Source organism: Streptomyces sp. NPDC096013 (assembly GCF_044763565.1).
Classification (GTDB): Bacteria; Actinomycetota; Actinomycetes; order Streptomycetales; family Streptomycetaceae; genus Streptomyces.
The window spans coordinates 55,443-169,978 of the sequence record NZ_JBIWGK010000012.1; the positions used below are offsets into that span (position 1 = coordinate 55,443).

Consider the following 114,536-nt stretch of genomic DNA (forward strand, 5'->3'; position numbering starts at 1 on the left):
TGGATGGCGCTCATGAAGAGCCCCTTTCGGCTGGAGTGTCAGACACAACCCTAAGTTACAGTCAATGTAAATATACAGTAGTAGAAAAAACATTATGGCTGGACTATGCTGCGACGATGACCATGCGCACCGTGGATTGGACGCCCCTGCGTCCGCGCGACGAGGAACCCGTCGCCGAGGGGCTACGGGAGCGCAAGAAGCGGATCCTGCGACGCCAACTGTCCGACACGGCCACCGAGATGTTCATGGAACGGGGCTTCGACGCCGTACGGGTCGCCGAGGTCGCAGAAGCGTGCGGGGTTTCCGAGAAGACGGTGTTCAACTATTTCCCGACCAAGGAGGCCCTTGTCCTCGATCTGGGCGAGGCCACATTGGTCTCCCTGCGAACCGCTCTGGCCGATCCGAACCTGCACCCGGTCGACGCGGCGTTGACGATCCTCTCCGAAGAGCTGGCCAACATCACGTCATGGCTGAGCGCGCAGAACGACCCGGCCGAGGCCAGGGCCATGTTCTTGCGCTTCGGCATGCTGATCAGATCCACGCCGTCCCTGCGGGCCTACCAGCGCGACACGGCCGACCGCCAAGTTGCCGTCGCCGCCGAGGTATTGGCTCAACGCACCGGGATGAGCCCGGACGACCCCGAACCGCAGATCGCCGCGACCGCCTTGCTCGCACTGTGGCCCGTCCAGTTCCGGGCGCTGCGCAGGCATCTGAGCCTCACTCAAACCCCCGCGGAACTGCATGACGCGGTCAACGCCGACGTCCGACGCGCTGCCCACCTCATCGACACCGGACTTAATTCACTTACTCCCGGTCGGCGTGGCTAGTGCTGTGACCACATAGGTCCGGCGGGCTGGCGCTTCCGGCGGTTGGATGTGCGGTGACGTCCGCCCGTCTGATCGTTGGGGGTGTGGTGGCTGAGCCTGTCCGTGTGCGCAGGTTGACCGACCAGGAGGGGCAGAGGCTGCGGCAGATCGTGCGCCGGGGCAGCACCGGCTCGGTGCGTTATCGGCGCGCGATGATGCTGCTGGCCTCGGCCGACGGGAGCCGAGTGCCAGTGATCGCCCAACTGGTGCAGTCCGACGAGGACACCGTCCGGGACGTGATCCACCGGTTCAACGAGATCGGCCTGGCCTGCTTGGACCCTCGGTGGGCGGGAGGCCGTCCCCGCCTGCTCTGCCCTGACGACGAGGACTTCGCCATCCAGACGGCCACCACCCGCCCGACCAAGCTAGGCCAGCCCTTCACTCGCTGGTCCATCCGCAAACTCGCCGCCTACCTCCGGAAAGTGCATGACCGCGTCATCCTCATCGGCCGTGAAGCGTTACGGTGCCTGCTCGCCGGCCGCGGCATAACCTTCCAGCGGACCAAGACCTGGAAGGAGTCACCGGACCCCGACCACGACGACAAACTCGAACGCATCGAACACGTCCTTGACCCCTTCCCGGACCGGGCGTTCGCGTTCGACGAGTTCGGCCCGCTCGGCATCCGCCCCACCACCGGCTCGTCCTGGGCCAGGGCAAGTCACCCCGAACGGCATCCTGCCACCTACACCGCATCCACGGGGTGCGCTATTTCCACGGCTGCTACTCCGTCGGCGACGACACCCCGTGGGGCGTCAACCGCCGCGCAAAGGGAACCGATAACACGCAGGCCGCACTCAGATCGATCCGCGCGGCCCGCCCGGACGGTGCCCCGATCTACGTCATCCTGGACAACCTGTCCGCCCACAAGGGCGACAGGATTCGGCGCTGGGCGAAGAAAAGCCGGGTCGAGCTGTGCTTCACCCCGACCTGCGCGTCCTGGGCCAAGCCGATCGAGGCCCATTTCGGGCCGCTCCGGCAGTTCACCGTCGCGAATTCGAACCACCGCAACCACACCGTCGAGACCCGAGCTCTGCACGCTTACCTGCGCTGGCGCAACAGGAACGCCCGCCACCCCGACGTGCTCGCGGCCCAGCGGAAGGAGCGTGCTCGCATCCGCAGCGAGAAGGGCATCCGCTGGGGCGGCAGGCCTGCGCTCGCGGCGTGAGTTGCTCCGATCAAAACTCTTCCGCGACGTCGTCGGACGATCAGGTCCGGAACAGCAAGAGTGCCTCGGTGCGTGCACGCCAGTGGGCGTGCCCCCCGTCGTAGCCGGTCGATCGAATCTGAGGCGTTCGGGACGTCTCAACCTTGTTTCAACAGATACGCGCAGACGGCAGGGGTCCGTCGACGGCGGCACCAGTGCCCGCGCATCGGCAGGCTTGCATTGACGTAACAGAAATAGTTACAGTGACTCCATGGGTGCGAACAGCAGACTGACCATCGCGACGCACGCGCTGGCGTGGATGGCGTTCAACGAGCGCGGCGGCGCGGAGCTGACCACCTCGGAACAGATCGCAGGCAGCGTCAAGACGAATCCGGTCGTCATACGCCGGCTCATGTCCGAGATGGGAAAGGCCGGGTTGATTAGCTCCCGGCGCGGCGCGAACGCCGGATGGCGGCTGGCAAAGGCACCGGAGGCAATCAGCCTCCGTGACATCGACGACGCGCTTGGAGCGGAGGCAGCGTTCGCGATGCACCGCAACGAGCCGAGCGCCATCTGCCCGGTCGCCCGCGGCATCCGCCCCGCGCTGGCGCCCGTATACGCCCGGGTCGGTGACGCTGTAAGGCGCGAGCTCGCGGCCACCAGCCTCGCGGACGTCCTGCGAGACACCCTCGGCGTCGACGGCGCCTGAACGTGCCGTGCGTTGAGGAACAGCACGAGAGGGAACATCAATGTCCGATAGCAAACTCGCGTACGCCGTGCATACGGCGACCAGGCAGGGAGTCACCCGTGACCTGCCACACGGTCCCGAGGACCTGCAGTGGGTCTCGAACAGCGCCACCTTGATCTACGGCGACCAGGACGCGGTACTGGTCGACACCTACACCTCGATCGAGCAGAACGCCGAGCTGGTCCAGTGGGTGAGGTCCTTCGGCAAGCGCCTGACCTACGTCTACATCACCCACGGCCACGGCGATCACTTCTTCGGCATCGGTCAGCTCCAGGAGGCGTTTCCGGAAGCCAAGGCCGTCACCTCCCATGGCAGCGTCGCCGTTGCGCACTTCCAGGGCGGGCCGCGGTACCGTGCGGAGTTCTGGGAGAAACTGTTCCCGGGACAGATCCCTGAAGTCTCATACCCCGAGCCTCTCGGCGCCGAGTTCTTCGAGCTGGAGGGTCACCGGCTGGAGGTCATCGAGGCTGGCTTCACCGACACCTCCGACAGCACCAGCCTGTGGGTGCCCGACCTCCGCCTGATCGTCGCCGGCGACGTGGCCTACAACGACACCCACCAGTACACCGCAGAGACAACCACCGAGACCCGGGAGCACTGGGCGCAGGCCGCCGAGCAGCTTGCCGCGCTCCGCCCGGCAGCAGTGATCGCCGGACACAAGAAGCCGGAAGCCGTCGACGACCCGGCAATCCTCGAGCAGACGGCGAAATACCTGCGCGACTTCAACAAGGCCGTCGCCGAGACCGCCACGGCCGAGGAACTCTACGACCGGATGCTCGCGCTCTACCCACATCGGGCCAACCCCGGCGCGCTATGGGGCGGGTCGAAGACCGCAAAGCCCGCGCACAGCTGAGCAACACCCGGCGAACCTACGTGCTAGACGCCGTCCGCTTCAAGCAGCCCGACGTCGATGGAGAGGACCGTTGGCGGAGCAGCTGTTGGCCACGTGTGCGTCGGCGGTCGGGAAGCGGACGGTTCCGGCCGGGGCCGCCGCTTTGCTCCGCTGCGGCGGCCCGGTTGGTCACCTCACGTCAACGAAGTCGCCCGCGGCCGTGGCCGGGGCGGTGGTGGCGGTGCCGGTGAACACGAAGCGGAAGTAGCCGTCGGTCGTCGCCTTGGTGGTGGTCTTCAGCGAGCCGCCGGATCCGCTGGTGACGGTCTTCAGCGCGGTGTAGACGGAGCTGCCCTTCTTGCGGAACTGGAGCTGGACGGGCCGGTTCTGGTAGCCGGTGTGGCTGCCGTTCTCCCAGCTGGCGCGGGTCAGCTTCCCGGTCACCGTGATCGTCCTGCCCTTCTTCACCGGCTCGGGCGAGGCGTTGACGGTCACCGTGGCCGACCGCTTGATGTCGGCCATGCCGGCGACGTCGGTCTCCGTCCAGTCGTCGCTGGTGTCCTGTGCCCCGGCGAGCACCTTCCAGGCGCCGGCGAGGGCGTTGTGGCCGACGTCCCGTGCGGCGTCCACGGTGAAACTCACCTTGCAGGTGGAGGTGGTCGGGTCGGCCGCCGAGACCACGCAGGTGCCCGTCGGCGGATACTGCGGCAGGATGCCGTCGGCGTCGTCGGTATTGGGGCCGTGCCACAGGTAGGCCCAGGACGCGGTGATGCCCTCCGGGTCCTGGGCCGTCCACGTGATCGTGACGGTCTTTCTGGTGGTCGGGCCGAGCACGATGTCCTTGCCGCCGTTGACCACGACATGCGAGAACGTGGTGCTGTCGGCGGCGGGGTCCGCCGCGTGTGCGGTGGCCGGAAGCACCGACGCGGAAAGGGTGGCCGTCAGGAAAGTGACGGCGACGGTCGGGCGCATGCGCATGAAGTCCCCCCTCGGGACGCCGGGTTCGCCGTTTCCCCGTGTACGGCGAAACCTGATGGTGTGTCATCGGTGGCTAGACCCGCGAAGGGCGCTCCCGGTTGCCCTTCCGGCGGCACGCATCTCGCGTTGTAGGTTCCCGGGCCCCCTCGTAGAGTCACCAGCCATGTTTCTACGTCTTCGCATGCGCCGAGCGCTGCCGGCAGCAATGCTCGTGACAACGCGGCGGTCAGCGCTCCTCGTACCACCCTTGCCGCACTCGACAACGACGAGGCGGCGCCCGTGGAGGAGACCTCGCCGCACGGCCTGGCCCTTGAGCAGTCGCCAGCCGGTGCCGGCGCCACCCAAGCGGCCCGGCGTGAACTGAGCGAGGACGACGTGGTCGAAGTCGTAAAAAGCGGAAGCGGCCGAACGACTGGATCCTGCAGCGCAGTTGACCGCTCCCGCGCACGTTTTAAGAGAGCGTTTGATCTAGGTGGATTGCCCGTTATCTTCTAGGAAGTTCCTCGCCAGGTAGGGGTGGTCTGGTCTGCTATGCGCCGGACGAGGTTGCCGACCGAGGCGATGTGAATCATGGCTTGCGAGCTGGCTGGCGCGACGAAGGAATCTTCGCCCAGTTCAATTACGACCTCACCGCCATGGCCCGTGTGAAGGAGGGGCGCAAGCCCGAGCCGACTGGCTCCGTCATCGCCGTCCAGAGTGTCAAGACCTCCACCAACGTGTTCCCTGGCCAGCCAGGGAACCGATGCCGCGAAGAAGATCGTCGGCCGGAAACGGGGCATCCTCACCGACACGATCGGTCTCATCCTCGCCGTGACCGTCGCCGGCGCCAGCCTCTTCGAGAACTTCATGGAGATACGCCTCCTCGACCAAGCGAAAGAAACCTGGCGGCGTAGTAGAAGTAGACGGTGCCGTGGCCGGGGAACGCGTGTGGGAGGTATTTCCAGGGGATTCCGGTGCGGTTGAGATAGAGAACTGCGTTGAACACGTCACGTAAGTCGACTTGGGCCGGCTTTCCGGTGGGTCGGCGTTCGAGCCGGGCGTTCCGCTAGGCCGTCAACGTCGGCTCGATCAGGGCCCATCGGGCGTCGGACAGGTCGCTGGGGTACGGTTTGCGCTCGCTCACGGCACAGCGTGATCACGACCAAGGCGGAAATCTCTGCTCCGCAGAGGAATGGGAGATTCTGCCGCGCCTTCACGTCAGACCGCGTTTGAGATCTGCCGTGGAGCCGTAGGACCCAGCTCAGGTCGAAGGACCGGAGGGGCGGTCCCGCTTTGGTGATCGGTAGGGTCGGCAGGCTGGAGGGCATGTGATGTTGCAGGTTCTGTACAGCGGGGCAACCAAAGAGCTCGAGCTCTCTGGGACGCGTCAAGGGCTCTTGGCGCTCGGGCAGTTGCTGCGGGGGAAGGCCGGAAGCTGTGATCTCTCGGAGAGACCGCACCCCTTCCCCTACGAGAGGTCGCTGTCCAAGATCGTGTTCCGGGAGGATCCGGAGCGCGACACCGCTTCGATCATCACGGAGGACCAGGTCCTGCGGATCCAAGGAGGGCGGAAAGCTCTCGACCTCCTCGCCGACAACATCGAAGACTTCGCCTGCGAAGCAGATGCAAGCGATCATTGCCACGTCGACTCCCCGGCATGCGACTACATCGCGCCGGAATCGGACCCACTGGTGATCGCGTTCATGACGTGAGCGGAGGGCCTTCGGCCACACGGCGGTTGAGTCCGCAGACCTCAGCGCGAGAGAGCGCCCCTGGGCCTGGTCGGGTTGCCGGTCGGCCTCGGGTGAGGCGACGGACCATGACGCCGATCATCGCCCAGCGGATCATCGTCTCCGAATGGGTGGGGTTGGTCCCGTAGTCCCTGGCCAGACGCCGGTGAGCCTTGAGCCACGAAAAGGTACGCTCCACCGCCCACCGCTTGGGCTGGACCTGGAAACCGCGCTGGTCAGTGGCTTTTCGGACGATCTCCAGATCACGGTCTCGGATCTGGGCGGTCCACTCGCCCAGGCGGCCGGCGAAGCCCTGGTCGGCCCAGACCTTCCGGACCCCGGGGTGATCGAGCCTGGTCCACAACAGCGGCCGCTTCGCGCCGTCGCGGTCCTGGATGCTCGCCGCGACGACGTGGACGGACAGGAGAAGGCCGAGGGTGTCGGTGACGATGAACCTCTTGCGGCCTTTCACCTTCTTACCCGCGTCGAAGCCCCTGGTGGCAACAGGGACGGTATCGGCGGTGCGGACGGACTGCGAGTCGATCAGCCCGGCGCTCGGCTCCGCGTCACGGCCGTCGGCTTCACGGACCTTGCCACGCAGGGCGTCATGGATGCGCTCAAGGGTGGGTGGCCGGCGGGAGAAGCATCCGCGGCGGCGGATCGTGGATGCGATCTCCTGCGTGGTCCGGAGAGGGTGTTCCTGGCGGCAACTGCCGAAGGACTTCGCTCCGTGGCCGACGGCGTACTGGTACTTCACCCGGTGGCACGACGACGGTTCGGCCCCACCCGCCGACGGCAACAACGGCTCCACCAGCGCCCACTGCTCATCCGTCAGGTCTGACGGATACCCACCCCCAGGACTACTCACTGTGAGCTCGACGAGCGCCTCAGCAACGGGATACGGCAGATCTCAAACGCGCTCTCAGCTTGTTCTTTATGGTTTGAGCCGCCTGACAGCGTGCGACAAGGCCAATCCAGTCCCTGAGTAGGGTTGTGGCCATGGCCAAGGGAATGGGGCGACAGCCCAAGGTGGATCTGGACAGTGGCGTCGAGGACGCGGCGATGCTCATCCTGGAGTGGCTCGGCGAGCAGGGTGTAGGTGCCATGATCCGGGTCGACGCGGAGCGGATGCGGGACGGTCAGCCAGCGTGGACATTCGCAGCCTCTGGTGGGCCCTTGGACGGTGGGATGAGGGCCGATGGGGCCTCGGCCGCCGAGTGCATGGGCAGGGCATTGCTTGGGTTGCGAGAAGCCGGCCTGGTCGTTCCTTTCTGAAGCCGTGTTCAGGGTCTGAGCTGGTCACGTTCGGTGATGCTTTCGGGGCGTCTGGCGGTCTTGCCGACGTCATGGCGGGTGGCGGGGTGACGGTTCTTCGAGCCGGGCGGCCTGCCGGGACCGGGCCGGTTGGGTTTCGGTGCCCGAGCCGGACAGGGCAAGTTCGGGCGGAGGTTCCTGAACCCCCGGCGGACCCGGGCCGGGGTGAGCCGACCGGGCTCGGCCGCCTTCTCCCATGGACGACGGAGGTCAGCGACCAGGGGCCGGACGAGGCGGAGTTGGGTGTGGGCGGCGATGATCAGCCAGGTCCACCGGTCCGCCGCCGTGGGCGTGCGGAGCTTCGGACGGGTCCAGCCCAGCGTCTGCTTGATCATCCGGAAGGTGTGCTCCAGATCGAACCTGCGCAAGAACGCCTGCCAGCGCAGATCGACGTCCTCACCTGACAGGCCGGCCGCCGACGACCACAGCCAGACCGGCAGTGGATTATGACCGCCGGGCAGACGGTCGACCTCCAGACGGATCAACGTACCCTCGATGAGCGGGAGTTCGCCGATGTGGTCGATCCATGCCGAGCGCGTAGTCAGCCTCGGGTGAATGCGGTCCCAGGCCATCACGCGAGCGGTGCCGTAGCGGTCAGTGACCTGCACGGTTTCCGCGTCCGGATCGCCCCAAGAATCCGGCTTGGCGAAGCGGAGCTCCTTGCCGTGCTTCGGCGGGCGTCCTCCCTGTGGCGGAGAGATCCAGGGGACCGGGACGGGCTTGCGCATCACACGGTCCGTGCGCATCCGCCCCAGGACCTCCACCGGTAGCTCGGCCAGGAGATGGGCCATGCGCGGAGCGTCGTATCCGGCATCGAAGACAACCAGGATGTCGCGGTCACCCAGCTTCCAGCGGCCCATCTCGATGAGGTCGGTTACCACCCGGCGGACCTGGGCAACGGTGACATCGTCGGCCGGCCCCAGCCGCAGCGCATCCAGGATCTGACACCACGAGGTCCGACCCGACTCCAGCGCGGCGACGAACGAGTAGGGCCAGCCGGGCACGAACTGGTCCGAGGAGCGTCCGCTCCGGCCGTAGACGTGACAGAACAAGCGGTCCGCACTCGTCGGCGCGTCCGGCCGCAGCCAGTGGGTGACATCCACTGCCAAGACCAGGCGCCCGTCGGCGGCCTGCGGCTGCGGCAGCCCAGCCAGCACCTGCCGCAGCCGCGACACATCGACGTTCCCGCCGTTCAAGGCTTCGTACATCGCGCCGTGCCCGCGCCGGTGCTCAGCGGTCAGCGTGAGGTCGACCGGTGTCTTTACCGACCCGTCCGCACACAACAGGGCGTCGGTCAGCTCGAACAGCGTGTCCCCGCGCGCAGTCAGGCAGTCGAAGAAGGCCTCCAGGAAGTGTGACGCCACCGCGAACGCTTCCCGCCGGACATCGTGATGCAGCAGACTCATTCCCCTACGGCCTTCGTACTGGTCAAGTGCCTCTTTGGTCGGAGCACATGATCAGACGGAGGCCGTGTTCACGTCCCCAGAATCCTCGTACGAGCGATCACGTTCGGGACATCGTTCGAGGTCAGACCATAAAGAACAAGCTCAGAAGGGTTTCCGGGCGCAGAAGCGGATGAGACGGGCAGTCGGGCTCGCGTCCGCTTCTGGGATGTCCGACATCTACAAGGTGAACTGCGTCGAAGTGGGGCACTCAAGTAGGCCGCACAACGGCCTTGACCCGCATAAACGCCCTCTCGGCGGGCCTTAAGTCCGTTTCTGGTAGCGGCCTCGTCCGGGTTGCGTGAGGAAGCCTTGGCGGGTGAGGCGTCCGAGACGGCTGCGAGTGATGTTGACGGATGCCTCGTCGGTGGGCATGGCGAGGAGTTCGTGCAGTTCCCGGGCTCGGAACTCTTGGTCGGGGTGCTGGTTGAAGGCGTTCACGACGACCTACCGCCCGGGTGCGATGGTTCCAGGGTAGGGCGGACTGTAGATGGGTGACGCCGCGCAGAGCCTCAGCCGCAAACAGGACCCGCTCAGGCCGCAGGTGTCTCGGGACCCCCACCTCTGGCGGCTGCGTGCGTGCCGGCGAGCGGATCTGATCGTCAGTCGGTCCGCGACACGGCCTCGACCACACTGATCTGATGGATCTTGCGCCGACGCGGGCTGCAGTGGACATCGACGACGTCCCCTACCCGGAACCTGTCCTTGAGCTCAGGGTTCGCTGCGCGTGAGAACATCGGCCGGCTCCACTGGTCGACCTCGAAGGACCAGGCTTTCCGCGTCGCCGGGTCCTCGATGGAGCAGCAGTAGTGCGTGACATCCGTGTACGGGTCGTCGTAGTGGGTGTCGTAGTCCCAGCGTGAGATGACGGCACCGCGAAAGCTCGCCTCGTCGGGAACCGCCAGGACCCGGCGGCGGGCCGGCAGCCACAAACCCCACAGCAGTACGCCGGCGAGCAACGGAGCGGTGTCCCATTCCCAGGCCAACGCCGGGTGGTGCGCGGTCAGGGTCACCGCGACCAGAGCGCCAAAGGCGGCACACACGCCCACGGCCAGCAGCACGAGCTGCCACAGGTGTCCCCAGCGCGGGGTGTCCAGCGGCCCGGCGTCCACGACGTGCCACGATCTGCCGTACGAGGACCAGATCCGCTGCGGCTCGCGTACGGGAAGCGCCGATTCGGGACCAGCCGCTCCCACCTCGCGTTTGGGCAGCCGATGCTCTCCAGCGCGGTCGTGGACCCGCCATTTGCGCGCGGCCTGCCGTCCGGCTGCCGTCAATCTGGGCCCGGATTCGAGCGGGACGTCTGACAGCGGCACCAGCCCCAACAGGCTGAGCAATAGGACCGATTTGAGAATGCCCCGCACCGACTCGGGACTGAACGAAACGCCGGCCCACAGGGCGCCGAAGCAGGCCGCGAGGGCCGCGCCCCGATACAGCAGCGTCAGGTACTTGTTCCGAGCCGGCCGTATGAGGCCAAGAGCGGTCGCCTCGTTGCGGACACTGTTCTGAAAGCCGCGCCACCATACCCAGAACTCGTCGCCGTCGCCCGGCCCGAGGGCGCCGATCGGCACGCGGTCGACACCGTTTCGGCAGCGCCGGCGGATCCGTTCGACCACCAGTTCCTCGACGGGCCGCAGCGGCGCCGAGTCGGCGGTCTGCGGGACGATCCGTACGGTCACCGTGCCGTCGGCTTTCTCTTCACCCTGCAGTCGGCCCGTGCGGACCATTTCGAGGGCGGTGGTCTCGATGCCCTTCGGAGTTGCCTCCCCGTCTCCCATAAGCAGGTTCACCACACCCGCGGTCAGCATTCGATATTTCATACACCCCCCAGAAATGTGACCGAGACGACTGTAGATGCTCTTGGGGATCACCGCATCGGGGAAATCATGCAGCCGAGGCATCGTCGAAGCTGATGTCCGAGCTGAGAGCCACGAGATGTTCACCGCTGCCCCGTTGAAATAACGGGCTCAGCGCGTGCGTGGATCTCTGCAGCGATTCAGCTGCGCGGGCGCCCTGTCGCCTTCCTGCGCACCAACGGGACCAGCGTCTCGGCCGGGCCACTGGTGAGACTCCGTCAGTTCGGGGCCCCGTTACTGTGGGGCCGCCTGCGCAGGCGCGCAGTTGAGGGGCTTCGCCGAGGGGGGTACCAGGCATGTCAGAGGGGTTGGCCCAGTGGGGACCAGAGCTTTTCATGACGCGGGAACGGGAGCTACGCCGCGGTCTGGCACCCGAGAACGACGTGGGAAGGGACATCGCGCAAGGGGGGTTCGAGCCCTGCCTGCTGACCCTTCTGCGCCTGTCGGTGGGCAGGCACTCGAACACCGATCTCACCCGTGGGTGGTTCCCAAGGGCGCTTGCCCGCACCGGCCACCTCGTCCGTGCGGCTGAGCTGGCGTACACGATCAGTGACGAGCTCAAGCAGGGTACGGAACTACTGGCGCTGGTGCAGGCCGCGGCGGGCGCGGGAGACCTGGGCGGCGCTCAGGCGCTGGCCGAGTCGATTCCTCTACGGCAGGTGCGGGACCAGGCACTGGTCGCCCTCGTGCCGGCGTGGGCCCGTGCCGGTGAGCGTGACCGGGCCGTCGCTCTGGCGGAGAGGATCCGCTACCCGCACAACTGGGGGTGGGCCTGGGCCCTGTTGGCGAAGGCGGTGGCGGACAGCGGCGACATCGATGAGGCGCTCAGGTTTGCCGCTCGCGCCGACGACGTGGTGAGTTCTTACGCCGCCGACGGGACGGAACAGGTGCTCGCGCTCCTCGTGGAGGTGGCCGTCGCCGGCGGCGACCATGACCGGGCCGCTGCACTTGCCGACCGCGTGGAGGACATCACCCGCTCCCGCGACTCGACAAGGTGGTCCGAACCACGGCCCCTGGCGGTGGTGTTGGCCCGTGAGGCGCTGGCGGGAGACCTTGACCGGCTCGATGCTCTCCTGCGCACCCCGCCCGGACCAGGCGTCGGCGCCGGGGGCACGGTATGCGGGTGGGCGCTCGGCGAAGCCGCCGAACAAGACATGGTGGTCCCGGAAGGAGACGTGGACGTGGTGGTCCCGGAAAGGGACTTGGACCAGGCTGCCGTTCGCCCGTTCCCCTCCGGCTCCCCGCTCGACGCCTGGGACATGGCCTGTGTGCTGGACGCGGTCGTTCACAGCGCCGACCAGGACGTGGTCCTGGCCCTTGCCGACCGGGCCGAGACAGTGCTCGAGACCGGCGACGGCCGTGATCACGACATTCTGCTGAGGTCCTTGACGCTCCTGCTGGCCAGGCATGGGCAGGTCGAGCGGGCCATGGCCCTCGCCGGCCGTCTTGACGCCGATCTGTCCGTGGCGCGGCAGGCCGACATCGTCGGAGAACTGGCCCGGTCCGGTGACACGGGCGGTGCCGAGGCTCTCGCCCACACGATCAACGACCGCAAGGCACAGGACAGGGCGCTGGTCGAAGTGGTCCGGGAGCTGGCCCGGGGTGGCGATCCAGGCCGGGCCGAGGCTCTCGTCCACTCGATCGGCGACCGCTGGGCGCAGGGCGAGGCACTGGTCGCGGTCGTCCGGGAGACGGCCCGGCACGGCGATCACGCGCGGGCCGAGGCTCTCACCCGCTCGATCGCTCACCGCGCGACACGAGCCCGCGCCCTGGCCGCACTCGGGGAGTTGTCCGAGCCGTCCCACGCCCGCAGGCTCGCCGCGCAGGCCGTGAGGGTTGCGGGCGACTGGGATCCTGTTCTGCCGGTCCTGGAGCGGATCGTGCCCCGTTCCTTGGCAGTCGTCGCCGATCGGACGATGAGCTGATCCGGGGCAGCCTCCTGATTGTCAGTGCTGCCTGCGAGACTCGTTCCATGATTCCGAAGCTGCCCTTGCACAGCCCTCGTTGGCTCGACCTCGACGGTGTGAAGGTCGAAGAGGTGAAAGCATTCCTGGAGCAGTTGTCGTCCGCGGCTGTCGCCGGGAGCGGCGATGGCTGGAGGCAGACCTGGACGTACCTGGCCGGCGGTCTGATGGACGACGGGACCGTCTTCGACGGGGCCTATGCCGCTCTGCCGCATCTCGTCGAGGCGGCAGCGGCCCTGCCTCCGGGACAGACCGCCGACTTCTGGGTGGACTTGGGATGCATCGTGACCGCGGAGGACAGGCCCCCCGTTCCGGCCGATCTCGAGACGGGGTTCGGCGCCGCACTGCGTCTGGCCGAGCGGGCGGCCACCCGAAGCCTCCTTGCCGCCGATACTGCTCCGCTGGTCTATGCCCACCTCGTGCTCGCCTGCGTGGCATTCGCCGGCCACCATATGGGCGAAGCGCTGTGGCGGTTCCCCGATCCCCGGGAAGCTGACCTCCTGCTGATATGTCCCGAGTGCGAGAGTGATACCGAGATCCCCGACTTCTTCGTCGACCCGGCACGTCCGCCCGCCGAGGCTCCGGGGCTCCCTGATCCCGCCCATGTCAGGCAGGGAGAACATACCTGGGGCGAGGTCGCTGCAGCATTGCGCGAGGAAGCGGTGGGCGAGGAGTGGGAGCCCTTCCTGCGGGTGGCACGCGAGGTCGCGATGGCCGGCGTGCCCCCCGAAACTCCGGGGCAAGCCGTCCTGTGTCTGCTCGTCGGCATGGTGGCGGTCGTGGGCACCCCGCAACAGGACGCAAGGGAGTTGGCCCGCCAACTGATGGCGCTCACAGGAGACTTCCGCTGCTGGGACTGCGAGCGGACGTGGACCATCGCCGACGGCCTGGCGGAGAACCCGGCCGGTGCAAGCCCCCGGCACCGGCCGACAGAGGCGCGGGCGGACGCCGACGAACCGGCCGACACGGTGGAGTCGGCGGCGCCCGGACGAACAGGTGAAGCGGCGACTCGGTTCCGGCAGAACGGGAACGCGGTGCTCGCGGCCGACGGCACCCCCTGGGGCCGTATGTCGGTGTTCTCCGATGCTGCGCCGGGTTCATCCGGGGGTGTCGACGCGCTGGCGGTGGTGTCCTGCCCGGGTCGGCCGACGCTCGTGGCCGGCGCCGGAGACAGGGGCGTGGTGTGCCTGTGGGACGTGGCCGACGCCCGGCTCGTCCATGCCCCGCTGCCAGGACATCGTGACCGTATCCGCTCGATGACGGCCCTGCCCCTGCCCGACGGCCGCGTCCTTCTGGCGAGCGGAGGCGACACCGGGACGATCGCCCTGTGGAACCCCGTCACCGGGCAGCCGATCCGCGAACCGGCCGGGGACTGGCCTGGCGGGGTGACCGGAATGTGTGTCGCCATCGTCCCCGACGGCCGCACCCTGCTCGTCACCGCCACCCCCCGAGGCGCGGTCCGGCTGTGGGATCCGGAAACCGGTGAGTGCGTCGGGCGCCTCAACCCCTATGGCAGTCCGATCCAGTCGATCGCCGCCGTCCCGATCTCCGCCGGCCACACACTGATCGCGGCCGCGGACACCGCGGGCCGCCTTCATGTGTGGGACCCGGCAGTCGAGGACCCCTGGGAAAAGGGCGCGGCCGTGCAGTTGAGCGCCAGTGCCCTCGCCGATGCCGACCACCGGGTGGTAACCGTGGCGGCTGTGCCCACACCCGACCGAACCATGTTGGCCACCGGAGACAACCAGGGCGTGGTCATGCTGTGGGACCTTGCCACCGGTGCCCCGATCGGCGACGGTCTGCCCGCCTCGACAGGCACCGGGGGCCTGCCGGTCATCACCGCCTCCACCCTGCACGACGGCCGCACGGTCCTGGTCACCGGCACCCGTCACGGCCACCGGCTGCGGGTATGGGAACCGGAGACCGGCGCGGTGGGGTACATCGCCCTGGATGTGGTGCTCACCTGTCTGGCCACCGCGGGTCCGGACCTGATCGTCGGGCACGACCGCGGGGTCCTCAGCCTCCCGCTCACCAGACGGTGAACGCGTTCAGCCGAGACCCGTCCCACCCTGTCGCGCGGAACCTCGGGACGGATGCCGAGAACCCGCGCGACAGGCCGGTGCCTGTGGCCCGAACCTCGCGGATACCGCCGCCCCACCGGGCACATCCCCCTTCACCGCGCACGCCAAGGAGAGCCTGTCCAACACCGTCCACGAGGCACAGGCCCGGCACGAGACCGACGTAGGCCCCGAGCACCTCGCACTCGGCCTCATCGCCATGAAAAGCGGGCGGGTGCCCTCCGTACTGTCAGCACTCGGTGCGTCAGCCCCGGCGCTGCGAACCGCGATCATCGACCGCTACCGCCAGGCGAGCTGATCCCGTTCCCCATCCATCGCCGACTTCCGCATCCAGCATCACCTTGCGCGGGACCGGATCACCGAGATTTTCAGCAACCGCACGTCTCAACCCATCCGGTCGCCACGTCACAGACCTCCCTGGCTGCACGCTCCGCATTGCGGGGGCGGGAACGGTTTCCGCGCGACCGTAGTCGACGAGTCCCCGCACGAGCCTCTCCGGCCCCGCCCACAGACATCGCACGTACATCCGCCAGCTGAAAACGCTCTCGTACACACCGTTGCCTCGGTCTGCGTCCCTCAGCGCTTGGTCGTGCAGGTCGGGTCCGGCAACCGGGATGAAGTAGGCGCCACGGGTGGTCAGTACGTTCTTCAGTGTGCCGAGCAAGTTCTCAAGGTGACCGAGCGCTTCGTCGGAGTTGTCGGTCAGTTTGTCGACCTCATCGAGCACGATCACCGGGTGCACCAACAGCCGACGCCGCTCTCGGCGAAAGCGGCGTCGCCGCCTTGCGGCAGGTCCCTGAATGCCACCGAGAAGCTGAATGATCCGAATGAGGTCCTGTTCGACATCCATCTCGGAGTAGTCCAGGAACGTGGCCTCCGTCGAGCGCGCGCTCGTCCGGCCGCCCGTCAGGCTCAGCGCGGGTGACACGGCGGCAAGAGGCCCTCTCTGCATGCCGAATCCCATGGTTCCGCCCTGCTCGTTGCCCTCCGAATGAATCTGCTTGAAGGACGGCGACGTGCGGTGTATGCGAGTAGCAAGGCTTCCTGGACATCGTCCGGCAGTTGCCTGAGCAAGCCTTGTCGTCGAGCGTCTCGAAGATGCGCCGGACGACAGCGAAGAGCAGTTGGCCGCCTTCCATCTTCCGTGCGATGTTCAAGTGCACCGTCAACAACCTCTGCATGCTGGTCTGTTGGTAGTGAGACGCAACGGCTGAGAGCGCCTGAAGTACGAGCGTCGATTTGCCAACGCCCCGGAAACCGCTGACCAAGAAGGTGCCACCGTGTGAGTAGACCAGCCGCTTCCGCAGTGTTGCGACGAGGTCTTCGCGGCCGAGTACGGGTATCGCCTCGTCATCGACGGGCAAGGGCTCGTGGATCTGGCCGGCGGAGTAGCGGTCAGGTCACGGCTCCCCGGCAGGGGACTGCGTCATGCCGACTTGAAAGCCCTGAGTGCCGCCTGGAGCACCTCAGGAACGGCCTCGGGCGGGATGGCACGCATGGCTACGTAGGTGGGAACGAGGGTCACAATCGCCGCGAGAGCACACCTGATGATGCCGATGACATCGGCTTCTGCGGCCTTGTCCATGGCTCGCCAGGCGATAAGCGCAAGGACCAGCAGGGCCACAAGGAGGAGAGCGATCATGTTGAGTGGACTCCTTCGACACGAGGGGCTTCACCTCTCGGTCCCGGGCTCCAGCCGTACCGGCAAAGATTCTTGAGAAATACCCACCTGCTTTTGGGCTACCTGGCGGCCCTGCTCGGTAGCCAGGCGCTTGGCCTTGCGGCGGACGCCTTCACCGAAGGCTTCCGGGTCGGCGGTTCCGGTCACGGCGGCTGCCTTGGTCCAGGTCGTGCCGACGCAGGTCGTACAGCGACAGTCCGTCGCCCAGGCCGGCGTCCAGGGACAGTACGCGGCCGTGCCGGGTGCGCCGCTTCCACAGCGGCACCAACTGCCGACGCACGGTACGGTCCTCGGCTTTCAGCGCGCCGAGAGCGGTGTTCGGCAGATAGCCCGTGTGAAACAGCGGGGCCATCCAGTCTCCAAGCAGCGCCGTCGAGACAGCCTCACGACATCGCTGACCGGGTGGCAGTACCAGGACCTCACGTGGACGATTTGGCCCGACCTGCCAACCAGGCTTGGTCCGCTGAGCGGCACGACATGCGACAGCCCACCTGGTTGCACGGCACAGTCTTGGCCGGAGGTCTTTCCATGTGGTCAGACCTCCTACGACGAGCCGCGGGGCCCCATAGTTGACGGGCCCGGACAGAGGAGATTGCCATGAAGGGAAAACGACTCGGACGCACCGTCGCCGGGTGCACGGCAGCTACCAGCTTGCTGTTCGGCTATGCCGGCGTGGCCAGTGCCAGCACCGCCAGCCCGGCGGACACCGGTGCGACCATCGTCAACGGCACAGCCACGTTCGACACAACGGACGAGAACAAGGACCATGACACAACCCTGACCATCAAGGTGCTGACCGCCAGCGGCAGGACCGCCGCGACGGCCGTCGGCGACTTCGGTGAGTTCACCGACGGCTCCGAGCACCCTATACCGCTGCTCGTGCGGCCGACCGTCACCTGGGACCAGCTCCAGGGCGGCCGGCTGACGTTCCACGTCGACCCCGTCGGCGACGACACCTGGCGGTTCCGCTACAACGTCCTCCTCAACTTCAACGACGGGGACTTCTCGCTGACCCAGGATTCCAACGTCATCTCGCTGAGCGAGGATCACAAGGACTACTCGCACGCCCTCGAGTTCTGAGGCGTCCCAACCCGGGTGAGACCCCACCCCACTGCGCAATCGCAGCATCGCCAACGATGGCAAGCCGCACGACTGGTGGGTGGGCGGACTGCTGAGGCCCTGACGCTCGGGCCGATGCTTCGCCGGCTGCGTCTGCTCTTCTGCAGGGAAGTTCCCAGCTCGGACAGTTCCCGCAGAAAATCCACACCCATTGATCATCGGCGGGCAGCCGTGACGTGGCAGTGGCCGCACGGGTTCTTCGAGTGTGACCAAGAAGTGGGCCCGTGCGGCCTTGACCCATCCTGCCTTCTGCGGCGTCTCGCGTGCACGGCTCGGCGACTTGATCGAAGAGTCGGCCAATCTGTGGCTCGCCCGGCGCGAGTCGGAGCTTCGTGAGCGGCACGGTGCCGAGCGGCAAACGACAGCACGGCGAGCAGAATCACGATGTCTCGAACTCAGACAGTTCCAGGTATCACCAGCCCCGACTCGTACGCCACAATCACCAGTTGTGCCCTGTCCCGTGCCCCCAACTTGCCCATGATCCGGCTGACATGGGTCTTTACGGTGAGCGGGCTGAGTCCCAACGCGTCGGCGATCTCAGGGTTGTTGAGACCGCGTGCAACCAGCGCGAGCACCTGCCGTTCCCGTGCGGACAGCCCGCTCGGCCCGCCCACCGCGGATGTCGTCGTGGCGTTCGGCGCACGCAGGAAGCGGGCGATCAGCCGCGAGGTGGGACCGGGCGAGAGGAGGGACTCCCCCGCGGCCACCGTCCGGATGGCGTCGAGGAGTTCGGCCGGCCTGATGTCCTTCACGAGGAAGCCGGACGCCCCGGCCCGCAGTGCCTCGACGATGTGCTCATCGGTCTCGTACGTCGTCAGGACGAGCACCTTCACTCCCGCGAGATCCTCGTCGGCGGCGATGAGCCGGGTCGCCTCGATCCCGTCGAGGTCGGGCATGCGGATGTCCATCACGATGAGATCGGCCCGCGCCGACCGGGCCAGTGCCACGGCCTCCCGCCCGGTGCCCGCCTCGGCGACGACCTCCATGTCCCCGGCCGACGAGACGAGCATCGCGAAGGAGGCCCGTACGAGGTTCTGGTCGTCGGCCAGCAGTACGCGGATGGTCATCGGACCTCGTCCTCCCGGGACAGCGGCAGTGTGGCGGTCACCTCGAAGCCCTCGGTGGGCCTCGGACCGGCGTCCAGTGTGCCGCCCACGCTACGGGCCCTCTCCCGCATTCCGACGAGCCCGAACCCCGGCCTGCCGTCAGGCGGGCCCATCCCGCCGCCCGAGCCGGCGTCCCCGCCCCTCCCGTCGTCCCTGACACTCACCCGCAGTGCCCCGTCGGCGGTCCATAGACCCACCCGCACGGTGAGGTCCTCGCGGCCACCGTGTCGTACGGCGTTGGTGAGCGCCTCCTGCACGATCCGGTACGCGGCGGCGCCGACGGGCGGCGGGATGCCGTCCGCGCGGACGGACAGTTCGACCTTGGCACCGGCGACCCGGCCGGTCTCCGCGAGAGCGGCCAGTCCGTCGATCCCGGGCAGTGGCCCCCGCATGTCCTCGGTCCCGGAAACATAGCCGGACACGGCACCGGCCCCCACGGCCGTGTCATGCGCCCGCAGCACCTCCAGCGTCGTACGCAGTTCCCCCCTGGCGGTCCGGCAGGTCCCCGCGATGTCGTCCAGTGCCTGGGCGACGGCCCCGCGGTCGAGGCGATCGGGGTCGGCGGTGAGGATGTGGGCCGCCACGGACGTCTGCACGCCGATGAGGGTGATGCTGTGGGCGAGCAGGTCGTGCAGGTCACGGGCGATCCGCAGCCGTTCCTCGGCAACCCGATACCTGGCCTCCTCCTCCCGGGTGCGTTCCGCCCGGTCCGCCCGTTCGACGATGGAGGCCACGTACCAGCGGTAGTAGCGGACGTCGATACCGATGAACAGGACCGCGACGATCCAGCCGGAGATCTCCAGGGACTCCAGCGCCCCCATCGAGTTGGTGACGCCGTTGCCGATCGCTGTCGAGACGACGACGGCGACACCCGTGAGGAGCGTGCGGCGTACGGCGCCGGTCGCCGCGACGGTGTACAGCGCCAGGACGAGCGCGGGGGCGGGCAGGGCAGGGTTGTAGTCGAGGGAGTAGTACGGAGCAACGCAGGTCACCACCCCGAGGAGGGTCACCATCGGACGGTGGCGCCGCCATACGAGGGGCACGTGCCCGGCGAGCAGCAGCGTCCAGCCGAGACGGCCGGGCGGGATCCCTTCGCCGCCCATCAGGGCGATGGCCACGGCGAGGACGGCGACGCCCAGCGCGAGGATCGCGTCGTTGCGGGTGCGGTGCGGTGCGGTCAGCGGTTCGCGGTTGATGGCGGACATGATGCGCGCGACGTGACGGGACTGCCCGCCGCCGGCCGCTTTCTCTGCCGTCGGCCGCTCGCGTATCCCTGTGGTCGTTCCCCGTTCTTCCACGGCTCCATCTTCCGGTAGTCGTGCGGGAACCCGGGTGCGCCTCCGGTAGGAGGGGCACCCGGGCGGGCCCGCCGGATCAAGGTGCTCGATCGGCGTGATCAGGGTGCGCCGACGGTTTCCGTCTGCCGTGGCGGCTCGGTCGGTCCGGCCGGTCCGGTCCGTTCGGCCGGGTCGGGCTCCCGTGACAGCACGCCCGGCCACCACAGCTTCCGGCGCAGGGCGACGCTGGCGCTGGTCACCAGGTACGTCCGTACGAGGAAGGTGTCGAGCAGGACGCCGACGGCGATCACGAAGCCGAGCTGGACCAGTTGCACCAGGCCCATGTTCGTCAGCACGGCGAAGGTCGCGGCGAGGACCAGCCCGGCGGAGGCGATGACGCCGCCGGTGGTGCGCAGTGCGGTGAGAGCCGCCGTGGTGGGTTCCGCTCCTGCCAAGGACTCCTCCCTCATCCGGTGCATGAGGAAGATGCCGTAGTCGACACCGAGGGCGACGAGGAACACGAAGGACAGCAGTCCAAGACCCGGATCGGTGCCTTTGAGACCGAGGAGGGGCTCGAAGACCAGTCCGCCGATCCCAAGGGAGGCGCCCCACACCGCGACGACCGCGACCACCAAGAGCAGCGGTGCGACGAGGCTCCGCAGCAGCACGATCAGGATGAGCATCACGGAGACGAGGACGAGTGGTACGACGATCTTCGTGTCCCGGGCGTTGGTGTCCTCCAGGTCGATCTGCTGGGCGCTGTCCCCGCCGACGTAGGAGCCCTTCAGTTTGTCCCGCAGGGACTTGATGGTGGCGCTCTCCCCCGCGGACTGGGGTGCGCTCCTGGCGAAGACGGAGATTTCGGTCCAGCCGTCTCCCGTACGCCCCTTCTCCGCGCTGCCGACGCCCGGGGTGCCGCGGACGGTCGCGAGGGTCTCGTCGGCGCGGCCCTGCGGGGTGATCACGTCGATGGGCCGGCTGCCGCTGTCGGGATAGGCCTTGGCGAGGGTCTCCATCGCGACGACGGATTCCGGCTTCTTGACGAAGGAGTCCTCCTGCTTGAGCGGTCCCGGCAGGTTGAACGAACCGAGGGCGAGGGCACCGAGCAGTACGGCACCGCTCGCGAGTACGGTCAGCGGCCTGCGTTGGGCGGAGCTGCCCATCACCGAGAACAGGCTGCGTCGACCCTTGGGCGTGCTGCCGAAGGCGGGCACGAGCGGCCAGAACACGCGCCGTCCGAGCACGATGAGGATGGCGGGGAGCAGGGTCATCATCGCGATCAGTCCGCAGAGCACGCCGACGGCGCCGAGCGGGCCCATGCCCTTGCTGCTGTTGAGGTCGGCGGCGAGCAGGCACAGCAGTCCGACGGCGACGGTGCCGGAGGAGGCGAGCACGGCGGGCCCGCAGCCGCGCAGGGCGGCGACCATGGCGTCGTACGGTCGCTCGAAGCGTCGCAACTCCTCCCGGTAGCGCGAGACGAGCAGCAGCGCGTAGTCCGTGCCCGCCCCGAACACGAGGATCGTCATCACCCCCGAACTCTGCCCCGAGACGGTCGTGCCGAAGGCCTGGTTGAGGCCGTAGGCGACACCCATCGACATGAAGTCGGCGATCCCGGCGACGACAAGGGGCACGAGCCACAGCACGGGGCTGCGATAGATCAGGATCAGCAGTACGGCGACGACGGCGACGGTCGTGTAGAGCAGCGGTCCGCCGAGCGAGTCGTAGACCGCGCCGGAGTCGGTGCCCAGCGCGCCGGTGCCGCCTACATCGACGTTCAACCCGCCCTCGTCCTGGGCGACTTCGCGAACGTCGGTGACGAGCTTGTCCTGCTTCACCTCGTCCGCCCCGGGCTCGTTGCTGGCGACCGGGTACATCAGGGTCGTGCCGTCCTTGGACGGAATCCCCTTGGGGGTACCGCCGATCAGCTTGTGCTGCCGGCTGATCTCCGCGACCTGCCTGGCCGCGGTCTTCCGGTCGGCGAGGGTGAGCCCGCCCTCCCGGTGGTAGACGAGCACCATCTCGGTGGTCTCACCCCCGGGCAACCTGTCCTCGATCTTCGCCACCTGCGTCGAGTCGGCGCTCGCCGGCAGGTAGTCGGTGACCTTGTCGTGCTGCACGCTGCCGAGCTTCGCGGCGAACGGCCCGACGAGCGTGATCACGGCAATCCACAGCCCGAGCATCGCCCATGGAACGGCTCGCGCGCGCCCCGTCCTCGTCGTGGTTGTCTCTCCGGCCCTCATTGACCGATCTCCCTCCGGATGACTTCTGCTTCGGTCCCCAGACTTCCGGTGACAACCACGGCTTTCGTCGGGCGGGAGGGCGAGGTGACGCGTACTGCCGGGGGTGGCGGCGGGTGTGGATTACTCCCTGGGGAGTAATCCACGGACGACGCGCCGCCCCGGAAAAGGCGCGGGGAGCCGCGCGGCCGGCCGCCACCGGCCCGCGGCAGAAATCGATCCCCCGCCCCTGTCGAGGATGCCGGTTACCGGTGCATGGAAGCGCGGACCGGCGGACGGGTGGTGACACCACCACATCGCACGTTCAAGAAAGACGCTCCCGCCCGGTACGAGGAACGGCACAAACTCCACGCACGGCGCACTCCTCGCGCGGACCCGCGTTGAGCACTGCATCGCGCACCTCAAAAACTGGCGTGCTCTGACCCGACACGTTGACCGACGCGAGCACACGAGCGGCATCGTCTAAGCCGTCGCCGGACTGTTCTCACACCAGCAGGCCCCCACCCTCCATCAGTGCCTTCGAGCCTGAACACCAACAACGCCACGGCCAGAACAACCCCAAGTCGCCGACGGTGCTGAAGCCAGGCTACCCAGCGATCGGCAGCAGTGGCCCCGCCGGATCCCGTCCTCACTCGGCAGATCGGCCTTCACCCACCCGATCGGCGCCCCGTCGCCGCTGCGTATCGCCATGGCCCTGCCGAGTTGCCGCATCCGGCGGCAGGGGGAGCCGGCGGGCATTCCGTACTCGTTCCTGTCCATGCGAGCCAACGGGCCACAGGTGCGAGAGCTGACCAACCTCAACAAGCGGCCGGACGGCGAAGGCTTCAGTCGTGCTCCCGAAGCCCCGCGTCCGAGGATGTCCGCGGGACCATGTGCTGGGGTCCGATGACGGACAGGAGCTGGAGTTTTTCGTGGCTTTCGCTGCCGGGGACCGCGGTGTAGACGAGAAGGACGTGTGACTGCTCGGGATCGAGAAGCGTCTGGCAGTTCAGTTCCAAGACGCCGACCTCGGGGTGCACGTAACGTTTGGCGCCGTTGTAGTGGATGCCGATCTCGTGTTCTCCCCACACGGTGCGGAATTCTTCGCTGCGGGCGAGCAGCAGATCCATGAGCTGAGCGGCCCGTGAGCCGGGTCCGCGGCGTGTGACCATCTCGCGCAGTCCGGCGGCGAAGACGCGGGAGTGGTAAGCGTGGTCGTCGGGATGGTACAGAGCCCGGGTGGCCGGGTCGGTGAACCACCGGTAGCCGATACTCCGGGCCGGGCCGGTGTACCTGGTGGTGTCGCCGGTGAGTGCGACGCCGAGCGGGCTCTGCCGCAGTGTCTCGCCGAGTTCCGTGACGATCTCGGCGGGCGTGTCGGTGAGCCGGTCGAAGATGCGGAGCAGGCCGGGACTGATGTGTTCGCTGATCGGACCTCTGGCGGGTGGGTGGTGCCCAGCGAGGCGGAACAGATGGTCCCGTTCGTCGAGGGACAGCCGCAGTCCCTGCGCGATCGAGGCGATCATCTGCTCGGACGGATGCGGTCCGCGCTCCCGCTCAAGCCGGCTGTAGTAGTCGGCGGAGATGTGGCACAGCGCGGCAACCTCTTCACGCCGCAGACCCGCGGTTCTGCGCCGTTGCCCGCGCGGGAGACCGACGTCCTCAGGCTGGAGCGACCCTCGACGGTGGCGCAGGAACTCGGCGAGTCCGGTTCGATCGATCACTACGGCTTCCCCTCTGCTTCCGGTGCTGTTCCAGCCTGCCACCAACGCCGGACAGCAGCCTCGGCCTGTTGATCCCCCCTTCGGGCCGCACCCGGCCAGGCCCGTCTTCCTGGGATCGAGAGGCCGTGGATATCCCCACGGACCAGGAGCAACCTGAGATCAGATCCACTGATCCACGCAGACCAGGAGCAGTACATGGCACGCACACAGCCGGACATCACCGTTGCCGGTCTTTCCGGGAAACTCGCCGTCGTCACCGGCGCCAGTGACGGGGTCGGCCTCGGCCTGGCGGCCCGTCTCGCCGCCGCCGGCGCCGAGGTCGTCATGCCCGTCCGCAACCCCCGCAAGGGCACGGCGGCGATCGCGAAGATCAAGCAGCAGCACCCGGAAGCGGACCTGTCCCTGAGGGACCTCGATCTGTCGTCGCTGGACTCGGTCGCCGCGCTGGGCGCCATCCTGCGCGGTGAGAAGCGCCCGATTCACATTCTCATCAACAACGCCGGGGTGATGACTCCGCCGGAGCGGCAGACCACCGCCGACGGGTTCGAGCTGCAGTTCGGCAGCAACTACCTCGGTCACTTCGCTCTCGTAGCCCACCTGCTGCCCCTGCTCCGCGCCGGCCGCGCACGCGTGACCTCACAGCTCAGCATCAGCGCGAACGCGAACGCCATCAACTGGGACGACCTGAACTGGGAACGCTCCTACCACGGCAGCCGCGCGTACAGCCAGTCCAAGATCGCGCTTGGCCTGTTCGGACTGGAACTGGACCGGCGCAGCCGATCCGGAGGCTGGGGGATCACCAGTAACCTCGCCCATCCCGGCGTTGCCCCCACCAGTCTCCTGGCCGCACGCCCCGAGGTCGGCCGGGCACGAGACACCGCCGGCGTGCGCCTCATCCGGGCCCTGTCCCGCCGCGGCATCCTCACCGGAACCGTCGAGACCGCGCTGCTTCCCGCCCTGTTCGCAGCCACCTCGCCACACGCACACGGCGCACGCCTCTACGGCCCCAACGGGCTCGGACACCTGTCCGGCGCCCCGGCCGAACAACCCGTCTACTCCCGGCTCCGCAGCGAGAACGACGCCCAACGCATCTGGCAGATCTCCGAAAACCTCACCCACGCCTCCTTCCCGGCCGACCAGCACGCCCACCCCGGCCCGGGAACGACAAGGGTGTGGCATGCCGACGGGACCGCCGACTAGGGCCAACGAGTGAGAGGCGCACGACGAACGGTGTGCCGACGCGATGGCCAACAGCCTCGCCACAGGCTCTCATCACCCTCATCACGCTGACCGTGACCAAGGCCACGGCGGCTCGCACCGCCAGGAAGTCGGGCCGCTGAACTGGGATTCGCCCCGGTGGGCACAGGGTGAGCGAAGAATCCGCGCAAGAGCATCACACAGGGCTCACACAGTCTTTCGGGGACGCCGATACCGTTGCTGGCTGCTCGATCTTCCGTTCGAAGTCAGGAACACAGCTGATGGACTACTGCACCTCATGTCGCCGGCACCTCAACGGCGCCCTGGTGTGCCCCGGTTGTGGCGCCTACGCCCCCGACATCGAACCGGCGATCACACACGACCACGGCACACAGGCAACACGTACCTTGGCGGCGCCGTTCCGACCGGAACCGGACGCGTACGACTCGGTCACGAACGTCGAAAGCATTGAAGAGGCCGAGGACGTCACCGTCGACGAAGCCGCCATACCCCTGTCCGACGGGCGAGCCGCCCGGCGCCGGCAGCAGGCGCGCTGGAAGAAGACGCAGCGTCGGGCCCTGGTCGCGACCGCCGTCGCGCTCGTCGGCGGCGGGCTGACCGTCGCGGCGACGGGCCGTGGCTCCGGTCACGACACGAGCCGGACGACAGCGGCTACTGACCTGTCGAGTCTGGACGTCGGTCCGACGACGGACCAGCCCGACGGCATCACGTCGACCGGGCCGGGCACGGGCAAGCACCGGAAGTCCTCCGCCGATGACACCCGGTCCCCCGCGACGGACGGCGGGTACGGGCATGTTGCCGGCACCGCGCCCCGATCCGTTTCGGAGGCACACTCCACCGCGGCACGACACCCAACGCCGACACCGACCACGCGGACGTCGACGGCGAGCACGCTCTCCGCCGACTCCGCTACGTCGTCCACGGACCCGGCGACCGCGACAGCGACGCAGCCGTCCTCCTCCCCTGCCGTCGGCGACACGACGTCGGACTCCGCCGGATCGACGTCGTCCTCGGGTTCTTCTTCGAGTCAGTCCTCGGCCGACTCCTCGCAGTCGAGCTCCTCGCAGTCGAGCACGGGCTCGTCGGCGGGTTCTCCCTCGGAGATCTGCGTGCTCGGTCTACTCTGCGTCAGCTGATCCGGTGTCCGCGGCCGGTGTCCGCCGCGACCTCGCGCTCGCGCGAACGGCACCGGGTTCGCGCTGACATGAGGTTCTGGACACCGCCCGACTCGAAGGAACCCGCCGCCGTGGACTACCGACTCGAACTCGTTCCACTCCCGGTCACGGACGTCGACCGTGCCAAGGCGTTCTACGCCGATCGCCTCGGCTTCAAGGTCGACCTCGACTTCAGCCCGGACGATTCGTTCCGCGTCGTCCAACTGACGCCGCCGGGGTCGGCCTGCTCGATCGCCATCGGTGTCGGTGTGGTCGGCACTCCCCCAGGTTCGGTCAAGGGCCTGCACCTGGTGGTGGACGACATCCGCGCCGCCCGAGCCGAGTTGGCCGGGCGCGGGGTCGACGTCGATGAAGTGGTGGACATGACCGCGCCGGGAAAGCCGACCGTGTCCTACGCTGCCTTCACCGACCCGGACGGCAACGGCTGGACCTTGCAACAACTTCCCCGATGATCGCCGACCGGTGAACCTTCCTGTCCTGCTCCCGACGACGTGGTGCACCGGGAGAAGTGGCGTCTCGCGCTCAATCGGCCAGACACACTCGCCCAGTGGAAGCTGACCGCACCGGTCATCGTGGCCGGCGTCGGCTACGGCGTCAGCACGCCGTTCAGGCTCGGTCTCCAGGAACGAGGGCTGTCCTACGTCCATGCCCTGCAGGGTAAGGAAGTCGCTCGTCCGGAGAACGCCGAGCCCCACCAGCCCGCTTACGGCGGACTCGGACCACCTCCCCTTCCCCACTACCGCACCCCGCCACGAGCCGTCTCCACCCTCGCGGCGCGGGCGAGCGCGGAGCGATTCTCCGAGGTGACCTGGAGGCAGGGCAGCAAGGGCTCGATGACCTCACGGTCCACGGTGCTGGGGGTGCGGCCCGCGGGCAAACAGTCCCTGTCCCTCGAACCATGTCTCGGCGATCAGAGTGGTGGGCGCGGCATCGAGCAATTGCTTGCTCCGCCAGGCGCTCAGGCGAGTCACGGTCCGAACCGCCTGAACCAGATCGAGCCCGCGGTCCCCGCCCGCCGTCAACAACACGCCGAACGGCGGCTCCTCCATCGTTCCTCCAGGCAGGTATGTGGGGGGTGCCACCCGCAGGAGCGGCGGCGGCTGGGACGGCAGCTGGAGCATATGCACTCATGTCGAGCGTCGCTGTCAGGAAGGCGAATCCCAATGGAGATGACCTCCAAGCCGCCGGGACAGGCTCGGGGATGCGGCTCGGGTAACGGCAAGGTCTACAGACGCGGTGACGACCGCGAGTGGCGATCGAAGGGCGGATGTAGATCGACTACTGAGTTGGGCGAAGTCAGGGCACAGTGCAAGGTTTCTATGGCCTCCACGATCCGAGCGCAGGCGTCTGCGCCGTACACGGCCGTCCTGCGCAACTGCTCGAACGCCTTCACGTACAGAGCGATCTCAGATGGCTGGGTGACGTTCGCTTCGGCAGAGAGCAACCGCACGACGACACGAGCGTGTCGTCGTGTATGTCGAACGTCCCTTGCGGCCACAGGGCGCGCTCGCGCATAGACATCGGGATGACGCCGAACGACACGGCGGGAGCGCGCCGACCGTGAGTAGGTGGTCCATTTGGGCAGCCATCGCGTCCGCGTCACCGAGCGGGCAGTAGAGCACCGCTTACTCGATGACGAACACGAACCGGTGCCCCGGTTCGTGAATGATCTGAGGCTGGAGCACCGGTCCGAGGCGATGTGGTCACCCACATCACCAAGGACCGGGCCGCGAGATTCAGCAATGGTCGGTGTTCGTCCCGTACCAGCCGCCCCATGTGTTGGTCGCGTAGTCGTCGTAGTTGCAGTAGTAGTTTCCGGCCTCTGTTATGACCTTGACGGCTTTTCCGGCAGAGCTCTCGAAGTAGCCGACGAAGTGCGAGGCTCTGCCGTCACCCGGCATTTCCTTCCAGCCGCCAGCACCTGACCAGGTGTGCCAAATGGTTCCGGAGGGTGCGACGCCGAAGCACTCGGGGGGCCCATACTGCCAGGCGACGGCGTCAAACCCGTATCCGTTGACGTTTCCCGTGTAGCCGAAACAGGTGGCGGACGCGGCGGACGCGGGTGAGGACGACATCCCCACCACACCGAATGCCGCCAAGGACACTGCCGCGGCGGCGGCCGACAAGCGGAAACGAGACTTCACGAACTCTCCTTCGTTCCGGCTGGTGTCACTGGCTTCTTGCGGATCACAGGCTACGGAGAGCTGATCACGTCTTACAAGCACGGTTTTCCGCTGGCCCGGATAAACGGACCGCATACCTCCGTACAGCGGAAGGAAAGATGGAGTTCAGGGTCGCGACACATTCCCGGCCGGTGCGTGGTGTGCATTGCGGGCCAATCGCAAGGAACCCGTGCCTCCGCATCTCGATCGGAAATCCGGAGGACGTCTTTCCACCGCCCTGAAACCGCCCTAAGGGCTGTCCCGCAAGTGCTGTCGACGTGCTCCTCATCAGCAATCGGTATCGATCCGCTATCCGGTCAGGGCGAGGTTGTGGAGGGTGGGCGATGCCGAGCATGGCGTGGTGGACGCCGTCGCCTTTCAGGCGACAGTCGCGGAGGATTTTCCAGGTCTTCATGCGGGCGAAGGTGTGCTCGACTCGGGCGCGGACCTTGCGATGGGAGGTGTTGTGGGCCTCCTTCCAGGCCGGTAGCTCGGTCTGGTCGGGTTCTCGGCGGTGCGGGATGATCAGACCGGTGCTGCGGTAGCCGCCGTCGGCAATCACGGTGGTGTTACCGACCGATTTGTTGGCTCCGGACAGTTCCCAGGCCTTGCAGTCGTTGCGGTTGCCGGGCACGGGCTGGCCGACGGAAACGACAGGGCGTGAGTCGGTGTCGATGACGACCTGGTGGTTGGTCGAGTAGCGGTAGTTCTTGGACTGCTCCGCCACGCTGTGGTCCCGTGTCGGCACCAGGGTGCCGTCCACGATCAGCACCGTGTTTCTGCGGAAGCGGCTCCGTGGCCACAGCGCGAGCAAGGGCCCGAGCTGGCTCACGATCCGACCTGCGGCAGACTTCGAGATCCCGAACAGGGGAGCTAGCTGCCGCAAGGTCAGATTCGTCCGCCAGTACGCGGCAACCAGTAACACGCGGTCTTCCAGCGGCAGACTCCACGGACGGCCCCTGCAAGCAAGGGGCGGTTCTCCGCGCCGCAGCATGGTGATCAGCTTCCCGAACCGCTTCGGACTGAGCCCGGAGTACGGCGATATCCATGACGGCTCCGACGTCGTGATCACAGCCCCCACAAGAAGATCATCCCAGTCGTGGGCGTGCGATCTGTGCACGGTCCGGCCCTACGGGCTTTGGAGCTTCCGGCCGAGGTCAGTAGAGCCAGCGGTCCAGGAGCCCTGGCCAGAGAAACCCCTCGTAGCCGTTGAAGGCTGCCGGGTCGATCTCCTTCAGCTCCTCGGCCAGCCGGTTCAGCTCGGCGAAAGCCCGCTCTTCCTCCTCTTCGGAGAGGTACCCCGCGGAGCCGTCCGGTTCGCCGAGAGGCTCGGAGGCTTTGACGCGACTGCCGTAACGGTGAAGGACGTTGAGCCACACGCCGACACCCGAGTTGGCGAACCATGCCTCCCCGTCCGGCATGACGAAGTACACCGCCCCGGTCTCTGGCTCGGCGCCGAACCATGACCGCTCAGCTGGCGTATTGGGGTCGGTGTCCTCCGTGAGGCGGTAGAGGGGACCGCGGGACGTGGCCAGGACGGGATCGGCCTCGCTCTGCATCACGACTCGTTCGATAAGGCGCGGAGCTACCGGGATGCCCACCTCGACAAGCTGTGTCTTCATGAACTCCGGGATCCGCCAGCCAGCCACAACGTCCCGTCCGGCTCGTGTGACATGCCCCAAGCCGGCCCACTCGGTCAGCTGGTCATACGTCGCCATCGAACGATCCTCTTCCGTCGGCTGTGGTCCCGACCTGGCAATCAGGCCCACCTGAGCAACCCGGCCACCTCACGAGTTCACCCTCTGTAATGCAGAGCGGTCGCGAGTGCCTCGGCCAGGGTCACGGGCGGACGGCCGATCAGACGGCGCAAGTCGCCAGAGTCGGTGTACATCTCGCCGCGGTTCATACCGCGGTCAGCGTCAGCGAGGACCTCCGCCAGCTCGGCGGGTAGGCCCGCGGCGGCCAGTACCTGGGCGAAGTCGGCCACCGGGAGGTCAGCGTAGGCAACCTCCTTTCCGGCCGCAGCGGAGCTCGCCGCGGCGAGCTCGGTCAGGGTGAAGGATTCGTCGCCGCCGAGCTCGTACACGGCGCCGGTGTGGCCTTCAGCAGTGAGGACGACCGCTGCGGCCTCGGCGTAGTCGGCGCGGGACGCGGCGCTGATCCGCCCCTCGCCCGCCGCGCCGACGACCGCGCCGTTCTGCAGGATCTGCGGCAGTTGGCTGGTGTAGTTCTCCAGGTACCAGCTGTTGCGCAGCAGCACGCTGGGGATTCCGCGGTCTCGCAGATACGCCTCGGTCTCGCTGTGCGTGGCACCGATGACGGTGGTGGCCGTGTCCGCGTGCGTGGTGCTCGTGTACGCCACCAGCGACACGCCTGCGGATGCCGCGGCGTCGATCACGCGGCGGTGGTTGGCGACCCGCTCGCCCACGGGGACCGAGGCCGAGATCAGCAGCAGCCTGTCCGCCCCCGCGAAAGCCTCGGCCAGGCCGTCGGTGTCCGCGAAGTCGGCGCGGCGTACCGTGATGCCCCGGTCGGCCAAATCCTTGATCCCGGCGATGTCCCGGCCGGTCGCGATGATGTCCGCGGCCAGGATCCCGCGTCGCAGCAGTGCCTCGACGGTGAGCCTGCCCAGCTGGCCGGTGGCTCCGGTGACGACGATCGGCATGATGGTCATTCCTTCCTTCCGCGCGTGCCTCGCACGCCTGCCGCGGTCCGTCCGCCGCGGGATGGAACACAGAATGACCTGGACACTCTCTGTTGGGGAGTAGCCACTTCTCGGTAGGGTACTTACCGCAGCGAAAGCATGGAGGTGAGCCGTATGGCTGCTGTCGAGAATGTGACCGGGCCCATGCCGTCATTCGATCCGTACGAGCGCGGCTGCCCGTCGCGGGACCTGCTCGACCAGATCGGCAGCAAGTGGGCGGTCCTCGTGCTGGGCGAACTCGGCCGGAACGGGACCTCCCGGTTCGGTCATCTCCGGCAGGCGCTCGCGGGCGTGAGCGAGAAGATGCTCACCCAGACGCTGCGCACCCTCGAACGCGACGGGCTGGTCAGCCGGACCGTGTATCCAGAGGTGCCGCCCCACGTGGAGTACGAGCTGACCGCGCTCGGCCAGACGCTACGGGAACCGCTGAAGGCACTCACGGAGTGGTCCGTGCTGCACATCGAAGAAGTCATCACCGCCCGCGATGAGTACGACGACCGCACAGAGCGCACCGAGCGAACCGAGCGCACCAGGTAATCAGCGGCCGTCTGGACGACGAAGTCCTCGTCTTCAGGACTGAGCAGGCGGGGACGGCCTCCGGCCCACCGAGGGACCAAGCAAGCCGGACCGATCTCGTTGAACCGGTGAACCACGTCGCGGACCGTGTCCAGTCGGCCTGCACCAATTTCGCGAACACCGGCACCTGGTTCCCGCCGGCCGAGGCCGGCATCATCATCGCGCGCCGGTAACCCACCGAACTGGTGCCGCCCCGGCGCACGATCTGCTGTGGCTTCCGCCCCTCCTGGTAAGACGTCATCTCATTTGGTGAGTCTGCGGTAGCGGATCAGGGTGCAGGCGATGCTGGTGAAGGCGAGGAAGTGGTCGGCTTTGCGTTCGTAGCGGCGGTACAGGCGTCGGCATCCGGCGAGCCAGGCCATGGTGCGTTCGATCGTCCAGCGGTGGCGGCCAAGTCGTTGTGAGGTCTCGATGCCCCTGCGGGCGTGCGGTGGCGTATGCCTCGGCTGGGTAACCCTCGCCGCGGGTGGTTGTAGTCGTAGCCCTTGTCGGCGTGGAGTTTGTGGGGCCTGCGCCGCTGGGGTCCCCGGCGCGAGCGGATCGGCGGTATGCTTTTCGCGAGTGGGATCAATGCCTGGCTGTCATGCGTGTTGGCGCCCGAGATGCCGATGGACAGGGGCAGCCCGGTCCGCTCCGTGATCAAGTAGATCTTTGACCCGTACTTGCCCCGGTCTACAGGATTCGGGCCTGTCAGCTCCCCCTTTTCAGGGCGCGCATGTTGACCGAGTCGATCGCGCACCTGGACCAGTCCAGTTCGCCGCGGGAACCGAGTTCGTCGAGGACCAGGCGGTGGAGTTTGGCCCACACTCTGGCCTTGGTCCACTCGGTGAAGCGCCGGTGAGCCGTCGCGCCGGACGAGCCGAACGACGCGGTCGGCAACTGCTGCCACGTGCAGCCGGAGGTTGCCACGAAGACGATCGCGGCCAGCACTTCGCGGTCGCCGTGCCGGCGCCGACCACCGCCCTGGGGCCGCGACGGCGCTTCCGGCGACACCCGCTGGAACAACTCCCACAACTCATCAGGCACCAGCCGCTCAACGATCCTCGCCATGGTCGGCAGCTGACCTGGCCAAATGAGATGGCGTCCTAACGGCGGTTGGGAAGAACTCCTCCACCCGCCACCTTCATCCAGCCGCCCGCAGCAGCTCGGCCAGCGGCACCGGTGTAAGCGCATCAACGACATGAAGGTCAGCGGACTCCAGCGGGAGGCCGAACGCGCGTTTTCCTGCACGCCGGTCTATCTCGTTCCGCCCTCCCGCGAGTACCCAGACCAGGCCGCTGGCACATTCGGCCCTGTTGAGGTGCTGCCTTCCGTCGCGTGCATCGGTGTCTTCAACTCGACAGCGATCGCTCCTGAGCTCGACCCGGTGCTGCACCGCTCCGTTCTCGCCGTGGCCTGGTTCCAGCCCGTCCCGGGTGTGCCATCGGGCAAGGACGCTGATCATGCGCTTCGCAGCATTCACTGGGAGGAACTGGCCCAGGACTACGAGCTCTAGCGACGCGAGCTGATCACAGCCAATCGTTCGTGGCCGAAACGAGCACAGTTGGCAGACCACGGCCCCGAACCCCGTGCGAGTAGGGATTCGTTACCGCCACGATCGCCCTGTTTGACTTGGTGCAGGGAAGAAGCCGCCGTTTTCGTCGTACCGCAGCAACAGGACGCGATCGTCGGCGTCGACCACAATGGCGCGGGCCGAGTTACTCAGCGGCGGGGAGGTCGTCATGTCCTCCAGTGTGGGAGTCCCCGGCAGAGGGGCAGGACCGTTCGACGAGGTAGGAGCCGATACACGCCGCTTCCAGGTCGCAGTGCTCCGGGGCGGTCTATCGGGCTGGGCCGCGCGGTTCAGCGGCGTCTGGCTGCCGAACTGATCGAGGCCGTCCTTGACCCGCGTGGCTCGAAGGGGACCGCCACCGTTCAGCGTCGGTCCCGCGGCAACCGTGTTCGCATCAGGCCACCGTGCTGGCACGTGCGGAGCTACGGACTTGGACAAGCCGCACTGTCTGTGACCTCGAAGTCCCCAGCACGGCACGATCATCCACGGCATGGAGGCGCTCCTCGCGTTGCGGACGCCGTGCCTGCCCACACTGCCGACGCACCCACGCCAAGAGGCGCGACCACTCATGAAATCCGCGGCCCCTCCTGCTCGCCCACAAGGAGTCTCGCCAGCCAAAGAGTCGCGTTCAGTTCCCAAGGGAGCCCTAGCCGGCAGAACCGATGGGCACCGCCGCTTGGGCATGTGACCCCGGCACCTCGAGCAGCTTTCCGGCGAACACGAAAGTGCGGGAAACGCTGAACGTACGCCACCACTCGGCTAGCCTCGACATTCTTTGGAGCCGAACTGACGTACGGCGCACATCACTTCGGGGGTTCCGTGTCAGAACAGCGGCCGGTGCCAACGGGCTTGGCAATGAACGAGACCGCAGCGCTCCGCCGCACCGGTGCCTCGCCCCTACGCCTCGCCGACCCTGACCACATCGGCCCCTATGTGCCGCTCGCCCTGCTCGGCAGCGGCGGCATGGGACGGGTCTATCTCGCGTGCCCGGCGGACGGCAGCCCTGGTCTGGCCGCGGTGAAGGTGATCAGGCCGGAGTACGCGGACGACCCCGGTTTCCGGCGCCGGTTCGAGCGTGAAGCGTCGCTGCATGAACGGGTCAGCACGTCGCACACACCGCGACTGTGCGGCACGGGCTTCCAGGACGAGCTGCTGTGGATGGCCACCGAGTACCTGCCGGGGCTCGATCTGGCGTACGCCGTACGTGAGCTCGGCGCCCTGGACACGGCCGCCGTCTGGCGGCTGGTGGCGGAGCTGGGACAGGCGTTGGCCGATCTCGCCGCCGCGCGGATCGTGCACCGGGATCTGAAGCCGTCCAACGTGCTGATGTCCGTCGGAGGCGCGCACGTGATCGACTTCGGCATCTCGAAAGCCGTGGACGCCAGCAACATCACCGGCACGGGAATCCGGGTAGGAACTCCGGCCTACATGTCGCCGGAGCACTTGAGGACCGGAAGATCCGACACGGCCTCGGACGTGTTCTCGCTCGCCGGGACGCTCGTGTACGCGGCGGTGAGGCGTGCCCCGTTCGGCGACGGTACCGGAGTCGACGTCATGCATCGGGTGGCATTCGAGGAGCCGGACCCCGAGCTGATCGCCGAGATCTCGGCGGTGGACGCCGCGCTGGGCTCGCTGCTGACCTCCTGCCTGGCCAAGGAGCCCGAACGGCGGCCCACAGGGCAGGACTTGGTCGACACGGCCAAGGAACGCACCGCCACGACCGTGTGGCCCGAGCCGCTGGCAGGCCAACTGATGGCCCGGCAGCAGGCGTACGAGGTGTTGTACCGGCTCCCCGCCGCATCGCGGGCCCGCTTACGCTCCCGGGACGTCAGGCCGATGGCGATGCCGGCCCCTCCAGCTGGGCAAGCCGGCCAACCTGGTCCGGCCGTACTCGAACCCGCAGAAGTGGCGTCCGCCGACGCCTCCTCCGAAGCGCCACCGGCACGCCACCAGGAGGGCAATGGCCGTGCCCGTGCACGGGAGAGGCTGCACTGGGCCATCGCTGCGAGCATCGCCGTCTGCGCAGTGACCGCAGGAGTCTTCTGGTTCAGCCGTCACGATGCCCCGCCCGCCGCTTCCGCTCCCGGCTCCGGTACGGCGACCGGCCAGACGGTGCCCGGCGCCCCCGCCTTATCACCGAGGCCCGGCACATCGGACGCGAAAGCCGCCCCGGGCAAGAACGTGGACGGCGCCGCCGTGAACTCCAACGATGCCGGCACACCCACAGACGGCCCCAGGCCCGCCGCAACGGCGGCCCAAGGCACTCCATCCGCTACCGAGACCACCGCCTCGGCCGCCGCGACGCGCTCTTCAGCGCCGACCAACCCACCCTCCACCGAACCCGCGAGCCCGGCCTGGATCACGGACTGCACGTACTACCAGGGCAACGGACGCACACGCATGGGAGACAGCGGCAAACGTGTGCTCCAGGTGCAGTGCATGCTGGTAAAGCGCGGATACGACGTCGGAAGCACGGGCGTCGACGGCGACTTCGGTGCCGGCACCGAGTCCGCGGTGCAGAGTTTTCAGAGCGACAAGCTACTGACCGCCGACGGCATCGTGAACCGCGCGACTTGGCTCGCTCTGCGCAGCACCGAGTGAGGGCGCCCCTCACTCGCGACCGCCGAGGCGCACCACACGTCGCCCGAACGTGAGTCTTCCTCTTCCGACTGACCTCGGCCTGACAGCGCCGCCGCCGCTTTCCCCAGAGATAGACCGCTGCGGGCCCTCGACTTCCTCGTCACCGCGTACATCGAGGGGGATTCCTTGCGCAGCTGGCTGAGCCGTACGTCTCCGCTCATGCGGCACGGCCGTACGGCCGCCGGCTGCGCGGATTTCTTCACGGTCTGCCGCGGACTTCTGGGGGACGTGGACACGGCCCTTGACCAACTGCACGCCCTGGGCCTCCGGTTCGGGGACATCAGTCTCGGCAACGTCGTCGTCACGCCGTCGGGCAGGGCCAGGCTCTGCGACTTCGAGGCGGTCTCGGCGCTGGACGGGCCTCCGGCGCCCATGGGCACCAAGGGCTTCACGCCACCCGATGCACTGCGTGAAGCGAGTGACGATCCGCTGCTGAGCGACCGGTACGGCACGGCCGCTCTCGCCCTCGCGTTTCTCGCGCCCTTCCACGAGACGGCCGAAGTGGCGCCCGCCGGGCTCCCGTTGCTCCGGCACGATCTGGCGGAGGCCGCGCCCCCGGCCGACCTGTGGGCGCGGGCGATCTCCAACTACCCAACCGATAGCACGACTTGCCCGGCATCGTTCTCTCCGGCCGAGGTGGCGGCCGATCCGCAGGGCTGTCTCGCCCGGCTCGCCGACGCCGTGGTGGCGGGGCTGCTGGAGAGTGCCGACCCTGACCGACCGGACTGGGTCTTCCCGCCCTCGCCGCAGGCGTTCCGGGCCAACACCGTGTGCGTGGCGTACGGCACCGCGGGCGTGGCCCACGCCCTGCACCAGGCCGGAGTCCCCGTCCCGGAGGCGGTCGAGAAGCGGTTGCGTCACGACGCGCTGACCAGTCGTGACGAACTGCCCCCGGGACTGGACGCGGGCACCGCGGGGATCGCCCATGTCCTGGCCACGCTCGGCCGGTTGGACGAGGCGGTCGACCTCGCCCGGCACGCCGACGGCCACCCTCTCACCGCGTCTTGTGCCACCCTCGCGGGCGGCCGGGCCGGCGTCGGCCTGACCTGGCTCGCCCTGCACCGGCGGACCGCCGACGAGCGGCACCTGGAGCGGGCCGTGGCCGCCGGAGACGCCCTCCTCGCCACCGCGGACCTCGTGCCCGCGCTCGGCGTCGACGACGCGCGCGGACTGTTCCACGGCCGTTCCGGACTGGCCCTCTTCCCGCACCACTTGGCCGACGAGACCGGCGAGGACCGCTACCGCGCGGCGGGACTGCGGCTTCCTGCACGAGGAGTTGGACCGTGCGATGCCATCCGAAAGAGAAGTCATCTTCCGAGGAATGACCCGCGGACCATGGGCTGCCGTGGCCACACTCGATCCGACTCAGCAGGATCTGATTCACCTGATTTACATCGAGCAGATGTCGCCGAACCGCGCACGTCAGGCACTAGCTAGGGAGCATGGAGAGAAGCACCTCTTCGTGCGTGCCATTCGCTCACTTGCGGGGTCTGCTGCCAGGGGCTTGCCGGCCCGCAAAGGCGTACGGCGGTGGGCAGCGCCCAACAGCTCCACGACGGAGCAGCGGGCAGGGCGATCGCACCGGCGACCGCTCACTGACGGGCAGACAGACAGCTCTCAGCCTCGTGCCGCCTGGTCCTGCTCGGCGTGCGGCTCCTTGTAAGCGGGGTATCTCCGAAACGCTCGATTACTTGGCCGAGCGACTCACCTCGGTACGTCGGTCGTCAGGCGGTCCCGGTCGTGGAGCCCTTGCACCGAGGTCCGCAGGAGTTCGACGGCCGTCCGCGGCTCTCCGGCGGGACGGGTGAGGTGGCTGAAGATGCGGGTGAATCAGCGTCTGCGTACAGGAGGATCGTGGACGACGACTTGCGGGCGCGGATCGAACCACTGCTGCCGCCCTGGCTTGCGCGGTCGTCGGGGCCGAACCCGGTACCGGACCGGTCAGGGGCGCAGCAAGGTACCGGCGGCCTCCTCCAAGAGGGCTACGGCAAGGAGTTCGCCCTCCACAGGTCCGAAGCGCTCCAGGGCCAGCCGGTGGATGCGCAACACCGTATCGGCCATCTCGTGCGGGGTGCCGAGGTCTCGGGCCTCACCGGTGATGACCTTGAGCTGGTCATGAATGCGGTCGAGGCCGTAGGAGCGAAGGTAGTCCCCGGCGAACAGGGCCGACAGGTCCCGGCGGATGAAGTCGCTGCCCGCCGCGCTGTCGGCCAGCGTGTCGCGCAGGACAGCGAGGTCGATTCCCGCTCGGCGTCCGAGCAGCAGAGCCTCGGCGGTTGCCGTGGCCTGCCCGAACCAGAGGAGGTTGATGAGGAGTTTCGTCGTGTAGCCGGTTCCGGGGCCGCCCATGTGGTGGATCCGGTCCGGTGTGGCCACCGTCTCCAACAGCGGCCTGCACCGGTCGAGGACGTCAGCGGAACTGCCCACGAACAGCCGTAGGCGTCCGTGTTCGGCGTCGTCAGGAGTGCCGCCCATGGGCGCTTCGAGGACATCGACGCCGAGGGCCGCTGCTCGTTCCCGCAGCTTTCGCGCGGCTGCGGGGGCGTTGCTCGTCATGTCGATCCACACCGCCCCGGGGGCCAGGGCGGCGAACACGGCATCCGGAAGAGCTGCCGCAGCCTCATCGGGTCCAGGAACCACGGTGACCAGTACGTCCGCCTCGGCCGCGGCGGTCGTGACGGACGGCGCCCAGTTCGCGCCCAACGAGCGCACCGCCTCTTCGCGTTCGGGACGCAGATCGGAAACGGTCACCGTGTGGCCCGCCGAAACGAAGCGTCCACACAGAGGTGTCCCCATTCGGCCGGCACCGACGAGGGCTATGCGCGAGGGCAAAGAATCACCGCCATGGCAGTCGTTGCGTCTGTCGTTTCCCTCCGGCGCACCCGAACGACCGCCGCGGTCCGGTCGCTTGGAGACACTTTGGATCACTCGGGAACACTGCGGTCATCCTACGAGTTCGCCACGTGATCACGATCCGACCTGCTTGAGTCGTCGCCAGCAGATGAGACTGCAGCCGCCCCACCCATCCCTAGTTCCTGCCAGCGGTTCCCGAACCAACGACGTTCACTGCCCGCTCGAACCAGCGCAGGCCACCAGCTCAGAGCAGGCCAGGCCGCTGCCATTCGCTGCCGAGGACGTGGTGGTCGAGGAAGTTGAGGAACGTCTCGTACCACAGGCGTGTGTGGTTCGGCTTGAGGATCCAGTGGTTCTCCTCCGGGAAGTAGAGGTACTTCGCGGGGACTTGGTGCCGCTGCAGTTCCTGGAAGAGGGCGGCGCCCTGGCCGACGGGGACGCGATAGTCCTTCGCTCCGTGGATGACCAGCATCGGGGTGCGGATCTTGGCCACGTCCAGGTGCGGCGAGTCGGCTTCGTAGCGCTCGGGGCGGGTCAGCGGGTCGCCGAAGATCCGCTGGAAGTACCAGGGCACATCGGTGTCGCCCTGAAACATCCGCAGGTCCCACAGACCCGCGTGACTGATGATCGCCTTGAACCGGTCCGTGCTGGTGGCGACCCGATTGGCCATGTATCCGCCGTACGAGCCGCCGGCGAGCGCTGTGCGCGAGGCATCGATGTCGTCGCGGGCCTCGGCCGCGTCGGTCAGCGCGATCACATCCGTGTAGGGACGCCCGCCCCACTGTCCCCAACCGCGCCGGTGGTTGATCTGCCCATAGCCCGTGGACAGGGCCGGATCCGGCAGCAGCACCGCGTAGCCGCGCGCGGCGAACGGCCACGGGTTCCACCGCCAGGTCCAGCCGTTCCAGCTGGACTGCGGCCCGCCGTGGACGGCGACGAGCAGCGGAGCGGGCCGCTGGGCGGACGCGCCCTCGGGCAGCACGAGCCAGCCGCGCAGCACGAACCCGTCGTCCGCCTCGACGTGCACCTCGGTGAGTGTGCCGGGCAGCTCCCCGACGCCACCCGGGGCGGGCAGCTCGACAGGGATCTGATCGGCGACACCGGCGTCGATCCGGACGGGCGTCGGCGGCGCGTCAACGGCCTGACGCAGGGCGTAGAGCGTCCGCCCGTCGGGGGCCACGGTCAGCGAGCCGTACGCACCCGACGCGGTGAGCCGTGTGACACCACCGTCCGGGTCGCGCCTGTAGACGGGCGCGTGCCCCTGCTCGTCGGACGTGAGGAAGAGCGTGTCGTCCACCGGTGAACAGGCCACACTGGCAGGCCAGTTGTCGAAGTCTGGCAGCAGGTCCCGCACCGCACCGTCGGCGAGGTCGATTCGGACGAGAGTCACTTGCCCTGGGTCGTCGTACGTCGGATAGCGCATCCGGCTGCACACGAGCGCCGAGCCGTCATGGGTGAACCGCGGCTCCTCGTAGAGGTGCTCCAGATCACCGATGAGACGGACCTCCTCACCGCTCACCGCGTCGGCCACCACCACGGCGGTGCGATGCTCGTCCGGGACCCGCCCGGGCACGAACCGCCGGTACGCCACCCGTGTGCCGTCCGGCGACAACACCACGTCCCCTGGATCCTCCAGTCCGATCCCCTGCCCACCGGCAACGACCGGCTCCGCGTCGCGGCCGGCACGCACGAAGGTGTGCGGCTCCGCCGGGCCGAGGTCATGGTCCCAGGCGCGGGTCGGGCCGGCCTCGTACAAGATCGCGGTGACCTTCGCGTCCTTTCGCGCCGCACGCAGCCTGCCGTGCGCCTCGACGTCGGCGGCACCCGGCAGCAGCGCGGCGGTGTGGCACAGCGCGCCGGAGTCCCGAGCGACGGTGACCGCGGCGATCCCGCCCGGGTGACGGGCAACGACGACGGCCTCTCCACGCGGCGGCAGCGCCCACAGCGCGGCCCCTTCGTCCTCCTCGCCGTCCGCCGCGGCGCGCCCGGACAGGAAGTACAGCGTTCCGTCCGGACCGAACACCGGATCCGACTCACCCTTGTCGGACCGCGTCAGCCGCAGCGCGTCGCGCTCACCATTCGGATCGATCTCCCACAGCCCGGAGACGAAGCGCGTCCCGTCCCCGGACAGCGACTGCACAGCAGCGACGAGACGAGTGCCATCGACGGACAGAGCAAGGGAGTTGACGCGGGGGCAGGCGACGAAGGCGGACAGGTCACGGAAGGTGGAGGAGCCACCGGAGGACTCGATCATGCAGTCGATTGTCGCCCGCGCGCCATGCGGACGGCCAGGGGGCCTGACGTGGAGCACGGGGTGCCCAATGAGGTGGAGCGACGGCTGGGGGTGCCTGACGCGGTCGTGATCGGCCTGGGGTCGATGATCGGTGCCGAGATCTTCGCCGCGCTCGCGCCGGCCGCCCGGGCGGCCGGCTTGGGACTGCTACTGGGGCTGGCGGTGGCCGCGGTGGTGGCGTACTGCAACGCCACCTCATCGGCACGGCTGGCCGCCCGGCACCCTGCCTCCGGCGGCACCTACATCTACGGGCGTGAGCGGCTGGGGGCGTTCTGGGGGTATCTGGCCGGGTGGGCGTTCGTGGTGGGCAAGACCGCCTCGTGCGCGCGATGGCGCTGACCGTCGGCGCGTACGTGTGGCCCGGTCAGGCGCGCGCCGTGGGGGTGGCGGCGGTGGTGGCGCTCACAGCGGTGAACTATGCCGGGGTCCAGAAGTCGGCGTGGCTGACCCGAGTGGTCGTAGCGATCGTGCTGGCGGTGCTCGCGACGCACGAGTGTCTGTAGACGGGGGTGTGCGATGGAGGAGGGGGCGGTGCCTGCACATGGACCCAGCGCGTCGACTGGGGCCGGCGAGACCAATCATGGGGACGGCCCATCCGCGGTGGCGGTCCCGCTCGGGCACGGGATCGTCATGTTGTCGCGGGTCCACGGAAGCTATCGTGTGGCCGCGATCATCAAACGTCTGCGCGACGCGAACGGCACCCGCTCGTCGCGCGCTACGACTCCCACCAGCGCGTCACCGGCCCCCCTCCCGCGCTTGTTCCAGCGCCGACCCTACGGGCAGCCCGCAGGTCATGAGCCAGGCCGCCGTCAAGCGGCTCTTCGACGCACCGTGTGGCATGCACCGGCCTGGGGACCTGGCGGTCGAGCCACCGCGCTACGCACCCCACCACTTCCGAAGGATGTTCGCGACCGAAGCCGTCACCGATGGCCTCTTCGTCCACACCGCCGCACGCATCCTCGGACACAAAACGCTGACCACCACTCACGCGTATCTCGCGCTCGCCCAGGACGACTTGACCCAAACCTACCGCGGCTTTCTCGACTGTCGTCGCGCAGCGCGTTCCCAGGAGAAGTACCGAGGAGCGCACTGCGCAGGTCAGGGCCGGCCGTCCGCGAGAGCGATTGCGTGCGTCTCGGGAACTCCGAGCATCAGCAGGCTCGTGATCGTCGCCGCACGGGCACCGGGAGTTCCGTTCGCGAGGTCGCTGTCCGCGATGGCGAACACGACGCCGTAAGCGAGCTGACTCAGCAGGGCCGCCGACAGGTGACGGGCGAACAACTCGTCGTCCTGGCCCCGTTTCACGAGGTCGGCGAGGAGTTCGTCGACTGGCCCTAGCAGGCCGTGGATCGTCTCGCCGTACTCGCCGCGGCGCAGTGCCAACAGCACACGGTAGCGGTGCGCCACCGGCCAGAGGCGGGCGATGAACTCGACCCACGCCGCGTCCGCCTCCGCGTCGGAGGCGTTGACTTCGGTGAGCACGGCCGTCATCTCGGCCACAGCCCGTTCCGTGAGTGTCCGAACCAGGTCCAGGCGCGAGGGGAAATGGTCGTAGACCGTGCGACGGACGACGCCGGCGGTGGAGGCGATCTCGCCCATTCCGGCGTCGGGGTTGTCTCCGAGCAGATCGAGGGCTACGTCGAGGATGCGTTCGCGTGTCTCGATCATCGAGCGCGCACGGGAGGACTTGGCAACCACGACCGGATTATTGCACACCCGTGTACGGTGAAATTCACTGCACATGAGTGTACAGTCGACATCGCTGCACAGGTGTGTGCAGTGAAAGGCCGCACCGTGCCCCGAAGCCCGGGAGAGCAGGAGAAGGCAATGACCGCACCGACGCCGCACGCCTCGGCCCTCGTCCGCCCGTTCACCGTCTCGATCCCGCAATCGGAGATCGACGACCTGAAGCGGCGACTGGCCACAACCCGGTGGCCGGATCCGGAGACGGTGGACGACTGGTCTCAGGGAGTTCGCGTAGAGAACGCCAGGGCCCTGGTCGAGTACTGGGAGCGCGGCTACGACTGGCGGCGCCTGGAGTCCGAGCTCAACCGCTTCCCCCAATTCTTGACCGAGATCGACGGGCTGGACATCCACTTCATCCACGTCAGGTCCAAGAACCCGAACGCGATGCCGCTGATCCTCACGCACGGATGGCCGGGCTCGATCCTGGACTTCCTGAAGCTCATCGGCCCGCTGACCGATCCGGACTCGCACGGAGGAGACGCCGCCGACTCCTTCGACGTCGTCATCCCCTCGCTCCCCGGCTTCGGGTTCTCCCAGAAACCCGCCAAGACCGGGTGGACCGTCTCGCGCACCGCCAGCGCCTGGGCGGAGCTGATGAAACGCCTCGGCTACACGCGGTGGGCAGCACAGGGCGGTGACTGGGGCGGCGTCGTCACCACCGATCTCGGGGTCATGCGACCCGAGGGGCTCGTCGGTATTCATCTGAACACTCCGTACGCCTTTCCGGCGCAGATGCCCGACAACCTGTCGCCAGAGCAACGCGACGCCGTGGAAACCCTCGCCTTCTACACCGGCGATCTCGGTGGGTCGAACCACCTACAGGGCACCAAACCCGAGACAGTCGGATTCGCCCTCGCGGACTCCCCCGCCGGCCAGGCAGCCTGGATCTACGAGAAGTTCCAGTCCAAAACCGACAACCACGGCCTCGCCGAAGACGCCCTCAACCTCGACGACATCCTCGACACCATCTCCCTCTACTGGTTCACCAACAGCGCAGCCTCCTCCGCCCGCATCTACTGGGAGAACAAAACCCGCACCTTCGCCGGCCCAACGCTGACACTCCCCGTCGCGGTAACCGTCTTCCCCAAGGACATCCCACGCGTCCCACGCAGCTGGACCGAAGACACCTACACGAATCTCATCCACTACGGCGAAGCCGACAAAGGCGGGCACTTCGCAGCCCTGGAACAACCCGACACCCTCGTCAACGAAATCCGCACCGGCCTGCGCACCCTGCGCTCCTAGAGGTGGTCCCGTATGGGCTGTGAGTTATCGGGTGAGGGCCAGGTTGTGGAGCCGGGCGATGCCGAACATGGCCTGGCGAACGCCGTTTCCTTTCAGGCGGCAGTCCCGCAGGACCTTCCAGTTCTTCAGCCGGGACAGGGCGGGTTCGACCCGGGCTCGGGCCCGGCGGTGGACGGCGTTCTCTGCCTCCTGTTGCGGGCTGAGATGTGTCCGGCCGCGTCGTTTGCGGTGCGGGATGAGCAGGCCGGTGCCCTGGTAGCCGCCGTCGGCGATGGTCGGGGCTCCGCGACAGCCCGGTGATCCGGTACTCCGCCACGATCAACTCGCGCGTCCCAGCCCCCATCGTGCACAGATCGACGAGCCGTCCGCGCACGGGGCCACGGCCAACCGTGCACGAGGTCGCTGGCGATGCGCGAGCACCCGGCACCTGTGAATCTGCGCCCCCTCGACGCCGCGGCCGAGGTGTGCCCCATGTGCGATGCCGTCGCCGAGCACATACAGATCACCGTCGACCGCGACGACCCGCGACTTTCCGAGCCTGCCCTCCGTGCAGGCAACTGAGTGGAGGCACGATGCCGACCGGATCCGCTCCCGCTCGCACGGGCTGCACCAGGCGTGCGTCCACCCTGCCGGCCGCGCCCTGTCCGAGCCCGGCTTCGACCTGTTCCACATCACACCCGCCCCCCCTGCGCGGTCAGATAGCCACCATGGCCCTCCCCACCTTCCGCCGCGTCGAGGACTCACTCGGCCGCGAAGGCCGGACGCTCACGCTCGACGACCGATGCCCGTTCCGGTCGCGCCCTCTCGGCCGCGACCGGCAGGATCGTCAACTCAGCCGCACGGCACCTCGTACTTGGTCCACTTCCCGTGGACCTGTACTTCGATATAGCACTTCTTGGCTGCGTCGGTGGCCGCCGACGCCGTCACGCCGCCGCCTACGGTCATCCCGATCACCGCGATGAGTACGCCGATCGCGGAAGCCGTTCGCTGCTTGCGGGTCCGTGCACTGTGGGACATAGTGCTCGTCCTTTCGACGGGACGCCGCCGGGCCGGCCGGCGGCGCGATGTGTGCCCCGGTAACGGGGTGCGGTACGAGGATGCGATGACCGGGATGCCCGAGGGAGGTCACACCTTGCCCTGGCGGGATCATGCGGCGAGGCTCTCGCCTACTAGGCAGGCGCCGAGATCGGCGACAAAGATGCCTGGCATGGACACCTTCGACGCCCTCCGCGACTTCCTCATCTCCCGCCGGGCCCGACTACGCCCCCAGGACGTGGGGTTACCCGACCACGGAGTCAGACGGGTGAGGGGACTGCGCCGTGAGGAGGTCGCCACGCTCGCGGCCGTCAGCGTCGAACACTACATACGGCTCGAACGCGGACAAGCGTCCCGTGTGTCGGACGCCGTGCTGGACGCCGTGGCCGAGGCGCTCCGGCTGAGCCCGGGCGAGCGTCGCTACCTGCGCAGTCTGGCGAGACCGAGCGCGGGCTCAGCCCCCGAGGGGTACCGCAGCATACGGCCCAGTGTGCAGCACATCCTCGACTCGATGGCCGGCACTCCCGCCTATCTCGTGGGCCGGGGAGGCTCGATACTCGCGTGGAACCGTCTGGCGGCAGCCGTCTTCGCCGACTTCGGCAGCATTCCCGCTGCACAGCGCACCGTCGGACGGCTCGTCTTCACGGATCCGCGCGCCCGGTGGCTGTACGTCGACTGGGAGGCGAAGGCCCGCGAGGCAGTGTCGTACCTGCGGACCGAGACCGGCAAGAGGCCTCAGGACCCGGAGCTCACCCGGGAGATCGATGAACTCGCGCACCACAGCGAGGACTTCCGGCGGCTCTGGTCGGAACAGCACGTATTGGAGACCACGCACTCGACCGTCGTCCTGCGCTGTCACCCTCCCCACCAACGGCTGGAGTTTTCCTGGGAGGGACTCCAACTGACCAGCGACCCGGACGAGATAGTGCTCGTGTACACGACCGCCCCCGGGTCGCCATCCGCCGCAGCCCTGCTGGAGATTCTTCGCGCGAGCCGGGGCGGTGGGTGACCTTGTCGGCGGTGCCGGTCTGCTCCTGCGGCGCGCAGGAACCTCAGTTGAGGCGGCCGTCCTATACGGGGCTCCTTCGACGTGGCAGACCGCGCCGAAGCGTCAGGCGCGCGAAGGTGACTGTGTCGCAGCCGTACTGACGAACCCTCGCAGGATCTGCGACCGGGGGTAGTTCCCAGGGGCGCTGGGAACACAGGCGGGGCGAGTTTCCCGGCCGACAGACGCCTGACCCGCAGCGCGGAGCGCGGAGCGCGGAGCGGACAACGGGACCCGATCGTGCCATCGACCGCCCAGGGTCCCCCTGTTCGGGCAGGAGCGACGTTCCTCCGAGGCTGCGCCCCGACCTGCCGGCATCAGCGTCCCCTCCTTTCTCTGCCTCCTCCTCCGCGTCTTGACACACACGGAAGCGGAGGGCAGCCTTACTTGAGGAATTTCACTCCGCCGCCACACCTGGGCGGTATCCGAGGGTTTGGCGCATGAGCGGTTCGACGCTCAGAAGAGACCGTCCACTTCCTTCAAACAGCACGGTGCGCCTCCCAGGAGGCTGATCGCTCAAAGAGATTCTCCCGCAATGGGATAGTTTCTTCGCGAACCCTTCCACTCTCCACTCCCCCTCCTTCCCTTTTTTCTCTCATCGGAAGATCCACGCGCACTCCCGCGAAGTGGGAAAACGTTGTCACGATGGACGGGGACAGGCGACTCCGTCGCGTCTCCTAGCAATTCGTCACGATAAGCGCACGAGAGATTCCGAGGTTGTTCATGAAGGTTTCCGATGTGCTGATCAGCGGTCTGGGGTCCTGTCTTCCCGACCGGGTTCCCATCGGATGGGCGGTCGAGCGGGACCTGATCGACCGGACCGCGGCGGAGCAGTACGGCATCACCAGCGTCACCGTCGCCGGCGAGGTGCCGGCGCCGGAGCTGGCGGTGCGGGCATGCCGAGAGGCCCTCGAACGGGCTGGGCAGAGTGCGGCTTCCCTCAGCCTGCTGCTCTACGTCAGCGTCTGGTACCAGGGGCCGCACGGCTGGTGTCCGCAGTACTACGTGCAGCGGCACATGGGCGCCGGCCAGGCGACCGCGGCCGAGGTCAGGCAGGGCTGCATGGGCATGTTCTCCGCGCTGGAACTCGCGGCGGGGCACCTCATGGCCTCGCCCGAACACGAGGCGGCGCTGCTCACTTCCGGCGACAACTTCACCTCCGACCTGCTGGAACGCTGGCGTTTCAGTCCGCATTTCGTCATGGGCGACGCCGGCTCCGCCGTGGTGCTGAGCCGCCGTGCGGGCTTCGCCCGGCTCAAGTCCGTCAACGCCGTCACCCTCCCCGAGTACGAGGCCATGCACCGCGGACCCGAGCCGCTGTTCCCGCCCGGAGCGGGCCGGCCCGGCAGGCTCGACTTCGGCAATTCCAAGGACCGCTGGCTGGACGGACCGGACCGGGATCCGGCGGGTCCGCTGAAGCTCGTGGCAGCGCAGGACGAGCTCGTCAGCCGCACTCTCGACGAAGCCGACATCACCATGGACGATGTCTCCCGCGTCGCCTATGCGAACGGCTCTCGGGAACGCGTCGAGGGCCGGGCGATGATTCCGCTGGGTCTGCCGATGTCCGTTTCGACATGGGAACAGGGGCGTACCGTCGGCCATATCGGTGCCAGTGACCAGATGGTGGCCTTGGAACAGCTTCTGCTCTCCGGCGAACTGCGCGGCGGGGACCATTTCCTGATGCTCGGAGTGGGGCCCGGACTGAATATCGCGTGCGCGGTGATCGAGATCACCGAGACCCCGCACTGGTCCACTCCCCTGTCGGCCATCGCTTCATGAAGGGCGACTCATGGATTTCCGCCTGAGCGCTGAACAGCAGGAACGAAGCGATCGAATCAAGGTGGTCGCGCAAACACTTTCCGCCCCGGGGATCGTCGACGAAGGATTACAAGGATCACACAGGGACACCTGGAAGAATCTGGGCACTGCCGGGTTATTGGGCGCGGCCGTCCCGGAAGAACACGGCGGCCAAGGATTGGGTGCTCTCGACACGGCCCTGCTGTACGAAGGGGCGAGCGATGGCGGTGCGGACACCGGACTGCTGTTCGCCGCAGCGGCCCATCTGTTCGCCTGTGTCATGCCGGTGCTGGAGTTCGCGCTCCCGCAGACGCGCAAGACCCTGCTGCCCACGCTGTGTTCGGGCGAGCTGACGGCGGGCAACGCCATGACGGAGCCCGACGCCGGATCGGACGTCTCCCGGCTCGCGACCACGGCCACGCGGGTCGATGGCGGGTATCTCCTCGACGGCGTCAAAAGCTTCGTCAGCAACGGCCCGGTCGCCGACGTCTACGTCACCTACGCGACGACGGACCCGGACGGTGGCTACTTCGGCACCACCGCGTTCGCCGTGGACCGCGACTCCCCCGGGCTGTTCGCGGGAGAGCCATTACGGAAATCCGCCCTGGCCTCTTGCCAAGCCGGTGAAGTGCGGTTCGCTCGCTGCTTCGTACCGGACGACCGGGTCCTCGGCAGACCGGGCCAGGGGCAGGTGGTGTTCCGGACGTCGATGCGGTGGGAACGTTCCTGTCTCTTCGCGATCTACCTGGGCCAGCAGGAACGCCTCATCCGACGGTGTCTCCAACACGTCGGGCAACGTCGGCAGTTCGGGAAACGGCTGGCCGACCACCAGCCCGTCGCGGACCGGCTGGCGGACATGCGGCTGCGGCTGGAGAGCGGACGGCTCCTGCTGTACCGCGCCTGCACCGAGATCGACGCCGACCAGGACCCCGACCTGTGGGTCGCGCTGGCGAAGCTGGCGGTCTCCGAGGCCGCTGTCGCCACCTCGCTGGACACCGCCCTGCTCTTCGGAGGCCGCGCCTTCCTGGCGGAATACGGGATCGAGGAGGAGGTGCGCGACGCCGCCCCCGCCACCACCTTCTCCGGCACCTCTGCCATCCAACGGCAGCTGATAGCCCGGGAGATGGGACTGTGAGCCTCTACCGCCCGGTGGCCGACGCTGCCGCCCGGACGCCGGACGCCCTCGCGGTCCACGACCTCACCAGCGGCCTCAGCTACGGCGAGCTGGACACGCGTGCCGACTGCTGTCTCGCCGCCCTGCGTGCCCACGGGGTCCGGCCTGGCGACCGTGTCCTGGTGTGGACGGACAAGACGGTCACATCGGTGGCCGTGGCCCAGGCGGTGCTGCGGTGCGGCGCGATCCACGTCCCGGTGCCACGCGGCAACCCGGCACGACGAGTCGCCCAGATCGCGGCGGACGCCCGCCCGGCCCTCGTCGTCACCGACCACGACGAGCACATCGCCGGCACCGTCCACGTTCACTGCGAGGACCTCTTCCTGGAGCGGGCGAACGGCCCGGCCGCGGCCCCCCATCCGGTCCGGCCTGCCGACCCGGCGTACATCCTCTACACCTCGGGGTCCACGGGGCAGCCCAAGGGCGTCTGCGTAAGCCACGGCGGCGCGCTCGCCTTCGTCGACTGGGCCTGCGAGGAGCTACGCCTGACGGCGGCCGACCGGCTGGCGAACCACGCCTCGTTCGGCTTCGACCTGTCCGTCTTCGACCTCTACGCAGCCTTCCGGGCCGGCGCCTCGGTGCACCTCGTAGGAGAGACCCTCGCTCGGGCCGCGGAGCCACTGGTCGACTTCCTGCTGGAGAGCCGGATCACCGTCTGGTACTCGGTGCCGTCCGCCCTGGTCCTCATGGTCGAGTACGGCGAACTGCTGGACCGCGGGCCGGGGGCGCTGCGAGCCTGTGTCTTCGCCGGTGAACGCTTTCCACTGAAGACGCTCAAAGACCTGCGGCGCGCCTGGCCGAACGTCTGCATGCTCAACTGGTACGGCCCGACGGAGACCAACGTGTGCACCTCGTACGAGGTGACAGCCGCGGATCTCGCTCGCACCACGGACATACCGATCGGGTCACCCGTCGCGGGGGACGCGGTGTCGCTGGAGGCCGGTGAGATCGTGGTCGACGGCCCGACCGTCATGCTCGGCTACTGGGGCCGACGGCCGCAGACCGGGCCGTACCGTACCGGTGACCTCGGCCGGTACGACGCCGACGGCCGGCTGGAGTACCGGGGCCGGATCGACGACATGGCGAAGGTCCGCGGCCACCGGGTCGAGCCGGCCGAAGTGAGCGGCGTGCTGGTGACGCACGAGGCGGTGCGGGACGCGGTGGTGCTCGTGGTGGGCAGCGGACTCGACGCCCGGCTGCACGCCGTGGTGATCCCCGAAACCGGATACGCGCCCGAGTTCGCGCAGCTGCGACGGCACTGCTCCGACTTCCTGCCGCCGTACATGGCCATCGACGCGCTGCATACGGTCAGCGGGTTTCCCCGCACCGCGAACGGCAAGGTCGACAGCGCCGCGCTCCGCAGCCTGGTGGCGCAGGGAGCGGCCGTATGACAGGCGCGATCTGGGACGCCTTCTGGTCGGCGCTGCCCACCGAGCCCGGTGCCGCCCTCTGGGACTCCTCGCCCCGACTGACCGCGGCCCGGCATCTGCCGCTGTTCCAGGAATACACCGATCCCTCGCTGCCCCTGATCGATCTCGGGTGCGGCAGCGGGCGGCAGACACAGTGGCTGGCGGGCCACTTCGGGCGGGTCGTCGGACTGGACATCGCGGACGCGGCCGTGGACTTGGCCGCCGCCACGCACCCGGCGCCCAACATCGTCTACCGCCGTGCCGACCTGCTCGACACGGACACCGCGACGGCCCTGCACACGGAGTTCGGCGACGCCAACGTCTACATGCGCGGGGTGCTGCACCAGCTCACCCCGGACGACCGGACGAGCATGCTGGCGACAATCCGGCTGCTGCTGGGCGGGCGGGGCATCCTCTTCGCCCAGGAGCTGACCGAGCACACCGGCTGGTACGTGGCCGAACTCCTCGCCCAAGGAGCTCAGTTGCCCAAGACGGCCGGACTGGCCGCCCACTTCGACTTCGGCGCCCGAATCGCCCCCGCGCACGACGGGCGGCTGCGGCTGCTGTTGGAAGGAAACGGATTCGACGTCGTCGCCGATGACGACATCTCCCTGCACACCACGGAGCACACCTCCGACGGGCAGCCGCTGGAGCTGCCGACGAGGTACGTCGTGGCGCGTGCGTCGGCACGGCTCTGACACCCGGAGGAACCGCAACCATGACGGACCTTGACCGCGTGACGCTGCTGGAAAGCCTGCTCCGCTATGTGACGGACGAACTCGCGACGGGTGTGCCGTCCCACCAGATCACCGCCGCCAGCCCGCTGCTCGAGATGGGAATCCTGGATTCGGTGCGCACCGCTCGTCTGCTGTCGCACATCCGCACCGCGTACGGCGTGCGGGTGCCACCGGTGCACATGACCGGTGAGCACTTCCGCTCGCTGGATTCGATCACCGACCTGATCCTGCTGCTCCGTTCGCAGACCGCCTCCCTCTGACACCTCGCGCTGACAGGAGCACGGATGACGTACGACTACGACATCGGCATCATCGGCGGCGGACCGGCCGGTTCCACCGCCGCCTCCTATCTGGCCAGGGCGGGGCTGTCGGTCGCCGTCTTCGACAGCGAGTTCTTCCCTCGCGAGCATGTGGGTGAGTCCCTGGTGCCGGCGACCACACCCGTGCTGCTGGAGATCGGTGCCATGGACAAGGTCGAGGCTGCGGGCTTTCCCCGCAAGTACGGCGCCGCCTGGACCTCGGCGAACGCGGACGACGTGGACCCGCTCGGCTTCCAGGTCCACGACCACGGTCTCGGGGCAGCCGACGTGCTGTTCAACGAACGCGACCAGTTGGGCGTGGACCGTGACTACACCTTCCATGTCGACCGCGGCCGGTTCGACCACATCCTGCTCAAGCACGCGGAGAGCCTGGGGGCGAAGGTGTTCTCCGGGGTACGGGTACGGGGCGTGGACTTCGCGGACAGCACGCGGCCCGTGCTCCGGGTCGGGCTGGGCGGGACGACCGCCGAGGTGCCGGTGCGGATGGTCGTGGACGCCAGCGGACGCGGCACCCTGCTGGGGCGACAGCTGAAGGTCAAGGTGCCCGATCCGGTGTTCAACCAGTACGCCGTGCACAGTTGGTTCGAGGGACTGGACCGGGAGGCCCTGTCGAACGACGCGAACCAGGCCGAGTACATCTTCATCCACTTCCTGCCGCTCAGTGACACCTGGGTGTGGCAGATTCCCATCACCGACACGATCACGTCGGTCGGCGTCGTCACCCAGAAGGCGCGGTTCAGGGAGGGCAAGGACGATCTCGAAGGGTTCTTCTGGGACTCGGTGGCCAGCAGGCCGCTGCTGCACGACGCGCTGAAGAAGGCCGAGCGGGTCCGCCCCTTCAAGGCCGAGGGCGACTACAGCTACGGCATGACCAAGGTGTGCGACGACGGAATGGTGATGATCGGCGACGCCGCACGGTTCGTCGACCCGATCTTCTCCAGCGGGGTCAGCGTCGCCATGAACAGCGCTCGGCTGGCCTGCGCCGACATCATCGCCGCCGCCGAGGCCGGCGACTTCAAGGCCGCCCGGTTCGACACCTACGTGACCAAGTTGCGGCGCGGTGTGTCGAGTTGGTACGAGTTCATCTCCATCTACTACCGCCTCAACATCCTGTTCACCGCCTTCGTCCAGGATCCCCGCTACCGCATCGACGTCCTGAAACTGCTCCAGGGCGACGTCTACGACGAGCAGGAGCCGGCCGCGCTGACCGCGATGCGTGACTTCATCGCCGCCGTAGAGGCCGACCCCGACCATCTCTGGCACCCGCTGCTGGGCAAGATGAAGGTGTCCCTCAACTCCCGGGCCCTGTTCTGACCGCGCCGTGGGCGGTGCTGTTCGACATGGACGGGACCCTCGTCGACACCGAGGTCCTCCTGCTGGACGCGCTGTCGGAGGTGCTCGCCGCGTCCGGGGTACCGGCGACGGCCCTGCGGCCGGAGGAGCTGCGGGGCCGTGACGTCGCCGCGAACCTGGCCCAGTTGCGCGGCCTCATGCGGACACCGATGCCCGAGCGGGACCTGTACGCCCGCGTCAGTGCCCGCATGCTCCACCGATTGCGGCTCGGGATCACCCCGCTGCCCGGCGCCGTCGCGCTGCTCCGGGAGCTGCGGCGGGCTCACGTTCCGTGTGCGTTGGTGTCGTCCTCGTACCGGGCCATGGTGGACGCCGTGCTGCCTTCGCTGGCCCCGGCCGGGTTCGCCGTGACCGTGGCGGGTGACGAGGTGCGGCACCCGAAACCGCACCCGGAGGCGTATCTCACCGCCGCCGCCCGACTCGGCCTCGCGCCGGGTCGGTGCGCCGTCGTCGAGGACTCGTCCACCGGGCTCCGGTCGGGACGGGCCGCAGGCTGCGTCACGGTCGCGGTCACGCCGACGGCGGAACCGGTCGCCCTCGCCGTACCGGGCCTGACCGGGTTGACCGTGTCACGGCTCGCGCGCCTGGTGGGCTCGGCGGCCGCACCGCGCACCGGTCATCGGGCCGCCGGATGAGGAGGGACGCCCTCGAACCGAGGCTCACGGGGCGGCGGGCACAGCGCGGTGCCCGCCGCCCGGCACGCCGTACGACCAGGAGTCGCAGCCGCCGCTCCCGTCCGATCCGTACACAGCAGAAAGTGGTGCATCGCCGTGAACAGAGCCCGGCCCCCGCGCTCGGAGCGGGCCGCGTCCCGCGGACACGTCGCCAGGAGGCCCGCGTGAAGCCGGCCGACATGTTCCTCGCCGGGCTCGGCTGCTGGCAGCCCGACGCCTTCCCTGCCTCCGAAGCGGTCGCCGCGGGTCTGTACGACGCCACGGTCTTCGCGGAGAGCGGGCTGCGCAGTGTCCTGGTCGCCGGGCCGGAGTCACCACCCGAGATGGCTGTGCACGCCGCACGCACGGCGCTGGGCCACTCCGCCGGCGGGGTCGCCGCGATCGGTACGGTGCTGCACGGCTCGACGTTCTACCAGGGCCCCGAGATGTGGTCACCGACCGCCTTCGTCATGCGGGAGCTGGGCATCGCGGGGGCCACGGGCACCGAGATCCGTAACGGGTGCAACAGCATGCTCGCCGGTCTCGAACTGGCCGCCGGCCTGCTGCCGTTGCAGTCGGACCGCCGGCCGGACATCCTCCTGACGACGGCGGACAACTTCAACTCGCCGCTGTTCAACCGGTGGGACAGCGGGCCGATGGGGGTGATCGCCGCCGATGCGGCCAGTTCCGTCGTGATCAGCTCGCGGGGTGGCTTCGCCCGTGTCGACGCGGTCGTCTCCCGGGTCTACCCGGAGTTCGAGGCGATGGCGCGCGGCGACGAACCGCTGTTCCCGCCCACCGGTTCCACGGGCCGACGGATCGACACGGTGGAGCGCGCCCAGCAGTTCAACGAGCGGATGCGCGAGGTCGGCGGGATGAGTGTCGGCGACGGCATAGCGAAGGCTTGTTCGGAGACGGCGCAAGGCGCGCTGGACGAGGCCGGGGTCAAGGCCGCCGATCTGCGCTGGGTGCTGGTGCCCAACGGTGACGAGGCGACCACCCGCAACTGCGTCATGGAGCCGCTCGGCCTGGACGTCGCCCAGTCGCAGTGGGAGTTCGGCTGCGGGATCGGACACGCCTCGTCCAGCGACCAGTTCATCGCCCTGGACCACCTGCTGCGCACCGGACGCCTCGACGCGGGCGACCACGTGCTCCTGTTCGGCGGCGCCCCGGGCTGGTCGGCCGCGGCCGCGGTTCTCACCCTCACCGAACTGCCGTCCTGGATCTAGGGATTGACGACGCCGACAGGAGGTGCCGCGTGACGGCGCAGCAGGACCCGGCCGCTCCGCAGCCGATCGCCATCGTAGGGATGGCGTGCGAGTTCCCCGGCGCCGACGGCGTCGCCGCGTTCTGGCGGATGCAACTGGACGGCGTGGACGCCACGTCGGACGTCCCGCCCGACCGCTTTCCCATTGACGCCTTCCACGACCCGCGACCCCGCACCCCCGGACGGATCGTGAGCCGCCGGGGCGGCTTCCTCCCCGACATCCGGGGCTTCGACGCGGCCTACTTCGGGATCTCCGGGCGCGAGGCGAGTCACATGGATCCACAGCAGCGGCTGCTCCTGCACACCGCCGCGGCGGCCGTGCAGGACGCCGGGCTGACGCCGGACCGGCTCGCGGGCAGCCCGACCGCGGTCGTCGTCGGGCAGCGGACGGCCGAGTACTGGGATCTGCTGCGGGCGGCCGGGGCGCTGGACATCTACGCCAACACCGGCACGTCGCGCAGCGTCCTGTCCGGCCGTCTGTCGTTCTTCTTCGACCTGCGCGGTCCGAGCACGTCCGTCGACACCGCCTGCTCGTCCTCGCTGGTGGCGGTGCACCAGGCGTGCGCCGCGCTGCGCGCCGGGGAGGCGACCCTCGCCCTGGCCGCGGGCGTCAACCTGGTGCTCACGCCGGAGGAGAGCATCACGTTCTCCCAGGCGGACATGTTGTCCGCGGACGGCCGGTGCAAGTTCGGCGCCGCCGACGCCGACGGCTTCGTGCGCAGCGACGGAGTCGGTGTCGTCGTCCTGAAGACGCTCGCTCAAGCCGAGGCGGACGGCGACCGGATCCACGCGGTCGTCCACGGCTCGGCCGTCGAGAACGAGGGCCGCAGCAGCGGGTATCTGATGACGCCCTCGCAGAGCGGCCAGATCGACACGATGCGCCACGCCTGCGCGCGCGGCGGCGTGGACCCGCGCGCCGTTGGTTTCGTGGAGGCGCACGGCACCGGCACCCCCACTGGCGACCCGATCGAACTCCGCGCCCTGGATGCGGTCTACGGCACCGGCGCGGGCCGCACGGCCGCGGATCCCCTGCTGGTCGGTTCCGTGAAGACGAACATCGGGCACACCGAGGCGGCGGCCGGGATCGCGGCGCTCATCAGGGCGGCCCTGTGTGTGGCGCACGGCGTCGTCCCGCCCGCTCTGCACAGCGGCCGACTGACCGACGCCGTGGACTGGGACGGCATGGCGCTGGAGATCCCGCAGGCCGCCCGCGAATGGGGCGGGGAAGGCGCCGTACGGTACGCGGCCGTCAGCTCGTTCGGCATCTCCGGCACCAACGCCCACGTCGTCCTCGGCGAGCACCGCCCCGCGCCCGTGACTCCGCGGGCCGACGCGTCCGGTCCGCACCTGCTCGGCCTGTCCGCCCGGACGCCCGCGGCGTTGCGCCAACTCGCCGCCACCTACGCCGATTTCCTCGGACCCGATGGAGAGGGCCGCCGGCATGCGCTGCGCGACGTCAGTTTCAGCACCCTGGCCCGCAGCACCCATCACCGGCACCGCATGACCGTACTGGCCGCCGAACACGACCAGGCCGTACGGCAGTTGCGCGACGGTCGACCGATCGTCGCCGCCAGGGCCGCCGCGCGCTGGAAGACCGTGTTCGTGTTTCCCGGGCAGGGCTCGCAGTGGTCCGGGATGGGGCGCGGTCTGCTGCGCACCTCGGCAGTGTTCCGGGAGGCCGTCGAGGAGTGCGATCGGCACGTCCGGGCCGAACGCGGCTGGTCCGTGATCGAGCAGCTGACCACCGGCGACGAGGCGGCCTGGCCCATCGACATCGTGCAGCCGCTGCTGTGGGCGGTCGAGGTCGGGCTCGCCGCGCTGTGGCGGTCGTGGGGAGTCACGCCCGATGTCATGATCGGCCACAGCATGGGCGAGGTCGCCGCCGCCTGCGCCGCGGGCGCGCTCACCCTCGCCGACGGCGCCGCGGTGATCTGCCGTCGCAGTGCGCTGCTCAGGACGATTGCCGGCACCGGGACCATGGCCGCAGTGGACCTGCCCGCCGACGAACTGCGCCGGGAACTCGCCGACGTACCGGACGTGGACGTGGCGGTGAGCAACAGCCCGCGGCGCACCATCGTCTCGGGCAGCACCCCGGCGGTGGAGAAGCTGCTGGAGGCGCTGACCCAGCGGAAGGTGTTCACCAGGATCGTCAAGGTGGACGTGGCCTCGCACAGCACCCACGTCGATCCCCTGCTGGACACCCTGCGCACCGCACTGGAGTCGGTCCGCCCGCGCGCGGGCGCGACTCCGCTGCGCTCGACGGTGACCGGAGACCTGCTGACCGGTGCGGAACTGGACGCCGACTACTGGGTGCGCAACCTCCGCGACGAGGTCCGCTTCCACGCGGCCGTAGCGGCCGAGACCGCCGACTGCGAGGCGACGGCCGTCGTCGAGATCAGCCCGCACCCGATCCTCGGCGGGGCGGTGAAGGAGTGCCTGCCCACGAAGCGCACCGACGACCAGGTGGTGCCGTCGCTGCTGCGCGGCACCGATGAGCGGACCGCCCTGCTGACCTCGGTCGGACAGCTCCACCAGGCCGGGTGTCCGATACGTCTGGATGCCCTGTTCGACGACCCGGCCGCGTACGTGACACTGCCCGCCCACCCCTGGCAGCGCACCGAGTTCTGGTTCGGACCGCTCACCGGGACGACCACGACAGACATCCGGTCCAGGCACCCGCTCCTTGGCACGCACACGGTCCTGGAGGACGGTGCCCACCGCTGGGAAGGCCCGGTCGACCTGGACCGCAGCGCCTACCTCCTGGACCACCAAGTGCAGGGAATGGTCATCCTGCCCGGCACCGCCTACCTGGAACTGGCGGTGGCCACCGCCGAGGCCGTCGGAGCCGAGGCAGTCGTCACCGACGTCCGCTACGAGAAGGCGCTCTTCCTCACCCCGGACGCCCCGCCGACCCTGCGGGTGACACTCCGACCGGACGGCCGGGCCTGGGCGTTCGACATCTCCACCTACGACGGCACCGGGTGGAGCCGGCACGCGCACGCCCGCGTCGAGGAGACCTCCGAGGGCACCCGACTGCTCGACGTCCCCGAGGAGACACCCCGGCGCATCGCGGAACGCGCGCCCGACCATCTTGCCGGCGCCGAGTTCTACCGCCGGTTCGCTGCCCGCGGCAACGACTGGCACGGCGTGTTCCGGGGCGTCCGCCGAGTGTGGTGCGGCGAGAGGGAGGCACTCGCCGAGATCACCGTCCCGCCGGGCCTGTCCGAGCTGTCCGGCGGTGGGCGCCACCACGCCCATCCGGCGGTTCTCGACGCCTGCGGGCAGGTCCTCGCGGCGACTCTGCCCGACACGTCCGAACCCGGCGACCAGTACGCGTTCGTCCTGGGTTCTCTGGACGCGTTCCGCCTCCACGGACCTCTCACCGGGACCCTGCACAGCCACGTGGTACGACGAGACCTGACGGCCGAGTCCTTCAGCGGTGACGTCTCCGTCCGAAACGAACAGGGCACGCTCCTGGCCGAGTTCCGCGGTCTGCGCATCCGCTGGCTGGTACGGCGGGAGGATCCAGGCCCGCTCACCGACTGGCTTTACCGACCCCGCTGGCTTCCCGCACCCCCGCCCACGCCCGCTCCTGAACCGGCCGCGGGCGCCTGGCTGGTCTTCGAGGACGAGGAGTTCGGGCCCCGACTGGCCCCGGCGCGGGGCGCGCGGATCGCCGTACGCCCCGGAGAGCGGTACGGGCGCGACGACGACGGAACCTACCGCATCGACCCGTCCCGTATCGACGACTACGCCCGGCTGCTGCGCGAGGCCGGACGCGACCGGCCCGGAGGCATCGCGGCCGTCGTTCATCTGTGGAGCCTGCGGACGTCACCGTCATTCGTCGACGTTCCGCTGGGCCTGGGGAGCGCACTGCTGCTGGAGCGGGCACTGTCCACGGCCCGGTGGGAGGCAACCGTCCCCCGGCTCGTCCTCGTGACCCGGGGCGCGGAGACCGTGGTGGACACGGACGGGGCACCGGACCCGGAACAGTCCGCCGTATGGGGCTTCGCACGCACGACGGCGAGCGAACTGTCCTCCGTCCCCCACACCCTCATCGACTTGGATCCGGCGTGGGGCGCGGAGCAGGCCGAGGCGCTGGCCCAGGAGATCACGGTCGGCGACCGGGACGAGGACCAGATCGCGCTGCGCGCGGAAGGGCGCCACGTCCTCCGCCTTCAGCGCTTGGCGCCGACGCCCTGCCCCGACGAGGTCACCGAGCTGGTGCCAGGCCGCGGCCAAGCCGCACATCCGGCGCGTGCGGTGTCCACGACGCGACAGCCGACCGCCGACGAGGTGCGGATCACCGCGGCTTACAGCGCGATCGGCTTCCGCGACGTCCTCCGGGCGGCCGCGTCCGGCTCCGCGCACGACGACGGCCTGCCGGGCCGGGAGACGTCCGGCACGGTGACGGCCGTCGGCGCCGCGGTCAGGGGCGTGTCCGTGGGCGACCGAGTGGTGGCCATCACGCAACGGGGACTGGCCACAGAGGTCTTCGCCGATCGTCGACTGACCCACCGGCTGCCCGGCTCCCTGAGCCTCGCCGAAGCCGCCACCGTGCCGATCCCCTACCTGACGGCTTGGTACGGCCTGGTCGAACTCGCGGCGTTGCGCGCGGGCGAGAAGGTTCTCATCCACTCGGCCACGACCGGCGTGGGCCTGGCCGCGCTCCAAGTGGCGCGGTGGCGCGGCGCCGAGATCCACGCGACCGCCGGCAGCGACCGGCGACGGGCCCTGCTACGAGCGATGGGCGTGGCCCATGTGGCCGACTCCCGGGGCGACTTCGCCGGTCCTCTGCTGGCCAGGACGCACGGCACGGGCATGGACGTCATCCTCAACTCGCTGACGGGCACGGCCGTCGACCAGAACATGAGCATGCTCGCCCCGTACGGGCGCTACGTGGAGTTGGCCGACCAGAATTCGCCCGCGGACCGTCCGACAGACCCGCGCGGGCTGCCTCACGGATCCTCCGTCCAGGTGCTCGACGTCGATGCCTTCTGCCGCGAGTGTCCCGAACGGGCGGGAGCGCTGCTCGACCGGGTACTCCGATTGGTCGCAGCAGGTGAACTCCCCCCGCTGCCGGGCGAGTTGTACCCCCTGAACGCGGCCGATCAGGCGTTCGACGACATACGCGCGGCCCGCCACACCGGCCGAGTACTCGTGGACCTGGGGTCACCTCAAGGCCACCACCCGACACCTCGGGCGGAGGCACCCGCACCGACACGGATGCGGCCGGACGCCACCTATCTGGTGACCGGCGGCGCCGGCGGCATCGGCTCCGAGCTGTCCCGCTGGCTCGTCGCGCGCGGCGCCCGGCACCTGCTGCTCACCGGCCGCTCCCTGCCAGGTACGGCGTCCACGTCGGGAAGCGATGCGGCCGCCCTGCTGGAGGAGCTGCGCGGTCAGGGTGTCGAGGTGCAGTACGCCCCGGTGGACGCGGCGGACGAGCGGTCGATGCGGCGTCTGGTCGAACATCGCCGCAGCACCGGCCACCCGGCGGTGCGGGGCGTCTTCCACACGGCCGGCGTCTTCATGTACAAGCCGATCGGCGAGACCACACTGCGGGATCTGAAGGCCGTGCTGCGTCCCAAGCTGGAGGGCGGCCGAGTCCTCGACCGGATCTTCGAGGACAGCCTCGATCACTTCGTACTGTTCTCCTCCGGAAACGCTCTCCTGGCTTCACCCCACGTCGCCGCGGCGGCATCCGCCAACGCGGGCCTCGACGCCCTCGCCCGCACACGCCGCAGCCAGGGCCATGCGGCACTGTCGGTCAACTGGGGCTTCTGGAGCGACCGGGGCATGGCCGCGAGGGCCGGCGCCCGACTCGGCCGGAACCTCATCCCCCGCGGCATGACCGCGTTCACGTCCACGGCCGGACTCGCGGCCCTTGACCATCTCTTGGCCACCGGAAGCGGGGACACGCTGGTCATGCCGGTGGACTGGGCGGAATGGCGAGTCACTTATCCGACAGCGGCCGCGTCCCCGTTCCTGCGGGATGTGCTGGACGGGGCGGGAGCGCCCTCTGCAGTCGTCGCCCAGCCCACTCCATCGCGTGGGCACAGAACGACGCCCACCGCACCGGCACTCGTCGACCGAACGACCACGCCGACACCGACACCGACACCGCAGGTTGCCACCTTCGGCGAGACGAACGATGCGACGCGGACTGCCGGTCCGGACGACACCGCACACCGGACACCGAATGCATCGATGCCGACCGCCGACCGGTCGGCACTGTTCAGGAACAGAATCGCCGCCATCCTGCGCGTCGACGCCGACCACCTCGACCCGGAGCTGGACCTGACCAGCCAGGGCCTCGACTCACTGATGGCTGCTCAACTCCGGCAGGAAGTGCAGAGCTCACACGGCGTATTGCTGCCGGTCGGCAAGATCCTCAGCCGGACAACACTCCGGGAACTGACGGATCACCTGCTCGCCGCTGCCCCGCCGGAGTGAGTACGGCGCATCGACCGCGCCAACGCAACGTACGGGCCCTCTGCGCACAGAGCATTTACCGAAGCGCCGAACAGCGAGACAAGGAAAAGAGAACCGGTGGACACCGACTCACTCGTCACGCACGTCCTCGCGGCCCTGGCACTGGTGATCACAGCCTCATGGGCCTTGGGCGCACTGGCACGCCGACTCCGACAGCCTCCGGTCATAGGGCAGTTGCTCGCAGGAATAGCACTTGGCCCGAGCCTGCTGGGACTGACACCGCACGGCATCTACACGGCGCTGTTCCCGGAGGAGATCAAGCCGGCCCTGACGGCACTGGCCCAAGTAGCCCTGGCGCTCTTCCTGTTCGCCGTCGGCTACGAACTCGACCTCGGCCAGCTCCGTCAGCGCCGCGCGGTGTCCACCGTCTCACTGAGCGGCTTCGCCCTGCCGATGGTGATGGGAGCCGGTCTCGTCGTACTCCTCCCCGGGGCGTTCCGTTCCGTCAACGGCGGCCGACCGGTCGATGCGAACTTCAGCCTCTACATGGCGGTCGCCCTCTCGATCACGGCGGTGCCCGTACTGGCCAGCATCATCAGGGACCAAGGGCTCGCCGGCAGCCGACCCGCCACCATCGCGATGGCTGCCGCCGGCGTCATCGACATGTTGAGCTGGCCCGTCCTCGCGGTCTGCCTGATCGGTGGCGGACGGGATTCCCTGGGTGACTGGCTCACCAGGACGGGACTGCTGATGGCCTACGTACTGGTGATGGTCTTCGCCGTACGACGGCTGCTGGTGTGGTGGATGAACCGGCCGGGCTCCGTACTGACCGATCCCGTGCCCGTCGCCACCGCGCTGACCCTGGCCTCGGCGTGGGCGACCAACGCCCTCGGGCTGCACGTGATCTTCGGCGCACTGCTGGCCGGTGTCGTCATGCCCCGTCAGCGCGACGGAATTCCCGACAGCCGAGTGCTGCGCCCGCTTCAGGAGACCGGAAGCCTGCTGCTGCCCGTGTTCTTCACAGTCTCGGGCTTGTCGGTCCAGCTCAGCGAAGTCCGCCTCTCCGACCTGTTGTTGCTTCTCGCACTGTGCGTCGCCGCGGTGGCAGGCAAGGTGGCGGCCGGGTCACTGTCGGCCCGACGCGGTGCCCGGCTGCCGTGGCGGGACTCGATATTGGTCGGGGTACTGCTCAACACACGGGGCCTCACGGAACTCATCGTCCTGAACGTGGGGTTGCAGGCCGGATTGATCGGGCCGCGCCTGTACGCGCTGCTCATCATCATGGCCCTCGTCACGACGGCGGCCACGGGACCGCTGATCCGCCTGCTGCGCCGGCAGACCGCTGCCGCCGAGGGGGCGCCGGCCCAAGCCCGCGCCGGCAACGGGAGGACTCCGAACGCCCAGCCGGGCTCCTCCCGGGCTCCGGGGGCCGGCACCGAGGCGACTCCGCGGCCGTGGAAGTCGTAGAAGGCGTGGGCTTGCTCCGCATGCTGAAGCCCGAGGGGCCTGGCCTCCTCAGTCGTCGCGTGCCGCTGGGAAGGTGAGAGACCCTGCCTCCCGACTCGCCAAGAAGCACGTGGGCAAGGCCAGTCCTCGGACCGTCACGTACTGCACGGTGGGCTGCCTGGCGCAGCCCGTGTCGGAGCGGCGGCAACCCTGGTGCCGGCCAGTACCGCCTCCGATTCCTGCAACGGTCCATTCTCCCGCACGCTCACCATCGGCAGCGGTCCGGCGGACCCAGGCCGCGCGCCTTCTCGGCCCGCGCTGAGGCCGAAAGCAGTGAGGCGCGAAGGCCTCGCCGACACGGGCACGCCACCGCCGTGGACGTCGCGCCCGAGGCCACCGCGCATCTGAGGCTCCGACGACGGCCGAGGCCTGTGCCCTCAGCGCCTATAGCGCGGCGGACTGGCCGACCTCCGCACCCGTGCCCGGAACTCTGCGGCACCCTCCTCCCTCACGCGCGCCTCCCCACCGGTACACCCTGGAGTGGGCCGTCCCGCCGCCCGTAGACGCCGACTACGCCCCTTTCGTACCGGGCAACCGGGTGAGGCCGCGTCGAGCGTGATCGTGAGGCCCGTGGAGGTGACGTCGACCGCTGTCGCTTTCAGGCCCAGGGGATAGGCGGCGTCGGTGCGGTTGGTGAGTCCGTGCTGGATCCGGTCGACGACCGCAGCGGGTGCGGGGCTGCCCAGGATCTCGGCGTCTTCCAGACGCAGCGTCACGCGCCCGTCCTGGAGGAGGGGTTGCAGCGTCGCCCGGCCGAGCCCACCCTGCAGATCGAGGGTGATGGTGCCGGCTTGGTCGTCAAGGCGTACGCCCGTGACCGGGAGCCGGCCGCCCGTTTGGGTGGTCATGTTCTGCAGGGAGGCTGCGGGGACCTCGACGTCGGCGTGGGCTCGAGCGACGGTGCCCGAGTGGTTGCCGGTCAGGCGGACGTCGTCCAGGCGGGCGTGTACGGACACGTCGGGGATGTGGCCCAACCTGGCGTCGCCGCTGGTGACGGTGATGGCGTCGAGGTGCCGTTCGAAGAGGTCGAGCAGGGCCGGACCGCCGTCGATGTCGACATCGGTGTCCCTGCCGAGGGTCCGGCCCACCGCGGCGGAGAGGCGGCTGTGCAGCAGCGTGCGGGCGGCGAGTTCGGCAGCGGCCGTGGCGAGAAGCAGAAGCGTAAGGGCAGCCGCCGTCACCGAGAGGACACGGCGCCGCCTGAACATGTCGCGGATCACTGCTCGTCCCCCGCAACGGCCGGAACGGCGGCCCGGGCGGTGTCCTGAGCGGTGGCGGAGCCAGGGCCTTCGGGGTCGAGGTGCGGCAGGAGCCGGTCGAGCCAGTGTGGCAGCCACCAGTTGGCGCGGCCGAGCAGATACATGGTGGAGGGGACCAGGACGAGCCGGACGAGGGTGGCATCGACGATGACGCTGACGCCCAGGCCCAGGCCCAGGCCCAGGCCCAGGCCCAGGCCCAGGCCCAGCGCCAGCATATTGATGATCACGTTGGTGGAGAGCAGGAAGGCGAGGAAGACGCTGGTCATGATGAGGGCGGCGCAGGTGATGACACGGGCGGTACCGGCCAGGCCGGTCGCGACGCTGAGATGGTTGTCCTTGGTATGCAGCCACGCCTCGCGGATCCGGGAGAGCAGGAAGACCTCGTAGTCCATGGACAGGCCTAAGACGATGGCAAACATCATCATCGGCACGTACGACTCGACCGGGACGGGTTCGTCGACGCCGAACAGGGAGCCGCCCCAGCCCCATTGGAAGACCGCGACGACGACTCCGTACGCGGCGCCGATCGACAGCAGGTTGAGCAGGGCCGCCTTGAAAACGACCAGGAGACTGCGGAAGACGGTGAGCAGCAGCAGGAAGGCCGCCGCTACGACCACTGCGACGATGACGGGCAGCCGGTCCACGACGACGTCGCGGAAGGTGAGTTGGGCCGCGGTGACCCCGGTGACGTATTCGTAGCCGCCCGAGTCCGCGGGGGGGGTGGGGAAGGGTGTCTCCACCTTCCGGCCGTACCGCTTGGCCGATTCCGGTTCGACCAGCGGCATCAGCCAGTCCGGATCGGCCTCGGCAATCTCCTCCAGCGCAGCCCGCACGCTCTCACCCGCCAGCTCCAGCCGGCTCAACCGCCACACCGCCGCCAGGACATGAGTGGCATCAGTACGCTGTCGGCCCCGCCCCTTGAGCAGGCCGGCCGCCACCAAGCGGTCCAGTCGATCCTCGTGCGCACTGCATCCGCCGCCGCCCGGTCCGAGAGGTTCTCCGCGAACTGCGACACCGACACCAGTGCCAACTGCCCAGGCGAGAAGCCCGGTCGGCCATCGGACGGATACAAGTGAGTGAATTCCTCGTCGGCGAACACCACATCCAGCCGGTCCCTCATCAGCATCACCGGCGTCCCCCTTCGGACACACCGCCCACGCCGCCCACGCCGTGCGGACCGTCATCGGAGGAATCCGCTGGAAACTTGCCGGACGCATCGACACTGTCCACCGCCCCAAAACCAAGGCCGCCCCGCCTGCGACCAGCCAACCACCACCAGCATCCGCCGTCACCACCCGTCAAGATCACCAACAGAGTCATGCCGTTGCTTTACGGGTCTGGTCGACCCGCACCTTCCCCGTGTAGTGAGGGCTTTTCGCATCGCGTACCCGCCAGCCGGGGGCGCATGGACGCACTTTTGGTCGTGGGGTACACCACGGTCCGCCCCTGGCCGGGCTGCTCGGAGGGGTCCTTGGATTGCCCCATTCCGGTAGGTTCTCCAGCAATGTTCACACAGAGCACTCAAGCGATAGCCATGTGTAGTCCAGGTTGGGTTGATGCCGAGCGCGAGGCCCGCTCCTGGGCGTCACGGCACGGCCTCGTCCCAGGCGAGGAGGATGCGCGGCGCTGGCGCGGATGGGGCAGGGGCGCATGGCCGGCTGGCTGGCCCCCCGGGCGACCCCGGCCGAGTTGGGCCTTCTCGCGCAGTGGGGTGCCTTCATCGCGTTGGTCGACGACAGCTTTGACCAGCACGGCCAGTCACCGGAACAGGTCCGGGCTGTACTGGACCAACTGCTCGACGTGCTCGGCGCGCCGGACGGGACCAGCTATGCGGGCTCGGCGGTACCCGCGGTGCCCGCGCTCGCGGATCTGTGGGAGCGCACCAGGATCGCGGCCCGGCCGGGGTGGAGGCACCATTTCCTCGCGCTGTACCGGGACTTCGCCGACGCGACGTGCACCGAGATGCGCTTGCGCGCCGCCGGTGAACGGCTCGGGCTCGATGACTACGTGGCATTGCGCCGGCGCACGATCACTGTCTTGCCGCTGCTCGCCGTCATGGAACGGGCCCTGCCGGTGGCGGGTGAACTCGCTGGACTACGGGAAGCCGCCGCCGACATCATCGCCTGGACCAACGATCTACGGTCGGCGCCACGTGAATTCGAGGAAGGCGCGGACAATCTCGTCGGTGTGCTGGCCCGCCACAACCGGTGCAGCCGGTCCCGGGCGGCTTCACTGGCCCGGATCATGCTGGCCGAGCGCATGGGCGATTTCGACCGGGCCGCACACGGCGACCGGGCGGCGCTGATCCGCCGGGTGCGGGACGGATCGCTTGCCTGGCAGCGGGAGACCCACCGCAACCCGGCAGGCGGCGGCATCACCGCCGATGCTCATGAGCGGGGGGTGCGCGCGCTCACACAGCATCTGGCCGTCGCCGTGGATGCGGGCGGCAGCGTGGACGATCGGTGCGGCAGCCGGGTGCTGGAGTCCACACTGCTGCTGGCGCTCTTGCGTGATCTCGGTGTCGAACCCGGCGAGCAGAAGCGGCTCGCCGGGTTCCTGAACAGGCGTCGGCGCGGCGCGAGCCGGGTGGACGCCCTGTTGATCGACGCCTGCCTTGACCCGGCAGGTATGGCCGGTCGTGCGCGGGGAATGGCCGCGGATGTGGCCATGACTGTCAGCGGCGGCACTGTGGGGCGCGGGCGGCTCAAAGCCGTGATGTTGGCGACCGTGCTGCACCTGCTGTGCGGCTCGCCCCTCGACCACGAGGATGCTCCCGCGCCGGTGGGCCCGGAGGGCATCACCACCTTCACCGATGTGCACGTCCTGTCGACCCGTGTCATCCACGCGCACGCCTGCGGCCGTCCACACGCGGTCACCGACACGGAACGGGATCGTCTGGTGTCGCTCTTGTCCTCGGGACGCGACAGGATGCTGTGGGAGGCCAGCGCGACCACCCACCTGCTCGGCCTGCACGCGCTGCGCACTTTCCGGCCCGGCGCGAGGGCGGTCGAAGACGGCGTGCTTCGGCTCTGCCTCGCCATCAACGCCGACGACGGTGTGCCGTTCCTGGACAGCCAGGATCTGTGGCTGACCGCCGTGGCGGGCCTCGCCTTCACCCGCGAGGACACTCTGGCGCCGTTCGTCGCCCGGATGGCTGATCACGTGGCGGCCTGGCAGGCTCCGGACGGGGGCTGGCCGTTCGCCACCGGGATGCAGCAGACCGATGTGGACACCACCACCCGGTGCATGGAGTTTCTGCACGCCGCCGCCCCCGTCCGTCGCCGCCGGACGCTGGAGAAGGCGACCAGGTACCTGACGGAGATCGCAGGCCCGGACGGTGGCTTCCCGACCTGGGTGCACGGAGACTCACCGGACCTGGACATGACCGCCGGAGCGATCCTCGCGCTGGCCCCCGACGCCGCACAGCACGAGCGACTGCTCGCCGGCGCATTGGAGTTCGTCCTGAACGCACAGCTTCCGGACGGATCGTTCGAGCGAAGCTGGACGGTCAGCGAGGCCAGCGCCATCCTCCGCGCCATGGACGCGCTGCACGCCGTCCCGGCATCAACTCCGGATCTCACTGCCCGGATCGTCGCCGCCACCGCCCGGTCAGTAGCCCGCCTGACACAGACGCAGCACCCCGATGGCGGCTGGGGCCAGCACCCCGACGATCCCAGCGACGTACTCTCCACCGCCCAAGCCGTGCCCGTCCTGGCACGGCACGGTGATCCCCTCACCCTCAGCCGGGCGGTTACCTGTCTGCTGCGCCGACAGGACGCCGACGGTGGTTTCACCTCAGTGCCCGACCAGGTGGGCCCGCGCCCGCTGCCGTTCGACTATCCGGTGCTCACGGACATCCACACCCTGTCGGCCCTGCGCAGCGCCCGCATCCCCGCTGCGCCGGTCCGCCGGAAGCCCCGCAGCTCCTCCAGGACGAACTGGTCAGCCCTGGAGGCCGGCATGAACGGTGTGCTGCTCCAACCGGAGCAGGCCGCCTACGAACAAGCCCGACTCCTGGTCAACCAACGCTTCGACGACATCCGCCCCCAGGCCATCGCCTACCCGGCCGACGTAGAGGACGTGGTCGAATGCGTGAACTTCGCCCGGACCGGCCGCGTACCGCTGGCTCTGCGCTCCGGCGGGCACAGCTATGCCGGATACTCCACCGGCCCCGGGCTCGTCCTCGACGTCAGCTCACTCAACGCCACCAGCGTGGGCGGCGGGCGGGCGCTGTTCGGCGCGGGCGTGAAGGGCGGACAGGCTCACCTGGCGCTGGCCGCGGCAGGAGCCGGGCTGCCGCTCGGCCGGTGCCCCACCATCGGCCTGGCCGGGGTCACCCTCGGTGGAGGACTCAGCGCGTTCACCCGAGCATGGGGGCTGGCCTGCGACCACCTGACCGAAGTCGAGATCGTCACCGCCGACGGCCGCGTCCGCCGCGTGCGCCCCGACTCGGCGTCCCAGGACGAGGACCTGTTCTGGGCTCTGTGCGGGGGAGGCGGAGGCAACTTCGGCGCGGTCACCTCTCTGGAGTTCGCCACCGAGGACATCCGTGACCTGAGTTTCACCAGATTCATGGTCACCTGGCCCGCCACCGCGGTCGCGGCCGTCATCCAGGGCTGGACGATCTGGAATGCCGACCCGGTGACGACGCGTGCGGTGTGCTGTGCTTTCGAGCAGCTCAGCGACTCAGGCATGCCCTCCCTGCCCACCGTCACCGGGACCTTCATCGGCACGCCCGGTGAACTCGAGCCGGTGCTGGACCGGTTGGCCGCCGCGGTGGGCCGGCCCGAGACCGGCCGGGTCATCGTCCCCTGTGACTACACGCGGGCCGCGAGCGAAGCGGACCGCTGGGGTGGCGGCACCTTCGGACCCCGGGTCGCCTTCGCGGCCAAGTCGCACATCGTGCGTGAACCCCTCCCTCCGGGTGCGGCAGCCGAGATGGCTGCGGCTCTTGAGCAGCTGCACCGGTTCACCGGCGTGGGCGGGGCCGGCGGCCTGCTCATCGACGCCCTCGGAGGTGCGGTCGACGACCGGCCCCCGAACGCGACCGCCTTCCCCCACCGCTCGGCCGTCGGCGTCGTTCAGTACCACTCCTACTGGCACCAGTTCACCGACCGCACCCACGTCGACCGCAGACTCACCTGGCTGCGTGACATCCACGCCGACATGCACCCTTACCTTGGAACCGGCGGTTACACCAACGGCATGGATCCCGAACTCACTGACTGGGCGGTGGCCTACCACGGCGAGAACTATCCGAGAATGCAGCACGTCAAGGCCGCCTGCGATGCCGAGGAACTGTTCACCTTCCCTCAAGCGGTGACACCAGGGCCGGCCACCGAGCGTGACATCGGGTGATCGAACTCCGCAGACCACAGGTGCCACTCCAGAACCGTGGCGGTGCCGCGGCACTGGGACCAGGTCAACGACCGTCAGCAGGCGCACCATTGACTTCTTGCGGTGGTGGGACGGCACGGGCGGCCGGCGCGAAGCTGGTCCAGGCGGTGCGGGCGGGCAGCGGAGAGATCCGTGCTGCTCGGCTACGGCGCTCAGTGCGTTCCCCCGGTCAAGGCCGCGGCATCGGACTCTTCGACGCGGGCTGACGTCAGCGGGACGGGAGTGAACATCGCCGGTTCCGCACCGGGCGAAAGCGCGATGGGGCCGTAGACCCTGTCAGCACCCGGTGTGTCACCGGAGCTCGACGGAGTACGAGCTGCCGCCGAACTCCCAGCCGTCGGTGCCCGCACCGATGTCGGAGACGATGATCTCGTCGATGAAGAGGTCTTCGAGGTCGTCGTCGCGCAGGTCGCCGGCCAGCCACCGGGTCTCGATGTCGCTCCAGTCGCCACGGCTGGCGTCGATCCGCAGGGGGGCGGCACGGCGGTTGCCGCGTTCGCGTTCGTCCGCGCCGGTCTTGACCAGGCCGCTGATCTCGTACGTGCCGTTCTTGACGGTGTCGGTGAGGGGTTCGGCGGGGACGAAGGCGACGTTCTCGTAGGCGGTGTGGATGAGGTCGCGGTAGCCGCGGCGCACGTTGTACTCGGCGTCCGACAGCCACTTGATGAGGGTGTCGGGGCGGACGTCGAGGCCGGCGGTCTCGAGGGCTTCGTAGCCGCGGCGGGTGCCGGTGAGCTGGCTGAGCTGGGCGTGCCAGTGCTTGGCGGTGTAGGTGGACAGGCGGTGGCGTGGAGTGACCTGGGTGCGCAGGAGGTTGTTGAGGGCGGCGCCGAGGGATCCACCGCGGTCGGTGGGCCCGGCCATCAGTCGTCACCTTCGGGAATGAAGGTGCCGGGCTGGATGAACTTGGCCTTCACTTCACCGAACCCCGTCCCCACCCGGTAGGTGTCGGGCGCCGTCTCGTCGGGGACCCAGAAGATCGCGGCATCCACGTTGCGCAGGGCAATGAGCTGGTGGCCCGCCTGGACGGCCTTGAAGGCGACGGTCCAGTGCCGTACGGAGGCCTCGGCGACCACGCTCATACGCCAGTCCGGCCGCCAGAACGGCGACCGCGACTCCGGCCGCTTGGGCCACAGCAGACGCAGCGCGATCGACAGACGCGTCTTGTAGTTCGTGTACGACTCGCCTCCGCTCTGGAGCAGCTCGGTGCGGGCGTCCTTGGTGGCTTGATAGAACGGCTTGAACAGGGACTCATTGGCCTTGCCGGTCCACGAGTCGTGGATCCTCACCGGATTGGTGAGGTGGCCGTCGCGATGGAGGCGTTCGAGCATCTTGATGTGCGGGGTGGTCACCCAGACACGGCCCTGCTCGTCGGGCCGCTCGGCGAGGCGTCCGAGCGGGTGCGGCATATCCGGGTAAGCCCAGGCCGGGACGGTGATCTGGTAGATACCGGCCTGGCTCTTGTCGAAGACGTCCAGGGGCCCGGTGTGCAGGAGCTTGTTCGGCGCGAGCGGAACCGCGGAACACGCGGAGGGGAAGGAGCCGTTGCGGTCGATCAGGCACATCAGGCCGTCGCCGAACGAGGCGGGCACGTCGAGCTGGTCGCGCCGCACTCGCTTGCCGTTGCGCTCGTGGGCGCGGCGGGTCCTGGTGACGTCGGGGTGGACCCAGCCGGGCTCACCGTCCATGTCCTCACTGATCAACGGCCAGGGCCCGGCCCCACGGTCCTCGGTGCGGATGACCGGGATCGGGTGCATCTTCGACCGCGCCACTGACTCCTTCAGGATCCGCAGGGCCGGGAAGACCGCACCCTCCGGCTCGTCCTGCTCATCACCCGGGACCAGACCGTCATCGTCATCCCGGCGTACCTCATCGGCATCCTCGGCGGCCGTCGCGACCGCGCCCGCAGGAGCGGAAGCAGACCCGGAAGGCTCCTCCGTGGCGGCGGAGGCGATGTAGGCGTGCAGCGCGGCGGCGAGTCGGCGGCCTTCGGCGCTGTCGGGTGTCCGCAGCCCGGCCACGGCCAACTCCGTGAGCGGGGCGTGGAGATCGTCGAGATCCTTCACGTGCGCGCCCGCGAGGGCGCTGCGGAGAGCCGCGAGGAGGCGGGTCGCTTCCGCAGGCAGTCCCTTGACCGCGCCCGAGGTGAACGGCAGGGCCGCCTCGGCGAGTTGGTGGTCGGCCGCGGTGCCCACGGTGTCCGGGAGCGCCTCGGCGGCCTCGTTCGCGCCGGTGGCCGGCGTCGGGGCGGCCGTGGCGGGGGTGGGGCTGGTGTCGAGGAAGCGGGCGTGGGCGAGATCGGGGCACAGGGTGGTGGTGGCGATGGTGCCCAGGTCGCGTTCGGCGACTGTCACGGTCGTCGTCTGCTGGCCCGGCGTGTGGGTGAGGGTGAGGATGACGTCGGCGTCCAGCAGGTTGACGAGGGCCGGGTCGTCGGTGTCCACGACCGCGAGGACCGGCACGTTCTGGCTGCGGGCCAGTTCGCGCAGGACCTGGCTGGCCTTGGGCAGGTGCTCGCCGGAGAGCGGGAGGCGGGGGTTGTGGGCGCGTTGCAGGCGGTCGACGACGACGAGGGCCAGGTCGTCGGCGAGCGGTGCGGTGTCGGCGATGGCCTCGGCGGTCAGGTCGCTGCCGTCGTCGATGAGCAGTGGCGCGTGGCGCAGGCGCTCGACGACCTGCTGCTCGTCCTGGGTGAGGACGTCGGTCCGCAGGCGAGCGTAGTCGCCGCCGGCTTCCGCAGCGATGATGCGGCGCGTGATGTCCGCGCTACTCGGGCCCGAGGCCGCGTACAGGACGCGGGCGCCCCGGGCGAGCGCGGCGCGGGCGGCGGCGAGGCCGATCAGGCTCCCGCCCACCTGCGGTTCGGCCGCGACCAGGACCAGGCGGCCCGGGTGCAGGCCCCCGGTCGCCTCGTCCAGACACGCGAGACCGAACGGCAGGCCGGGCGCCGACCCGGTGGCCAGGACGGCGCCGATGGCATCGCCGAGGGTGGCGAGACGCCGGCCGCGCTCACGGGTGGGAGTGGGTTGAGTGGGCACCGCACCTCCTGCGGTCGCCGTGCCCTCGGGCGCGGCCGTGTCGGGTGAAAGGGCAAGCTCGTTGGGATCGGCAGGGATCAGCACGGCGATCGGCGTACTGTTCCGACGCAGGACCTGAGGCTCTCCCCCGGCCGCCCGGCTGATCAGGGTGCCGAATTCCTTCTGCGCCGCGCTGAGCGGCCAGACGGGAAACGCGCCGGCCTTCCTGGCCGCCGGGAACCGGTCCAGCGGAGCCAGCAGAACACGCTCCACCCCCTTGTTGACCAACTTGTGGATCAGCGTGGTGACACCGTCGTGCTGGGCGGCCTTGACCAAGCCGTAGAGATCCCTGCGGGCGTCACTGGCCGATGTCGGCTCCCCTGCCTGAGGCGGCTGACCCACTTATCCTCCCCGGTACTCAACTCCCCCGCAGAGTAACAGCACTAACACCGACGAACATCCGAACTCACACATTGGATGTGCCTATTTCACTCATCCGGCACCTCGATGGGTGGGTGAAGCGGCCAGGTCCCTCCGTGGAACCCGTGAGACACGGAGGCCGGGCCCCATCGTCCCAGCCCCGGCCTCCGCTCACTTCGCCCGCGGGGAGGCAATGTCCCTCCGCCCGACGACCCACCGGTGCCAGGCAGAGATGGCGGAAGAGTAGGTCGGGCTCGTCCGCGGTGCTCGCCGCAGGGTGCTCCAAAAAGGCGGGGCGAGCCTGTCCCGGCCTTCACCTCGTACAGGTGTGGAATTAGAGCTCCGTATGACGCCGTCTGGGATGTCTCGTCGCATGGTCGAAGCGACACTTCGACGAGGGTCGAAAACATGGCGGCGGACAGGTCTTCGCGGGAAGTATGCCGTAGGTAGCGGATCGACCAACCGCTGCGACTCGTCATGGGGGTTGGAGCTTGATGACCACGCGAAACAGGGGGGACGCGGCGTGATCACGGCCGTTGCAGCGGGCTTGTGCGCAGTCCCACTGTCGCACTCACCACGGGACCAGCAACCGCCGCAAACGGCCCGCGTACGACGACCGGCACTGAGGCGCAGCACAGTCCGGCTGGACCGCTGAAGTACGGACACTTCACCGGCGAAGACGACATCCACAGTGCGCCAGGGGTCGGCACCTCGATCGCGGGGGTCGGCTACAGCGACGACTGCCTCGACTACAACAGCAGTGTGCTGAAGGAGTGGGTGACGTGCCCTGACGGCGGGTCGCGTGTCTGGTGGAACACCACCGACGAGGACACGCGCGCGACCGGCTGGATCTCCGACTGCCACCTCAGCCACTAAACAGCTACTAAAGCAGAACCCGACGCGGGAACTTCGCCCAGAAGGCCTCATGCGTCGGCCTGGCCAGCCCGCGCCCGCGCTTCCGGCCGACCTCCAAGCGGGCAACAGCAAACCCGTCAACTCGAAACTCCGCCTGCGATGACGCAGGCGGCCCATGAGGGGGAAACATGCGCAAGGTGATGAGTGCCGCCGCCGCGTTCGCGACCGCGGCCACGGCAGTGGTGGCGATGAGCGGCGCCGCACAGGCCGCGCCCGCCGGCGACTCCACGGTGTACGGATGCAGGTCCGGCAACGTGTGTATCTGGCCCGAGGGCGTCGAACCCTTCAACAACCCGCACCCGACGGTCCAGTACTCCAGCTACGGCTACCACAACCTCAGCAACCAGTACGGCGACCACTGGGTCCTCAACAACCAGTACGGCGACGCCTCCGCCAGCCTCTGCTACAACTACGGCGGCACCAACTGCTACGAGACCCTCTACCAGGACGACTGGACCTACGAGAACCTCACGCCCATCAACTCCATCACCCTCAACCGGCCCTAGCGCACCCTTCACCACGGGGAACGACCGCCTGGCCACCCCGCACCCACGCCCCGTCGGCGACGCGTGGGTGCGGGCACTGGAGACACTGTGGCAGCGCATGACTGCCCTGGCCGATGTCGACAGCCGACGCCCTACGACCCCGGCCGGACATCCAGGGCAGCGAGCGGGTGAGAGCCACGACAAACTCCGCACCGGAGCCATCGCACACCATGTGGTGAGGCAGCAGGGACGCCTTGCGCAAGCCTGCGCTCGCCGTCGTGCCCGCGGCCTTCGCTGCCCTCGTACCTCTAACCGTGGCCGCACCCATGCCCTGCGAGACCAGCAAGACCCCCGCGGCCGTCACCCACAACCCCTCCACGGCACCCAGCGACATCAGCACGGTCACCATGCGGTGACCGACCTCGACCTCGCCCGATGCCTCAGTCGCCGGCCTGCTCGCCTTCCGGTCGCTCATTCACGTCCCCGACGAAGCAGTGCCCGCGGTCTTCGGCCACTTCCGGCGCGCGCTGCGTCCCGGCGGACCACTCCTGCTCGGCTTCCACGTCGGCGACGGGTCGAGACTGAAGACGCAGCGCTACGGCGGCCACCCGATGAACGTCCACGTTCACCGCCGCCAGCCTGACCACGTGGCGGCCTGGCTACGCGATGCCTGGCTCACCGTCGAGGCCCACATACTGATCGACCCCGACGACAGCGTTCCAGGCGCGGTCCTCTTCGCACGACATCAGCCCTAGCCACGCTAGCGGTCAGGTTGCTACCGACCGCACGGCGAAATCGGACCACATCCGACAGCCTCCGGCACGCTCGCCTGCGATCACACCAGTGAGGTCCCTGGCCTACCCCCCGTCTCAGCGGTCGTGGTGGCTAGCCGCGCGCTTTCACGAGTTGAGGCGCCGAGACTTGATCAAATTAAGGAGAAAGTGCTCCTGAACTGCAACGATGGGGCTTGTCCAGAGTCCTGTTGGCTGCACGGAAAGAAGCACTCTCCAGGTGAAGAAGTGTGTCGCGCCGTACCCGTGTGTTCACATCGACGGCGGCGACCGGACGGTCGTCTCGCAGGCCGGGACGTGCTGCTGGTCGAGACCTACACAAGGCCGACTTGGACGCCGCGATATCAGCGGCGCCGACGCCGTGGCGGAAACCTCGTGCCGTGTACGACCCGGGCCAAGAGAATCTTCTTGACGTCGACGGGCGGCACCAAAAGCGTGGTCGGCCCACTCCCTTCGCCTCGGATGCCCCGCCGCCCCTCACCTGTGCCCACATCCGCCGCGCGGCGCGAAGATGGCGGTCGCCATGGAGTTCAGTGATCGCGACTTCCGGGCAACGGGGTCATGCCGGGCTCGATCGACACTCACATGCTCCAAACCCTCTCGACGGAGACCCTGAGCCACTTCCCGCAGACCCTGCCGATGACGCGGCGCGGCGCGGTAGAGGAGAACGCGAACGTCACCGCATTCCTGCTCTCCGACGAGGCGCCCTGTGTCTGGGAGGCGAGTGTGCCGGTCGCCGCCGACTGGCACGCGACTTCCTGAGCGACACACGCCGCAGCGCCGGGCCGCGGACACCCATCCTGGGTATCCCAGAGGGTGAAGTCCAGGACGGCCCCAACGGCGCCGAGCACCGCAGCCACACCGAGCAGAACACCGCGATCGCCAGATACGTACGCCGGCACAACGCCCCAGCCGAGCCGAAGGCGAACTCCGCGACCGTCTCACCGATCCGGACCTGGACCGATTACCTGGCCGAGGCCGCGTGTCAGACCAAGAGCTGACGGCGCAGCCAGGCCGCTCGGGCGGCGATGGCGTCCTGCGAAATCACGGCATGAGGGACCACGACGTCGAACCCGTGGAACCCACCCGGCCACACGTGCAGTTCGAGGCGGCCGCCCGCCTGCCATATGCGGCTTGCGTAGGCGACGTCCTCGTCCCGGAACGTTTCGGCCGACCCGACGTCGATGAACGTGGACGGCAGACCGGAGAGGTCTGCCGCGCGGGAAGGCGCAGCGTACGGGGACACGTCCGGTCCTCCGCGCACGCCGTCGCCGAGGAGCGCGTTCCTCCGGTCTCGTTCGAGGAGCTGTCCCAGATACCGATGCCGCGCATCTGCTGGGCAGAGGGCGAGTCGTTGCGGTCGTCAAGCATCGGCGAGAGGAGCAGCTGGGCCAGGATTGCCGGGCCGTTGCGATCGCGTGCCATCAAGGTGACACCTGCCGCGAGGCCGCCGCCGGCGCTCGCGCCGCCGACGACGATGCGTTCAGGGTCGATGTTGAGTTCGTGGGCGTGATCCGACACCCACACCAGGCCCGCGTAGCAATCCTCGACGGGACCCGGATGGGGTGTCTCGGGTGCGAGCCGGTACTCGACCGAGACCACGGCCATGCCCATCGGCTCGGCCAGGTTCAACATCTCGACCAAGCCGAACCGGTTGACTCCGACGATCATGCCGCCGCCGTGGATGTGGTAGATCGTCGCGATCGGGGTCGCCGCGTGCTTCGGGAGACAGATCAGCAGCGCGATTTCCGGTTCCCCGTCCGGCCCTGGCACCACGCGCTCCTCGACGCTGTAGGTGTCACCGCGCAGGAGGACCCCGTCGGTCGGGGTCTCCACGCCGGGGACGGGCTTGCGCATCTCAGCGATGTGGTCCAAACGGTAGGCGTCGGGGGAGCGCAGGCTGGTCAGGATCTCAAGGACGGCAGCGAGCTCCGAGTCGAAGGGCGGGGGCGGTCCGACCGGTTGGGCGGATGACTGGTCCGTGATTTGGGTGGTCACGTGTTCTCCTTGCGGTAGTCGACTGGGTGTCTGCCTGCCCCAGCTCACGGGTCATCGACAGGTGTCACGGGGCCGATGCGGCACGCCCCCTAGTGGTCAACCCGGGCACTCGCACACGCCATCTGGTGGCCCGCAGCCGATCTGCAGACGCGCGGTGCCGTCTCGACGACCAGACGAGCGCCGAGACGCGCGACGGCGTCGTCGTCGTCGCGCGTCTCGGCGCTGCCGAGCAGCGTCTGAGAGTCCTCCTTGTGAAGGAGGGGGTTCCGCCGTCGGATCGAGCTGTTCGCGAGTGGCTACTCGGAGCCGGTGCCCCACTCAGACGGTCGGGACGGTGCCGCCGTCGATCACGTACTCGGCGCCTACGATGGCCGAGGCGCGGTCCGAGACCAGGAACCCGACCAGGTCCGCGATCTCCTCGGTGTTGGCGAATCGTCCCAGGGGCACTCCTCCGAGGGAGTCGTAGATGGTCTGCTTGGCTGCTTCACGTGTGAGTCCGTTGCCCTCGGCGATCCGGTCCACGAATTCTTCGTAGGCTTCGGTCTCGATTCCGCCGGGGCTGATTGCGTTGACCCGTACGCCGCGCGGTGCGAGTTCGTTGGCAAGTCCCTTGCTGTATGTACGCAGCCCGGCCTTCGCCGTTGCGTACGCCAAGGACGCGTCATGCAGGGGCAGCTCACGCTGGATCGAGGTGAAATGCAGCACCACGCCCGACCCGGACGCGATCATTGCCGGGAGTAGAGCTCGATCCAGCCGCACCGCTCCAAGGAGGTTGAGGTTCAGCTCGGTGAGCCACTGGTCATCGGTGATCACCGCGAATCCACCGGCCGGCGTCGACGTCCCTCCGACGACGTGCACCAGGATGTCGAGGGCGCCGGCCTCCGCGATTCGGGCGGCCACGGCATCAGTGCCTTCGATCGTCAACAGGTCCGCTTCGATGAATCGGTCAGGGTGCTCGTACCCGTCGGGCATCGTTCGCGCCGTCACGTACACGTCGGCTCCCATCTCTCGCAGTCTCTCTACGACGGCCTTGCCCGAGCCCTTCGAACCGCCCGTGACCAGCGCCCGGCGACCGTCGAGACGATCGCGATCTGAACTAGACATCTTCTCTCCACTCAAGATCGAGGTGGCGTGGGTTCGGTCAGGCTGGGTGGTTGGCGATGACGAGTTCGGCGACGAGGTCGTCCCGCAGCGCGAACCGGTAGTCGAGCTCGGCGACGCCCCCCGGGAAGGTGCCCTCGAGCCGCACGGTGACCACCCAGTGGGCGTCATCGACGCGGTGAGCGCCGATCTGCTCGGTCGTGTATTCGAACTCGGACCCGGCGTCCCGCAGGAACGCGTAGGTCTCCTCTCGGCCGCGGAAGGTCTCGTCCTGGTCGACGATCACCGCATCCTCGGTGAGGAACGACGACGCGGTGTCGGCGTCGCGGACGATGTGGGCCGCGAAGAACTCGCGCACGGTGGTCGGGAGCAGATCGGACGGAAGATCGGTGTGCTGTGTCATGAGCCCACCGTGTGGCCTCACGGCGCGGGAGGGTCAAGCCGCGGACTCTCCCCCAGGGGGAGCGTTCAGAATGACGGGATGCTGACCATCGGCGAATTCTCGCGACTGACCCACCTGAGCGTCCGGACCCTGCGCCGGTATCACGAGGCGGCCTTGCTGGAACCGGCCGTGGTGGACGAGACCACCGGTTACCGCTACTACGCCGTCGACCAAATCCCGACCGCGCAGGTCATCCACCGACTCCGCGAGCTCGACGTCCCCCTGAGCGATGTGCAGCAGATCCTGCGGACCCCTGACCCCGGTGTCCGGGCAGCCCTGGTCACAGACCACCTGCAACGCCTGGAGGATGTGCTGGAGCGCACCCGGGCCGCGGTCGTATCGCTGCGCCGCCTGCTCCGCCCCGACCCCTCGCCGATCGACGTCGAGCTGCGTGCGGAGCCCGCCCGGACGGTCGCCGCGGTCGAGGCCGTAGTCGGACATCGGGACATCACGACCTGGTACGCCGGCGCGATGGCCGAATTGGAGGCGGCCGTCGGCTCCGCCGCGACCGGACCACCGGGCGGCAGCTACGACAACGCCCTGTTCGAGCAGGAGCGCGGTCACGCGGTCGTCTACCTGCCGACCGCTGCACCACCTCGCACCGGACGCGTACACCCCACGATCCTGCCGGCCGCGGAACTGGCCGTCACCACCCACATCGGCGAGCACGACGGCATCGAGGTCACGTACGGCGAACTCGGGACCTGGGTGGTGGAGAACGCGATGTCGGTGGCCGGGCCGGTACGGGAGGTCTACGCCGTCGGCCCCCGTGACACAAGCGATCCCGCTGCGTGGCGCACCGAGATCGGCTGGCCGGTCTTCCGTGTCACCTGAGGTGATCAGTGCGGTGTGAAGTCTTGGAACGACTGGGCGCACACCCTAAGCCTTGCGCACTGACGAGTTGGGGCACCAAGGCTTGATCAAATAGGCAGAGAACGCCCCTGGCCTGCAACGGTGGGACTCTTCTAGGGTCCAGTTGGCCACACGGACCGAGGAACTCCCGGTGGGGAAGCGCCATGGGGTCGTACCCACGTGTCCGCATCGAGGGCGGCGGCCGGACGGTGGTCCCGCAGGCCGGGGGCGTGCTGCTGGTCGACACCGGCTCCGACACCGCAGCCCTCAGCCCGAAGAGGAAGGCGCTACAAGACAAGGACGCCCCCGTCACCGTCCTCTATCCACCCTTCCCCAGCCCCGCGCAGCTCAGCAGCGCCTCCAACCCCGACCACGGCCTCTACAACGCCTACACCCAGGCCTTCACCGCCACCCACCACGGCCAGCAGTTCCCGCCCGCAGACGCCACCCACGGCCACTGGGCCGTCCTCGCCTACGACGCCATCACCACCGCCGCCACCAGCCGCTTCGGCATCACTCCACCGGAAACCGCACCACCACCCCCACCACCTGACAACCACCACGCACTGCAGGCCCGGACCGACCCGAAAACCGGTCCGGGCCTGCACTGCGTGGTGACACCGACTCTGCGGACCAGGACCATCACCGCGCTGACACCCCGACGGCGCGGCTCGAACGGGCCTGCCATAAGGCCCAATCGTGCGGTCCGTAGCGGCTGGAACATGTCACCCGGTGCAGGACCCGCTGATGACGACTCCCCCGCCGCCCTCGATCACCGAACCCGACCCGTCCGCACTGACCTGCCCCAGGGGCCGGGTCGGACCGTGTTCCCGGTGCCGGCGCAAGAGCCACAAGTACGGGTCCGGCGGCAGCCCTCCGTGTCAGAGACGCATGGCGCCTGATCGGTCGGCGTGGGCCCCGCGGCGGGATTCGTCAACACCCGTAGCTGAACTGAGGGAAGGCTGTTTCCGCTCTCGACCGGTCGCAGACAGCGCTGTGTACCGGCTCTGAGGACGGGTGAAGGAGTGAGCTTACGCTTCTGGGGTAGACGGGGCGCATCAACGCTTTGGCCAAAAGGCGGATGTATGGACCTTCACACACGGGACGAGCAGTTCGTGGCCCGTCCCATTGCTGTTTCCGCCGCGTTCGAGGGCAGCGAGGAGATCGCTGAAGCCCGCGATCTGGCCCGTGACTTCCTCGCCTCGGTGCAGGCCGAGCACGGACTGCCGGTGTCCGACCGGGCGATGGGAATGGTCCAGCTGGCGGTGAGCGAGCTGGTGACCAACGCCCGTAAGTACGCGCCCGGCCCGTGTCTGCTGACCTTGCAGGTGGAGGACGGAGCCGTTCGGATAGCCGTGTGGGACAGCAGCACCACGCTGCCGCTGATCCTGCCTCCGGATCCGACGCGCATCGGCCGGCACGGCTTGGAGATCGTGATGGCCCTCTGCCAGACGTTCACGATCCAGCGGGAACCCGTAGGAAAGCGGATCAGTGCGTCCATCGTGCTCGCCGACGATCCTGGCGGAGACGTCGCGGGCCGCCAGGTCATATGACCTCGGCCTGGAAAGATCCCCACCGGCGACAGCCGCCGTCCCAGACGTCGGCCGCGCGCCCGTGATGATGGCCGCCCCGTCCGTCCAGGAGAGCATTCCGGCGCGCTTGGACGACAGCGTGCCGACCGGCTGCCGAGGAAGGACGTCCAGTAGCCAGCCCCAGGGAGCCAGCCGTGGGCCATGGACACATCCCGCCGACGCCACGGTTGCTTCGGGCCCTCACTGCGCCAACACCACGGAACAGCCTCATCCGTACAGCACCAACAAGTACGGTGATTCGCAGGCCCGGTACCGCTCCCCCGTCGGTGCCGGGTCCTAACAGTTCGCATTGCGGTGAGCCCACAAGGAGCAGCACGGGCCATGAGTGATACGGCATCACTTGTCGGGATGTGATGATCCGCCAGAGCGGGCAGTGCGAGCCGTTCGCGGAACTGTCGCGCTTCACGGGGGTCTTCTACGACTGCCTCACCGGGCGACGCGACGCACTGCTCGAGCTCACCGACGCGTTACTGTGCACCGACGGACCATCATGCTCGCCAGCAGCGTCACCGCAGTCGGCCACATCCCCCTGGCCGCCCTGTCCCTGATCGTCGGAATCAACCGCATCCTCAACGAGGGCCGCGTCTTCATCAACGTCCTCGGGAACGCCGTCGCCACCATCGTGGTCGGTAAATGGAAGAACGACATCGACGCCGAACGCGCCCGCTCCGTACCCCACCTGAGCTCGCACTTCACCGTCGGTGGACGTCGACTCCACCAAGATCGGTGCCGACAGCTGAACAACCCGACCTCCCCGAATACCCACGGGCGGAAGGTTCGTCCACTCCAGTACTTGTCCTGGACTACCGTCGCCGTATCAGTAGCGGGCCGCGCTCTGCAGCAGCGGCGGATACACCGAACTGGTGACCCCGTCCACGGTGGCGCCCGCATACTTGAGCATGGGTCCGACCTGCCGGTTGAGCTCGTACGGGAAGTTGAGGCTGGGCACCGACACCTCGTCCACGCGCGCGGCCCTGCCGACGCGCGAGGACCACCAGAGCGCCCCGATCTCCTCGCCGCCCGGCGGAGCAGTGGGTGGCCCGGCACGCGGAATGGCGGCGCGCCGCCGCCCTGGCCGGACGCCTGCGGCTGGTCGTCTCGGCCGCCCGTACAACCAACCAAAGGAAGGGGTGCGTTGGGGGGATCCGGTACACGGTCAGGAGCTCACTGCCCGGCCCCGGTACACCGCAGTACCGCCGCATCGGGCCCGAGCGCTAGGACCAGTCTTCCGTCCCGTAAACGCCACCGCCTGGCGCGCGGGAACGATGAACTCGTATTCCGGCCGGATCCATGGCCGGCGTTCGTGGACGGAGTGGAGGCGACGGACTTGACGACATGACCGGCGCGGCTCCCCCGTCACGGCGTCGCGGGTCTGGGTTCCTCGGGTTCGCGCACCGCTGCCTCGTGAAGCTTCTCCATCTCCCAACAACCGGCGCGGTCCGGCTCGTTCCCCTCGAACACGACAACCACACTGCCGTCCGGCGCCATCACAGTGATGCGCGTCCCCCAGTCGGCACTTTCCCCGCTCCCGCTGCGCCATTCCTTGCGGTGCATGGTGAGCTCGGTCCAGCGATAGGACCGCAGGACGTCGCCGGTGGCCACGACGACTCCGCGCTGGAAGCAGTACAGCCGGGGGGTGGGGCCGCCCGTGCGCCGCTCGTACCGGGACACGAAACAGCAGCCGATCAAGAACACGGTCCAGAGTCCGCTCAGAGGGGCGAACCAGCCGTGCCACCAGCCACCCTCCCCCTTGATGATGTGCACGAGATCGACCGCGGTGCCCCACCCCTGCAATACGCCAAGGAGCCCGGCGAAGGCCCACAGGTGCGAATAGGCAGGGCACGCAAACCTCACATAGCTGCCGTAGCCGGCGTCTTTCCCCATGGCCCACGCCTTGTCCCGCTCGCGCACAACACCCCCCCGGTTCGAAGCCCTGGACGGTTCAATGCCCGGCGTCAGTGGACCCCAAGCTCAGAACCTGGTTCTCAGGCCTCAGCCGGACCTCTGACTTGCTGAAGCGGACCCAGCCGCACGGTCCCAGCCGTAGCGTCCAGAGTGCCGGTCAGCAGGGGCTCGCGTGACCTCACGCCGACCCGACAAGGGCTGGTTCATGCGAGTTTGCCGCCGCTGGCCGGCGCCGTGCGGTGTGACTCGACAGGGGCGTGACCACGTGGCCGCCGAGGCTTCAAGTCAGAGTGCCCACCGCGCCCGTCCCATCCCGTCGAGACCTGGTCAGGGTGCCCGTGATCACCATCGGTATCGATCCCCGCAAGTCCTCTCACACCGCCGTCGTCGTCGATCCCGCCGGGCATCAACTGGCCCAGCCGCGTTTCGTCGTCAACGCCGGGACCGTCCAGCAGCTCATGCCCTGGTGCGAGAAGTGGCCCGAGCGCCGCTTCGCCGTCGAAGACGCCCGCGGCCCGGGCCGCATCCTTGCCCAGCAGCTGGCCGCCGTCGGCGAGAAGGTGGTCGACGTCGCGTCCACCCTCTCCGCCCGGCCCCGGCGCTGGCCACCGGCGGGGACCGCAAGACCACGCCGCCCCGACCACGGAGCCCGACCCGTCCGCGCTGACCTGCCCCGGGAACCGGGCTGTTCCGGGTGCCAGCGCAAGACCCACAACGTACGGGTCCGGCGGAAGCCCGCTGTGCCAGTGGTGCATGGCCCCGGTCCAGGCCGGGTGGGGCAAAGTCGTGCGGTTCGTCGTCACCCGCAGCTGAACCAGTCCGTGGTGACGGGCTCGCGGCGGGGTTGTTGAGCACGGCATCGCGTGCATCGTCCCCCACGAAGACGCGGCTGAGCCCCGGGTCGACGCCCGGGGCTGAGCGGTGGATCTGCGCGCACCTGCGCGGCCGTCGCGCCCTTGGGCCTACGAAGCGGGCCGCCCGGGCAGGCTTTCACCCGTCGTGGGTCCAGCGCCTGCTACGTGGGAACCGACAGGGTGCTCGGTCGACAGGCTGGCTGGCTTCCCAGGCGGCGATGGCCGGTCTCGCGTGCGTCGATCGGCTCGGTCGCGGGCGGCCTACGAAGGGCCCTCGCCCGGCACCGGGTCGGTACGGCACCCGCCCGCGAGTTGAGCGTCGCCAACAGCAGACCCCTCACCGCCTTCACCACCGCCCGCGCGGACCAGCGGGACGCACCGTACGCTAGCGCGGCGAGGAACAGGACGGTGACCGTGGTGATCATCCCCGGCTGACCGGCGGCCCGGCCCGGCGAATCAGGCGGCGTCGATCAGTGCCAGGTCCATCGGTACGAGCGTGGTCGAGGCCAGCAGGGCCCGGATCAGGTGGTCGTTGAGGGCGTTGCCAACCGGTTCGCCGAGTTCCTCGCGGGTCAGCCAGGGCACCCCGTCGCGGGACAGCCGGGTACGCACGCCGTTGACAAGGTGCTCGACGCGCCTGTCCGTCCAGCCGGCGCCGGACTGCACCTCGGCGAGTTCGACGGCGGCCTGCCGCCAGGTCAGCGGCTGCGGCCGGGGTTCGTGCAGCAGGTAGCGGCGGCCGAGGACGACGAGGGCCAGCTTCTCCTGCTCGGTGAGCACCCACAGGCGGGGCGGCCGGGTGGCGTCCCCGTGCCGCGGTACCGGCCGCGCGCCCTCGGGTCCGGTGACGAACACCTCCAGCAGGTGCTCGCGGCCGCGGGAACCGCCGGCGAACAGCGGGGTGTAGCCGGGCTCGAGCGGCAGTGGGTCCTCGTCCCGGAACAGCAGCCGGGCGCCCGCGAAGCGGAGCGGCAGCCGCCCGGCGTTGCTGACCCACCAAATGCCGCCCCGGTGGGTCACCGTGCCCTGGTGGCGGCTGACCTGGGGGTCGTCCTCGCCGAGGCAGACGTGCACCTCGGGCCGGTTACGACCGAACAGGACCTGGCGGCCGGCGCCGGGCCCGAGCGTCATGCCGCCGGTCAGCGCGAGCGCGAAGAGGGTGCCGGGCAGTGGGGCGCACGCGCCCCGGGCGAGGCTGCCATGGGTGGCGGGCAGCCTCAGACGGCCGCCCACGGCATCGGGTGTTCCGGGTCCGGCCATGTCAGCGCTCCGGCAGCCGCTTCGCGATGTTCCCCGCGACGACGGTCGCGAACTCCGTTGCGCTCTCGCACAGTTGCCTGGTCGGCTGCGGAGCGTACACGGTCAGCTGGAACAGTTCGGTGGTGCGCTTGCCGGCGGAGTCCGTGTAGGTGCGGTGCGGGGTACGGACGGTGCAGCTGTCGTCCTCGGCCTCGTCTGCGATGAAGTAGCTCTTCGTGCCGGCGACGTCGACGAGTGTTCCGTCGTCGGCGTCCAGTGAGTTGTCCCGGCTGTACTGGATCTGCACCTCGCGATTGCCATCGTCGCTCGACCAGTCGCAGTCCCAGGAACCGAAGCCGTGATCCCGGTCAGCCATCTTGACGCCGGGGAGCCGCTTGAGCGCGATGGCGTCGAGCAGCGTGCAGGCATCCAGCCGGGTCAGGGAGTTCGCGTCGGGCGCCGACGAACGCCGGGGCACGGGGCCGTCCGCGAGCACGCCGACCACGTGACCGGTGGCGGCGTCCGCCATCTGGCACGGGTCCGGCGCCACCGTGTTGAGCTGCTTCCCGATGACGCGGATCTGCTTGCCGTCCGCGGTCAGGACGGCCCGTTCGCAGGCCGCCCCGTCGCGCTTGATGGTCACGACCGTGAGGTTTCCGACCAGGTAGGTGGACAGGATGTGGTCGAAGTCGTCCCGGTGGGAGTCGAGGTTGACCTGGACGTCCGCGTTGTCGTTGCCGCTGTTGTTGCGCACCAGGACGTCGCAGCGGTCGAACTCCCCGTAGTCCGGGTCGAGTTCGGTGCCGCCGAAGCGGCTCAGCGAGGCGGCGTCGAGCAGCCCGCAGGGGTCCGCCGTGCGCTCGTCGCCGATGGTGCCGGCCCGGCCCGTGGCCGAGGGTTTCCCATCTGCCGAGCCGGTCGCGCCGGTCCTTTCGTGCTTGTGGTCCGTGCCGTTCGAGGCCCACGGGCCGAAGAGGACCAGCCCGGCCGCGACCGCGCCCGCCGTGGCCAGCGCCGCCGCCGTGATCGCCAGGCGACGGCGGGAACGCCGTGGCAGCGGAAGGGTGAGCCTGTCCCGGGTACGGCCGACGAGCCGCCTCAGCGGAAGCGTCGACGAGCCGAGGTCCACGGTTTGACGGTCCAACTGCTCCTGGATGTGCGGGGGCGGCGGGGCGGCGCGCGTCAGCAGCTCTCGTGCCTGCGCGGCGTCGGGCCGGCTCCCGGGCTCCACCTCCAGCAACGCGGCCAGCGCCTCGGTGAGTGGACCGGCCCGGCGCGCGGGCTCGATGTGCCCCGCGACGGCTCGGGCCAGATAGGTCATGAGGTGGTCGGCTTCCCCGTACGGCGACTGGCCCTCGATCGCCGCGAACAGGGACGCGCCGAGCGAGAACACGTCGGCCTTCCTGCCCACCGACTGCCCCTTGGCCACTTCGGGGGCCAGATACCGGGGTTTGCCGCGGACACTGCCTGTCGCGGTCTGCGTGGCGTCGTTCCACAGAGCCCGGGAGATCCCGAAGTCGGTCAGCCTCGCGAGGCCTTCGTCGGTGACAAGGATGTTCTCCGGCGTCACATCGCCGTGCACCACGCCCGCGGCGTGCGACTTCACCAGCGCGTCCGCGATCTGACAGCCGACCGACCCGGCCGTCTCGGGGGTGAGCGGGCCGCGCTCATTCATGATCTGGGCGAGGCTGCGGGAGGGGACGTACTCCATGACGATCCAGCAGACTGAGTCCTCGTCGAGGTAGTCGAAGACGGCCACGATGTTCGGGTGGTGCAGCCGTGCGGCGTTGCGCGCCTCGCCCATGAGCCGCCGGCCGGCCAGATCGTCCTCCAGGCGCGCGCACTTGACCGCCACCCGCCGCTGCAGCCGCTCGTCCCACGCCTGCCATACGACGCCCATCCCGCCGGTACCGATGGGCTCCTGGAGGAGATAACGGTCGGCGATTCTGTCCCCGGCCTCTGGCATCACCAGCACCGCCTCACCCCTCGCTCACGGTCCTGACCCGGCGACAGAGTGTACGCGGCACACGCCCGGCGGTGATCGGCTTCGCAGGACGTCGAGCGGACCTCCGCAGAACCCGCGCAGACTGACATACCGTCAGAACACGCGTCACTTCAGTGTCGGTACAACGCCCCAACGCCCGCACCGCGCATCGTGCGCACCCGCACCACCGCGGTTCAGGAGCCCTCGACCACCGGTTCAAGGATCGCGACGCACTCGGTGCGCGGCGGGCCGGACCTCGATGGCCGGCGAGCCCAGCGCACGAGGGTCGCGGCAGCACCACGAACCCTGTGGCCCCGTCGCGAGATCATTCTGCGTAGAGGACAGAAATGATCAACCAGGACTCCGGGCGTCCTGCATCCAGGAAACCGGTCCCGGCACGCACATCACGCGCCATGACGAACAGACAGCATGCTAACGAGACCCACCAGACCCAGTTCGCGGCTGTCTCACGCTGTGGCCGAGGACTCCCGTCTCAGCGAAGTGGCACTTCTTCGTGGAGGCCGGCTGCAGCACGGGCGGAGCCGAGCCGGCGTCGAACTCGGCATCAGAGAGGGCTATGTGGACTGCATCGTCGGCACCGAAACAGAAACGGTCGGCTCACCGTGAATGTGGCGCGGCTGGCACTGGCTGCCGGGGTCATCGAGGTCCACGGAAAAATCTCCTACAGCGCCCGCAACCTCACCCCACTCAGAAAGTCACGGGCGGGGCGAGCCGGATACGTCCGGCTCGTACACCCTTTGCTGGCCGAGAAGGCCACAGAAGCGCTGATGCGACGAGCCGGTGCACGTGCGTGGAAGAAACCGGCACGCCCTGGAAGCAGGACCGTTTGCCATCGGGCTTTGACGGACGTCAGTTCGTGTCACCGGAGTTTGATCACCACAGGTCGGCGGCTCAGCACACCGAAAGTGCGCAGAGCCGCCGACCTGCACTCATGTGCAGTTCCTCGTAGACGCGTAGGTCAGAGCCTTGCGATCGGCATGCAGGCTGCTCGTTTTAGGGGACGGAGGTCAGGAAGGCTTGACCGCCGAGACCGGGGTGGCGGTCACCTTGTTGTCGCACTCGGCCCACCACCCGTCGTTCAGGGCGACCTGGTGCTTCCCGGAGTGCGGCAGCCCGATGACCATCGTCGGATACGCCGCCGGGGTCTTGCCCGACACACAGTAGCCGTCGCCCTCCCCCTGAACCTGGACGAAGGTCAGCTTCACCCACGCCTTGCCGTGCGGCCGGACCGTCACCGTGGCCGCCCTGCCGGTAGGGGTGACCTTGAGCGGGGTGTTGTGGGAGGGGGAGCCGTTGCCGGCACCCGCGACCGTCGGATGCCCCTTCAGGACGCACGTCCTGCGGGACACGTTGGTGAACTGCACGACCGCCGCCCCGGTCCCGGTCCCGACCGGCCGGTGAACGGCCTGCCAGGCGCTGACCTGGAGAGCGGAGGCCGGACAGGCGGCCGGCCGGGCGGAGGCGGTGGCGCTCGCCGCCATGGCGGTGCCGGGCAGGATGCCCGTCACCGCCGCCGCGACGGCCGTGACCGCCGTCGTCGCCAGAGCCACCCTGCGAATGCCATTGCTGCGACGCATGCTGTCGTCCCCCTGAGTCGTCCCGTCCGCGGGTTTCGGTCGTCGGTCGTTGCCCCGCGGTACGTGTGGTCTTGGTACGTGAGTGCAGAGAGGCCGGGAGAGCGGCAGGGTTCCGTACGGCGACCACTCGTGACGGAACCGTGACAGCCAGCTGCACCCGTGCAGATGGCCGTCAGGACAGACACAGTCGCCTCCAGCGCGCTGACCCGACTCACGTTAGTTTGACGAGGCGAAAACCCCTCGCGGGCCGAGACGCTGTCGTTCATGCGCGTTGTCGACGGCTCCGACGACGTCCTGGCCGCCGTGCACGCGCAACTCATACACGGCGCGACCCAGATCAAGGTCATGGCGGGCGGCGGTGTCACCTCCGCCTCCGCCCCCCCTGGACACTCTCCAATTCCCCGCCGCCGAACTGCGCGCGGCGATCGACGCATGGCCGCGGTGGCGACTCCGGTGCCGACCCCACGCGGGCGCCGTGATGTCCTTCCTGAAGTGCCAGGATGCACGTTCCGGCAGCCGGCGGCCATGGGCCATGCGGCCCTCGTGGACAAGTCGGTTCCGGGCCGTCGGCAGGCCGGGCCGGCCGCGGTTGCTCCCGTCTTCCGCTTGGCGGGAGCAACCTCCTGCGGGTTGGCCGGTCAGGCCCTGATGGCGTCTGCGAGCGGGGCTCGGTGGCGGTGCCTGTCGCGCGGTTCCGGGTGCGATCAGGTAATCAGGAGTCGTGAACAAGGACGCGACCGACCCCTTCGTGCATGTCCGGGGCGCCAGTGAGAACAACCTGCGGAACATCGATGTCGACGTTCCGCGGGACGCGATGGTCGCCTTCACCGGCGTTTCCGGTTCGGGAAAGTCCTCGCTCGCGTTCGGCACGCTCTACGCGGAGGCCCAGCGGCGCTACTTCGAGTCCGTGGCACCGTACGCCCGAAGGCTGTTGCAACAGGTGGGCGCACCGCACGTGCAGGAGATCACCGGGCTGCCACCGGCCGTGGCCCTGCAGCAGCGACGCGGGGCGCCCAGCTCGCGCTCGACGGTCGGCACGATCACCACGCTGTCGAATCTGCTGCGCATGCTGTACTCCCGTGCCGGCACCTATCCGCCGGGGGCCGCCCGGCTGGAAGCCGAGTCGTTCTCTCCCAACACCGCGGCCGGGGCCTGCCCGGAGTGCCACGGACTGGGCGTCGTGCACGACGTCGTCGAGGACCTGCTCGTCCCCGACCCCTCGCTGAGCATCCGCGAGGGGTCGATCGCCGCGTGGCCGGGCGCCTGGCAGGGCGCCAACCTGCGCAGTGTCGTGAACGGTCTGGGAATCGACATCGACCGGCCGTGGCGCAGGCTCAGGAAGAAGGACCGGGACTGGCTGCTGTACACGGACGAGCAGCCGTCCGTGTACATCGAGCCGGAGGAGGACCGCGTCGACTACGGGTACCAGGGCAAGTTCTGGAGCGCCCGCAAGCACGTCATGCACGTCCTCGCCGACTCCAAGAGCGAGAAGATGCGGGAACGGGCGCTGCGGTTCGTCAGGAGTGTGCCCTGCCCCGTATGTCACGGCAGCGGACTACGGCCCGAGGCGCTCGCCGTGACCTTCGCCGGACGTTCCATCGCCGAGATCAACGCGCTGCCGCTCACCGAGGTCGTGGAGCTGCTGCGGCCCGTCGCGAAGCGGTCCGAGGCCGACGCCACCACGTCGACCGCCCGATCCGGGGAGACCACCGAGGTCGCTGTCCGGATCTGCGGCGATCTGGTCGCGCGGATCGACGTACTGCTCGACCTGGGCCTCGGATATCTCAGCCTCGGGCGCCGTTCTACGACCCTGTCGCCCGGCGAGGCGCAGCGCCTGCGGATCGCCACCCAGTTGCGCTCGGGGCTGTTCGGCGTCGTCTACGTCCTCGACGAACCCTCCGCGGGCCTGCACCCGGCTGACGCGGAACCACTGCTGGACGTCCTGGACCGTCTCAAGGCGGCGGGCAACTCCCTGTTCGTCGTGGAGCACGACATGGACGTCGTACGGCGGGCGGACTGGGTGGTCGACATCGGCCCCGGCGCGGGCGAGGGCGGCGGACGCGTGCTGTACAGCGGCCCCGTCGCCGGCCTTGAGCGGGTCGCGGAGTCGGCCACGGGCCAGTACCTGTTCGGACGGGCCGAGCCGCTCGATCACCGCCCGCGTACGCCGCAGGGCTGGCTGCGCCTGCGCGGCGTCTCCCGCCACAATCTGCGCGACGTGTCCGTCGACGTACCGCTGTGCGTCCTGACGGCGGTGACGGGCGTGTCCGGTTCCGGGAAGTCGACGCTGGTGACGCAGGTGCTCGCCGAGGTCGTCCGCGGCCACCTCGGGCTCGTACCCGAGGAACCGGAGGAGACCGCGGAGGCGCGGCTGGAGGTCGACGTCCGGGACGCGTCGGGGGTCGAGTCCTTCGACCGGCTGGTCCGGGTCGACCAACGGCCCATCGGCCGGACTCCCCGGTCCAACCTGGCCACGTACACGGGGATGTTCGACGCGGTGCGCAAGCTGTACGCGGCGACGGACGAGGCCAGGGCGCGCGGCTACTCGGCCGGGCGGTTCTCCTTCAACGTGCCCGAGGGGCGGTGCGAGACCTGCCAGGGCGAAGGATTCGTCACGGTGGAACTGCTGTTCCTGCCCGGCACCTACGCGCCGTGCCCGACCTGCCGGGGCGCCCGGTACAACGCCGAAACGCTGGAGGTCACCTACCGCGGGAAGAACATCGCGGAGGTGCTGGCGTTGTCCGTCGACGCCGCCGCCGAGTTCCTGTCCGCCGTCCCGGCCGCCTCGCGCAGTCTGGAGACGTTGCGCGAGGTGGGGCTGGGGTATCTGCGGCTGGGCCAGCCCGCGACGGAACTCAGCGGTGGGGAGGCGCAACGCATCAAGCTGGCCACCGAACTCCAGCGAGCCCGCCGCGGGCACGCGCTCTACCTGCTCGACGAACCGACGGCGGGGCTCCACCCCGCGGACATCGCACTGCTGCTGCGGCAGTTGCACCGGCTGGTCGACGCCGGCAACACGGTCGTCCTCGTCGAGCACGACCTGGACACCATCGCCACCGCCGACTGGGTCATCGACCTCGGGCCGGGCGGCGGCGACGCGGGCGGGAAGGTGGTCGCGGCGGGCCCGCCGACGAAGGTGGCGAAGACCCGCCGCAGCGCCACCGCGCCCTACCTGGCGGCCCGGCTCGGGCGCTCCTGAAAACACGGTGGCCGGTCGGCCGCCGGGCTGCGACGATGCCTCTGTTTCTTTACGGAGGGTGTTTGTTCGTTTTCGTGTGCGCCGGCTGTGGGGCCGGGCTGACGGTCCCGCTGTCGCAGGTCGCGCTGCCGGTCCACGCTCATCAGACGTACGGGAACGGGATCCAGCTCCCGGTGCTCATGGAGTCGGGCACGTTCGCCGTGGATCCGGAGCCCTGGGGGCCGCCGTGGCGCAGCTGGGAGGAGATCCGTCAGGACGAGGCAGCCGCCCGCGGCGTGTACGCACCCGTGTACGCCCTGTCCGACGGCGCACCCGGTGCGATCGTCATCGCGCCGGGCGACGCCAGGGGCACGATGCTGATCCCGGGAAGTCGCGCAGAGGGCTACTGCTGCGGCCTCGACGGTGCCGACGGGCCCAATGTGGCGTGCGCGGAGTGCTCGGTGCCGGTGGCGAGCAGAATCGACGACTGCTCACTCTGGCAGGCGACGTGGCTCGCCCCGAAGGCCGTGCGCCGCGTTCTCGTCGACGGTACCCCTACCGCGCCACTTCCCTGGTCCGAGCTGGTGGCGGAAGGCAAGGGCATCCCACCGTTCGAGCCGCTCAGCAGATGGTGGTCGCGGACGAGGGTGGGCCACTGGACGAACTACTGGTGGGCGTGGAGCCCCCGGTGGGAGGCGGCAGCCGGGCGGGCACTCGCCCACCTCCTGGCGGCTTCGGAGGGCCGACCGGTCACCGTTCCCGACGGCTTGGTCGGGCAGGTCTTCCAACGGGCGCTCGACGCCCTGTTGCCCGCGGGCCCGCGGGCACGGTGTGCGGTCCTGGCCGGACCGGGACTACCGGCTCCGGGCGAAGACGTGCCCATCCTCCTCGTGCCGTCCCATCCGCAGACCGGCAGGACCTGGGCCCCGGACGACCCGGCGCCCTACCTGGTGCCCCTCCCGTTCGGGGTGTGGCTGTGGATGGCCTTCCCCGGGCCGGACCTGCCCGTCCCCGCATCGGGCGCCCTGCCCGCCGACGCCCTCCGTGACGACTTCGACGGGGCCGCGCGCCCGAGTGACCTGTTCCTCGTCGACAGTGCGGTGTTCCGGCACACCCTGGTCCGGCTGCCGGCCGTCAGCAGCCCGTGGCTGCGCCAACTCCTCGACAACCTCACCCCCCACGTGCGCGGCGCCCTCTTCTGACGGGCTGACCGTTCCTCGATCACTCTCGTCGGGCAGGGGTTGCCGCTTCCGTTCCGGGACATCCGAGGGAAGGACCGACCGACGGGGACGGGAGGACTTGATGCGGTTGAACGACTGCGACGGTCGTGCCGCTGCGGGCTTGTGCGGCGCGGACCGTGATGCGGGAGCGGAACGGTGAGCGGTGGCATGCCGCCGCTGAGGAACCGATACCTCGCCGCGGGCTTCATCGTCTTCATGTATCTGCTGATCGGCGCCCTGCTGGCTGGCCTCCTCGCCGCGGGGTTCTCGGGCGGCGAGGTAGGGACAGGAGTGGCGGCACTCGTGGGCGGCGGTCTTGGAGCCGCCTTCGGCGTGTGGCGCCTCCATCGCACACCCGAGGAGGAGCGGGCTGACGACCACCTCTACTGACCAGGCTCTTCGGTCGCCGTCCCGCGACGCGCGGGACCGGCCCCCATTTCTGTCGTGGTGCGGTTGTTCAGTGGTCAAGGCGGGCCAACGGCGGTGGCGGTAGTCCAGCCGGTCGGCGGGGAAAGCAGAAAACGAGCGCATGTGACCCCCGGTCCAGGCGCTCTCATCCGTCACTCGACAACCACGTTCGCCGCCATGAGATGCAGCATGCTCTTGACCTGGAACGGAGTCAGGCCCGGGTGGTGTGAGAGGAGCAGGGCGCAGAGACCCGTCACGTGGGCCGCCGCGAAGCTGTTGCCGTCGCAGACTCGGGTGCCGCCTCCCGCCCAGGCTGCGAGGACATTCGTGCCGCGGGCGAAGAACTCCACCGGGGGCCTGGGGTTGTAGAGGACGCGGCGCGGGTCGGGAAGATCGTGGCTGCCGACCGAGAGGACCGAGGAGAAGCGCCACGGAAAGCTTTCGATACGGCGGTTGCTGGCGGCGGCCACCAGTACGGTGCCGCCGAAGTACGCCCGGTCCGCGAGGTCGTACAGGGCGTCCCGCAGTTCCGTCTTGGTCGTGGACAAGCTGACGTTGACGACGTCGAAGCCCTGCTCGACCGCCCAGCCCAGCCCGGTGAGCAGGGTCTCTCCCGTGCAGGAGGACTCGGCACCCAGCACCCGCAGGCTCGTCAGTTCGCACTCCGGGGCCAGTGACCGGACAAGGCCCGCGCAAGCGGTGCCATGGCCGTGCGCGTCGCCGAAATCGTCCTCGACGACACCCGGACGGCCATCCGGACCGGCGGCCACCGCGTGTGCCGCGGTCAGGCCGCCCACCAGGGGATGGTCCGGCTGGACCCCGCTGTCCAGGACACAGACACGCACCCCCGCGCCGGTAGCACCGTCGAGGTCCCACGGCGCCGGTGCCGGTACCGACCGGGGCCAGGCCGTACGAAGAGCGCCGTCCTCCTGCGTGAGGTCAGTGGCTCGCCAGGCCAGTTCGCCGGTCCGGGGGCGTCGGTACTGCGAGGTCGTCATGGCCTGTGTGCCTCCTGCCATATGTACGCCAGGACACCTCCCGGGCGGCACGGTGGTGTGTGACGCCGGCCGCGCCGTCTTGTGGACGGCACGGCCGGCGGTGAATACGTTCACCCTGGCTCGGCCTGGGTGTCGGCTACCAGACGAGAACGCCGGTGACCACGTCCTCCTGGTGGGCCATGACCTCGCCCTCCAGTCGCTCCTTGAGGGAGTTCAGGACGGTGACTTCCGCCTCGGAGAGGGTCGCGATCACGCTCAGCTGCGCCTCGGTCGCGTGCCCGAGGTCGTGGCCCTTGGCTGACAGCACCTGCACTGCGTTGAACGACATATCTGTGTACCTCCTGGTCGGATCGGAACTGAGTTTCCGGGCCGCGCCGGACGACACGGCCCGGGTCGGGTCGGGAACGGAGGCCCCCGGGCCGCGAACTACCAGACGATGACTCCGGTGGGCTCCTCGACGTGGGCGGTGACCTCGCCCTCCAGTCGCTCCTTGAGGGAGTTCAGGACGGTGACCTCCGCCTCGGAGAGGGTCGCGATCACGCTCAGCTGCGCCTCGGTCGCGTGCCCGAGGTCGTGGCCTTTCGCCTTGAGTGCCTGAACGGCGTTGAACGACATGTCACTTGCCTCCTTGATGGGATGAATCCGCGCATCCGCGCATCTGCGCATCGGTGCATCGGATTCGGATTTCCTGGGCCGTACCGTGTGTACGGCCCAGCTCATGAGGGGAACTCTCGGTCCCGGGCGTGGTCGTGAAAGCGGCTGCGGTCCGGCGCCGGGGCGTCAGACACACCCCTCCCAGCAGCGCCAGCCCCCCGCCCGCCGCGGTCAGCACCCAGCCGATGCCGACCCACGTCGCCAGCGCGGCGCCCGCCAGTGGCGCGGCGAGTTGCAACGCCGTAGGGACGACCATCGCGACCGTACTGACCCGCCCGATCAGCTCCGGAGGGGTCTCCCGCTGGACGAGGTAGCCGAAGACCACGAGGATCCCGGCCGAACAGAACCCGATCCCCACGGTGACGGGCAGCCAGGCCACCGCCGCGATCCGGACCCCCACCGTCGCCGCCACCCCGACCGCCGCGACGAGGAGGCCGGTCGCCGCCTGCGAGGCCCCCAGGATCGTGAACGGGCCCTGCTTCCGCCCGAGGTGCCCGACGGCCACGCTGCCCACCGCCGCGCCGACCGCCACCGACGCAACCGCGGCGCCGTAGAGCGATCGTGGGAGCCCCAACTCCGGTAGCAGCAGCGGGGACAGGGTGTCGAACATCAAGACGAGGAACAGCGTGGCGGAAAGGCAGGCGATGGCCGTCCGCAATGGCCTGCTGCGGCGGACATAAGAGAGGCCCTCGCGCAGTTCGTGGCGGAATCCCTTGCTCCATATGGCCCGTGCGCCCGCCGCCGCCGTCCGCTTCCGTATCTTGGGCCGCGCCCGGAGCCGCGAGAGGATCAGCGCCGAGAGGACGAAGGTCGCCGCGTCGACGGCGAAGGCGCCGTGCGCGCCGGCCAGGGACAGGACCAGGCCGCCGAGCGCCGGCCCGGCGATCTTGGTGGCCTGGTTGGCGAACGTGTTCAGCGAGGTCGCCGCGAGCAGTGCCCCCTCAGGGACCGCGCCCCTGATCGCCGACTGCTGAGCCGGCATGAAGAGGGTTCCCGCGGCCGTCTTGACCGCCAACAGGCCGAGCAGTACCGGCAGTCCGGGTGCCGTCAGGAAGCACAGCACCAGGGCGGCACGCGTCAGATCGCTCCCGATCATCACCGACTTGTGGGGCAGCCGGTCCGCCCAGACCCCGGCGACGGGAGCCACCACCAGCCAGGGCACGGCGACCGCGACCGCCACGGCGGCCAGTCCACCAGCGCCCGCCCGCCACTGGTAGGCGACGAGCGAGACCAGGGCGACGTAGTCGATCCAGTCACCGCAGCCGGACAGCACCTGGCCGCAGAAGAGCAGCCGGTACTGCCGGTGCCTCAGCGCGACGAGGACGCCCGCGCGCTGCGCGACCGCGCCAGGACCCTCCGTGACGACCGTGGTGCGTGGCATACCCACCTCCCGACCTCTCGACTTCCGACTTCTCAACTGCCCGACGGCTCAGATCAGTTGCGGCACCGGGTCCGGGGCGGACGCGAGGATCTCCTCGAACAGCACCGAGGTCGCGCGCAGCGTGTGCAGCGCGCTCACGCCCAGGGCCGTGTGATGTTCCGGGCCCAACGGCAACTGGTCGATGGCCCGCATCAGTTCGTCCCGGTGCCGGATGTCGAGCGCGGCGTGCCGACGTAGCGTGCGGAAGCCGTCCGCCGGATAACCGGTGCGCCGTTGGAGCATCTCGGCGAAGTCGGGCGAGGGCGGATAGCCCTCCAGTACCGCGATGTGGCCGAGCAGGCAGACCGGATGGTGGTGGCGGATCCAGTAGTACTGGGCGCCGACCAGGTCGGCCGCGCCGGTCGTGGGCATGGTCCGCAGCGGTTCGTCCGGGTCGCGGCCGATCGCGGCGAGATCCTGGCGCAGCCACTCGTCGTGTCCGCGTTCCTCCCGGATGTGCCGGGCGAGGTAGCTGGCGGTACCCGCGGCGACCGGGTCGCCGCCGGCCTCCGCCAGGGCCCGCGCCCGCTCCAGCGCGGTCTCCATCAGCGGGACGGTGGCCCGGATCGCCATGTGCAGGGCGCAGAGGTAGCGCGGATACAACTCCCCCAGCTCCGGTGAGTCCCAGACCCGCGCGGAGAGCTTGAACAGCCGAGGCATCAGCAGCTCGATCTTCGCCCGGAGCAGCGCGCTGTTGGTGGGGACGGGTGCAGGTGCGGGCTCGGGCGCGGTGCTCGTCGCCGTGGACACATCGTCTGCGTGGTCTGCTTCACGGTCGTTTCTCATGCCGGTGTCCCCTTTGCCAGCAGGGGGATCGCGTCGAGCAGCGGGTCGTCCTCGTCCGGCCGGACCCGGCGGGCCATCGCCCAGCACAGGCCGCAGATGTCGGAGAACCCGCGATCCGCGAGATCCCGGAACTTGGGATGGAGAGTGAGCGGACCGGCCCCCGCCTCGGCCAACACCCGGTAGAACGGGTGCTGTTGGAAGTCGTCCACGGCGGTGCCGACCTCGTCCCCGGAGTGACACTGCTTGCGGAGAAGCGCGGGTCCGGCGCCCATGACCACGGACTCGTTGCAGCAGACACTGACGCGTCCGTCGTAGCGGACGACCGGCGAGATGACGGAGTCACAGGCGCCGAAGACGCGGCCGGGGTGGCGGGTGCCCGGCTGGAAGATCTGGGCGCCGCGGCCGTGCGAGAGCCCGGGGGTGGGAACAACTTCGGCGTGCCGCGCCCAGGAGTCGCCGAAGGCCAGGGCGAGGAGCTGCCTGGCCCGGTCGGGGCCGCCGTCCTTGTCCACCACCTGTACGACGATGGGCAGTTGGTGGTCGCCGATGGCGCGGGCCGCGTTGACGAAGCGCTCGGGGCCGGTGCCTGCCTCGTGGTAGGCGTCGGTGCTGAGGTAGACGCAGACGCAGCGGTCGAGGACATCGTGGATCCAGCGGGGCGGGTCCGGTGCCGCCGCCCAGATGCCGCTGGTGTAGACGACGACGTCCTTGCCCGCGGCGGCGATCCGCTGGGTCGCGAAGGTGAGTCCCCGGCGTTCCACGAAGGGCTCTCCGCCGGAGATCCCGATCATGGTGCGGTCGGGGTCTGCGCAGAGCCGTTCAACGATCGCTTCGAAGAGGGTGAAGTCGGTGATCCGCGGACTGTCGGCACGCGAGTCCACCGAGCAGTGCGCGCAGCCGACCGGGCAACGGTCCGTGATGAACAGCAGGGCACTGGCGCCCGGGGTCACGCGGATACGGCTGATCTCGTCATGGGTCATCCGGCGCATGCCAGGTCCTCCTGTGGCGTGTGGCCGAGGGCGACGAGGTCGGCGTAGCCCGGAACACCGAAGCTGCGGGCGAACGACATCGGCCCGGCGTCGACCAGCGCGCGGTTCACCAGCTCCTCCACGGCGACGGTCGAGGGCTTGCCGACCAACTCCCGTACACCGGGCCTGATGTCGGGGGCCTTGGAGAGCGTGTAGCAGGTGTCGCAGTAGCCCGCGCTGCCGCAGCCGCCGCCGAGGCCGTCCGCCAGATAGCGGGGGCCGAAGGTCCGTACGGCCCGCATCATCGGTGATTCCAGGGTTCGTTGCTTGATGGTGGCCCAGTCGTCGCGTGCGATGTGCCCGAGGTAGAGGTGCGCGGGCAACGGCACCTTGCCGTCCATCACGTCCTGGTTGCCGCAGCCGGTCACCTGCCCGTTGAAGCCGACCACCGGCCAGCTCGCCAGCGCGCACGGTTCCGCCGTCACCGGCTGCGCCGTGCCGGGGTGGCGGGCGAACCACTCCCGGGCACGGCCGACAGAGGCCAGCGGAATGACGAGCATGGGCACTTGGTCGTCGAACTCGCGCCGGACGGCACCGGTGATGTCGGCCAGGTAGGGGTCGTCCGGTCCGAGGCCGGTGAGTTGCAGGCTGACGTCCTTGCCGTCATCGATCAGCTCGTGCAGCACCCGGAAGACGGCCTCCCGCGGGACCTCCTCCTCGTGGAAGCAGTCCAGGCTGGCGGAGAAGTGGTCGACCGCGTCGATCGCCGCCCGGACCGAACGCGGGATACGCGGCTTGCGGGCGAAGAACAGTCCGGACAGCACGTGGGTGTACGAGCCTTTCGCGCGGGCCCGTTCGGCGATGTCACGCACCAGCGCGGGACGCAGCAGCGCCTCGCCGCCCGACATCAGCACGAACTTGGGATGACTCTCGACGGTGAACGTCTCGGCGAACCGCAGGAACATCCGGGCCGGGTACTCCTCACTGTCCATCAGCGACTCCGTGGAGCAGTGCCGACAGTGCAGCGGACAGCGCCGGGTGAGCCCGATGGACACGGCCGCACCGGGCACGGACCTGTACTTGAGGAACTCCATCAGGTGCACGTGGTTACCCCTTCCCAAGGGCGTCGCACGGTGTCTAACCGTCAGAGGAGAGCCTGGCGCGCCGCAAAGGGGTTGTCGCGTGCTGTTCCGCTCAGCGGACCGCCGGAGCTTCTCCCTGGAAAGAGACGAACTCCAGGACACGGCAGCCGACTTGGGAGAAGCGAGAGAGAACTGCCTACGGAGAGGAGAACGGCCTGCTTCCGGGCGGCCAGAACCGTCTGCGCCCGCTCGACCGAATTCGTGTTGTGGGCCTTCGTGTTGTGGGCTTTCTCCTCCGCCAACTCGCGCTTGCGGCCGGTGATCTGCCTATGCCGGCAGGCGGTCTCCGCCTGGTACCAAGCGGAGACGAGGTCGCTGGTCTGCCTGCCGTCGACGTCGCCGGTGACCCACGACACCTCCGCCCTGGCCGGCTTCGAGCCGGTCTCCTCCCGAGCGGTGATCGACTCCTCGCACGTCCGCGCGGCCCCAAAAGCGGACCCGGCCCGATCGACGGAGCACGTCCGGGAAGCAAGCACCGCCTCACCACCGACGGCCAGGGCATCCCGCTCGGTGACGACCACGACAACTACCGTCGCCTGCTCCGGCAGCATGGGATCTGCCCCGCGAGCGCGAAGCAGGGCGAATCTCACGGCACTGGTCCGGGCATCTTCCGCTACGTCGTAGAGCGCACGACCGCGTGGCTGCATGGCTTCCGCCGCCCGCGCATCCGCTGGGAACGACGCGACGACATCCACGGAGCATTCCTCGCACACCGTCTGTCATCACCCACCGGCACGTCCAAAGGCTTTGCCAGGGCCAGTCAGTCGAGTGTCCGGGGAATGCCGAAGTACGGCGCGACCGTCGTCTCGAACCGGGTGAACTCGCAGATCCGGTCGCCGGCGAGGCCGATCACCACGACGCCGACGAGACGGAGAGTGCCGGTGACCCGGTCACGCGTGTACTCGCCCCAGGCGGGCTGGCCGTTCGCGCGTACGGGCACCAGGCGGTCGATCCGTCCCAGCAGGGTGCGGATCACGCTGAAGAAGCGGTGCACGGCCTCGCTCCCGCGGTACTCGAACGGCAGCGGTGGCATCCGCACCCAGATGTCGTCGGTCATCAGCGCGATGAGCGCGTCGACGTCCAGTTCGGTGAACGCGGCGACGAACCGGTCCAGCAGTTCACGCTCATCCGGTCCGCCGGGTGCGGGCGGTGCGGTCTGAGGTGAGTTCATCCTGGCGCGAGCGCGTTTGAGGGCGCTGGCAACGGCGTCCTCGGTGAGCCCCAGCAGCTCGGCGGTCTCGCCGGCGCGGTACCCGAGCACATCGCGTAGCAGCAGCACCGCGCGCTGGTTCGGCGGCAACAGTTGCACGGCAGTGACGAATGCGAGCGAGATCGCCTCGCGGGATTCGTACCGGGCCTCGGGCCCGGGCGCCTGGTCGGGGCGCTCCGCAAGCAGCACGTCGGGATATGGCTGTAGCCAGGTCACCTCGCCCAGCCGACTCGGCTGCGGCAGCGGTAGCGACTCGGGAACCGTGACCGGCTGACGGCTCGCCGAGCGCAGTTGGTTGAGGCAGCGGTTTGTGGCGATGCGGTAGAGCCAGGTGCGCACCGACGACCGCCCCTCAAAGCCGTCGAGACCGAGCCAGGCCGACAGCAGGATCTCCTGCAACGCGTCCTCGGCGTCCTGCAACGAACCGAGCATGCGATAGCAGTGCGCGCGCAGTTCGCCGTGGTGCGGCTCGACCAGGGCGCTGAACGCGTCCCGATCGCCGCTTCGGGCCCGATCGAGCAGTTCCATCCGACACCTCCGTATGGATCCTCTCCTGTACTGACACCGGTGGTCGCTGAAACTGGTCGCTGTCCGAGCGCCCGGTTTTGGGCGGGGGCCGTGTCAGTAGAGGCATGACCATCACCGACAAGACGATTTTCGTGACAGGCGCCAGCCGGGGCATCGGCCGGGCGCTGGTGGAGGAAGCCCTGCGGCGCGGCGCACGGCGCGTCTACGCGGCCGCACGCCGGCCCGTGGCGTCTCCGGACCCCAGGGTCACGCCCGTCACCCTCGACGTGACCGACGCGGCGCAGGTGCGGGCAGCTGCCGAGAGCCTGACCGAGCTCGACGTACTGATCAACAACACCGGGGTGGCGCTGATCGACGACCTGAGCGAGGTTTCCGCGCTCGAACAGCATCTCGCCGTCAACCTCTTCGGCACCTACGCCGTGACCCGGGCCTTTCAGCCGTTGCTGGTCCGCTCGCGAGGAGCGATCGTCAACGTGCTGTCGCTCGCATCGCTCGCCGCGGTGCCGATCACCCCGGCGTACGCGATTTCCAAGGCGGCCGCGTTCTCCCTGTCCCAGTCGCTGCGTGCCCTGCTGGCGCGGCAGGGCGTGGCTGTGCATGCCGTGCTGCCCGGGCCTGTGGACACGGACATGATCCGCGACTGGGACATCCCGAAGACCTCGCCGGCCGACGTGGCACGGGCCATCGTCGACGGCGTCGAGAACGGGGAGGACGAGATCTTCCCCGACCCGATGTCGGCGGCGCTGGCCGAGGGTTGGCGCAACGGGCCGGTCAAGGCACTCGAACACCAGAACATGGCACTGCTGGGGAGTGACAATGCCGCTTGAGAACAAGGACTTGAAGGCGCATGCCGTGCTGTTGCGCGAACTGCATCACGCCGACGAGACGCTCGTGCTGCCGAACGCGTGGGACGCAGCCAGCGCCAAGATCATCACTGACGCCGGGTTCCCTGCGATCGCCACCAGCAGCGCCGCGTTCGCGGCGATGCTCGGCTACCCGGACGGCGAAGCCGCGCCGTGGCCGGAGATGTTCGCCGCGGCCGGCCGGATCGCCCGTGCGGTGGCGGTTCCCGTCACCGTGGACGCCGAGGCCGGATACGGCCTGCCGCCACAGGAATTCGTGGACCGGCTGCTGGAAATCGGCGTGACCGGCTGCAACCTGGAGGACACCGACCACCGCACGGGCGGACTCGTCGACGCCGGTGCGCAGGCCGAGCGGCTGGCGGCCGTCCGATCCGCGGCGGAGGACGCCGGGATTCCGATCGTGATCAATGCCCGTGTCGACGTCTTCCTGCCGGCGTCCGGTGTGGCCGACGCCGACCGGGTCGCGGAGGCGACCCGCCGGGGCAGCCGCTACCTGGCGGCCGGTGCCGACTGCGTCTACCCGATCGGCGTCGGCGACGAGCGGACCATCGCCACCCTGGTCGCCGAGTTGCCCGGGCCGGTCAACGGCAACACGAGGCCCGGAGTGCTGGGCTTGGCCAAGCTCCGCGAGCTGGGCGTGGCGAGGGTTTCCTACGGGCCGCGGTTCTACCGCCAGGCTCTGGCCGGTCTGGAGGCCGCGGTCCGTCAGGAACTGCCGGACTGACCGCACACGGTCACGCCGCGCACCATAGTGTCGTGGTTGCGCGGCGTGACTGGCTGGGAGACGTCCGCCAGGACACCGACGGCAACCGGCTGCGGAGACCCGCCGTCTCCCGGCCGGCCGCCCCGCGAAGCTCAACGCGACTACCCGCGCAGGAGCCGCCCAGCGGATCAAGGATGGTGCGATCCCCGAGCAAGTCGCCGTCGAACTCGGGCCGTTCGCAGGGCAGGAGAAGCAACTCGTGGGAGGTGTAGACCCGTTCCAGGACCGGCCGCTCCGACCAGGAGCGCCGGGTCTCGTCGAGAACGAGCCGCGAGCACTCGAACAGCGCGCCGCCCCGCGTGGTCGGACACGCGTACAACTCCGTCCGGAGACGTGACAGTTCCGCGAACGCATCCCGCAGGACACTCTGATGCACCAGCCTCACGACACGGCCTTCGCGCTGTTCCACTCTGTGACGGAGCACCGGACCAGACGAAGGCCGCCTTCGTCTCCACTGAACTGCGAAAACGCTGATCAAGTTCGAGTCGCGTTCGACGCCGGACCATGAACGTCAGGGTAAGACTCGTTCCTTAAGGTCAAGGGGCGGGAGTGAACCAGGCGCGGGACGATCTTGGCGCTACCAGCATGAGGATGACAGCCACCGCGTAGATGATCAGTGCCCCCCTGTACACGCCAGGGGCGCTGCTGGCCGAGATGGCCCCCACACCGATGATGATCGCAACAACCCGGGCGCCGCGGTTGCCCTGCCATAGTCCGAAGGCCGTCGCGCCCGGCAGGAGCGCGACAAGGATGAACAGCAGACCAGCAGGATCGCCTTTTGCGAAAGAGACCAGGATCGCTATCACGAGGATGGCGACGGCCGGCAGTGCGGTGAGGGCGATCACCGCCATGACTGGCGCCGGTGGTCGGCGTAGCTCATCTGAGGTCACCTACCAAGGGTATTGACGCCGGGCTGGGACGGGTCCCGAGTCACGCCAGCCATCACATCACCCGCACAAGGGACTTGGTCGAACGATGCTCAAATATGATCGCCCGTACAGGTATTTTCCGGACATGACTATGGTCTTCGTCTGATCATGTGCTCCGACCAAGATGCACCGATCAAGACCAAGGCCGTGAAGGTGAGTCCGCTGCCATACGTCGATCCCGGGGGAGCGTTCGCGCAAGCATCACGCTTCCGCGACGACCTGTTCGCCTGTCTGACCGCGCGCGGGGACGAACTGTTCACCCCGGCCGATGTCACTGACCGGAACGCGGCCACGCATGCCTTCTTCCGGCTCCACCTGATGCATCCCGAGATCGCGATCGTCTGAGCGGACTCCCCCTACGCGGGCGGGCTGGTCGACTGGGCGAAGGAACGACTCGACATCGAGATCAAAACGGTCCAGCGCCCGCCGGGGGCCAAGGGCTTCGTGGTCCTGCCGCGCCGCTGGGTCGTCGAGAGGTCGCTTTCGTGGAGCATGCGGGCCCGTCGCCGCTGCCGGGACCTTGAGGGGTTGCCGCAGGTCAGCGAGACGCTCATCACCTGGGCGGCCATCCCCCTGATGACCCGACGACTCACCCGAAAGCCGACACGCCGTCCCACGCGGGCATCGACCGCCGACCGTGATGGCGGCGGCTGCCTGACCACCATCCATCCCATCGTCGTCAGACCCGGCGGTGCCCAGGATCGCCCGGAGAGCACCTGCCTGGTGGCGCCGCCGCCCGGGTCGTCAGGAGGGGAACCGCTCGGGTCGAAAGTCCGCGAGCAGCTCGTCTCTCGTTCCGCTGAGGATCTCCGAAGCCAGCAGGCGGCCGATCACCGGCCCAAGCGTGATGCCGCTGTGGGAAACGGCCTCGTAGTAGCCGGGCACGGATGCCACCGCTCCCACCGAGGGCCATCCGTCGGCAGGGATGGGCCGGTCGACGACTCGTGTCTCTGCGATACGGGAGTTTCCGAGCGCGGGGACGACGTAGCGCGCCGATTCGTGTAGCAGCTGTGCGAGTTGACCTTGGTCTTCGACGGTGTCGATGAGTGCGTCGATCTCGCGGCTGTGGAGGACGACCGAGGTGTCTCCGGCAGGACGAATCTCGATGTGAGGCGCGTGCATGACCCGGTGAACGGGGACCTGAGCACAGTCGATCCTGGTGACGACGCCGGGTTCCCGGCGCATCGGCAACCGGCGCGGGAGGAGTCCTGCGACGTGGGAGGCGCTGGGGCCCGCCGCGTTCACGACGATGTCGACGTCGAGATGGTTCCCATCGGACAGAGCAACTGACCGGATGCTTCCATCGGCACTGGTGCCGATGTCGCGTACCGCGTTGCCGGACCGGAGCTCGGCACTGGATGCGACGGCCTGGCCGACCAGGCGGCCGACAAGATGACGTCCGTGCACCCAGCCTTCGTCGGGGTAAAACAAGACCGGTACATCGTCGGGCATCATGAGAGCCGGTTCGAAGCGGCTACGGACCTCGGCCCCCGTGTACATCTCGACCCGGTAGTCCCAGGCGGCCAGCAGTTCGGCTGTCTCCAGGAACTTCGCCTCCGCTGTGGGATCGTCTGTCCAGCGCAGGTGGCCGCTGGGATACCACCACGAGTCCGGCCCGATGGTCCCGGCAAGCTCACGGTGAGCTGAAATACCCGCGACGTTCAGGTCGAAGTAGGACTTGCGCGCGGTCTTGTTGCTCGCGTTGACCCACGAGAAAGACCAGTTGGTGACGCCTTCGCCCGGCTGGCCTGCGTCGATGAAGACCACCTCGGCGCCGTGCCGGGACAGGTTCCAGCCCACACTCGCCCCGATGACGCCTACTCCGATGACAGCAACACGTTCAGGCCGCTTCACGGATCCGCTCCTCACGAACGGCCCCTTCCCAGATCACAGGCGAACTCCCGTTTCCAGCTCCGGCACCAGCAGTCCTCTCGTCGTACGACAGGCAGACGACAATCACGCTAGCCAGCAACGCAGATATCGCAACGTGTATCAACCTGCCGACCGCACCGCCCAGTTCGTTACCGCAGCGGCCGGTCCTCTGATCAGTTCGTGACCGGCTGTACTGCAACGCCTCCCGGGCGACCGGAAAGGTCGGAGCCGCGGCCGTCAGCCTCGACGGCACCCGAAGCACCAAAGGTCGACGCCAACGCCGTTGACACGGGCGCCAGTTGCACGGCCACCGCTTGGGTGAAGTGTGCCTCGGCGAGCACAACGCAGACGGTGCTGTCGGCGGACGGTCACTACGTCAGCGTGCTCTATCCGCAACTCGCGGGCGGCAAGCTCGCGTACACGACCCGCGCCACGGACACCGACTCCGCTCCGCCGCAGGGCCGAGCATCACCGGCCCCACGGTGACCGCCTGCACCTGATAGCAGGTCATCGCGAGCCATGACACATCCGCCTCAACGATGTCGCTCTTTGTGAACGGCGCCCTCGCCGGAACAACGTCCTTGTCCACAACCGAGATCTCAGCGCCCTACGCCCTCCAGCCAGATGCCGGTGACGGGACAACCAGGCGTCGTCCCGCCTCGCCGCCGCATCAGGGTGCGCTGGATCCCTCAGGTGGTCCGTGCTGTCCAGCTCAGTGCCGCCGCCCTGGCCAGGTGCAGGTGTACGCGCTCCTCGGGAAGCCCCGGCCCGGACATGCGGACATGGTGGAGATGCAGCAGGTCCGACAACAGGTCCTCCGGGAGCGGCGTTTCCGTACCGTCAAGCGCCGCGCGATAGGCGGCCAGCGCGGCGCGACGCGCGGTCCAGCTCGCTGCGACGCGCACGTCACGAACCGGGGTACCGAGGGCCCGGGACGTGAGCGATGCTGTCGTCAGCGCGATGGTCTCGTCGTACACCGCTCTGGAGGGAGCGTTCCTGTCCGTCCGCGTGTGCCCGATCAGCCAGCGCATCGCCTTCGCCTCCTCCCCCAGCATGCCGACGGCGATGTCCACCATGCTCGCGGCGGTCACCGCACGGGCGTCCGGAGCGCCTTGACCGGCCTGCGCGGTCAGCTGGGCGAGGACGGCGACCGAGTCCGCGGCGAAGTACGCCTCGGCCGCTTCCGTCGCCGCGGGGCCGCCGTGGCGCGCGGTCTGCGGCTGGTAGGTCTCCAGGCTCACGTGGGTGATCAGGCCCGCGTGCCGAAGTCGCCGGGCCCACTCGCCGACCTGCCCGACAGCGTCTCCGAGCGAACCAGGCGGGCAGTCCAGCCGGAGACGGAGGTGGTCCTCGGGATCGCGGTGGCGGACGAACCACCAGCGGGGCTCACCCAACTCCCGCAGCAGGGAGGGCAGATGACGGGTCAGGACGGCGTCCTGTCGGTCGCGGTGTCCGTGCAACCGGACGGAGAGCAGGTTGCCGCAGCCGGGGAGAAGACCGTGCTCCGGGCCGACGACGTGGCCCGTGTCTCGGACCGGCGGGCGGGGCCGGTCCGCCGCGACCAGGGGTATCACGATCTCGTGGGCGCGGCCGCCGGTCCAGCTCAGGTCCCCGGGTCTCGGTGCGGCACGGAGCAGCGCCTTGCCGTCGCGTTCCAGGTGGGTTCGGAGCAGGACCCGGTGCGAGGGTTGTGCCAGGTCCAGGTGCATGCGCCGGTCTCCGTCCCCCAGGTACACGTGCTCGGGCAGGTGCACATCGCGACGCCATGCGGCCAGGGCCTCGTCCCACCGCGGCCATGGCGTCCGCGCGCCGGGGAGGTCGTCGTGGCCGAGTGTCCAGCGAGCCGGGGACAGTACGGTGCGCCCGTAGCGCAGTGCGGGGAGAAACGGCAGACCGGACACGGCCGCTCCCCACGAGAACCCGGTGCACGGGACGGTCAGTGCCACCGGTGCCTCGGTCAGGAACCGCGCGAGCGGATGGGTGTGCTGGGTCAGATCCACCGCGTTCGGCAGCATCGTGTGCACCGGGCGGCGACGGGAGACCGAGACCAGGTGCAGTTGTTCGGCGTCGGCGGTCACCGCCAGGTCCGTCACGGGCAACTGGCCCGCGTCCGGGCCGTGGCAGCCGTCCAGAGGGATCACCCACTCCGCGATCCGCGGGGTGCGCGCGACGTTCGCCGAGCGGACGTACAGCGGAGTGGTGTCGATCTGCGCGATCAGCGCGTCCTGTTGTACGCCGGGCAGGCCGGCGTAGACATCGGTCATCCGTCGGCGGTCGTCGGCGTCGAAGAGGTGAAGGAAGCGCCCGGTGGACGTTCCGGCGGCACGGGCCACCCCCACGACATGCAGGGTGAACTCCCCCTTTTCCAGGGCCGATTGACTCTCGGCGTGGATCCGCACGGTCACCTCGGTGCTGGGCTGCACGGGCCTGTCGGGATCCGCCACCTCCAGTTCGTCGATCGCGGCGTCGTCGAGTCGGACCTCGTGGCGGTGCACCATCGCGGCGGTGTACGCGAGCTTCAGCAGCCGGCTGTCGCGGGGGGTGAGTATCGGGCCCGCCGCCTCAGCTCCGGCTCCGGCCCCGAGGTAGCCGGAGGGGTAGCCGAGTTGCTCGACGGCGACCAGGACGGGTACCGCCGCTCCCGGGCCGTAGCGCTCGAGGAAGTTGCCGTGCCAGGCGACCCAGGCGGGACTCAGCGCGGCCCGTGGCGCCAGCCGCGTGAGCACCGCGGCGGCCGTCGCCGCCTCCTCGGCCACCGCGTCCGGGATCACCAGGTCCCAGTCCAGTCGCAGGTCGAGGGCGAGCGCGGGTTTCGCGTCGGGGCACAGTCGTGTCATCGCGGCCGTGACCTGTGCGCGTTCGGCACAGGCGCCCTCAGGGGTGGCGGTCGCGCCGTCGTGCCGTGCCAGGGCCGACTCGACCTCACGCAGCCCGGTGACGTCGGCCGCGGGCAGGTGCTGGACCTGACCGAGCAGGGTGGCGATCGGGTCGGAGGCCATGACCGCGGGACGCAGACTGGTGACCAGGAATCGCTGGCGTACGAGGTTCGCGAGCAGCCTCTCGATTCCGGCGGGCGAGGCGGCCGGGAAGCCGGCGGAGAGCTTTTCGGCGAGAACCGCCCACAGTATCGGTGTCCGCGCGCCGTCCATGGCCGCGCGGACAGGTCCGGTCGCACGTATCCCCACGTGCGCCGGGATGCCGTCGTCCGTGCTGCTGGGGCGGTACTCGATCACCAGGCGTCCGTCGCGCTCGAACGCGAGGCCGGAGGCGATCAGCGTCATATGAGGCCGGAACGCGCGGTGTTCCTCCAACCGGTCGACCAGAGCCGCGGTCCACACCGCGTCCGGTCTGGTGACCGTCCGGTGCCCGGTGCCCGCTCGCAGCACGGGAGTTGCCCCTGTGCGGGCGGCCTGGACACCGGCGAACAGGCCGAACGGAGTGGCACGTGAGCGGGCACGCAGCAGATAGCGCAGCACCGAGAGCACCGCGCGCCGCACGGCGGGTTCCGGCACCGGCTCGCCGACGCATATCTGCTGTACCCGTCTCATCAGGTCCGGGCTGGAGAACTCGACCGCCGCGGCGAAGTCGGCGGTCTGCCAGACCTGTTGAAGCCACGCCCGCCACGCTTCCCGGTGCGCGGACAGGCCGGTCAGGTCCGGCCAGACCATCCGGTGGTCGGGACGCCGGACGGCCGCGCGGACCACGGCCGCGTCGACATGGCGGTACAAACAGCCCTCCAGCAGCACAGCAGTGTTGTCCGTCATCTTTCCGAACCGCCCGGTGACGAGGGCGAATATGAGCCATGGTCATGTGGACGGCTGCTGCGCACCCTCGGTGCCGGTGCGCGTTCATGAGTCACTGACCTGGCTGAATGTCGTCCCGCCCAAACGACGACGTATGGGCTGTTGGTGCGCGCGCGGTGTGGCTAACGTGAGCGCCCACACGGTAAGCAGCACATTTCCATCACCTTCACGAAGGGGAGAAATCCATGACTGCTGCATCTCCTGAGAATCTCGTCGATGAGGAATTCGGGGAGCTCGAAGAACTCCAGGTGATCGACTCCAGCGAGCTGAAGCTCGGCGCGGCGTACCACACGTACACCTACATCGCGGCGGAGAGCACCGAGGACATCCCCGAGTAGGACGAGCGGGGGCCAAGGCAACTCTCCGACGGATGAGCCCGGTGGGACGAGGAGGTGGGTCGTGCCGTCCAGCACGTCAACGGACCGTACCCGCACCGACGCCCTGTTGATCTTCCCGCCGCAGACCGAGGCCCGGTTCTTCCCGTATCTGAGCCTGCCCTACCTGACCGGCCACCTGCGCCGCCGGGGCCGGCGGGTGCACCAGGCCGACTTGAACATCGCCGTGCTCCACGAGCTGCTGCGCCGTCCCGCACTGCTGGACGACGCGGTCCGTGCCCAGGTCACGGACGACGACAGTACGGCCGGGAGCGACTGGTACCGCCGAGCGGTGGCCGACGTGTTCGCCGCGCACATCGGCGACCTGCGTGCCCACGTCCTGCGCAAGGAGCCGACCGGCGACCTGGGCCCCGACCGTGCGGTCCGGCTCGCCGGCCTGGCTCTCGAACTCCTCGTCCGCGACACCTTCTTGGTACGGACGTGGGAGAACCTCGGCCGGCTCGACGATGCCGTACGCCGGGCCGCGGCCCGGCCGCCCGCCGCGTCCGACGTACCGGTCGCGTCGCTGCACCGCCTGGTGGCCGAGCTGCTCGGCCGGCATCGCCCCAGGGTGGTCGGCCTGTCCGTGGCGTTCTTCAGCCAGCTCGCGCCCGCACTGCTGATCGCCGCCTGGGTCCGGCGGCTGGCACCGGACACCCGGATCTGTCTGGGCGGTCAGCAGGTGATGCTCCGCCACGACAGCCTCGCCCGGCTGCCCGGCGTCCTGGAATCGGTCGACGCCCTGTGCCCGACCGCCGGGGAAGAGCCGCTCGAACGCTGGCTGGACGCGCTGGACGGGACGGTGCCGCTCACCGCCGTGCCCGGCATGACCTGGCTGTCACGCTCCGGGGCCGAGTCACGCACAGGGCCGCCGGTGACCTTGCGCTTCCGTGACCTCGGACCGCCCGACTTCGCCGGACTGCCGTTCCGCTCCTACCTCAACGACGCCCTGGAGCTGGCGATCGTCTCGTGCGTCGGCTGCTACTGGGGGCGGTGCGCGTTCTGCTCCTACGGCAACAGGGCGCTCCCCCAAGGCGGTTACCAGCAGGGCACCGCCACCCAGATCGCCGACGCGGTGGAATCCGTGGTCCGTGCCACGGGAACCCGGTATGTGTCGGTCGCGGACGAGAACACCAACCTGCGGCTGATCCTGAAGGCGATGCGCATGGCCCGGGAACGCGGCATCCGGGTCCGGTTCGGCGTACGCGGCCGGCTGGAGGCGATCCTGACCGACCCGGAGTTCTGCCTCGATCTCGCCGCGGTCGGCTGCGCGATGATCTCGGTCGGCTACGAGGGCACCTCCCAGCGCCTCCTGGACCGGATGGACCGGGGTGTGCGCGCCGCCGACTACCAGCGGATCCTCGACAATCTCGACGCGGCGGGCATCACCGTCCGGTTCACCGTGATGGGCCAGGTGCTGGACGAGACGCCGGACGAGTTCGAGGCGTCCCTGCGCTTCCTCGTCGACAACGAGCGGCGGATCGGCATCGACGCGCTGGAGCTGATGGTCGCGGAACCCGGCAGCAGACTCGTGGGCAACCCCGAGGGGTACGGGCTCACCCTCGACGCCACGGACCGCCTCGCGGGCAACCCCGAACTGAGCTACCTGGCCGGCCGGGTCGGCCACCCCTTGTCCGTCCGCGACGGCCCGACACGCACCGAGGCACTGGACCGGCTCGTGCGGATCTTCCACACCGTCACACCGGGCCGTACGAAAGCCTCGGCCTCGTCGCACCCCGCCCAGAACGACCGTCGCGGGGCCGCCCTGGCAGCCCTGCGCCCGCACACGTGGGTACGCACCGTGCCCACGTCCGCCGACGACCGCACGGCCGACCGCGTCACCCTCGCCGACGTCGTCCGGGAGCGGTTCTACGCACTCCCCCGCGACGACGTCGAACAGCGCCCCGACGGCCTTCTCACGGCCCGTACCGACCGCGGCGGCCGACTCCTGGCCCGGCTGGCCGACGCCGGGGCGGGCAGCCTCGACGCGAAACCGTCCGCAAGCCCGGCCCCCTCAGCCAGGAGCTCGTCATGACGCAACCGCCGCGCACCACACCCGGCGGCGCCCGCACGGCCACGGCCACGGCCACCGAAGCCCCGCACCGGTTGGGTCTGGGGGTCCTGATGGACATGCCGTGGGGCGGCGGACGCCTCGGCAGGCGCGGCATCGGATTCGTGGAGAGCGACGACGGCGGCGGAGACGTCACCGACCGGGTCCGCGCCTTCCTGCACCGCCACGGAGGCGACTTCGCGTACTCGGCCCTCGCGTTCCAGCCGCGCTCACGCGCCCGCGTACGGCCGGCCGACTATGTGCGCGCGTACGACCGCTTCTTCGAGGCGATGCCCGCCGGGTCAGCCCGCGCCTTCCACCAGACCGAATTGAACATGGGCACGCCCGAGCGCTACGACCGCCGCCCGGCCGCCGAGTTCACCAACGAACTGGCCGCCCGCTACGGCTTCTCCTGGGTCGTCGAGGACCTGGGCATCTGGAGCCTGCGCGGCATACCGATGCCCTATCCGCTCCCGCCGCCGCTGACCGAACCGGGCTTGGAGATCGCCACCCGGAACGTGGCGGAGGCGGCCCGGCTGCTCGAACCGCCGCTGCACGTCGAGTTCCCCGGCTTCACGGAGGGCGGCTCCTTCGTCCTGGGACGCATGGACGCCTTCGCGTACTTCGCCCGGCTGGCGGAGGACGCCGAGGTGAGGGTGACGCTCGACGTCGGGCATCTGCTCAGCTACCAGTGGCTGCGAGGACGTACCGGAAAGAGCATGTACGACGGAATCGAGGCCCTGCCACTGTCCCGCTGCCGCGAACTGCACCTGTCCGGTTGCCAGATCGTGGGCGGCAAGTTCCGCGACCTGCACCACGGCGTCCTGCTGGACGAGCAGCTGGAGCTCACCGAGTATCTGCTGCCGCGCTGCCCGAACCTCCTCGGAGTGTCCTACGAGGACCCGATGTACCGCGAGGACGGGCGGTTGGTCGAGAGGTCCTGGCGGAACTACGCACGGCTGCGGGACCTGGTCGGCGCCTGGCAGCGCGGGGAGGCGGTGTGACCACGGTGGAGCCGGGTACGTCGCTGGACGGCGATCAACTGACCGACCTGCTCATGCGGTTGCTGCTGGACGCGGACCTGCGCTCCCGGCTCGCCGACGAGGGCGCCGAGGCCGTGGCAGCGAATCCCGGCGAGCTGGAGTGCCTGGCCTCTGTCGATCTGTCCGAACTGGACACCACCGCACGCCGGTTGCGCTCCCAGGTCTGGCGGCCCGGCAGCGGCGGCAGCCTCGCGACCACGTTCTCGCGCAGCCTGCGACTGCTCCAGGAAACCGGCGCCACCGAGTCCGGCCTGCTCAGCGGCTTCCTCGGCTCACCGCACTTCGCCCGCTACCGGCTGGTCCCTTACACCGCCCCCGGGTTGTCGGCGGAGGAGGCGTTCGCGTCCTACCTGCTGGACGGCGCCGAGGCACGAGCGCTGCGCGACACCGTGACCCACGAGCTGCTGATCGCCCTGTTCACCTCGCTGACGTGCGAGCAACCCCTGTCGTTCGTGATCGAGGCCGAGGGGATCGTCCCTACGGAGCGCGGCCACGCAGTTGTGCGTACGTATGCGACGTCGTCCGTGGCCACGTGGGGAGCCGTCGCGGGTGGCCGCGCCACGGCGGAGGCCCAGGGCGTGGACGAGGCGCACTACGCGTACTTCACCACGTCCGTCGGACTGGCTCACGGCGTGGTGTCCGGGCGGGTGGCGGAGGCCTTCGAGGCCGAACCGTCGGACCGGCGCGAGACCGCGCGGCGGGCGCTGGCCCGCCGCGGACTGTGGTGACGGGGAGAGGATGCGCGCTTTGCACATCGTGTTGGTGGACATGCCCTGGTCGTCGCTCGACGCGCCGTCCCTCGCCCTCGGCATCCTCAAACACCGCATCCTCGACGTCTTCCCGGACGGCACCGCGGACGTCGAAGTGGTGCACGCCAACCTCGACTTCGCCGACTGGGTGTCCGCTCGTACGGAATACGGCTTCGAGGAGTACGAGTTCTGCTCCACCTCGTACTTCTCCGGGCACAGCGAGTGGATCTTCTCAGGCGCGCTCAACAACCAACCCCGCTGGCGGGTGGCCGAGTTCACGGAACACTTCGGCGAAAAGATGCCGGAGCACATGCTGGCCAAGGCACGGGAACTGCACGAACTCGCGCCGCTGTTCGTCCGGGAGACCGCCGCCAAGATCGCCGCGACCGCACCGGACGTGGTCGGCTTCACCACCACGTTCGCGCAGAACGCGGCGGCTCTGGCTGCGGCCCGCGTGGTCAAGGAACTGGCGCCCGGCACCACCACCGTCTTCGGCGGCGCGAACTGCGACGGCCCGCAGGGCGCCGCGCTGCACCGCAACTTCGAGTACATCGACTTCGTGGTGCGCGGCGAGGGCGAGATCGCGTTCCCCCGCCTGCTCACCGCGCTCCGCGACGGAGACGCCGACGCCCTGGCCGCCATCCCCGGCCTGTGCCGCCGCGATACGCGGGGCCGGTCCGTGGCCCATCCCATGAACGCCGCCCCGCTCCCCCCGGGAGCACTGGTCACGCCCGACTACGGCGACTACTTCGAGCGGCACGCGCGGTCCACCGCGGGCGG

93 protein-coding genes and 17 pseudogenes (2 of these 110 cut by a window edge) are annotated in these 114,536 nt (G+C 69.2%); 58 read left to right on the forward strand and 52 right to left on the reverse strand.

Going from position 1 to position 114,536, the window contains the following annotated elements; all coding sequences use genetic code 11:
• On the reverse strand, positions 1-14 hold the beginning of the coding sequence (locus ACIRB1_RS33285) for an SRPBCC domain-containing protein (protein ID WP_403468005.1). The gene continues 469 nt to the left of window position 1, outside the view; the window shows 14 of its 483 coding nt (coding positions 1-14); the start codon lies at positions 12-14; its stop codon lies off the left edge, out of view.
• A 102-nt stretch (positions 15-116) separates the two neighbouring features.
• Between ACIRB1_RS33285 and ACIRB1_RS33290 the strand changes: the two genes are divergently transcribed.
• From ACIRB1_RS33290 to ACIRB1_RS33305, 4 genes and pseudogenes are all read left to right on the forward strand, one after another.
• The gene (locus ACIRB1_RS33290) at positions 117-827 is read left to right on the forward strand and encodes a TetR family transcriptional regulator (RefSeq protein ID WP_403468006.1); all 711 of its coding nucleotides are present in this window, start codon (positions 117-119) and stop codon (positions 825-827) included.
• Between the two features lie 86 nt (positions 828-913).
• Positions 914-2,031 (forward strand): annotated as a pseudogene (locus tag ACIRB1_RS33295) (IS630 family transposase).
• A 250-nt stretch (positions 2,032-2,281) separates the two neighbouring features.
• Complete coding sequence (locus ACIRB1_RS33300; RefSeq protein ID WP_403468007.1) at positions 2,282-2,719, forward strand: Rrf2 family transcriptional regulator; 438 nt, start codon at positions 2,282-2,284, stop codon at positions 2,717-2,719.
• Between the two features lie 40 nt (positions 2,720-2,759).
• Positions 2,760-3,611, forward strand: a complete 852-nt coding sequence (locus ACIRB1_RS33305; RefSeq protein WP_403468008.1) for an MBL fold metallo-hydrolase — start codon at positions 2,760-2,762, stop codon at positions 3,609-3,611.
• A gap of 168 nt (positions 3,612-3,779) precedes the next feature.
• Here ACIRB1_RS33305 and ACIRB1_RS33310 read toward each other — a convergent pair whose 3' ends face one another.
• On the reverse strand, positions 3,780-4,568 hold the full coding sequence (locus ACIRB1_RS33310; RefSeq protein WP_403468009.1) for a hypothetical protein: 789 nt from the start codon (positions 4,566-4,568) through the stop codon (positions 3,780-3,782).
• 163 nt (positions 4,569-4,731) lie between these two features.
• On the opposite strand from ACIRB1_RS33310, the pseudogene ACIRB1_RS33315 reads away from it, so the two are divergent.
• Positions 4,732-5,040: pseudogene (locus ACIRB1_RS33315) on the forward strand (hypothetical protein).
• Between the two features lie 19 nt (positions 5,041-5,059).
• Here the strand turns inward: ACIRB1_RS33315 and ACIRB1_RS33320 are convergent.
• Positions 5,060-5,152 (reverse strand): annotated as a pseudogene (locus ACIRB1_RS33320) (IS5/IS1182 family transposase); the annotation flags it as partial.
• On the opposite strand from ACIRB1_RS33320, the pseudogene ACIRB1_RS33325 reads away from it, so the two are divergent.
• Positions 5,150-5,453: pseudogene (locus ACIRB1_RS33325) on the forward strand (IS5/IS1182 family transposase); the annotation flags it as partial. The pseudogenes ACIRB1_RS33320 and ACIRB1_RS33325 overlap by 3 nt on opposite strands.
• On the opposite strand, the pseudogene ACIRB1_RS33330 reads toward ACIRB1_RS33325, so the two are convergent.
• Positions 5,452-5,691, reverse strand: a pseudogene (locus tag ACIRB1_RS33330) (transposase); the annotation flags it as partial. The pseudogenes ACIRB1_RS33325 and ACIRB1_RS33330 overlap by 2 nt on opposite strands.
• 187 nt (positions 5,692-5,878) lie before the next feature.
• Between ACIRB1_RS33330 and ACIRB1_RS33335 the strand changes: the two are divergent.
• Positions 5,879-6,259, forward strand: a complete 381-nt coding sequence (locus tag ACIRB1_RS33335) for a hypothetical protein (RefSeq protein ID WP_403468010.1) — start codon at positions 5,879-5,881, stop codon at positions 6,257-6,259.
• Here ACIRB1_RS33335 and ACIRB1_RS33340 read toward each other — a convergent pair.
• The gene (locus ACIRB1_RS33340; RefSeq protein ID WP_403468011.1) at positions 6,249-7,145 is read right to left on the reverse strand and encodes an IS5 family transposase; all 897 of its coding nucleotides are present in this window, start codon (positions 7,143-7,145) and stop codon (positions 6,249-6,251) included. The genes ACIRB1_RS33335 and ACIRB1_RS33340 overlap by 11 nt on opposite strands.
• Positions 7,146-7,276: 131 nt before the next feature.
• Here ACIRB1_RS33340 and ACIRB1_RS33345 point away from each other — a divergent pair, with 131 nt between their 5' ends.
• Positions 7,277-7,552, forward strand: coding sequence for a hypothetical protein (locus tag ACIRB1_RS33345; protein ID WP_352186125.1), 276 nt, complete (start codon positions 7,277-7,279; stop codon positions 7,550-7,552).
• 8 nt (positions 7,553-7,560) lie between these two features.
• Here the strand turns inward: ACIRB1_RS33345 and ACIRB1_RS33350 are convergent, their stop codons facing one another.
• Together ACIRB1_RS33350 and ACIRB1_RS33355 are read right to left on the reverse strand one after the other, a co-directional pair.
• A complete protein-coding gene (locus ACIRB1_RS33350) occupies positions 7,561-8,997 on the reverse strand; it encodes an NF041680 family putative transposase (RefSeq protein ID WP_403468012.1) in 1,437 nt (478 codons plus the stop codon).
• Positions 8,998-9,635: 638 nt separating this feature from the next.
• Positions 9,636-10,841: a hypothetical protein gene (locus ACIRB1_RS33355; protein ID WP_403468013.1), complete on the reverse strand. Its 1,206-nt coding sequence runs from the start codon at positions 10,839-10,841 to the stop codon at positions 9,636-9,638.
• Positions 10,842-11,224: 383 nt separating this feature from the next.
• Here ACIRB1_RS33355 and ACIRB1_RS33360 point away from each other — a divergent pair, with 383 nt between their 5' ends.
• From ACIRB1_RS33360 to ACIRB1_RS33370, 3 genes are all read left to right on the forward strand, one after another.
• Complete coding sequence (locus tag ACIRB1_RS33360) at positions 11,225-12,814, forward strand: hypothetical protein (RefSeq protein ID WP_403468014.1); 1,590 nt, start codon at positions 11,225-11,227, stop codon at positions 12,812-12,814.
• A gap of 47 nt (positions 12,815-12,861) precedes the next feature.
• Entirely contained in the window at positions 12,862-14,895 is a 2,034-nt protein-coding gene (locus tag ACIRB1_RS33365) for a WD40 repeat domain-containing protein (protein ID WP_403468015.1), read from the forward strand.
• Positions 14,896-15,049: 154 nt separating this feature from the next.
• A complete protein-coding gene (locus ACIRB1_RS33370; RefSeq protein ID WP_403468189.1) occupies positions 15,050-15,229 on the forward strand; it encodes a Clp protease N-terminal domain-containing protein in 180 nt (59 codons plus the stop codon).
• Here the strand turns inward: ACIRB1_RS33370 and ACIRB1_RS33375 are convergent.
• The 3 genes from ACIRB1_RS33375 to ACIRB1_RS33385 form a co-directional block, all read right to left on the reverse strand.
• Positions 15,176-15,895, reverse strand: coding sequence for a hypothetical protein (locus ACIRB1_RS33375; protein WP_403468016.1), 720 nt, complete (start codon positions 15,893-15,895; stop codon positions 15,176-15,178). The two genes, ACIRB1_RS33370 and ACIRB1_RS33375, sit on opposite strands and share 54 nt — an antisense overlap.
• Before the next feature lie 462 nt (positions 15,896-16,357).
• Complete coding sequence (locus ACIRB1_RS33380; protein WP_403468017.1) at positions 16,358-16,573, reverse strand: hypothetical protein; 216 nt, start codon at positions 16,571-16,573, stop codon at positions 16,358-16,360.
• A 151-nt stretch (positions 16,574-16,724) separates the two neighbouring features.
• Complete coding sequence (locus ACIRB1_RS33385; RefSeq protein ID WP_403468018.1) at positions 16,725-16,964, reverse strand: hypothetical protein; 240 nt, start codon at positions 16,962-16,964, stop codon at positions 16,725-16,727.
• 245 nt (positions 16,965-17,209) lie between these two features.
• Between ACIRB1_RS33385 and ACIRB1_RS33390 the strand changes: the two genes are divergently transcribed.
• Positions 17,210-17,692, forward strand: a complete 483-nt coding sequence (locus ACIRB1_RS33390; RefSeq protein WP_403468019.1) for a hypothetical protein — start codon at positions 17,210-17,212, stop codon at positions 17,690-17,692.
• Positions 17,693-17,723: 31 nt separating this feature from the next.
• Positions 17,724-17,795 (forward strand): annotated as a pseudogene (locus ACIRB1_RS33395) (GNAT family N-acetyltransferase); the annotation flags it as partial.
• 331 nt (positions 17,796-18,126) lie between these two features.
• Here ACIRB1_RS33395 and ACIRB1_RS33400 read toward each other — a convergent pair.
• The 4 genes from ACIRB1_RS33400 to ACIRB1_RS33415 form a co-directional block, all read right to left on the reverse strand.
• Positions 18,127-18,798: a response regulator gene (locus ACIRB1_RS33400; RefSeq protein WP_403468020.1), complete on the reverse strand. Its 672-nt coding sequence runs from the start codon at positions 18,796-18,798 to the stop codon at positions 18,127-18,129.
• Positions 18,795-20,042, reverse strand: coding sequence for a sensor histidine kinase (locus ACIRB1_RS33405; protein WP_403468021.1), 1,248 nt, complete (start codon positions 20,040-20,042; stop codon positions 18,795-18,797). The genes ACIRB1_RS33400 and ACIRB1_RS33405 overlap by 4 nt, the downstream gene beginning before the upstream one ends.
• Before the next feature lie 191 nt (positions 20,043-20,233).
• Positions 20,234-22,354, reverse strand: coding sequence for an MMPL family transporter (locus tag ACIRB1_RS33410; RefSeq protein WP_403468022.1), 2,121 nt, complete (start codon positions 22,352-22,354; stop codon positions 20,234-20,236).
• An 821-nt stretch (positions 22,355-23,175) separates the two neighbouring features.
• Positions 23,176-24,054 carry a helix-turn-helix transcriptional regulator gene (locus tag ACIRB1_RS33415; RefSeq protein WP_403468023.1) on the reverse strand — a complete coding sequence of 293 codons (879 nt, stop codon included), beginning with the start codon at positions 24,052-24,054 and terminating at the stop codon, positions 23,176-23,178.
• Between the two features lie 195 nt (positions 24,055-24,249).
• Between ACIRB1_RS33415 and ACIRB1_RS33420 the strand changes: the two genes are divergently transcribed.
• From ACIRB1_RS33420 to ACIRB1_RS33435, 4 genes and pseudogenes are all read left to right on the forward strand, one after another.
• The gene (locus ACIRB1_RS33420; RefSeq protein WP_403468024.1) at positions 24,250-25,254 is read left to right on the forward strand and encodes an SDR family oxidoreductase; all 1,005 of its coding nucleotides are present in this window, start codon (positions 24,250-24,252) and stop codon (positions 25,252-25,254) included.
• A 278-nt stretch (positions 25,255-25,532) separates the two neighbouring features.
• The gene (locus tag ACIRB1_RS33425; protein WP_403468025.1) at positions 25,533-26,408 is read left to right on the forward strand and encodes a hypothetical protein; all 876 of its coding nucleotides are present in this window, start codon (positions 25,533-25,535) and stop codon (positions 26,406-26,408) included.
• 68 nt (positions 26,409-26,476) lie between these two features.
• Positions 26,477-26,899 (forward strand): VOC family protein, encoded by a 423-nt coding sequence (locus ACIRB1_RS33430; protein WP_403468026.1) that lies wholly within the window; start codon positions 26,477-26,479, stop codon positions 26,897-26,899.
• 39 nt (positions 26,900-26,938) lie between these two features.
• Positions 26,939-27,265: pseudogene (locus tag ACIRB1_RS33435) on the forward strand (transposase); the annotation flags it as partial.
• A 21-nt stretch (positions 27,266-27,286) separates the two neighbouring features.
• Here the strand turns inward: ACIRB1_RS33435 and ACIRB1_RS33440 are convergent.
• From ACIRB1_RS33440 to ACIRB1_RS33465, 6 genes and pseudogenes are all read right to left on the reverse strand, one after another.
• Complete coding sequence (locus ACIRB1_RS33440; RefSeq protein WP_403468027.1) at positions 27,287-27,496, reverse strand: hypothetical protein; 210 nt, start codon at positions 27,494-27,496, stop codon at positions 27,287-27,289.
• A 260-nt stretch (positions 27,497-27,756) separates the two neighbouring features.
• A pseudogene (locus ACIRB1_RS33445) lies at positions 27,757-28,120 on the reverse strand (Scr1 family TA system antitoxin-like transcriptional regulator); the annotation flags it as partial.
• Positions 28,121-28,183: 63 nt separating this feature from the next.
• Positions 28,184-28,591, reverse strand: a complete 408-nt coding sequence (locus tag ACIRB1_RS33450) for a hypothetical protein (protein ID WP_403468028.1) — start codon at positions 28,589-28,591, stop codon at positions 28,184-28,186.
• 327 nt (positions 28,592-28,918) lie between these two features.
• Positions 28,919-29,690 (reverse strand): annotated as a pseudogene (locus tag ACIRB1_RS33455) (transposase).
• Positions 29,691-29,766: 76 nt separating this feature from the next.
• Positions 29,767-30,327, reverse strand: coding sequence for an SUKH-4 family immunity protein (locus ACIRB1_RS33460; RefSeq protein ID WP_403468029.1), 561 nt, complete (start codon positions 30,325-30,327; stop codon positions 29,767-29,769).
• 77 nt (positions 30,328-30,404) lie between these two features.
• The gene (locus ACIRB1_RS33465) at positions 30,405-31,283 is read right to left on the reverse strand and encodes an SDR family oxidoreductase (RefSeq protein ID WP_403468030.1); all 879 of its coding nucleotides are present in this window, start codon (positions 31,281-31,283) and stop codon (positions 30,405-30,407) included.
• Positions 31,284-31,427: 144 nt separating this feature from the next.
• On the opposite strand from ACIRB1_RS33465, the gene ACIRB1_RS33470 reads away from it, so the two are divergent.
• Entirely contained in the window at positions 31,428-31,850 is a 423-nt protein-coding gene (locus tag ACIRB1_RS33470; RefSeq protein WP_403468031.1) for a winged helix-turn-helix transcriptional regulator, read from the forward strand.
• A 5-nt stretch (positions 31,851-31,855) separates the two neighbouring features.
• On the opposite strand, the pseudogene ACIRB1_RS33475 reads toward ACIRB1_RS33470, so the two are convergent.
• Both ACIRB1_RS33475 and ACIRB1_RS33480 read right to left on the reverse strand, forming a co-directional pair.
• Positions 31,856-32,130, reverse strand: a pseudogene (locus ACIRB1_RS33475) (transposase); the annotation flags it as partial.
• 1 nt (position 32,131) lies between these two features.
• Positions 32,132-32,939: pseudogene (locus tag ACIRB1_RS33480) on the reverse strand (IS5 family transposase).
• Between the two features lie 130 nt (positions 32,940-33,069).
• Here ACIRB1_RS33480 and ACIRB1_RS33485 point away from each other — a divergent pair.
• The 3 genes from ACIRB1_RS33485 (at position 33,070) to ACIRB1_RS33495 (ending at position 37,518) form a co-directional block, all read left to right on the forward strand.
• Positions 33,070-33,384 carry a hypothetical protein gene (locus ACIRB1_RS33485; RefSeq protein WP_403468032.1) on the forward strand — a complete coding sequence of 105 codons (315 nt, stop codon included), beginning with the start codon at positions 33,070-33,072 and terminating at the stop codon, positions 33,382-33,384.
• Between the two features lie 912 nt (positions 33,385-34,296).
• A complete protein-coding gene (locus tag ACIRB1_RS33490; protein ID WP_403468033.1) occupies positions 34,297-36,042 on the forward strand; it encodes a protein kinase in 1,746 nt (581 codons plus the stop codon).
• 165 nt (positions 36,043-36,207) lie between these two features.
• On the forward strand, positions 36,208-37,518 hold the full coding sequence (locus tag ACIRB1_RS33495) for a hypothetical protein (RefSeq protein WP_403468034.1): 1,311 nt from the start codon (positions 36,208-36,210) through the stop codon (positions 37,516-37,518).
• A 504-nt stretch (positions 37,519-38,022) separates the two neighbouring features.
• Here ACIRB1_RS33495 and ACIRB1_RS33500 read toward each other — a convergent pair.
• The gene (locus tag ACIRB1_RS33500; RefSeq protein WP_403468035.1) at positions 38,023-39,009 is read right to left on the reverse strand and encodes an NAD(P)-dependent oxidoreductase; all 987 of its coding nucleotides are present in this window, start codon (positions 39,007-39,009) and stop codon (positions 38,023-38,025) included.
• Positions 39,010-39,178: 169 nt separating this feature from the next.
• A complete protein-coding gene (locus ACIRB1_RS33505) occupies positions 39,179-41,188 on the reverse strand; it encodes a S9 family peptidase (RefSeq protein ID WP_403468036.1) in 2,010 nt (669 codons plus the stop codon).
• A gap of 24 nt (positions 41,189-41,212) precedes the next feature.
• On the opposite strand from ACIRB1_RS33505, the pseudogene ACIRB1_RS33510 reads away from it, so the two are divergent.
• Positions 41,213-41,712: pseudogene (locus ACIRB1_RS33510) on the forward strand (amino acid permease); the annotation flags it as partial.
• 613 nt (positions 41,713-42,325) lie between these two features.
• Here ACIRB1_RS33510 and ACIRB1_RS33515 read toward each other — a convergent pair.
• Positions 42,326-42,925 carry a TetR/AcrR family transcriptional regulator gene (locus ACIRB1_RS33515; protein ID WP_403468037.1) on the reverse strand — a complete coding sequence of 200 codons (600 nt, stop codon included), beginning with the start codon at positions 42,923-42,925 and terminating at the stop codon, positions 42,326-42,328.
• Positions 42,926-43,054: 129 nt separating this feature from the next.
• On the opposite strand from ACIRB1_RS33515, the gene ACIRB1_RS33520 reads away from it, so the two are divergent.
• Complete coding sequence (locus tag ACIRB1_RS33520) at positions 43,055-44,218, forward strand: epoxide hydrolase family protein (protein WP_403468038.1); 1,164 nt, start codon at positions 43,055-43,057, stop codon at positions 44,216-44,218.
• Between the two features lie 24 nt (positions 44,219-44,242).
• On the opposite strand, the pseudogene ACIRB1_RS33525 reads toward ACIRB1_RS33520, so the two are convergent.
• Positions 44,243-44,494: pseudogene (locus tag ACIRB1_RS33525) on the reverse strand (transposase); the annotation flags it as partial.
• A 132-nt stretch (positions 44,495-44,626) separates the two neighbouring features.
• Here ACIRB1_RS33525 and ACIRB1_RS33530 point away from each other — a divergent pair.
• Positions 44,627-44,779 carry a hypothetical protein gene (locus tag ACIRB1_RS33530; RefSeq protein WP_403468039.1) on the forward strand — a complete coding sequence of 51 codons (153 nt, stop codon included), beginning with the start codon at positions 44,627-44,629 and terminating at the stop codon, positions 44,777-44,779.
• A gap of 270 nt (positions 44,780-45,049) precedes the next feature.
• On the opposite strand, the gene ACIRB1_RS33535 is transcribed toward ACIRB1_RS33530, so the two are convergent.
• Entirely contained in the window at positions 45,050-45,235 is a 186-nt protein-coding gene (locus ACIRB1_RS33535) for a hypothetical protein (RefSeq protein WP_403468040.1), read from the reverse strand.
• 190 nt (positions 45,236-45,425) lie between these two features.
• On the opposite strand from ACIRB1_RS33535, the gene ACIRB1_RS33540 reads away from it, so the two are divergent.
• The 11 genes from ACIRB1_RS33540 (at position 45,426) to ACIRB1_RS33590 (ending at position 62,910) form a co-directional block, all read left to right on the forward strand.
• Positions 45,426-46,262, forward strand: coding sequence for a helix-turn-helix transcriptional regulator (locus tag ACIRB1_RS33540; RefSeq protein WP_403468041.1), 837 nt, complete (start codon positions 45,426-45,428; stop codon positions 46,260-46,262).
• 759 nt (positions 46,263-47,021) lie between these two features.
• Positions 47,022-48,077, forward strand: a complete 1,056-nt coding sequence (locus ACIRB1_RS33545) for a ketoacyl-ACP synthase III family protein (protein ID WP_403468042.1) — start codon at positions 47,022-47,024, stop codon at positions 48,075-48,077.
• Positions 48,078-48,087: 10 nt separating this feature from the next.
• Positions 48,088-49,230, forward strand: a complete 1,143-nt coding sequence (locus ACIRB1_RS33550) for an acyl-CoA dehydrogenase family protein (protein ID WP_403468043.1) — start codon at positions 48,088-48,090, stop codon at positions 49,228-49,230.
• Complete coding sequence (locus ACIRB1_RS33555; RefSeq protein WP_403468044.1) at positions 49,227-50,660, forward strand: amino acid adenylation domain-containing protein; 1,434 nt, start codon at positions 49,227-49,229, stop codon at positions 50,658-50,660. Before ACIRB1_RS33550 ends, ACIRB1_RS33555 begins: the two co-directional genes overlap by 4 nt.
• Positions 50,657-51,376 carry a class I SAM-dependent methyltransferase gene (locus ACIRB1_RS33560; protein ID WP_352185088.1) on the forward strand — a complete coding sequence of 240 codons (720 nt, stop codon included), beginning with the start codon at positions 50,657-50,659 and terminating at the stop codon, positions 51,374-51,376. The genes ACIRB1_RS33555 and ACIRB1_RS33560 overlap by 4 nt, the downstream gene beginning before the upstream one ends.
• A 20-nt stretch (positions 51,377-51,396) precedes the next feature.
• A complete protein-coding gene (locus tag ACIRB1_RS33565; protein WP_352185089.1) occupies positions 51,397-51,675 on the forward strand; it encodes an acyl carrier protein in 279 nt (92 codons plus the stop codon).
• A 24-nt stretch (positions 51,676-51,699) separates the two neighbouring features.
• Positions 51,700-53,049, forward strand: coding sequence for an NAD(P)/FAD-dependent oxidoreductase (locus ACIRB1_RS33570; RefSeq protein ID WP_352185090.1), 1,350 nt, complete (start codon positions 51,700-51,702; stop codon positions 53,047-53,049).
• Positions 53,050-53,063: 14 nt separating this feature from the next.
• On the forward strand, positions 53,064-53,723 hold the full coding sequence (locus ACIRB1_RS33575; protein WP_403468045.1) for an HAD family hydrolase: 660 nt from the start codon (positions 53,064-53,066) through the stop codon (positions 53,721-53,723).
• A gap of 203 nt (positions 53,724-53,926) precedes the next feature.
• On the forward strand, positions 53,927-54,970 hold the full coding sequence (locus tag ACIRB1_RS33580) for a ketoacyl-ACP synthase III family protein (protein ID WP_403468046.1): 1,044 nt from the start codon (positions 53,927-53,929) through the stop codon (positions 54,968-54,970).
• A gap of 29 nt (positions 54,971-54,999) precedes the next feature.
• Positions 55,000-61,464 (forward strand): SDR family NAD(P)-dependent oxidoreductase, encoded by a 6,465-nt coding sequence (locus tag ACIRB1_RS33585; protein ID WP_403468047.1) that lies wholly within the window; start codon positions 55,000-55,002, stop codon positions 61,462-61,464.
• Positions 61,465-61,560: 96 nt separating this feature from the next.
• A complete protein-coding gene (locus ACIRB1_RS33590) occupies positions 61,561-62,910 on the forward strand; it encodes a cation:proton antiporter (protein WP_403468048.1) in 1,350 nt (449 codons plus the stop codon).
• A 416-nt stretch (positions 62,911-63,326) separates the two neighbouring features.
• On the opposite strand, the gene ACIRB1_RS33595 is transcribed toward ACIRB1_RS33590, so the two are convergent.
• From ACIRB1_RS33595 to ACIRB1_RS33605, 3 genes and pseudogenes are all read right to left on the reverse strand, one after another.
• On the reverse strand, positions 63,327-64,169 hold the full coding sequence (locus ACIRB1_RS33595) for a DUF2993 domain-containing protein (RefSeq protein WP_403468049.1): 843 nt from the start codon (positions 64,167-64,169) through the stop codon (positions 63,327-63,329).
• Positions 64,166-64,954 (reverse strand): annotated as a pseudogene (locus ACIRB1_RS33600) (MMPL family transporter); the annotation flags it as partial. The gene ACIRB1_RS33595 and the pseudogene ACIRB1_RS33600, both read right to left, overlap by 4 nt.
• A 113-nt stretch (positions 64,955-65,067) precedes the next feature.
• The gene (locus ACIRB1_RS33605) at positions 65,068-65,334 is read right to left on the reverse strand and encodes a transposase (protein WP_403468190.1); all 267 of its coding nucleotides are present in this window, start codon (positions 65,332-65,334) and stop codon (positions 65,068-65,070) included.
• A 524-nt stretch (positions 65,335-65,858) separates the two neighbouring features.
• Between ACIRB1_RS33605 and ACIRB1_RS33610 the strand changes: the two genes are divergently transcribed.
• Complete coding sequence (locus tag ACIRB1_RS33610) at positions 65,859-69,566, forward strand: FAD-binding protein (protein WP_403468050.1); 3,708 nt, start codon at positions 65,859-65,861, stop codon at positions 69,564-69,566.
• Positions 69,567-69,896: 330 nt separating this feature from the next.
• Here the strand turns inward: ACIRB1_RS33610 and ACIRB1_RS33615 are convergent, their stop codons facing one another.
• Positions 69,897-70,469 carry a hypothetical protein gene (locus tag ACIRB1_RS33615; RefSeq protein WP_403468051.1) on the reverse strand — a complete coding sequence of 191 codons (573 nt, stop codon included), beginning with the start codon at positions 70,467-70,469 and terminating at the stop codon, positions 69,897-69,899.
• Positions 70,469-73,024: a type II toxin-antitoxin system prevent-host-death family antitoxin gene (locus ACIRB1_RS33620; RefSeq protein WP_403468052.1), complete on the reverse strand. Its 2,556-nt coding sequence runs from the start codon at positions 73,022-73,024 to the stop codon at positions 70,469-70,471. The genes ACIRB1_RS33615 and ACIRB1_RS33620 overlap by 1 nt, the downstream gene beginning before the upstream one ends.
• Positions 73,025-73,591: 567 nt before the next feature.
• Here ACIRB1_RS33620 and ACIRB1_RS33625 point away from each other — a divergent pair.
• Positions 73,592-73,918: a hypothetical protein gene (locus tag ACIRB1_RS33625; RefSeq protein WP_403468053.1), complete on the forward strand. Its 327-nt coding sequence runs from the start codon at positions 73,592-73,594 to the stop codon at positions 73,916-73,918.
• Between the two features lie 167 nt (positions 73,919-74,085).
• Complete coding sequence (locus tag ACIRB1_RS33630) at positions 74,086-74,463, forward strand: hypothetical protein (RefSeq protein ID WP_403468054.1); 378 nt, start codon at positions 74,086-74,088, stop codon at positions 74,461-74,463.
• Positions 74,464-74,882: 419 nt separating this feature from the next.
• Here ACIRB1_RS33630 and ACIRB1_RS33635 read toward each other — a convergent pair whose 3' ends face one another.
• Complete coding sequence (locus ACIRB1_RS33635) at positions 74,883-75,071, reverse strand: hypothetical protein (RefSeq protein WP_403468055.1); 189 nt, start codon at positions 75,069-75,071, stop codon at positions 74,883-74,885.
• 723 nt (positions 75,072-75,794) lie between these two features.
• Between ACIRB1_RS33635 and ACIRB1_RS33640 the strand changes: the two genes are divergently transcribed.
• Positions 75,795-75,995: an SDR family oxidoreductase gene (locus ACIRB1_RS33640; RefSeq protein ID WP_403468056.1), complete on the forward strand. Its 201-nt coding sequence runs from the start codon at positions 75,795-75,797 to the stop codon at positions 75,993-75,995.
• A gap of 223 nt (positions 75,996-76,218) precedes the next feature.
• Here the strand turns inward: ACIRB1_RS33640 and ACIRB1_RS33645 are convergent.
• The 3 genes and pseudogenes from ACIRB1_RS33645 to ACIRB1_RS33655 form a co-directional block, all read right to left on the reverse strand.
• A pseudogene (locus ACIRB1_RS33645) lies at positions 76,219-77,231 on the reverse strand (alpha/beta hydrolase).
• 318 nt (positions 77,232-77,549) lie between these two features.
• Positions 77,550-78,335: an SDR family oxidoreductase gene (locus ACIRB1_RS33650; RefSeq protein ID WP_403468191.1), complete on the reverse strand. Its 786-nt coding sequence runs from the start codon at positions 78,333-78,335 to the stop codon at positions 77,550-77,552.
• Positions 78,336-78,372: 37 nt separating this feature from the next.
• Positions 78,373-78,735, reverse strand: a complete 363-nt coding sequence (locus ACIRB1_RS33655) for a nuclear transport factor 2 family protein (protein ID WP_403468057.1) — start codon at positions 78,733-78,735, stop codon at positions 78,373-78,375.
• 78 nt (positions 78,736-78,813) lie between these two features.
• On the opposite strand from ACIRB1_RS33655, the gene ACIRB1_RS33660 reads away from it, so the two are divergent.
• From ACIRB1_RS33660 to ACIRB1_RS33675, 4 genes and pseudogenes are all read left to right on the forward strand, one after another.
• On the forward strand, positions 78,814-79,608 hold the full coding sequence (locus tag ACIRB1_RS33660) for a MerR family transcriptional regulator (protein WP_403468058.1): 795 nt from the start codon (positions 78,814-78,816) through the stop codon (positions 79,606-79,608).
• 182 nt (positions 79,609-79,790) lie between these two features.
• Complete coding sequence (locus tag ACIRB1_RS33665) at positions 79,791-80,528, forward strand: hypothetical protein (RefSeq protein WP_403468059.1); 738 nt, start codon at positions 79,791-79,793, stop codon at positions 80,526-80,528.
• Between the two features lie 183 nt (positions 80,529-80,711).
• Entirely contained in the window at positions 80,712-81,179 is a 468-nt protein-coding gene (locus ACIRB1_RS33670) for an ATP-binding protein (protein WP_403468060.1), read from the forward strand.
• Between the two features lie 529 nt (positions 81,180-81,708).
• Positions 81,709-81,843: pseudogene (locus ACIRB1_RS33675) on the forward strand (C4-dicarboxylate transporter DctA); the annotation flags it as partial.
• 192 nt (positions 81,844-82,035) lie between these two features.
• Here ACIRB1_RS33675 and ACIRB1_RS33680 read toward each other — a convergent pair.
• Together ACIRB1_RS33680 and ACIRB1_RS33685 are read right to left on the reverse strand one after the other, a co-directional pair.
• Positions 82,036-82,182 (reverse strand): hypothetical protein, encoded by a 147-nt coding sequence (locus ACIRB1_RS33680; protein WP_403468197.1) that lies wholly within the window; start codon positions 82,180-82,182, stop codon positions 82,036-82,038.
• A 392-nt stretch (positions 82,183-82,574) separates the two neighbouring features.
• Positions 82,575-83,102, reverse strand: a complete 528-nt coding sequence (locus ACIRB1_RS33685) for a hypothetical protein (RefSeq protein WP_403468061.1) — start codon at positions 83,100-83,102, stop codon at positions 82,575-82,577.
• A gap of 359 nt (positions 83,103-83,461) precedes the next feature.
• Between ACIRB1_RS33685 and ACIRB1_RS33690 the strand changes: the two genes are divergently transcribed.
• Together ACIRB1_RS33690 and ACIRB1_RS33695 are read left to right on the forward strand one after the other, a co-directional pair.
• On the forward strand, positions 83,462-83,974 hold the full coding sequence (locus tag ACIRB1_RS33690; protein ID WP_403468062.1) for a hypothetical protein: 513 nt from the start codon (positions 83,462-83,464) through the stop codon (positions 83,972-83,974).
• Positions 83,975-84,142: 168 nt separating this feature from the next.
• Positions 84,143-84,412 (forward strand): hypothetical protein, encoded by a 270-nt coding sequence (locus ACIRB1_RS33695; RefSeq protein WP_403468063.1) that lies wholly within the window; start codon positions 84,143-84,145, stop codon positions 84,410-84,412.
• A gap of 21 nt (positions 84,413-84,433) precedes the next feature.
• Here ACIRB1_RS33695 and ACIRB1_RS33700 read toward each other — a convergent pair whose 3' ends face one another.
• The 3 genes from ACIRB1_RS33700 to ACIRB1_RS33710 all read right to left on the reverse strand — a co-directional run bounded on the left by ACIRB1_RS33700 (position 84,434) and on the right by ACIRB1_RS33710 (position 88,798).
• On the reverse strand, positions 84,434-85,237 hold the full coding sequence (locus ACIRB1_RS33700; protein ID WP_403468064.1) for an FHA domain-containing protein: 804 nt from the start codon (positions 85,235-85,237) through the stop codon (positions 84,434-84,436).
• Between the two features lies 1 nt (position 85,238).
• Entirely contained in the window at positions 85,239-87,182 is a 1,944-nt protein-coding gene (locus ACIRB1_RS33705) for a serine/threonine-protein kinase (RefSeq protein ID WP_403468192.1), read from the reverse strand.
• 1,046 nt (positions 87,183-88,228) lie between these two features.
• Positions 88,229-88,798 (reverse strand): DUF4232 domain-containing protein, encoded by a 570-nt coding sequence (locus tag ACIRB1_RS33710; protein ID WP_403468065.1) that lies wholly within the window; start codon positions 88,796-88,798, stop codon positions 88,229-88,231.
• A gap of 721 nt (positions 88,799-89,519) precedes the next feature.
• Here ACIRB1_RS33710 and uvrA point away from each other — a divergent pair.
• From uvrA to ACIRB1_RS33725, 3 genes are all read left to right on the forward strand, one after another.
• On the forward strand, positions 89,520-91,997 hold the full coding sequence (uvrA, locus tag ACIRB1_RS33715; protein WP_403468066.1) for an excinuclease ABC subunit UvrA: 2,478 nt from the start codon (positions 89,520-89,522) through the stop codon (positions 91,995-91,997).
• A gap of 62 nt (positions 91,998-92,059) precedes the next feature.
• On the forward strand, positions 92,060-93,178 hold the full coding sequence (locus tag ACIRB1_RS33720; RefSeq protein ID WP_403468067.1) for a hypothetical protein: 1,119 nt from the start codon (positions 92,060-92,062) through the stop codon (positions 93,176-93,178).
• A 174-nt stretch (positions 93,179-93,352) separates the two neighbouring features.
• The gene (locus ACIRB1_RS33725) at positions 93,353-93,586 is read left to right on the forward strand and encodes a hypothetical protein (RefSeq protein ID WP_403468068.1); all 234 of its coding nucleotides are present in this window, start codon (positions 93,353-93,355) and stop codon (positions 93,584-93,586) included.
• Between the two features lie 170 nt (positions 93,587-93,756).
• Here ACIRB1_RS33725 and ACIRB1_RS33730 read toward each other — a convergent pair whose 3' ends face one another.
• The 7 genes from ACIRB1_RS33730 to ACIRB1_RS33760 all read right to left on the reverse strand — a co-directional run bounded on the left by ACIRB1_RS33730 (position 93,757) and on the right by ACIRB1_RS33760 (position 99,524).
• Positions 93,757-94,602 (reverse strand): S8 family peptidase, encoded by an 846-nt coding sequence (locus tag ACIRB1_RS33730; protein WP_403468069.1) that lies wholly within the window; start codon positions 94,600-94,602, stop codon positions 93,757-93,759.
• A gap of 136 nt (positions 94,603-94,738) precedes the next feature.
• Positions 94,739-94,930, reverse strand: a complete 192-nt coding sequence (locus tag ACIRB1_RS33735; protein WP_403468070.1) for an aroma-sacti cluster domain-containing protein — start codon at positions 94,928-94,930, stop codon at positions 94,739-94,741.
• A gap of 98 nt (positions 94,931-95,028) precedes the next feature.
• Positions 95,029-95,217 carry an aroma-sacti cluster domain-containing protein gene (locus ACIRB1_RS33740; protein WP_403468071.1) on the reverse strand — a complete coding sequence of 63 codons (189 nt, stop codon included), beginning with the start codon at positions 95,215-95,217 and terminating at the stop codon, positions 95,029-95,031.
• A gap of 1 nt (position 95,218) precedes the next feature.
• Positions 95,219-96,637, reverse strand: coding sequence for an MFS transporter (locus tag ACIRB1_RS33745; protein WP_403468072.1), 1,419 nt, complete (start codon positions 96,635-96,637; stop codon positions 95,219-95,221).
• Positions 96,638-96,685: 48 nt separating this feature from the next.
• Positions 96,686-97,462, reverse strand: coding sequence for an iron-containing redox enzyme family protein (locus tag ACIRB1_RS33750; RefSeq protein WP_403468073.1), 777 nt, complete (start codon positions 97,460-97,462; stop codon positions 96,686-96,688).
• Positions 97,459-98,451, reverse strand: a complete 993-nt coding sequence (locus tag ACIRB1_RS33755) for a radical SAM protein (RefSeq protein ID WP_403468074.1) — start codon at positions 98,449-98,451, stop codon at positions 97,459-97,461. The genes ACIRB1_RS33750 and ACIRB1_RS33755 overlap by 4 nt, the downstream gene beginning before the upstream one ends.
• Positions 98,439-99,524, reverse strand: coding sequence for a radical SAM protein (locus ACIRB1_RS33760; RefSeq protein ID WP_403468193.1), 1,086 nt, complete (start codon positions 99,522-99,524; stop codon positions 98,439-98,441). The genes ACIRB1_RS33755 and ACIRB1_RS33760 overlap by 13 nt, the downstream gene beginning before the upstream one ends.
• Positions 99,525-99,994: 470 nt before the next feature.
• On the opposite strand from ACIRB1_RS33760, the pseudogene ACIRB1_RS33765 reads away from it, so the two are divergent.
• A pseudogene (locus ACIRB1_RS33765) lies at positions 99,995-100,279 on the forward strand (IS5/IS1182 family transposase); the annotation flags it as partial.
• A 53-nt stretch (positions 100,280-100,332) separates the two neighbouring features.
• On the opposite strand, the gene ACIRB1_RS33770 reads toward ACIRB1_RS33765, so the two are convergent.
• Entirely contained in the window at positions 100,333-101,310 is a 978-nt protein-coding gene (locus tag ACIRB1_RS33770; RefSeq protein ID WP_403468075.1) for a sigma-70 family RNA polymerase sigma factor, read from the reverse strand.
• A 104-nt stretch (positions 101,311-101,414) separates the two neighbouring features.
• On the opposite strand from ACIRB1_RS33770, the gene ACIRB1_RS33775 reads away from it, so the two are divergent.
• Both ACIRB1_RS33775 and ACIRB1_RS33780 read left to right on the forward strand, forming a co-directional pair.
• Positions 101,415-102,137, forward strand: a complete 723-nt coding sequence (locus ACIRB1_RS33775) for an SDR family NAD(P)-dependent oxidoreductase (RefSeq protein ID WP_403468076.1) — start codon at positions 101,415-101,417, stop codon at positions 102,135-102,137.
• On the forward strand, positions 102,127-102,897 hold the full coding sequence (locus tag ACIRB1_RS33780) for an isocitrate lyase/phosphoenolpyruvate mutase family protein (RefSeq protein WP_403468077.1): 771 nt from the start codon (positions 102,127-102,129) through the stop codon (positions 102,895-102,897). The genes ACIRB1_RS33775 and ACIRB1_RS33780 overlap by 11 nt, the downstream gene beginning before the upstream one ends.
• A 575-nt stretch (positions 102,898-103,472) precedes the next feature.
• Here ACIRB1_RS33780 and ACIRB1_RS33785 read toward each other — a convergent pair.
• Positions 103,473-103,826 carry a hypothetical protein gene (locus tag ACIRB1_RS33785; RefSeq protein ID WP_352185455.1) on the reverse strand — a complete coding sequence of 118 codons (354 nt, stop codon included), beginning with the start codon at positions 103,824-103,826 and terminating at the stop codon, positions 103,473-103,475.
• A gap of 147 nt (positions 103,827-103,973) precedes the next feature.
• Between ACIRB1_RS33785 and ACIRB1_RS33790 the strand changes: the two genes are divergently transcribed.
• Complete coding sequence (locus tag ACIRB1_RS33790; protein WP_403468198.1) at positions 103,974-104,210, forward strand: hypothetical protein; 237 nt, start codon at positions 103,974-103,976, stop codon at positions 104,208-104,210.
• A gap of 399 nt (positions 104,211-104,609) precedes the next feature.
• Here ACIRB1_RS33790 and ACIRB1_RS33795 read toward each other — a convergent pair whose 3' ends face one another.
• Entirely contained in the window at positions 104,610-105,719 is a 1,110-nt protein-coding gene (locus tag ACIRB1_RS33795) for an NAD(P)/FAD-dependent oxidoreductase (RefSeq protein WP_403468078.1), read from the reverse strand.
• A gap of 369 nt (positions 105,720-106,088) precedes the next feature.
• Between ACIRB1_RS33795 and ACIRB1_RS33800 the strand changes: the two genes are divergently transcribed.
• Positions 106,089-106,223 carry a hypothetical protein gene (locus ACIRB1_RS33800; RefSeq protein ID WP_352185457.1) on the forward strand — a complete coding sequence of 45 codons (135 nt, stop codon included), beginning with the start codon at positions 106,089-106,091 and terminating at the stop codon, positions 106,221-106,223.
• A gap of 203 nt (positions 106,224-106,426) precedes the next feature.
• Here the strand turns inward: ACIRB1_RS33800 and ACIRB1_RS33805 are convergent, their stop codons facing one another.
• Positions 106,427-109,501, reverse strand: coding sequence for a lantibiotic dehydratase (locus ACIRB1_RS33805; RefSeq protein ID WP_403468079.1), 3,075 nt, complete (start codon positions 109,499-109,501; stop codon positions 106,427-106,429).
• Positions 109,502-109,725: 224 nt separating this feature from the next.
• Between ACIRB1_RS33805 and ACIRB1_RS33810 the strand changes: the two genes are divergently transcribed.
• The 5 genes from ACIRB1_RS33810 to ACIRB1_RS33830 form a co-directional block, all read left to right on the forward strand.
• The gene (locus ACIRB1_RS33810) at positions 109,726-109,878 is read left to right on the forward strand and encodes a hypothetical protein (RefSeq protein WP_352185459.1); all 153 of its coding nucleotides are present in this window, start codon (positions 109,726-109,728) and stop codon (positions 109,876-109,878) included.
• A gap of 61 nt (positions 109,879-109,939) precedes the next feature.
• The gene (locus ACIRB1_RS33815; protein ID WP_403468080.1) at positions 109,940-111,949 is read left to right on the forward strand and encodes a B12-binding domain-containing radical SAM protein; all 2,010 of its coding nucleotides are present in this window, start codon (positions 109,940-109,942) and stop codon (positions 111,947-111,949) included.
• Positions 111,946-112,968 (forward strand): DUF692 family multinuclear iron-containing protein, encoded by a 1,023-nt coding sequence (locus ACIRB1_RS33820; protein ID WP_403468081.1) that lies wholly within the window; start codon positions 111,946-111,948, stop codon positions 112,966-112,968. Before ACIRB1_RS33815 ends, ACIRB1_RS33820 begins: the two co-directional genes overlap by 4 nt.
• Positions 112,965-113,735: a hypothetical protein gene (locus tag ACIRB1_RS33825; protein WP_403468082.1), complete on the forward strand. Its 771-nt coding sequence runs from the start codon at positions 112,965-112,967 to the stop codon at positions 113,733-113,735. Before ACIRB1_RS33820 ends, ACIRB1_RS33825 begins: the two co-directional genes overlap by 4 nt.
• A 10-nt stretch (positions 113,736-113,745) precedes the next feature.
• A protein-coding gene (locus ACIRB1_RS33830) for a RiPP maturation radical SAM C-methyltransferase (protein WP_403468083.1) crosses the window boundary here: on the forward strand, positions 113,746-114,536 show its 5' portion. The gene runs 1,174 nt beyond the window's last position; only the first 791 of its 1,965 coding nucleotides appear in the window; its start codon is at positions 113,746-113,748; its stop codon lies beyond the right edge, outside the window.

What these genes read in the sequence shown, in the direction of transcription:
- ACIRB1_RS33290 (WP_403468006.1), top strand. Translation starts at nt 117, where the DNA reads ATGACCATGCGCACCGTGGATTGGACGCCCCTGCGTCCGCGCGACGAG.
- ACIRB1_RS33300 (WP_403468007.1), top strand. Translation starts at nt 2,282, where the DNA reads ATGGGTGCGAACAGCAGACTGACCATCGCGACGCACGCGCTGGCGTGG.
- ACIRB1_RS33305 (WP_403468008.1), top strand. Translation starts at nt 2,760, where the DNA reads ATGTCCGATAGCAAACTCGCGTACGCCGTGCATACGGCGACCAGGCAG.
- ACIRB1_RS33310 (WP_403468009.1), bottom strand. Translation starts at nt 4,568, where the DNA reads ATGCGCATGCGCCCGACCGTCGCCGTCACTTTCCTGACGGCCACCCTT.
- ACIRB1_RS33335 (WP_403468010.1), top strand. Translation starts at nt 5,879, where the DNA reads ATGTTGCAGGTTCTGTACAGCGGGGCAACCAAAGAGCTCGAGCTCTCT.
- ACIRB1_RS33345 (WP_352186125.1), top strand. Translation starts at nt 7,277, where the DNA reads ATGGCCAAGGGAATGGGGCGACAGCCCAAGGTGGATCTGGACAGTGGC.
- ACIRB1_RS33350 (WP_403468012.1), bottom strand. Translation starts at nt 8,997, where the DNA reads ATGAGTCTGCTGCATCACGATGTCCGGCGGGAAGCGTTCGCGGTGGCG.
- ACIRB1_RS33355 (WP_403468013.1), bottom strand. Translation starts at nt 10,841, where the DNA reads ATGCTGACCGCGGGTGTGGTGAACCTGCTTATGGGAGACGGGGAGGCA.
- ACIRB1_RS33360 (WP_403468014.1), top strand. Translation starts at nt 11,225, where the DNA reads ATGACGCGGGAACGGGAGCTACGCCGCGGTCTGGCACCCGAGAACGAC.
- ACIRB1_RS33365 (WP_403468015.1), top strand. Translation starts at nt 12,862, where the DNA reads ATGATTCCGAAGCTGCCCTTGCACAGCCCTCGTTGGCTCGACCTCGAC.
- ACIRB1_RS33375 (WP_403468016.1), bottom strand. Translation starts at nt 15,895, where the DNA reads ATGGGATTCGGCATGCAGAGAGGGCCTCTTGCCGCCGTGTCACCCGCG.
- ACIRB1_RS33380 (WP_403468017.1), bottom strand. Translation starts at nt 16,573, where the DNA reads ATGATCGCTCTCCTCCTTGTGGCCCTGCTGGTCCTTGCGCTTATCGCC.
- ACIRB1_RS33385 (WP_403468018.1), bottom strand. Translation starts at nt 16,964, where the DNA reads ATGGCCCCGCTGTTTCACACGGGCTATCTGCCGAACACCGCTCTCGGC.
- ACIRB1_RS33390 (WP_403468019.1), top strand. Translation starts at nt 17,210, where the DNA reads ATGAAGGGAAAACGACTCGGACGCACCGTCGCCGGGTGCACGGCAGCT.
- ACIRB1_RS33400 (WP_403468020.1), bottom strand. Translation starts at nt 18,798, where the DNA reads ATGACCATCCGCGTACTGCTGGCCGACGACCAGAACCTCGTACGGGCC.
- ACIRB1_RS33405 (WP_403468021.1), bottom strand. Translation starts at nt 20,042, where the DNA reads ATGTCCGCCATCAACCGCGAACCGCTGACCGCACCGCACCGCACCCGC.
- ACIRB1_RS33410 (WP_403468022.1), bottom strand. Translation starts at nt 22,354, where the DNA reads ATGAGGGCCGGAGAGACAACCACGACGAGGACGGGGCGCGCGCGAGCC.
- ACIRB1_RS33420 (WP_403468024.1), top strand. Translation starts at nt 24,250, where the DNA reads ATGGCACGCACACAGCCGGACATCACCGTTGCCGGTCTTTCCGGGAAA.
- ACIRB1_RS33425 (WP_403468025.1), top strand. Translation starts at nt 25,533, where the DNA reads ATGGACTACTGCACCTCATGTCGCCGGCACCTCAACGGCGCCCTGGTG.
- ACIRB1_RS33430 (WP_403468026.1), top strand. Translation starts at nt 26,477, where the DNA reads ATGAGGTTCTGGACACCGCCCGACTCGAAGGAACCCGCCGCCGTGGAC.
- ACIRB1_RS33440 (WP_403468027.1), bottom strand. Translation starts at nt 27,496, where the DNA reads ATGGAGGAGCCGCCGTTCGGCGTGTTGTTGACGGCGGGCGGGGACCGC.
- ACIRB1_RS33460 (WP_403468029.1), bottom strand. Translation starts at nt 30,327, where the DNA reads ATGGCGACGTATGACCAGCTGACCGAGTGGGCCGGCTTGGGGCATGTC.
- ACIRB1_RS33465 (WP_403468030.1), bottom strand. Translation starts at nt 31,283, where the DNA reads ATGACCATCATGCCGATCGTCGTCACCGGAGCCACCGGCCAGCTGGGC.
- ACIRB1_RS33470 (WP_403468031.1), top strand. Translation starts at nt 31,428, where the DNA reads ATGGCTGCTGTCGAGAATGTGACCGGGCCCATGCCGTCATTCGATCCG.
- ACIRB1_RS33485 (WP_403468032.1), top strand. Translation starts at nt 33,070, where the DNA reads ATGAAGGTCAGCGGACTCCAGCGGGAGGCCGAACGCGCGTTTTCCTGC.
- ACIRB1_RS33490 (WP_403468033.1), top strand. Translation starts at nt 34,297, where the DNA reads ATGAACGAGACCGCAGCGCTCCGCCGCACCGGTGCCTCGCCCCTACGC.
- ACIRB1_RS33505 (WP_403468036.1), bottom strand. Translation starts at nt 41,188, where the DNA reads ATGATCGAGTCCTCCGGTGGCTCCTCCACCTTCCGTGACCTGTCCGCC.
- ACIRB1_RS33520 (WP_403468038.1), top strand. Translation starts at nt 43,055, where the DNA reads ATGACCGCACCGACGCCGCACGCCTCGGCCCTCGTCCGCCCGTTCACC.
- ACIRB1_RS33530 (WP_403468039.1), top strand. Translation starts at nt 44,627, where the DNA reads ATGCGCGAGCACCCGGCACCTGTGAATCTGCGCCCCCTCGACGCCGCG.
- ACIRB1_RS33535 (WP_403468040.1), bottom strand. Translation starts at nt 45,235, where the DNA reads ATGTCCCACAGTGCACGGACCCGCAAGCAGCGAACGGCTTCCGCGATC.
- ACIRB1_RS33540 (WP_403468041.1), top strand. Translation starts at nt 45,426, where the DNA reads ATGGACACCTTCGACGCCCTCCGCGACTTCCTCATCTCCCGCCGGGCC.
- ACIRB1_RS33545 (WP_403468042.1), top strand. Translation starts at nt 47,022, where the DNA reads ATGAAGGTTTCCGATGTGCTGATCAGCGGTCTGGGGTCCTGTCTTCCC.
- ACIRB1_RS33550 (WP_403468043.1), top strand. Translation starts at nt 48,088, where the DNA reads ATGGATTTCCGCCTGAGCGCTGAACAGCAGGAACGAAGCGATCGAATC.
- ACIRB1_RS33560 (WP_352185088.1), top strand. Translation starts at nt 50,657, where the DNA reads ATGACAGGCGCGATCTGGGACGCCTTCTGGTCGGCGCTGCCCACCGAG.
- ACIRB1_RS33565 (WP_352185089.1), top strand. Translation starts at nt 51,397, where the DNA reads ATGACGGACCTTGACCGCGTGACGCTGCTGGAAAGCCTGCTCCGCTAT.
- ACIRB1_RS33570 (WP_352185090.1), top strand. Translation starts at nt 51,700, where the DNA reads ATGACGTACGACTACGACATCGGCATCATCGGCGGCGGACCGGCCGGT.
- ACIRB1_RS33605 (WP_403468190.1), bottom strand. Translation starts at nt 65,334, where the DNA reads ATGCTGATGAGGGACCGGCTGGATGTGGTGTTCGCCGACGAGGAATTC.
- ACIRB1_RS33610 (WP_403468050.1), top strand. Translation starts at nt 65,859, where the DNA reads ATGGCCGGCTGGCTGGCCCCCCGGGCGACCCCGGCCGAGTTGGGCCTT.
- ACIRB1_RS33615 (WP_403468051.1), bottom strand. Translation starts at nt 70,469, where the DNA reads ATGGCCGGGCCCACCGACCGCGGTGGATCCCTCGGCGCCGCCCTCAAC.
- ACIRB1_RS33630 (WP_403468054.1), top strand. Translation starts at nt 74,086, where the DNA reads ATGCGCAAGGTGATGAGTGCCGCCGCCGCGTTCGCGACCGCGGCCACG.
- ACIRB1_RS33640 (WP_403468056.1), top strand. Translation starts at nt 75,795, where the DNA reads ATGCCGGGCTCGATCGACACTCACATGCTCCAAACCCTCTCGACGGAG.
- ACIRB1_RS33650 (WP_403468191.1), bottom strand. Translation starts at nt 78,335, where the DNA reads ATGTCTAGTTCAGATCGCGATCGTCTCGACGGTCGCCGGGCGCTGGTC.
- ACIRB1_RS33655 (WP_403468057.1), bottom strand. Translation starts at nt 78,735, where the DNA reads ATGACACAGCACACCGATCTTCCGTCCGATCTGCTCCCGACCACCGTG.
- ACIRB1_RS33660 (WP_403468058.1), top strand. Translation starts at nt 78,814, where the DNA reads ATGCTGACCATCGGCGAATTCTCGCGACTGACCCACCTGAGCGTCCGG.
- ACIRB1_RS33665 (WP_403468059.1), top strand. Translation starts at nt 79,791, where the DNA reads ATGGGGTCGTACCCACGTGTCCGCATCGAGGGCGGCGGCCGGACGGTG.
- ACIRB1_RS33670 (WP_403468060.1), top strand. Translation starts at nt 80,712, where the DNA reads ATGGACCTTCACACACGGGACGAGCAGTTCGTGGCCCGTCCCATTGCT.
- ACIRB1_RS33685 (WP_403468061.1), bottom strand. Translation starts at nt 83,102, where the DNA reads ATGGGGAAAGACGCCGGCTACGGCAGCTATGTGAGGTTTGCGTGCCCT.
- ACIRB1_RS33700 (WP_403468064.1), bottom strand. Translation starts at nt 85,237, where the DNA reads ATGGCCGGACCCGGAACACCCGATGCCGTGGGCGGCCGTCTGAGGCTG.
- ACIRB1_RS33705 (WP_403468192.1), bottom strand. Translation starts at nt 87,182, where the DNA reads ATGCCAGAGGCCGGGGACAGAATCGCCGACCGTTATCTCCTCCAGGAG.
- ACIRB1_RS33710 (WP_403468065.1), bottom strand. Translation starts at nt 88,798, where the DNA reads ATGCGTCGCAGCAATGGCATTCGCAGGGTGGCTCTGGCGACGACGGCG.
- ACIRB1_RS33730 (WP_403468069.1), bottom strand. Translation starts at nt 94,602, where the DNA reads ATGACGACCTCGCAGTACCGACGCCCCCGGACCGGCGAACTGGCCTGG.
- ACIRB1_RS33735 (WP_403468070.1), bottom strand. Translation starts at nt 94,930, where the DNA reads ATGTCGTTCAACGCAGTGCAGGTGCTGTCAGCCAAGGGCCACGACCTC.
- ACIRB1_RS33740 (WP_403468071.1), bottom strand. Translation starts at nt 95,217, where the DNA reads ATGTCGTTCAACGCCGTTCAGGCACTCAAGGCGAAAGGCCACGACCTC.
- ACIRB1_RS33745 (WP_403468072.1), bottom strand. Translation starts at nt 96,637, where the DNA reads ATGCCACGCACCACGGTCGTCACGGAGGGTCCTGGCGCGGTCGCGCAG.
- ACIRB1_RS33750 (WP_403468073.1), bottom strand. Translation starts at nt 97,462, where the DNA reads ATGAGAAACGACCGTGAAGCAGACCACGCAGACGATGTGTCCACGGCG.
- ACIRB1_RS33755 (WP_403468074.1), bottom strand. Translation starts at nt 98,451, where the DNA reads ATGCGCCGGATGACCCATGACGAGATCAGCCGTATCCGCGTGACCCCG.
- ACIRB1_RS33760 (WP_403468193.1), bottom strand. Translation starts at nt 99,524, where the DNA reads ATGGAGTTCCTCAAGTACAGGTCCGTGCCCGGTGCGGCCGTGTCCATC.
- ACIRB1_RS33770 (WP_403468075.1), bottom strand. Translation starts at nt 101,310, where the DNA reads ATGGAACTGCTCGATCGGGCCCGAAGCGGCGATCGGGACGCGTTCAGC.
- ACIRB1_RS33775 (WP_403468076.1), top strand. Translation starts at nt 101,415, where the DNA reads ATGACCATCACCGACAAGACGATTTTCGTGACAGGCGCCAGCCGGGGC.
- ACIRB1_RS33780 (WP_403468077.1), top strand. Translation starts at nt 102,127, where the DNA reads ATGCCGCTTGAGAACAAGGACTTGAAGGCGCATGCCGTGCTGTTGCGC.
- ACIRB1_RS33790 (WP_403468198.1), top strand. Translation starts at nt 103,974, where the DNA reads ATGTGCTCCGACCAAGATGCACCGATCAAGACCAAGGCCGTGAAGGTG.
- ACIRB1_RS33805 (WP_403468079.1), bottom strand. Translation starts at nt 109,501, where the DNA reads ATGACGGACAACACTGCTGTGCTGCTGGAGGGCTGTTTGTACCGCCAT.
- ACIRB1_RS33810 (WP_352185459.1), top strand. Translation starts at nt 109,726, where the DNA reads ATGACTGCTGCATCTCCTGAGAATCTCGTCGATGAGGAATTCGGGGAG.
- ACIRB1_RS33820 (WP_403468081.1), top strand. Translation starts at nt 111,946, where the DNA reads ATGACGCAACCGCCGCGCACCACACCCGGCGGCGCCCGCACGGCCACG.